Origin of the sequence: Streptomyces diastaticus subsp. diastaticus (genome assembly GCF_011170125.1) — a bacterium.
In the GTDB taxonomy this organism is placed as follows: domain Bacteria; phylum Actinomycetota; class Actinomycetes; order Streptomycetales; family Streptomycetaceae; genus Streptomyces; species Streptomyces diastaticus.
In genome coordinates, this window is sequence record NZ_BLLN01000005.1 from 1 (window position 1) to 115343 (window position 115343).

At 70.2% G+C, this 115343-nt stretch carries 85 protein-coding genes, 14 pseudogenes and 6 riboswitches (1 of these 105 running past the window's edge); of the genes and pseudogenes, 52 read left to right on the forward strand and 47 right to left on the reverse strand.

Going from position 1 to position 115343, the window contains the following annotated elements; translation table 11 throughout:
• Positions 1–727, reverse strand: a pseudogene (locus Sdia_RS17865) (ferric reductase-like transmembrane domain-containing protein); the annotation flags it as partial.
• Positions 728–964: 237 nt separating this feature from the next.
• A riboswitch (cobalamin riboswitch) is annotated at positions 965–1116 on the forward strand.
• Positions 1117–1509: 393 nt separating this feature from the next.
• On the opposite strand from Sdia_RS17865, the pseudogene Sdia_RS30245 reads away from it, so the two are divergent.
• A pseudogene (locus Sdia_RS30245) lies at positions 1510–1758 on the forward strand (GHMP family kinase ATP-binding protein); the annotation flags it as partial.
• Between the two features lie 173 nt (positions 1759–1931).
• Here the strand turns inward: Sdia_RS30245 and Sdia_RS17875 are convergent.
• Positions 1932–2687 (reverse strand): transposase family protein, encoded by a 756-nt coding sequence (locus tag Sdia_RS17875; protein WP_189500650.1) that lies wholly within the window; start codon positions 2685–2687, stop codon positions 1932–1934.
• Positions 2688–2802: 115 nt separating this feature from the next.
• Between Sdia_RS17875 and Sdia_RS17880 the strand changes: the two genes are divergently transcribed.
• The 5 genes from Sdia_RS17880 to Sdia_RS17900 are packed head-to-tail and all read left to right on the forward strand — an operon-like array spanning position 2803 to position 7386.
• Complete coding sequence (locus tag Sdia_RS17880) at positions 2803–3135, forward strand: hypothetical protein (RefSeq protein ID WP_189500639.1); 333 nt, start codon at positions 2803–2805, stop codon at positions 3133–3135.
• Positions 3132–4154, forward strand: a complete 1023-nt coding sequence (locus Sdia_RS17885; protein WP_189500640.1) for a cysteine synthase family protein — start codon at positions 3132–3134, stop codon at positions 4152–4154. Before Sdia_RS17880 ends, Sdia_RS17885 begins: the two co-directional genes overlap by 4 nt.
• Positions 4151–5410 carry an ATP-grasp domain-containing protein gene (locus tag Sdia_RS17890; RefSeq protein WP_189500641.1) on the forward strand — a complete coding sequence of 420 codons (1260 nt, stop codon included), beginning with the start codon at positions 4151–4153 and terminating at the stop codon, positions 5408–5410. Before Sdia_RS17885 ends, Sdia_RS17890 begins: the two co-directional genes overlap by 4 nt.
• Positions 5403–6668 carry an MFS transporter gene (locus Sdia_RS17895; protein WP_189500642.1) on the forward strand — a complete coding sequence of 422 codons (1266 nt, stop codon included), beginning with the start codon at positions 5403–5405 and terminating at the stop codon, positions 6666–6668. The genes Sdia_RS17890 and Sdia_RS17895 overlap by 8 nt, the downstream gene beginning before the upstream one ends.
• On the forward strand, positions 6637–7386 hold the full coding sequence (locus Sdia_RS17900) for a class I SAM-dependent methyltransferase (RefSeq protein ID WP_189500643.1): 750 nt from the start codon (positions 6637–6639) through the stop codon (positions 7384–7386). The genes Sdia_RS17895 and Sdia_RS17900 overlap by 32 nt, the downstream gene beginning before the upstream one ends.
• Positions 7387–7448: 62 nt before the next feature.
• On the opposite strand, the gene Sdia_RS17905 is transcribed toward Sdia_RS17900, so the two are convergent.
• Both Sdia_RS17905 and Sdia_RS17910 read right to left on the reverse strand, forming a co-directional pair.
• Positions 7449–8033 carry a sigma-70 family RNA polymerase sigma factor gene (locus Sdia_RS17905; protein WP_189500644.1) on the reverse strand — a complete coding sequence of 195 codons (585 nt, stop codon included), beginning with the start codon at positions 8031–8033 and terminating at the stop codon, positions 7449–7451.
• A 129-nt stretch (positions 8034–8162) separates the two neighbouring features.
• Complete coding sequence (locus Sdia_RS17910) at positions 8163–8933, reverse strand: hypothetical protein (protein WP_189500645.1); 771 nt, start codon at positions 8931–8933, stop codon at positions 8163–8165.
• Here Sdia_RS17910 and Sdia_RS30775 point away from each other — a divergent pair.
• Together Sdia_RS30775 and Sdia_RS17920 are read left to right on the forward strand one after the other, a co-directional pair.
• Entirely contained in the window at positions 8932–9531 is a 600-nt protein-coding gene (locus Sdia_RS30775) for a class I SAM-dependent methyltransferase (protein WP_189500646.1), read from the forward strand. The genes Sdia_RS17910 and Sdia_RS30775 overlap by 2 nt on opposite strands.
• A gap of 173 nt (positions 9532–9704) precedes the next feature.
• Positions 9705–10472 carry an IS5 family transposase gene (locus Sdia_RS17920; RefSeq protein ID WP_191835353.1) on the forward strand — a complete coding sequence of 256 codons (768 nt, stop codon included), beginning with the start codon at positions 9705–9707 and terminating at the stop codon, positions 10470–10472.
• Between the two features lie 168 nt (positions 10473–10640).
• On the opposite strand, the gene Sdia_RS17925 is transcribed toward Sdia_RS17920, so the two are convergent.
• Together Sdia_RS17925 and Sdia_RS17930 are read right to left on the reverse strand one after the other, a co-directional pair.
• On the reverse strand, positions 10641–11888 hold the full coding sequence (locus tag Sdia_RS17925) for an IS701 family transposase (protein ID WP_371874268.1): 1248 nt from the start codon (positions 11886–11888) through the stop codon (positions 10641–10643).
• A gap of 62 nt (positions 11889–11950) precedes the next feature.
• A protein-coding gene (locus tag Sdia_RS17930; protein WP_191835361.1) for an IS5 family transposase occupies positions 11951–12768 on the reverse strand; the annotation gives its coding sequence in 2 pieces (ribosomal slippage) (positions 11951–12426 and positions 12426–12768; 819 coding nt in all).
• Between the two features lie 383 nt (positions 12769–13151).
• On the opposite strand from Sdia_RS17930, the gene Sdia_RS17935 reads away from it, so the two are divergent.
• On the forward strand, positions 13152–14078 hold the full coding sequence (locus Sdia_RS17935; protein WP_189501242.1) for a DUF4231 domain-containing protein: 927 nt from the start codon (positions 13152–13154) through the stop codon (positions 14076–14078).
• A 182-nt stretch (positions 14079–14260) separates the two neighbouring features.
• Here the strand turns inward: Sdia_RS17935 and Sdia_RS17940 are convergent.
• The 5 genes and pseudogenes from Sdia_RS17940 to Sdia_RS17960 all read right to left on the reverse strand — a co-directional run.
• Positions 14261–14677, reverse strand: a pseudogene (locus tag Sdia_RS17940) (glycosyltransferase); the annotation flags it as partial.
• Positions 14678–15638: 961 nt separating this feature from the next.
• On the reverse strand, positions 15639–15866 hold the full coding sequence (locus Sdia_RS17945) for a hypothetical protein (RefSeq protein WP_189501244.1): 228 nt from the start codon (positions 15864–15866) through the stop codon (positions 15639–15641).
• A 422-nt stretch (positions 15867–16288) separates the two neighbouring features.
• Positions 16289–16980 (reverse strand): annotated as a pseudogene (locus tag Sdia_RS17950) (transposase).
• 333 nt (positions 16981–17313) lie between these two features.
• On the reverse strand, positions 17314–17697 hold the full coding sequence (locus Sdia_RS17955) for a hypothetical protein (RefSeq protein ID WP_189501245.1): 384 nt from the start codon (positions 17695–17697) through the stop codon (positions 17314–17316).
• 389 nt (positions 17698–18086) lie between these two features.
• Complete coding sequence (locus Sdia_RS17960) at positions 18087–20702, reverse strand: DEAD/DEAH box helicase (protein ID WP_189501247.1); 2616 nt, start codon at positions 20700–20702, stop codon at positions 18087–18089.
• Between the two features lie 254 nt (positions 20703–20956).
• Here Sdia_RS17960 and Sdia_RS17965 point away from each other — a divergent pair, with 254 nt between their 5' ends.
• Both Sdia_RS17965 and Sdia_RS17970 read left to right on the forward strand, forming a co-directional pair.
• Entirely contained in the window at positions 20957–22363 is a 1407-nt protein-coding gene (locus Sdia_RS17965; protein WP_189501249.1) for a helix-turn-helix domain-containing protein, read from the forward strand.
• The gene (locus Sdia_RS17970; protein WP_189501251.1) at positions 22363–22941 is read left to right on the forward strand and encodes a transcriptional regulator; all 579 of its coding nucleotides are present in this window, start codon (positions 22363–22365) and stop codon (positions 22939–22941) included. The genes Sdia_RS17965 and Sdia_RS17970 overlap by 1 nt, the downstream gene beginning before the upstream one ends.
• Positions 22942–22996: 55 nt before the next feature.
• Here Sdia_RS17970 and Sdia_RS17975 read toward each other — a convergent pair whose 3' ends face one another.
• The gene (locus Sdia_RS17975) at positions 22997–23764 is read right to left on the reverse strand and encodes an IS5 family transposase (RefSeq protein ID WP_191835362.1); all 768 of its coding nucleotides are present in this window, start codon (positions 23762–23764) and stop codon (positions 22997–22999) included.
• A gap of 138 nt (positions 23765–23902) precedes the next feature.
• On the opposite strand from Sdia_RS17975, the pseudogene Sdia_RS17980 reads away from it, so the two are divergent.
• The 5 genes and pseudogenes from Sdia_RS17980 to Sdia_RS18000 all read left to right on the forward strand — a co-directional run bounded on the left by Sdia_RS17980 (position 23903) and on the right by Sdia_RS18000 (position 29340).
• Positions 23903–25082 (forward strand): annotated as a pseudogene (locus Sdia_RS17980) (IS3 family transposase).
• A gap of 119 nt (positions 25083–25201) precedes the next feature.
• Positions 25202–26359: an IS701 family transposase gene (locus Sdia_RS17985; RefSeq protein ID WP_191835363.1), complete on the forward strand. Its 1158-nt coding sequence runs from the start codon at positions 25202–25204 to the stop codon at positions 26357–26359.
• 234 nt (positions 26360–26593) lie between these two features.
• Positions 26594–27411 (forward strand): IS5 family transposase gene (locus Sdia_RS17990; RefSeq protein ID WP_167848542.1). Its coding sequence is split into 2 segments (ribosomal slippage): positions 26594–26936 and positions 26936–27411, totalling 819 coding nucleotides; the frame shifts between segments, so codons are not numbered across the junction.
• Positions 27412–27490: 79 nt separating this feature from the next.
• A complete protein-coding gene (locus Sdia_RS17995; RefSeq protein WP_189501217.1) occupies positions 27491–28405 on the forward strand; it encodes a transposase family protein in 915 nt (304 codons plus the stop codon).
• A 126-nt stretch (positions 28406–28531) separates the two neighbouring features.
• Positions 28532–29340, forward strand: a protein-coding gene (locus tag Sdia_RS18000; RefSeq protein WP_189501215.1) for an IS5 family transposase whose coding sequence is annotated in 2 segments (ribosomal slippage) — positions 28532–28871 and positions 28871–29340 — 810 coding nt in all. Because the reading frame shifts where the segments join, the coding sequence is not laid out codon by codon here.
• A gap of 154 nt (positions 29341–29494) precedes the next feature.
• Here the strand turns inward: Sdia_RS18000 and Sdia_RS18005 are convergent.
• Positions 29495–30907, reverse strand: coding sequence for a short-chain fatty acyl-CoA regulator family protein (locus Sdia_RS18005; protein ID WP_189501212.1), 1413 nt, complete (start codon positions 30905–30907; stop codon positions 29495–29497).
• 385 nt (positions 30908–31292) lie between these two features.
• Here Sdia_RS18005 and aceA point away from each other — a divergent pair, with 385 nt between their 5' ends.
• The 10 genes from aceA to thiI all read left to right on the forward strand — a co-directional run bounded on the left by aceA (position 31293) and on the right by thiI (position 45392).
• The gene (aceA, locus tag Sdia_RS18010; RefSeq protein ID WP_189501210.1) at positions 31293–32582 is read left to right on the forward strand and encodes an isocitrate lyase; all 1290 of its coding nucleotides are present in this window, start codon (positions 31293–31295) and stop codon (positions 32580–32582) included.
• A 97-nt stretch (positions 32583–32679) separates the two neighbouring features.
• The gene (gene aceB, locus Sdia_RS18015; protein ID WP_189501208.1) at positions 32680–34275 is read left to right on the forward strand and encodes a malate synthase A; all 1596 of its coding nucleotides are present in this window, start codon (positions 32680–32682) and stop codon (positions 34273–34275) included.
• Entirely contained in the window at positions 34272–35141 is an 870-nt protein-coding gene (locus tag Sdia_RS18020; RefSeq protein ID WP_189501206.1) for a 3-hydroxybutyryl-CoA dehydrogenase, read from the forward strand. The genes aceB and Sdia_RS18020 overlap by 4 nt, the downstream gene beginning before the upstream one ends.
• Positions 35142–35340: 199 nt before the next feature.
• A riboswitch (cobalamin riboswitch) is annotated at positions 35341–35537 on the forward strand.
• Positions 35538–35719: 182 nt separating this feature from the next.
• A complete protein-coding gene (metE, locus tag Sdia_RS18025) occupies positions 35720–38038 on the forward strand; it encodes a 5-methyltetrahydropteroyltriglutamate--homocysteine S-methyltransferase (protein WP_189501204.1) in 2319 nt (772 codons plus the stop codon).
• 88 nt (positions 38039–38126) lie between these two features.
• Positions 38127–38453 carry a hypothetical protein gene (locus Sdia_RS18030; protein WP_189501202.1) on the forward strand — a complete coding sequence of 109 codons (327 nt, stop codon included), beginning with the start codon at positions 38127–38129 and terminating at the stop codon, positions 38451–38453.
• A 310-nt stretch (positions 38454–38763) separates the two neighbouring features.
• A complete protein-coding gene (locus Sdia_RS18035; RefSeq protein ID WP_189501333.1) occupies positions 38764–39981 on the forward strand; it encodes an IS110 family RNA-guided transposase in 1218 nt (405 codons plus the stop codon).
• Positions 39982–40059: 78 nt separating this feature from the next.
• Positions 40060–40281, forward strand: a riboswitch (cobalamin riboswitch).
• Between the two features lie 176 nt (positions 40282–40457).
• On the forward strand, positions 40458–40898 hold the full coding sequence (nrdI, locus tag Sdia_RS18040; protein ID WP_189501157.1) for a class Ib ribonucleoside-diphosphate reductase assembly flavoprotein NrdI: 441 nt from the start codon (positions 40458–40460) through the stop codon (positions 40896–40898).
• Positions 40895–43063: a class 1b ribonucleoside-diphosphate reductase subunit alpha gene (nrdE, locus tag Sdia_RS18045; protein WP_189501155.1), complete on the forward strand. Its 2169-nt coding sequence runs from the start codon at positions 40895–40897 to the stop codon at positions 43061–43063. The genes nrdI and nrdE overlap by 4 nt, the downstream gene beginning before the upstream one ends.
• A 34-nt stretch (positions 43064–43097) precedes the next feature.
• Positions 43098–44120, forward strand: coding sequence for a class 1b ribonucleoside-diphosphate reductase subunit beta (nrdF, locus tag Sdia_RS18050; protein WP_078889100.1), 1023 nt, complete (start codon positions 43098–43100; stop codon positions 44118–44120).
• 27 nt (positions 44121–44147) lie between these two features.
• The gene (gene thiI / locus Sdia_RS18055; RefSeq protein ID WP_229831689.1) at positions 44148–45392 is read left to right on the forward strand and encodes a tRNA uracil 4-sulfurtransferase ThiI; all 1245 of its coding nucleotides are present in this window, start codon (positions 44148–44150) and stop codon (positions 45390–45392) included.
• 6 nt (positions 45393–45398) lie between these two features.
• Here thiI and Sdia_RS18060 read toward each other — a convergent pair whose 3' ends face one another.
• The 3 genes from Sdia_RS18060 to Sdia_RS18070 are packed head-to-tail and all read right to left on the reverse strand — an operon-like array spanning position 45399 to position 48983.
• Positions 45399–46535, reverse strand: coding sequence for a bifunctional 2-methylcitrate synthase/citrate synthase (locus tag Sdia_RS18060; protein ID WP_125490032.1), 1137 nt, complete (start codon positions 46533–46535; stop codon positions 45399–45401).
• 31 nt (positions 46536–46566) lie between these two features.
• Entirely contained in the window at positions 46567–47472 is a 906-nt protein-coding gene (gene prpB, locus Sdia_RS18065; protein WP_189501161.1) for a methylisocitrate lyase, read from the reverse strand.
• Positions 47473–47474: 2 nt separating this feature from the next.
• Positions 47475–48983 carry an MmgE/PrpD family protein gene (locus Sdia_RS18070; RefSeq protein WP_189501153.1) on the reverse strand — a complete coding sequence of 503 codons (1509 nt, stop codon included), beginning with the start codon at positions 48981–48983 and terminating at the stop codon, positions 47475–47477.
• Between the two features lie 205 nt (positions 48984–49188).
• On the opposite strand from Sdia_RS18070, the gene Sdia_RS18075 reads away from it, so the two are divergent.
• Positions 49189–50640: a short-chain fatty acyl-CoA regulator family protein gene (locus Sdia_RS18075; RefSeq protein WP_189501151.1), complete on the forward strand. Its 1452-nt coding sequence runs from the start codon at positions 49189–49191 to the stop codon at positions 50638–50640.
• A 14-nt stretch (positions 50641–50654) separates the two neighbouring features.
• On the opposite strand, the gene Sdia_RS18080 is transcribed toward Sdia_RS18075, so the two are convergent.
• The 11 genes from Sdia_RS18080 to Sdia_RS18130 all read right to left on the reverse strand — a co-directional run bounded on the left by Sdia_RS18080 (position 50655) and on the right by Sdia_RS18130 (position 64183).
• On the reverse strand, positions 50655–50951 hold the full coding sequence (locus Sdia_RS18080) for a hypothetical protein (protein WP_189501149.1): 297 nt from the start codon (positions 50949–50951) through the stop codon (positions 50655–50657).
• Between the two features lie 86 nt (positions 50952–51037).
• Positions 51038–51817, reverse strand: a complete 780-nt coding sequence (locus tag Sdia_RS18085) for an enoyl-CoA hydratase (RefSeq protein WP_189501147.1) — start codon at positions 51815–51817, stop codon at positions 51038–51040.
• The gene (mmsB, locus tag Sdia_RS18090; protein WP_229831687.1) at positions 51814–52710 is read right to left on the reverse strand and encodes a 3-hydroxyisobutyrate dehydrogenase; all 897 of its coding nucleotides are present in this window, start codon (positions 52708–52710) and stop codon (positions 51814–51816) included. The genes Sdia_RS18085 and mmsB overlap by 4 nt, the downstream gene beginning before the upstream one ends.
• Positions 52707–53774, reverse strand: a complete 1068-nt coding sequence (locus Sdia_RS18095) for an enoyl-CoA hydratase/isomerase family protein (RefSeq protein ID WP_189501145.1) — start codon at positions 53772–53774, stop codon at positions 52707–52709. Before Sdia_RS18095 ends, mmsB begins: the two co-directional genes overlap by 4 nt.
• Positions 53771–54919 carry an acyl-CoA dehydrogenase family protein gene (locus tag Sdia_RS18100; protein WP_125490024.1) on the reverse strand — a complete coding sequence of 383 codons (1149 nt, stop codon included), beginning with the start codon at positions 54917–54919 and terminating at the stop codon, positions 53771–53773. The genes Sdia_RS18095 and Sdia_RS18100 overlap by 4 nt, the downstream gene beginning before the upstream one ends.
• Before the next feature lie 6 nt (positions 54920–54925).
• Positions 54926–56449, reverse strand: coding sequence for a CoA-acylating methylmalonate-semialdehyde dehydrogenase (locus tag Sdia_RS18105; protein ID WP_189501143.1), 1524 nt, complete (start codon positions 56447–56449; stop codon positions 54926–54928).
• Positions 56450–56630: 181 nt separating this feature from the next.
• Positions 56631–56804: riboswitch (cobalamin riboswitch) on the reverse strand.
• A 63-nt stretch (positions 56805–56867) separates the two neighbouring features.
• The gene (locus Sdia_RS18110; protein WP_189501141.1) at positions 56868–57686 is read right to left on the reverse strand and encodes an ECF transporter S component; all 819 of its coding nucleotides are present in this window, start codon (positions 57684–57686) and stop codon (positions 56868–56870) included.
• Positions 57683–59287, reverse strand: a complete 1605-nt coding sequence (locus Sdia_RS18115) for an ABC transporter ATP-binding protein (RefSeq protein ID WP_189501138.1) — start codon at positions 59285–59287, stop codon at positions 57683–57685. Before Sdia_RS18115 ends, Sdia_RS18110 begins: the two co-directional genes overlap by 4 nt.
• Positions 59284–60441: an energy-coupling factor transporter transmembrane component T gene (locus tag Sdia_RS18120; protein WP_371874270.1), complete on the reverse strand. Its 1158-nt coding sequence runs from the start codon at positions 60439–60441 to the stop codon at positions 59284–59286. Before Sdia_RS18120 ends, Sdia_RS18115 begins: the two co-directional genes overlap by 4 nt.
• Before the next feature lie 5 nt (positions 60442–60446).
• Positions 60447–61388, reverse strand: coding sequence for a hypothetical protein (locus tag Sdia_RS18125; RefSeq protein ID WP_125490019.1), 942 nt, complete (start codon positions 61386–61388; stop codon positions 60447–60449).
• Positions 61385–64183 carry a prenyltransferase/squalene oxidase repeat-containing protein gene (locus Sdia_RS18130; RefSeq protein ID WP_189501136.1) on the reverse strand — a complete coding sequence of 933 codons (2799 nt, stop codon included), beginning with the start codon at positions 64181–64183 and terminating at the stop codon, positions 61385–61387. The genes Sdia_RS18125 and Sdia_RS18130 overlap by 4 nt, the downstream gene beginning before the upstream one ends.
• Positions 64184–64295: 112 nt before the next feature.
• Positions 64296–64443, reverse strand: a riboswitch (cobalamin riboswitch).
• A gap of 294 nt (positions 64444–64737) precedes the next feature.
• On the opposite strand from Sdia_RS18130, the gene Sdia_RS18135 reads away from it, so the two are divergent.
• Positions 64738–66156 carry a prenyltransferase/squalene oxidase repeat-containing protein gene (locus Sdia_RS18135; protein ID WP_189501134.1) on the forward strand — a complete coding sequence of 473 codons (1419 nt, stop codon included), beginning with the start codon at positions 64738–64740 and terminating at the stop codon, positions 66154–66156.
• 1 nt (position 66157) lies between these two features.
• On the opposite strand, the pseudogene Sdia_RS18140 reads toward Sdia_RS18135, so the two are convergent.
• Positions 66158–66538, reverse strand: a pseudogene (locus Sdia_RS18140) (superoxide dismutase); the annotation flags it as partial.
• A gap of 107 nt (positions 66539–66645) precedes the next feature.
• A pseudogene (locus Sdia_RS18145) lies at positions 66646–67664 on the reverse strand (IS5 family transposase).
• A 69-nt stretch (positions 67665–67733) separates the two neighbouring features.
• Between Sdia_RS18145 and Sdia_RS29795 the strand changes: the two are divergent.
• Positions 67734–67874: pseudogene (locus tag Sdia_RS29795) on the forward strand (ATP-binding protein); the annotation flags it as partial.
• 249 nt (positions 67875–68123) lie between these two features.
• On the opposite strand, the gene Sdia_RS18150 reads toward Sdia_RS29795, so the two are convergent.
• Positions 68124–68702 (reverse strand): dienelactone hydrolase family protein, encoded by a 579-nt coding sequence (locus Sdia_RS18150; RefSeq protein ID WP_189501326.1) that lies wholly within the window; start codon positions 68700–68702, stop codon positions 68124–68126.
• 105 nt (positions 68703–68807) lie between these two features.
• Between Sdia_RS18150 and Sdia_RS18155 the strand changes: the two are divergent.
• Positions 68808–69074 (forward strand): annotated as a pseudogene (locus Sdia_RS18155) (IS5/IS1182 family transposase); the annotation flags it as partial.
• A gap of 216 nt (positions 69075–69290) precedes the next feature.
• Here the strand turns inward: Sdia_RS18155 and Sdia_RS18160 are convergent.
• A complete protein-coding gene (locus tag Sdia_RS18160; RefSeq protein ID WP_191835365.1) occupies positions 69291–70448 on the reverse strand; it encodes an IS701 family transposase in 1158 nt (385 codons plus the stop codon).
• 159 nt (positions 70449–70607) lie between these two features.
• Between Sdia_RS18160 and Sdia_RS18165 the strand changes: the two genes are divergently transcribed.
• The 4 genes from Sdia_RS18165 to alaS all read left to right on the forward strand — a co-directional run bounded on the left by Sdia_RS18165 (position 70608) and on the right by alaS (position 75575).
• Complete coding sequence (locus Sdia_RS18165; protein WP_229831691.1) at positions 70608–71078, forward strand: Fur family transcriptional regulator; 471 nt, start codon at positions 70608–70610, stop codon at positions 71076–71078.
• A 213-nt stretch (positions 71079–71291) separates the two neighbouring features.
• Entirely contained in the window at positions 71292–72344 is a 1053-nt protein-coding gene (gene tsaD, locus Sdia_RS18170; RefSeq protein ID WP_189501180.1) for a tRNA (adenosine(37)-N6)-threonylcarbamoyltransferase complex transferase subunit TsaD, read from the forward strand.
• On the forward strand, positions 72344–72916 hold the full coding sequence (locus Sdia_RS18175; RefSeq protein ID WP_189501183.1) for a GNAT family N-acetyltransferase: 573 nt from the start codon (positions 72344–72346) through the stop codon (positions 72914–72916). The genes tsaD and Sdia_RS18175 overlap by 1 nt, the downstream gene beginning before the upstream one ends.
• A gap of 16 nt (positions 72917–72932) precedes the next feature.
• The gene (alaS, locus tag Sdia_RS18180; protein ID WP_189501185.1) at positions 72933–75575 is read left to right on the forward strand and encodes an alanine--tRNA ligase; all 2643 of its coding nucleotides are present in this window, start codon (positions 72933–72935) and stop codon (positions 75573–75575) included.
• 63 nt (positions 75576–75638) lie between these two features.
• On the opposite strand, the pseudogene Sdia_RS18185 reads toward alaS, so the two are convergent.
• A pseudogene (locus Sdia_RS18185) lies at positions 75639–75752 on the reverse strand ((2Fe-2S)-binding protein); the annotation flags it as partial.
• Between Sdia_RS18185 and Sdia_RS30900 the strand changes: the two are divergent.
• Both Sdia_RS30900 and Sdia_RS18190 read left to right on the forward strand, forming a co-directional pair.
• Positions 75736–75895 (forward strand): annotated as a pseudogene (locus tag Sdia_RS30900) (ferric reductase-like transmembrane domain-containing protein); the annotation flags it as partial. The pseudogenes Sdia_RS18185 and Sdia_RS30900 sit on opposite strands and share 17 nt — an antisense overlap.
• A gap of 156 nt (positions 75896–76051) precedes the next feature.
• Positions 76052–76720 carry a TauD/TfdA family dioxygenase gene (locus Sdia_RS18190; RefSeq protein ID WP_229831692.1) on the forward strand — a complete coding sequence of 223 codons (669 nt, stop codon included), beginning with the start codon at positions 76052–76054 and terminating at the stop codon, positions 76718–76720.
• A gap of 83 nt (positions 76721–76803) precedes the next feature.
• Here Sdia_RS18190 and Sdia_RS29800 read toward each other — a convergent pair whose 3' ends face one another.
• The 6 genes from Sdia_RS29800 to Sdia_RS18225 form a co-directional block, all read right to left on the reverse strand.
• Entirely contained in the window at positions 76804–79314 is a 2511-nt protein-coding gene (locus Sdia_RS29800) for an ABC transporter ATP-binding protein/permease (RefSeq protein WP_223123493.1), read from the reverse strand.
• Entirely contained in the window at positions 79311–80297 is a 987-nt protein-coding gene (locus Sdia_RS18205) for an ABC transporter permease (protein WP_262417767.1), read from the reverse strand. Before Sdia_RS18205 ends, Sdia_RS29800 begins: the two co-directional genes overlap by 4 nt.
• 64 nt (positions 80298–80361) lie before the next feature.
• Positions 80362–81891 carry an ABC transporter substrate-binding protein gene (locus tag Sdia_RS18210; protein ID WP_189501190.1) on the reverse strand — a complete coding sequence of 510 codons (1530 nt, stop codon included), beginning with the start codon at positions 81889–81891 and terminating at the stop codon, positions 80362–80364.
• Positions 81892–82009: 118 nt separating this feature from the next.
• Positions 82010–82190, reverse strand: a riboswitch (cobalamin riboswitch).
• Positions 82191–83869: 1679 nt separating this feature from the next.
• Positions 83870–85087 (reverse strand): IS110 family RNA-guided transposase, encoded by a 1218-nt coding sequence (locus tag Sdia_RS18215; protein ID WP_189501333.1) that lies wholly within the window; start codon positions 85085–85087, stop codon positions 83870–83872.
• Between the two features lie 181 nt (positions 85088–85268).
• On the reverse strand, positions 85269–85532 hold the full coding sequence (locus Sdia_RS18220; RefSeq protein ID WP_191835376.1) for a hypothetical protein: 264 nt from the start codon (positions 85530–85532) through the stop codon (positions 85269–85271).
• Positions 85533–85701: 169 nt separating this feature from the next.
• Complete coding sequence (locus tag Sdia_RS18225) at positions 85702–87681, reverse strand: RICIN domain-containing protein (protein WP_189500287.1); 1980 nt, start codon at positions 87679–87681, stop codon at positions 85702–85704.
• Positions 87682–88128: 447 nt separating this feature from the next.
• On the opposite strand from Sdia_RS18225, the gene Sdia_RS18230 reads away from it, so the two are divergent.
• The 13 genes from Sdia_RS18230 to Sdia_RS18290 all read left to right on the forward strand — a co-directional run bounded on the left by Sdia_RS18230 (position 88129) and on the right by Sdia_RS18290 (position 104418).
• Entirely contained in the window at positions 88129–90042 is a 1914-nt protein-coding gene (locus Sdia_RS18230; RefSeq protein WP_164379952.1) for a glycoside hydrolase family 35 protein, read from the forward strand.
• Between the two features lie 999 nt (positions 90043–91041).
• Positions 91042–91485, forward strand: a complete 444-nt coding sequence (locus Sdia_RS30260; protein WP_229831369.1) for a beta-ketoacyl synthase N-terminal-like domain-containing protein — start codon at positions 91042–91044, stop codon at positions 91483–91485.
• Between the two features lie 533 nt (positions 91486–92018).
• A complete protein-coding gene (locus tag Sdia_RS18240) occupies positions 92019–93245 on the forward strand; it encodes an ATP-grasp domain-containing protein (RefSeq protein ID WP_164379953.1) in 1227 nt (408 codons plus the stop codon).
• Between the two features lie 59 nt (positions 93246–93304).
• A complete protein-coding gene (locus tag Sdia_RS18245) occupies positions 93305–94369 on the forward strand; it encodes an LLM class flavin-dependent oxidoreductase (RefSeq protein WP_164379954.1) in 1065 nt (354 codons plus the stop codon).
• On the forward strand, positions 94366–95589 hold the full coding sequence (locus Sdia_RS18250) for an ATP-grasp domain-containing protein (protein ID WP_189500285.1): 1224 nt from the start codon (positions 94366–94368) through the stop codon (positions 95587–95589). The genes Sdia_RS18245 and Sdia_RS18250 overlap by 4 nt, the downstream gene beginning before the upstream one ends.
• Positions 95590–95591: 2 nt before the next feature.
• Entirely contained in the window at positions 95592–96836 is a 1245-nt protein-coding gene (locus Sdia_RS18255; RefSeq protein WP_189500284.1) for an ATP-grasp domain-containing protein, read from the forward strand.
• Between the two features lie 52 nt (positions 96837–96888).
• Positions 96889–98133: an MFS transporter gene (locus Sdia_RS18260; RefSeq protein ID WP_164379957.1), complete on the forward strand. Its 1245-nt coding sequence runs from the start codon at positions 96889–96891 to the stop codon at positions 98131–98133.
• Positions 98134–98198: 65 nt separating this feature from the next.
• Positions 98199–98717 (forward strand): flavin reductase family protein, encoded by a 519-nt coding sequence (locus Sdia_RS18265; protein WP_189500283.1) that lies wholly within the window; start codon positions 98199–98201, stop codon positions 98715–98717.
• A gap of 57 nt (positions 98718–98774) precedes the next feature.
• A complete protein-coding gene (gene hppD, locus Sdia_RS18270; RefSeq protein WP_100458366.1) occupies positions 98775–99839 on the forward strand; it encodes a 4-hydroxyphenylpyruvate dioxygenase in 1065 nt (354 codons plus the stop codon).
• Positions 99840–100105: 266 nt separating this feature from the next.
• Positions 100106–101023, forward strand: coding sequence for a phytanoyl-CoA dioxygenase family protein (locus tag Sdia_RS18275; RefSeq protein ID WP_189500282.1), 918 nt, complete (start codon positions 100106–100108; stop codon positions 101021–101023).
• A complete protein-coding gene (locus tag Sdia_RS18280; RefSeq protein ID WP_100458368.1) occupies positions 101023–101937 on the forward strand; it encodes a prephenate dehydrogenase in 915 nt (304 codons plus the stop codon). The genes Sdia_RS18275 and Sdia_RS18280 overlap by 1 nt, the downstream gene beginning before the upstream one ends.
• Complete coding sequence (locus Sdia_RS18285; RefSeq protein WP_189500281.1) at positions 101938–103275, forward strand: aminotransferase-like domain-containing protein; 1338 nt, start codon at positions 101938–101940, stop codon at positions 103273–103275. It begins immediately after the preceding gene.
• A 51-nt stretch (positions 103276–103326) separates the two neighbouring features.
• Positions 103327–104418, forward strand: coding sequence for an alpha-hydroxy acid oxidase (locus Sdia_RS18290; protein WP_189500280.1), 1092 nt, complete (start codon positions 103327–103329; stop codon positions 104416–104418).
• Between the two features lie 59 nt (positions 104419–104477).
• Here Sdia_RS18290 and Sdia_RS18295 read toward each other — a convergent pair whose 3' ends face one another.
• Both Sdia_RS18295 and Sdia_RS30265 read right to left on the reverse strand, forming a co-directional pair.
• The gene (locus Sdia_RS18295; protein WP_115069430.1) at positions 104478–105530 is read right to left on the reverse strand and encodes an aldo/keto reductase; all 1053 of its coding nucleotides are present in this window, start codon (positions 105528–105530) and stop codon (positions 104478–104480) included.
• A 50-nt stretch (positions 105531–105580) separates the two neighbouring features.
• Positions 105581–105709: a hypothetical protein gene (locus Sdia_RS30265; RefSeq protein WP_258565696.1), complete on the reverse strand. Its 129-nt coding sequence runs from the start codon at positions 105707–105709 to the stop codon at positions 105581–105583.
• Between the two features lie 210 nt (positions 105710–105919).
• On the opposite strand from Sdia_RS30265, the gene Sdia_RS18300 reads away from it, so the two are divergent.
• Both Sdia_RS18300 and fxsT read left to right on the forward strand, forming a co-directional pair.
• A complete protein-coding gene (locus Sdia_RS18300) occupies positions 105920–106378 on the forward strand; it encodes a hypothetical protein (protein WP_229831366.1) in 459 nt (152 codons plus the stop codon).
• Positions 106375–109578 (forward strand): FxSxx-COOH system tetratricopeptide repeat protein, encoded by a 3204-nt coding sequence (gene fxsT / locus Sdia_RS18305; RefSeq protein WP_371874302.1) that lies wholly within the window; start codon positions 106375–106377, stop codon positions 109576–109578. Before Sdia_RS18300 ends, fxsT begins: the two co-directional genes overlap by 4 nt.
• 251 nt (positions 109579–109829) lie before the next feature.
• On the opposite strand, the pseudogene Sdia_RS30780 reads toward fxsT, so the two are convergent.
• A pseudogene (locus tag Sdia_RS30780) lies at positions 109830–110063 on the reverse strand (IS5/IS1182 family transposase); the annotation flags it as partial.
• Between the two features lie 113 nt (positions 110064–110176).
• Between Sdia_RS30780 and Sdia_RS18310 the strand changes: the two are divergent.
• Positions 110177–110593 (forward strand): DUF302 domain-containing protein, encoded by a 417-nt coding sequence (locus Sdia_RS18310; protein WP_185393667.1) that lies wholly within the window; start codon positions 110177–110179, stop codon positions 110591–110593.
• 315 nt (positions 110594–110908) lie between these two features.
• On the opposite strand, the gene Sdia_RS18315 is transcribed toward Sdia_RS18310, so the two are convergent.
• From Sdia_RS18315 to rsgA, 6 genes and pseudogenes are all read right to left on the reverse strand, one after another.
• A complete protein-coding gene (locus Sdia_RS18315) occupies positions 110909–111376 on the reverse strand; it encodes a DUF2690 domain-containing protein (RefSeq protein WP_100458374.1) in 468 nt (155 codons plus the stop codon).
• A 494-nt stretch (positions 111377–111870) separates the two neighbouring features.
• Positions 111871–112211, reverse strand: a pseudogene (locus tag Sdia_RS18320) (helix-turn-helix domain-containing protein).
• A gap of 178 nt (positions 112212–112389) precedes the next feature.
• Positions 112390–112802: pseudogene (locus Sdia_RS18330) on the reverse strand (transposase); the annotation flags it as partial.
• Positions 112803–112876: 74 nt separating this feature from the next.
• The gene (locus Sdia_RS18335) at positions 112877–113143 is read right to left on the reverse strand and encodes a hypothetical protein (RefSeq protein WP_229831357.1); all 267 of its coding nucleotides are present in this window, start codon (positions 113141–113143) and stop codon (positions 112877–112879) included.
• Between the two features lie 171 nt (positions 113144–113314).
• Positions 113315–114604 carry a bifunctional class I SAM-dependent methyltransferase/N-acetyltransferase gene (locus Sdia_RS18340; protein WP_229831355.1) on the reverse strand — a complete coding sequence of 430 codons (1290 nt, stop codon included), beginning with the start codon at positions 114602–114604 and terminating at the stop codon, positions 113315–113317.
• Positions 114601–115343, reverse strand: the 3' portion of a protein-coding gene (gene rsgA, locus Sdia_RS18345; RefSeq protein WP_229831353.1) for a ribosome small subunit-dependent GTPase A. Its footprint extends 349 nt past the window's final position; 743 of the gene's 1092 nt are visible here — the last part of the coding sequence; its start codon lies off the right edge, out of view; its stop codon occupies positions 114601–114603. The genes Sdia_RS18340 and rsgA overlap by 4 nt, the downstream gene beginning before the upstream one ends.

The following is a 115343-nucleotide window of genomic DNA, read 5'->3' on the forward strand; positions in this document are numbered from 1 at the left end:
TGCACGGTGCGTGGCCACTCGCCGTACCAGACGTTGGTGCCGTACAGCAGCGTGTGCCAGACGCTGAGCACGTAGACGACGATCACGAAGCGGTGCAAAACCCGCCAGGTCCTCGCTCCGATGCGGTGGCGCACGTAGAAGAGCAGCCCCAGCGGCACGGCCAGGTAGAGAGCGGCCTGCCCGATGGGGATGGCGATCTGGCCTGTTCCCGAGTCGTACCAGCCGGGGACGAAGGAGTCAGCGAAGGCTGCCCACAGTCGTTCGGCCCAGCCGAGCTGCGCCTCGTACCGGACCAGTTCCGCGGCGAACATGAGGGCGTGCGCCAGCATCAGCGCCATCGTGGTGAGGCTGGTCGTGCGGTGCCAGCGCTCCAGGGTCTGCGGCGAGACGCGCAGCGCTTCAGGCCTGGTACCGGAGACCAGCAGACCGATCATCACCGTCCCCACGCCCACAACAGGGCGGACCAGCCGAACGCCTGACTGAGCAGGTAGATCCAGTACGTGCGGGCGTCGTCCATGAAGGGCATGACCGCGACTGTCGCGGAGGTACCGGACTCCATCCGGACGTACAGGAAGACGAAGACGGCGGCGGTGACCCCGACCGCGGCGGCGGCGTCCGGCACGGCGAGGCGAAGATCACCGCGAAGGGTGACGCGCCCTCCCACACGGCCCCGGTTCTTACCGGAGCCTCTCTCCGTCTCGTCCTGGGAAGCCGTTTCTGGCGACAAGGCGACGCCTCCAGGGTCGGTCACCGAGCGCTCGGTGAGGTCGTGGGGCCCAGTGTGACGGGACAGGCCAGTCCGGACGCAGTCGTTTTCCGGCCACAGATCAACACTGCTGTCTCACGTGTGTACTTCCGTACCGCTCCTCCCTCCCCACCACTCACATCAGGACCACCGCTGAACCGCCCCCTGTCGCATCGGAGGCACCGCGTCTACGCTGACGCTGCAATCGCTCCGTACCAAGTGACCGCACTGGTACGGCGTAAGAGGGAACCCGGTGGAAATCCGGGGCTGTCCCGCAACGGTGTGCGAGAACCCCCGAACTCCGACGCCACGCACCTGGCCTCCAGCCAGACCGAGGCGCCGTGGCACTTCCCGCAAGCCCGGTCACCTGCCGGCCGCACCCGCCCGAAGTTGTCTGGCGGGTCCGACCACTGCGACCTCGAGGACCGGGTCGACGGTCACGGCGCCTTCGCGGCGAGCGCGCCGCGACCTGTCCTCCTCCTCGCCCGTGTCTGGTGCACGGCGTCGGAAGGAGAGCGAGCCCGTGTCCCTTTTCCGCCACTTCTCCCCGACCGAAGACCCCGCCGTGGCCCGTCGGCCAGAGGGGGGCCGACGGTGCTGAACTCCTTACCGGAGGTCCTTGAGAAACCACGCTCCGCGCTCGCCGACGGTCCTGGGGAGCGTGCCATGGGACCCTGGGCGAGCTGTACCAAGGCCCCCTGCCTTCCGGCGACGACTCCGACATCGCCCTGGTCTCTTTTCCGGTACACGGTCTGACCGCCCGAGTGGGCTTCACCCCGGGCGCCGCCCCGCAGAAGAGGGCCGGGCTCCGCCCGAAGGCGGCCGAGGCCGCTCGCCTGTTCCTGGACCACCACGGCCTGGCGCCGCCGTCGGGGACCTGGAGCCATCAGTCCGAGCTCCGTGTCGGTGTGGGGATGGCAAGTTCGACCGCTGACATCGTGGCCACGCTGCGCTGCCTCCACACCTACCTCGGCATCCCCTACGACCTGGACACGGTGCTACGCGTCCTCTCGTCGATCGAGCGTGCCGACAGCGTCTTCCTCGACGAGTTCGCCCTCCACCTGAGCAACCGGCACCGGATAGTGCGGCGCCTGGGCACCGCACTGCGTTTCCACACCGCGTACATCACTGAGCCGGGCGTGGTGGACACCGAAGCGGTCACGAGGACATTGAGGGTTTTCCCACCTCACGCTGTCGCGTGGTGCAGGACGAGAACGGCCTTCACCACGTCGGTGATCCGGTTCGTGCTGCAGCGGAGCTTCCGTAGCAGTCGCCAGCCCTTCAGGGTGGCCATGGCCTGCTCGCCGAGGCAGCGGATCTTGGCGTGCGTGCTGTTGTGCCGGCGCTGCCACCGCTTGAGGCGACGGCCACGGAAGGGCACCCGGACCGGGCAGCCGGCACCTTGGTATGCCTTGTCCGCCCAGCACTTGAGTTCGGCAGCGGCGAGAGCTTCGATGATCCCGTGAGTGCGGGCCGCAGTCAGGTCGTGGGTGGAGCCGGGCAGCGCGGGCGAAGCCCACAGCAGGCGGCCGAACGGGTCGGTGAGAACCTGGACGTTCATGCCGTGACGTTTGTGTTTGCCGGAGTAGTACCGGGTGTCGGCGGCGATTCGGTCGATCGGCAGCAGGGTGCCGTCGAGGATCACAAAGGCCAGGCGGCTCGCGGTCCGCATGACCTGGGCCAGGCTGGGAGCGAGCGTGGCCAGGACTTCTATCGCCTCGCGGACATAGCGGTAAACCGTTGCGACCCCGATGCCGAACCCGGCGGCAAGCTGGGCGTAGGTGTCACCGCAGCGCAGATGCGCCAGAACCAGAAGGGCCTGGCGGCCCGGCGTGATGCGCCGCCACCGGGTGCCGATCTCACGACGGCGCGCAGCCAGGCGTCCGGCGAGGTGGCGCAGATGGTCACTGGACAGGTCGATCGCCGATGGGTAGACAAGCACGCGAAGCTCCTGGTCGGCACGGGTGATCTTGGTCGTGAACCCGTCTACCAGGAGCTTCACCGCTTCGCATAACCCGCCAACCACCGGCCCACATCGTCAGGTTGGAAAGGGCTCATTGCAGCAGTTCTACCGCCGAAGGCCGGACGCGTACGGACAGGCTCTCACCGGTCTGCTCGACGGCTTCTCCGCTCGCGACCCCGTGGCCGTCGCCCGCGCCTCGACGCAGAGCGCGGCGCTCTCCCAAGAGGTACTGCCCAAAGAGACCTTCGAAACGGTCCTCGCTCACCAGGGACGTTTCGGAGCCGACGGCGTCTTCGTCGCCCACACCGGCTGCCTGGTCGGATACCTCTTCTGCCGCCCCTTCTCCGGCCGCACCCGCTCGGACCTGACGGCGTTCTTCGCGTCGCTGGGCCATCAGTGCTCTTTCGCCCAAGGAGGATTCAGGTGATCCACCCCCATGTCGCCGACGCCCTGAAGGCGCCGGACCTGGTGCGCCTCGACCACGGACTCGTACTGCTCCGATTCGAGTCGATGAAGATCTACTCCGCCCTGGGAGCCGTGCGTCACCTGCTGGACGAGGGTGTGGTCCGGCCCGGACAGACCCTGATGGACAGCTCCAGCGGCATCTACGCCTACGCGCTGGCCCTCGCCTGCCACCGCTACGGGATGCGGTGTCGCATCGTGGCCTCCACCACGGTCGACGCGACGACTTTGGCTCAACTGGAGGTACTCGGCGCGGAGGTGGAGCAGGTACGCCCTTCCAGCGATCTCAAGCTCGACCAGGAACTGCGCGTACGACGGGTGAAGGAGATCCTGGACCGCCACCCCGACCGCCATTGGATGCGCCAGTACCACGACGCCATCCACTACCTCGGATACCAGGAGGTCGCCGACCGCATAGCGGAAGAACTTCCGGGGCGCCCGCTCACCCTCGTCGGCGGCGTCGGCTCGGGCGCGTCGACCGGCGGGCTGGCCGAGCGGCTCCGCACCCAGGACTCGCGAGTCCGGGTGGTGGGCGTCCAACCCTTCGGCAGCGTCACCTTCGGCAGCCAGGACCACCACGACCCGGAAGCCATCATCGCGGGCATCGGCTCCGCCATCCCGTTCGACAACGTCCGGCATCACCTCTACGACACCGTGCACTGGATGAACTTCACCCACGCCATGTCCGGCGCCGTCGCCCTGCTGAAGGAGCACGCGGTCTTCGCCGGGCTGTCCACCGGGGCGAGCTACCTCGCGGCCACACACGAGAGCCGCCATCGGCCCGACCGCGTCCACGTGGTCATCGGCGCGGACACCGGCCACCGGTACGTGGAACGCGTCTACGCCCGGCACGCCGAGGCACTCGACATCGCCTCCCTCAAGCCGGCCGAGGTCGCGACGCCCGCGGCCATGACCATGCCCTGGTCGGTCATGGCCTGGAACCGTTCGCAGGCCAGTGCTGCGCACCGGACGGAGGCGGCATGAGCATCGTCTGCCTGGAACTGCTCACCTTCGGCCTCGGACGCCTGGTCAGCGCGGCCGATCTGCTGGACGAGCGTCTCGTCCTGGTGACGCGGGACCCCTCCTACTACGCCTACGAACTCGACCGACTCCCTCCGGGGGCGCTCGACGTGGTCGAGGCCGACACCTTCGACGTGGACCGGGTGGCCGAGGTCATGAGGGCCGTGCCGGATCTGAGAGGTCTGGTCAGCTCCACGGCCACCTGGATGCTGGTCGGCTCGGAACTCGCCGCACGTTTCCGCCTGCCCGGACTCGACCCCTCGGTACTTCGCCTCACCCGGGACAAGCCCTCCGTCCGCAACCGCCTCCAGAAAGCCGGGCTGTCCCGAGGCCGGGCTCTGGAGGGCTTCCTGGGAGCACCGGACGCCGCCCAGCTCGTCCTCAAGGAGGTCGGCCTGCTGGCGGTCCTCAAGGACACGGCCGGGACCGGCAGCCAGAACGTCTGGCTCGTACGGGACGAGGCCGAGTTGACGACGGCACTGCACGAGGCCACCGGGCGCAGCCTCATGGGGCAGCTCTTCGCCGAACCGTTCTTCACCGGGCCGGTCTACAGCGCCGAGACACTGACGTGGGAAGGACACACTCGGCTGCTCGGCGTCTCCAGTCGAGTCATGTCCGCGGAACCGTACTTCCGGGAGGAGATCACGTCATTCCCGGTGCGCTTCCCGTCGCGGCGCCAGGAGGAACTGGAACGGTGGATAGTGCAGGTCCTCCGGGCCGTGGGGTACACCGACCGGTTCTCGCACACCGAGTTCGCGTTGACCTCGGACGGTCCGGAGGTGATCGAGATCAACCCGAGGATCGGCGGAGCGCTCGTTGGTGAGGGCATGTGCACGGCCCTCGGAACCAACGTCTACGAAGCGGTGCTGGAGACGGCTCTGGGCCGGCGTCCCGGCCTCATCGACGCCGAACTCCCAGGCGGGCCAGCCGTGGCCTTCGTTCTCGGCTATCCGGCCGCTCCAGGAATCCTCACCGGGGTGGCGGGCCTGGACAGGCTACCGACGCTGCCCGGCCGTCCCGCCTGGTACCCGACGAAGCGGATGGGCACCCTCATCGAGCACCTGGACGACAGCAGGGGGTACGCGGGCATCGTCTACGCCGAGGGAGAGACAGCCGAACTCGCCACGCACCACGCGGTCGCGGCGGCGAACGGCGTCCGGGTCGTCACCGAGGCAGCGCCCGGCGCCGTCCGGGGCGCTCCCGAGGTGTCAGGTGCCTGACGAACAGACGCACCGGCCACCAGGCCTGCGACAGACACTCGCCACGCTGAGCGGACCACTGCGCTTCCTCCTCTTCAGCTCCTTCCTCATCCCTCTCGGAAGTTTCATGGTGCTTCCGTTCATGTCCGTCTTCCTGCACGAGCGACTGGACATGGGACTGGGGACGGTCGGGGTGATCCTCGCGGTCGCCTCCCTGGTGCAGTTCTCGGGAGGGGTGGTCGGCGGAGCGATGGCCGAACGCGTCGGGCTGCGCCGCACGATGGTCTGGGCACTGGTGATCCGCACAGCCGGCTTCATCGGTCTGCTCCTCGCCCTGCGGTGGCCGCCCCTCGCGATGGGCGCCCTCCTTCTCACCTGCTGCGGTGCGGCGCTCTACCTTCCGGCCAACAAGGCCTACCTCGTGAACGGGGTGGACGAGGAACGCCGCCCGGCTTTCCTGTCGGCGGGCAACGCCGCGCTCAACGCCGGCATGGCCGTCGGCCCGCTGATCGCCGGTCCTTTCGTCCTCTCCTCCCCCGGCTGGCTCTTCCTCTCCGTCACCGGGCTGTTCGTCATGGTCACGGTCGGCCATGCTCGTCTGCCCACCGAGGCGGCCGGGGAGACCGGCCCCACCGTCCACGGAACAGGCGGACTTCTCACGGGGATCGCAGGCCTGCCCTTCGCCGCCAACGCCCTTGCCTTCTACCTCTACTTCCACTTCCAGCACTACCTGGCCGTGTACGCGGTGGAACGCACCTCCAGCCAGTTCTACAGTCTGGTCCTGCTGCTCTGCTTCGTCCTCGTCATCGTGGTGCAGCCGCCGGCCTCCGGCCTGATCCGACGCATGCCCTACCCCCTCGCTCTGGCGGTCGGCTTCGCCGGGCTCGCCGCCGGGCTTGCGACGCTCGCCATCGGCACCACCTGGGCGCTGCTGGCAGGCGGCGCTCTCATCACGCTCGGCGACATCGTGCTGTTCCTCAAGAACGACCTGGAGGCCCTGCGCCGCAGCCCTCGCTCCGACGCCGTGGTCTTCGGCCAGCAACGACTGGCCGCCGGCCTCGGTGCGTGCGCGAGCGGTGTTCTCGGCGGACAGCTCTACGGCCTGGGGCAAGGCCTCGGTGACACCGGATGGTTCTGGCTCCTCGCCGCGGGGCAATGTCTCCTCCTTCCTCCCCTTCTCCTCCTCCGCCGTCCCCGCGTGCGGCGGCGCCCTCCGTACGACATGAGCAAAGGAGCAATGACGACCGATGACACGAACCGGCGGGTTCCAGGACGATGACTTCTGGACGGAGTTCCACGACTTCCTCTTCTCCGGGCAACGCTACGCACAGGCCGAGGAACTGCTCGACAACTCCCCGTTGCTGCGGTTCCCGGAAGGCGTGCGAGTGCTCGACATGTGCTGCGGCCCCGGCGTCTTCGCCGAACCGCTGGCCCGGCGGGGCTACGACGTGACCGGAGTCGACCTGAGCCCGGCCATGATCGACCGGGCGCGCGCACGAGCCGCGGAGACCGGCGCCGAGGTGACCTACCACCGGGAGGACGCGCGGACATACACGCCGGAGAAGGGCTTCGACGTCGCTCTCAACCTCTTCACCTCCTTCGGGTACTTCGAGGACCCGGCCGACAACGCGCAGGTACTGCGCACCCTTCGGGAGAGCCTCGTGCCCGGCGGCACGCTCGTACTGGACCTCGCCGGGAAGGAACTGCTGGCCCGGAAGGTCACGCCGCCCAAGGTCGTCCGCAGCGGCGAGGACCTCATGGTGCAGACGGACACGGTGCTGGACGACTGGGCCCGGCTGCGAAGCGACTGGGTGCTCGTCCGCGGCGACCAGGTCACGCGGGCGGCCTTGGTGTGGTTCGTCTACAGTGCCGTGGAACTCCGCGAGATGGCGGCGGAGGCGGGCTTCACCTCTATAGAGATCTTCGGCGGGTTCGACGGCCGACCCTATGACGAGAAGGCCGAGCGTCTCATTCTCCGGGCGCGTCGGACGGCCTGAGAGAATCGTGCGGGTACCCCCTCCGGGGTACCCGCACGGTCTCCCCTGGCCGATCTGTCAGCTCAGACCGCCATGGGTACCGGTGCCTCTTCTTCCAGCAGCCTCGCCAGGTTGGCGCGGGCGCGGGAGACCCGGGAGCGCACGGTGCCGACAGGGCAGTCAGCCATCTCGGCGACCTCTGCGTAGGACAGGTCGAGCACCTGCGTCATGACGAACGCCTCGCGGCGCTCCCGGGGAAGGGCTGCGACCAGCTCGCGCAGGGCGACCCCTTCGTCGAAGCCGGGCAGGTCCATCGGCTGAGCGCGTTCCGCCGCCGTTTCCCAGTTGTCGGTGTCCGCCAGCCTCGGCCGGACGGCTGTGCGGCGGAGACTGTCGATCACGGTGCGGCGTGCGATGGCAAGGACCCAGGCACGGGCCGAGCCTCGTCCCTCGAACCGGTGCAGAGCGGTGACCGCGCGGAGAAACGTCTCCTGGGTCAGATCGTCAGCGGCCTGGTAGTCGTCGGCCAGGTGAGCTACATACCGGCGTACGTCGTTCTGGAGCGCGCGGATCAATCGCTCCACGGCCTCGCCGTCGCCGCGCGCCGCGGCAAGGGCCCAGGCGGTGACAACCTCGTCAGGCGTTCTGCGAATCAGGGCAGGGGGCATCGTCGGATGTCCTTCCGGAAAACCGTGGCGAGGGGGGATCAACACACCCTCGCCTTGCGGAGGTGAACCCTGTGCGCGCACAGGGGTGTGCCGGACCGCACGGCAGCGCGATCCGGGACCGTACCGCTGTCAGAGGACAGCGACCTCCGCAGGAGGGCCCCGAGTGACCAGAACATGGACCAGCAACCTGATCCGCGGGCGAGGACAGGTGAACTGGGAAGGACTGCGTGGCGGAACCCACCAGGCGGTCGAGGGGCAAGCCAGTAGCAGAGCGAACGGAATGACCATCCGCTCCGCGGCGGCCCGCACGATACGGAAGACCGCTCGTTCCCCCTGGGCGAGCCAGAGCCCGCACAGAAGTGCCGCCACGAGGTGGGCGGAGAGCATGCCCCAGGAAGCCGTTCCCGTCATGGCGCCCATGTCGTGGGCACCCGCCGCGCCGTGGCCGGCGTGCTGCAACGCGGCGATGGCTGTCGCCCCGCCGTCGAGGCGAGGCAGCGGGGCCCCGTCGACCAGTCCGGCGTCAGCCGCGACGTCATAGACACGAGCGACGGCGTTCACGTCATGGCCGGGACCGCACACCAGGTAGTCGACCCACCGACGGGCGAGCTCGGTCTCCCCCCGTGGTCGCGGAGCGGGTCCGCTGGAGGTCTGGGACAGGGTGAAGGCCGTGTGCAGGACAGCCTGTGTGACCGTGGTGAGGACGACCACGGCCGACTGCCGCCGCTCCCGGGCCGAACACGCCCAGCCGAGCGCCATCGCACACGCGAGCGCCGAGGCCAGCACCCACAAGGGCAAGCTGTCGTCGGACATCAGCACGTGCCCGACGGCCGCGGGCACCACGCACACGACCGCGAACAACGCGGCCCTCAAGGTGCGCAGGCTCCATCCGACCGTCATGGCACCGCATCTTGACATCTATCCGAACTCTGGCGCCGGCCGGGGTAGCTTCATCCACTGCCTGGCGAAGGCTTCAGCTCTGCGAGGCGGTCGGCCTCTACTCCTGACGCCCAGCAAGGCTCTCGACGTCGGGTGCGGTGAGGGCGGGGATGTCATCTGGCTGGACGAGCAGGGGTGGAGCGTCACGGCCGTCGACTTCGCTCAGGCGGGCCTGGAGCGGGCAGCACGCAGCGCTACCGCTGCTGGTGTCAGTCAACGCATCACCTGGGTCCGCGCCGACGCACGTCAATCCCTCGGCTCATCCGACGACTTCGATCTCGTCACTACCCACTACCTGCACCCACCCGAGGGCCAGATCACCGAGGTGGTCGAGCGTCTTGCCGCGAAGGTCAGGCCCGGCGGAGTCCTCCTCGTCGTGGGCCATGCGCCTTTAGCTGAGACAGCGCATCTCAGCCGCGAGCTTCGTGCGGCCATGTGGGGGGGGCCGAGGAAGTGGCCGGCGCACTGCCACCTAACTTCGAGGTCCTTGCCGCCGAGAACCGCCGTCGAACGAGTCAACGTGAGGGCACCTCGGTACAGGTCGACGACGCCACGCTGATCGCCAAACGACACCCGTGGGGGGCTGACTCTCTGAACACCAACCCGCTCCACGCCGGCACAATGAGCCTTTTCCAACCTGCCGTGCGGATTGAGCAGTTGGCCTGACAGCGAGGCGAAGCCCCTGGTAGATGGGTTTTCGACCAAGAGAACCGTCTCCACCAGAGGCTTCACATGCTTGTCTACTCGTCCGGCATCGACGTGTCCAGTTCCACCCTGCGCTTCCTCGCACGGCAACTGCGGGCGCACCATCGTGCGATCGGCTCCCGGTGGCGGCGGCTGGGCGCGGGCCGGCAGGCCCTTCTCGCGCTCGCTCACCTGCGGGTGGGACACACCTACGCCCAGCTGGCCGCCGGCTTCGGCGTCGGGACCACGACCGCCTACCGCTACGTCACCGAGGCCGTGGACCTCCTGGCCGACCTCGCGCCCACCCTGGCCGACGCCGTCCGCACCGCTTCGACGAAGGCGTTCGTCCTGCTCGACGGCACACTTCTGCCGATCGACCGCATCGCGGCCGACCGCCCCTTCTACTCGGGCAAACACAAGAAGCACGGGATGAACGTGCAGGTCCTCGCCGATCCCTTCGGCCGACTGCTGTGGGCCTCAGCGGCCCTGCCAGGGGCCGTCCACGACATCCGCGCGGCCCGCGAACACGGCATCGTCGACGCCCTCGCCCAAGCCGACGTCACCTGCTGGGCGGACAAGGGCTACCGCGGCGCCGGCGGCACCGTCCGCACCCCGTACTGGGGGCGCTGGAACAGCCTTTCCACCGGCCAGCAGGCGGTCAACCGGTCCCACGCGAAGATCCGTGCCCTCGTCGAGCACGCCATGGCCACCCTCAAGTCCTGGCGGCTCCTGCGGAAGCTCCGATGCTCCACCACCCGGATCACCGCCCTCATCCAAGCCGTCCTGACCCTGCATCTGGCCAGCTCAGGCCGATGATGGAAAAGGCTCAATGCCTGGCGAGCGCGCGCTGAACGGGGACCTTGCTGAAGTGGCAAGATTTCTGGGCTTAGTACTCCAGTCAGATTTCGTGTCCTGAGCTGGCTCTTTTCAGGTAGTGGCATCGTTGGGCGATGGCTTGGTGGCGTCTGCGCCAGTGGGACCATCTCAGGGCATGCTGACGCGGTTCGAGTTCGATTCTGGGATGGGGTAGGAGAGCGTCCAGGAGCCGTCGGATTTCCGCCACAGTGAGGGAGACGAGGCTGGTCGGTTCGTTTCTGCGGTTTCCCGGTGGGTGGCTTGGGCGGCCAGGGCGGTAAGGAAGGCATGGGCGAGCATGGCCAGGGTGATGTGCCGGTACCAGCCCGGATAGCGACGGACCTCGTACTCGTCCAGGCCGCACTCGTTCTTTGCGGCCTGGAAGCATTCCTCGACCGCCCACCGGCTGCCGGCGATCCGGGCGAGTTCGTCGATCTCGATGCCGACGGGTGCGTGGGCGAGGTAGTAGGCGGTCTCGGTGGGATCGGACAGGCTGCGGCGGGCCAGCACCCAGCGATGATGGGTTGGCGGATCCGGGTCGAAAAAGATGTTGGCGGGCAGTTTCGCCGCAGCCCAGTCATAGACACGTGGGCCCTTCGCTCCGTCGCCGCAGGACAGCCGTTGCCAGGCATCGGCGGGGGCTTCGTCGATGAGCTGGTCGATGCGCCAGCAGCCGGCCAGGGCCTTGATCTGCTGGGACTTGGGCACCGCAACGACGTAGCCGATGTCAAGTTGCTCAAGCAGGCGCCGGAAGTTCCAGTCCTGCCCGTAAGCCTCGTCCGCGGTCACCCAGGCGGCCGGCAGGCCCGCGGCCAGGCAGCGGCGCACAATGTTCCGGGCCAGCTCCCCCTTGGTGGCAAAGCCGCGTTCATCAGGGATTTTCGCCGCCCGGCACCGCTCACGGTCGGAGGTCCAGGATTTCGGCAGGTAGAGCTCCCGGTCCACCAGGGCCCTGCCCGAGCTGGTGGCGTAGGCGGCGAACACGCCGATCTGGCAGTTGTCGATCTTCCCCGAGGTGCCGGTGTACTGCCGGCCCACCCCGGCCGAAGTGGTGCCCTTCTTGACGAACCCGGTGTCATCGATGATCAGTACCCCGCCCGGACCGAGCCGCTCAGCGGCGTAGTCCCGCACGTCGTCGCGAACGGCATCGGCATCCCAGCGGGCACCGTTCAGCAGGTGTTGCAGGCCCGCCGGAACACGGTGGCCAGCCCATTCCGCCAGCTGCCAGCCGTTCTTCCGCCCGACCGGCGCCAGCAGACCCCGCACGTAGTCACGCATCCGCCACCGCAGATCCGCCCGCCTAAACCGGCCTGCCACCCGAGCGAAAGCCGACTCCAACTCGGCCTCCCAGCACTCAACTTCAGGTATCACGTCCATACCCGGACAACGACAACCAGCAGCTCAGGACACGAAATCTGACTGGAGTATCAGACCGTGTCCTATGTGGTGAGTCGAGCGAGGCGTTTGTAGCAGCAGAGGGCGGCGGCGAGGCCGAGGAAGGCCAGGTAGTTGCGGGGATGGCGTTCGTAGCGGTGGTTCAGTCTGCGATAGCCGGTCAGCCAGGACATGGTCCGCTCGATGACCCATCTGCGGCGTCCCAAGCGTTCGCTGGACTCGACTCCCTTGCGGGCGATGCGTACGCCGATGTGCTTGCCCCATAACCATTTCCGCAGGTGGGGGACGTCGTAGGCTTTGTCCGCATGCAGGCGCTGAGGCTTGAAGTACCGGCCGCGGTGGGGGTCGTGTCTCGTTTGGTGACCCTCGACCATCGGCTTCAGCGCGAGGCTGTCGTGGGTGTTGGCCGCGGAGAGGCCGACGAGGAGGGGCAGTCCGTTCGCGTCCGACAGGACGTGCATCTTGGAGCCCGGCTTGCCCCGGTCCACGGGGCTCGGACCTGTGAGTTCGCCCCCTTTTTAGCCCTCAGGCGGGCGGAGTCGAGCACGGCCCGGGACAGGTCGAGCAGGCCGGCGTCGTTCAGCCGGTGCAGGATCTCCTCGTGCAGTCGGCCCCACACGCCGGCTCTTGACCAGATCAGGAACCTTCGGTGGGCCGTCGACTTCGATATCCCGAAGCACGGCGGCAAGGCCCGCCAGGCGCACCCGCTGACCAGGACGTAGATGATCGCGGCGAACAGAGTCTCATCGGGCGTGTCCTGAGTCCCGCCGCCCTGCGGCCGCACCTTTGACGGTGGGATCAGCGGCTCCGCGATCTCCCACAGCCCGTCCGGAACAATCCAACTCCACGTACCCCGCCCCATGACGAGTCCAACGAGCCGACCCCACATAGGACACGGTCTTAGTGAGGCTGGCGGCGTCGAAGACGGTCTCCGGCCGCATCCGTACGTCCGGCCGTTCGGGATCGAGGACGCCAGTGGCACCGGACGCGCGGGTGCCGGCGGAGGTGCCGACCGCCCATACGGCGCCCGGGTAGACCTTGTTGCGGACGCCTTCGTCCTACAGGGCTTCGATGCGGTCGATTGCGTACGTCATGGTCTCCCTGTTCGCCGTGGGCATCCCGCCGGTCAGCGTAGTGAGGCGGGCGGGCCGGGCCGTGCATGGCGCGTTGGGAGATCGTGATCACGCCATCCGATGCGACTCTGCCCGTTGCACAAGGCCGTGGCCCTATCGTGCGGGTACACGGATGAAGACGATCTGCCGCAGGCTCGCCGAGCTGAAGACAAAACCTGAGGCGAGACCGGGGCGAGCAGATGAGAAGGGGGAATGGGTGTCCGTCCCGCCGTCGCTTGGGCCCGTTACACGCCTGCGTGAACACAACGAACGGGTCTTGCATCTGCGTCAGCACATCCGGGAGGTGAACCTCCGGCAGCGACTGATGTACGGCTTCGGTGCTGGTGTCGTGCTCTGCGTACTCGGCGTCGCCGTCCCTACAGCGCTGACGTGGCGGCGCTTCGACATGGCCCCCTTCAACACGGTGCTCGTTCTTCTGGGTGTCGTATTTGTCGTTGGGTTCGTTGGGTCCTCATGGATAGAAACAGTCAGACACGAAGGCCCACGGCCTGGGACCTCTGGGGATCGGCTGACTCGTGAGGAGCTGGAGCTGGAGCTCGAAATCGCAGTCGAGAACCGGCTCATCGACGCGACCCCGCTAGACATCCCCATCCGCAACAGGCAGTTCGCTTACCGCGAGTCCATACCCGAGGAACTGGATCAACTCCGCAAGGAGAGTCACCGCTACCGTCGGCGGCACAACTTCTTCCAGCTCCTGATCATTATCGGTTCGATCGCTAACGCTGGGGCGCAGTCCTTCAGTGACACTACCCAGCCACTCAAGTCGATCATCATCGGCCTGACCGTACTGGTCGCCATCTGTGCAGGCATCACCGGGTACTACAAGTTCCGCGAACGCAGCTTCAACCTCCAGCAAACGGCAGACTCGATGGAAGAGCACGCTAATGCCTTCCACCTCGGTCTGCCGCCTTACGACAGCGCCGACCCCGCGGCCAATCTCGCTCTCCTCACTGCCAGGGTCGAAACCCTCCGGGTGGAGCAAAGACGCCGCGAACAACAACTTGATCAACCGCCGGAAGCCCGTGACCAGTCCGGCTGATCGCCAGCCTCAGCAGAGCCGTGTCGGCCGGGGCCTCGCAGTAGACCTGCTTGTCGGTGTTGCCGCTCGGAACCACTGCAGGTGAGAGCTATCTGGGCGGCAGCTGCCCAGAGCCGGCTGCGGAGGCGACCTGCCGACCGCCCATGTTTGTGCGTCTGCCGGGTTGAGGGTGAGAGGCATTCTCAGGTGAGTTGGCGGCCGAGGTCGTCGAGGGCCCTCGCGGTGGCGGAGAGGGGGTAGCGGGCGGCGTTCGTGTACCCGGACTGGCGGAGGGCGGGCAGCAGTCCGGGGGCGGTCCTCCGCCGTTCGATCTCGCGGGCGAGGGCGGCAGTGTGGGTGAAGTCGGTGGCGAGGGCGGAGGCGGCCAGGGCTTCGCTGAGTCCGGGGACGGGCTGGTAGAGGACGGGCAGTCCGCAGGCTTGGGCTTCCAGGGTGACCAGGCCCATCGCTTCCAGGGTGGTGGAGGGCATGACGAGCAGGTCGTGCTCGGTGAACGTCTTCCACAGCTGGGGGCGCCGCAGCCAGCCGAGGTATCGGGCCCTCACGCCGGATCGTTGCAGCAGCGGGGCTAGGGCATGGAACTGGGCCCAAGCGGCCGAGCCAGACCCCGCTGGTCTTCACCCGCGACGAGATCGCCGCGATGATCGCCGGGGTGAAGAAGGGCAACTTCGACCACCTGGCATAACCCGCACCCCGCGGTCCCAAAAGGCCCTAACCGATAAGAAGGCGACGGCCGGCCCCAGGCATAGTGGGATCGGCCGCCATCGCAATCTTCCCCCACCAACCCCGCCGAACCGACAGCGCCCGACCGGCGTCACGCGGAGGGCTGCGGGGCATTTACCCCCGTTCGCGGGGCTCGGTCCCGTGAGGCAGAGCTGTCTCCGTTGAGGTGAGCGCGTGCAGCATCGATGAAGGCATCGATCGCCTGGAGCAGGCGGTACTGGGCCGGAACCTCGGGCGTGCGCCCTTCCCTCAGGGCTTCGAGTACTCCTCCAGGGCCATCGGAGGTGCGTGCCTCACTCCGCACTTGATCAGCGCGATTAGCGATCATTCCCGCGAGTTCGGCGACGTGCTCGGGCCCTTCGAGAAGGACGACGGAAGCGGCAGCCCGTATAGGGTCAGTCGAGACCGCGGCACGGACGCGGGCCGACCGACGACGGACCTCCGCCTCCTGACCGTCGTCGTAGAAGGCTCCGATCCCCATCTGAGCGCGCGCTTCCCGGAGGCACGCGCCCCACTCGATCTGTGCCATGTACGTGTTCGCCGCACCCACCAACGCGGCATACGACTCTCGTTGATGCTGCCGCCGCACCGCAGCTACCGGCCCTTCGAGAGCACCCCGGCCCTGTGCCCGGCCGGCCGCGTAGGCGGCCGCAGAGGCGAGAAGGGCTACCGGGGCGGATATCAGAGCCGCTACCACCGCAGAGTCCATGCTGATGATCCTTCCGTGAAGCGAGTCCACAGGGCTATGCATCCGGACATCGACAGGCCGACCCGCGACGAAGGTGATCGCGATGAAGTTCCGGCGCATGCACCTGGCTTGACCTGCTGCGACAGTCGTCAGTTCGAGGGATACGCGGGCTCAGAGTTCTCGGCATGAGTGTCGACGCGGACCTCGCCAGCACCGCGGCTTCGTACGCTGGTGAACACCCGGATCGGCCCTCCACCGGCCTCATCGCGCGCCTGCTCGTCGGAGCGCACGTCAATCTCGAAGTCCGCCTGAACCCGGTACCCGGTAGCGAGATCGATCGGCTCGAAAGCATCGGCGACCAGAACCTCCGCCTGCACGGTCTTCCCCCAGCCCAGATGAACGGCGATCCACCCGACTCCGCTTATCCGAGCGCCAGTTCAACACGATGTGAGGCATCCGCAACGTGGAGCCGGCCCGTAGCACCTGAGGGAACTGGATGCTGCCGCCCGCATCGCGCAGCCACGCCTCACCGCTGAAGCTCACCGACGGCGGCAGCGTCACCAGCGTCCTGAGCGCCCTACGCGCATGCGTGAACCCGAACCGGGGCAGCGTCCGGATCCTCCAACTCAGTCGCTTCCACCACATTCCGTCACGGTCGAGCCAGAGGGTATAACCGACCACGATCACGTCCTGGCGACCCACGTTGGTGACGGAAGCCGAGATCACCCAACGCCCGTCCTCCTGGCGCTCGCGTATCGCAAAGACCTGCACCCTCCCGCCCGTCAGCCAGTGAGCGCTTTCAGCGTTGCATCTCCAGAGTGAGGACGGCTTTGGTGATGACGCTCATGCGGTTGGGGCTGATGCGGGTTCTGCGGAAGATCTGCCAGGACTTCAGCCGTGCCATGCCTCTTTCGACCGGTGCGCGGGCCGCGGGCAGGGCCTGGTTCTGGGTCCGCTCGGTGAGGGTGAGTTCACCGCCTGGCGGGCGGTGCTTGGCGGTGGTGACCCAGTCGCCCGCACTGATGTAGGCCATGTCGGCGAGGACGGGGAGGCCCTGGCGGGCGCTGATCCGGAGGATCTTGTGGGTGCGGGTGGCCGTCAGATCGTGGGTCCGGCCTGGCAGTGCAGGCGACAGCCACAGAACCTCGCTGGCCGGGTCCGTGACGACCTGCACGTTCACTCCGTGCCGCTTGTGTTTCGAGGGGTAGTCGGCCCTGCGGTCGCCGACGCGGTCGCATTCTGCGAGTGTGCCGTCCAGGAGGACGAAGTCCGGGTCGTGTGCGCGCAGCGTCTTCAGTAGGCCGGGCGCCTGTTCGGCGAGCAGACCGGTGACCGTGGTGACGTGGGCGTGGGCGGTGCCGACAGATATCCCGAAGGCTGCGGCGATACGGGCGAGGGTGTCGTGGTGACGCAGGTACAGGAGTGCGACCAGCGCACGGCGGTGCGGTGGGAGTTTGCACCGACGGTCACCTCACGGGTGACGATGAGTATCGTGACTCACTCGACCAGGGCGTGGGGCAGGTCGAGTGCGGCAGGATACGGAACCAACAGGGCTCCTGTGCTGCTGAGCTGAGACGTCGAACACCTCCCTCAACGGCACGGGAGCCCTGTCCGTTGCGCACCCCGACCTCCACACCGCCCCGTCACCCGATCAGTGGCCCCACTGAAAGCGCTCAGTGACTCCAGACCTGCCAGACAACTCCGAAAGCACCTGTAACCGCACCGGACACAGCAAGCGCAGACGTCCAACTCATGGTCAGCGAACGTATAGATGGGCCCGCGAACACACCAGAGGGCCTCCGGCAGCCCCTGGGTGCGTCGGGGTTACGGGCCAGGGCGTACGGCGGCGGCCGCAGTCCGCGCCTTCGGCAGCGCGATGCCCTGGGCCTGAGCCGTTACCCCAGGCCGTAGCGTCCACGGCACCGGGCTCGTCTCCATCAGCCACTCGTTCGACAGCGGCCGCCGCACGATGAAGCTCCGTACCGACCGGCAGACATCCCAACCCAACCCCGAGCACAGCTGGTTGTAGGAGGGGCCGTGGCCGTGCTCGGCCCGGAAGGCCACGGTGAACTCGGCTGCCTGCGGACCACGGTCAGGGTGTGCCTCCTTCCACTCGCCGTAGGAGTTCTTGATCCACTTGGGGACGAACTGCGGCTGGACCCGCTCCATGAATGCGGCAGCGACCTGTCCCGGTTCGAGCGCGCACACGGCGCAAAACTCGACGGCCTCGGCGTGCCGCCGCAGCGCGGGGGGCGCCGCAGCGCGGGGGGCGCCGCAGCGCGGGGGGCGCCGCAGCGCGGGGGGCGCCGCAGCGCGGGGGGCGCCGCAGCGCGGGGGGCGCCGCAGCGCGGGGGGCGCCGCAGCGCGGGGGGCGCCGCGTTCTTCCACTTGGTCCAGGCGGCAGCGTCGAACCGAACCGTCGACCTCGCGCGGCGCTCGACCTGCCCTTCGGCCTTCGCAGCCTCCGCCGTCCGCTCGCCTTCCAAGGGACGGAGCAATCCCGAATCGTGGGCCGGGTGCCGTCGGCCCGCCGCCGGACCGCCACTTCGAAGACGGTGGGCGCCGCCCACCGCACCGGCCTCCAGATCCGCCTGAGGTCATCGCGCGGCGCCTTCCTCCGCCGCCCATTCGTGTCCGAGGTCGACGAGTTCGGCGCGCTGGTGTGCAGTGAGCTTGGCGCGTCGCGCCTTGGTGTTGCTGAACCAGACGCCGACCGCGACCGTGGCCCCGTCGGGCATGGTCTCGACCTCGGCTCGCGGCGGGGTGAGGCGGCCCGTGCGGGCGATGTACTGGCGTAGTGCCGCGACGCCCCGGGGGAAACCCTTGGATGGCGTCGGGATAGTGGAGCTAGGCGGGGCCGGAGCAGGGACGGTCTCGGCGACCGGCAGTGCGGGGCTGGCGGGCGGCGTCGTTGGTGTGCGTGGGCTGAGGCCGAGCTTGGTGAGGAGCTCGATCTGTCCGGGCATCAGGGTGTTCCAGACCTCGGGGTCGGTCTGGTGGTGCAGCCATTTGCCGACGTCCATAGCGTGGACGGTGAGGCCGGGGAACACGGTGACGGGGCCGGGCTCTTCGCGGAGGAGGGTGCGGGCGGCCGTGTAGTGGCGCTGCCACTCCACAGGCCAGTCGGGGTTCCAGTAGGGGTCGATCGCGGTGAGGGCGTCGCGGCGGAGACGGGCGCGTTCGGGGTCGGTGCCCAGTCCGCCGGGCTTGCGAAGGTGCGCGAGCCACTGCCCGACCGGTACGTCGTCGATCACCGCGCTCCTGGGCGCCGCGAGGGTGGCGTACTTCGCGTAGTAGCGTCGCGCGGCCGGAAGCTTTTTCCAGAACGCGGCGTCGGCGACGGACCAGATCATTCCGTAGTCGTCGAGGAGCTTGGCGCGCCAGGCTTTGATGGTCCCTTCGACGAACGCGCGCCGCTGCTCGCTGGTCCAGGAGCCCAGGGGGTAAGTGCCGCCGCCGGGGTCGTCTACGACGGTGTCGATGGGGATGTGCGCGTGGCCGTGGTGGTCGGCCCACTCGCGGAAGCGCTCGAAGCCCTGGAGCCAGGTAGTGGAGTCGGGCTGGAGGACGCGGGTGCGCAGGAACGCGGCGAGGACATCGGGGTTGCGGGGGAGGGAGAAGTGCAGCAGTGGCATGTTCGCCGTAGCAGCGTCCCTTGGCGGCTGGGTGCCGGTGGTCTGCTTTTCGCTGGTGTCGTCGGTGGCGGGGGTGTCCTCGGCGGTCTTCGGGCTGGCGGCGGGTTCGGCCTGGGGGTCGAGGTTGAGGGTGGGGGTGCTCGCTCCGCGCTGGGTGGTGCGTTGCGGCAGCATCCGCTCCAGGATGTTTTCGTCGTACGCGCGCAGCCCCTGGAGCACGGCGACGAGGGGGCGGTAGCTCGGGGAGGAGACCATGTGGTCGGGGTCTTCGCCGGGCTCCAGGAAGACGGGGACCACGATCCGGGCGACCTTGCCCTCTTCGGGCTCCTGGCGCAGTGCGCGGCCGATGATCTGGATGATCTGCACGGTGGACTGGCGGGTGTCGGCGAAGACGACCGCGTCGACGCCGCGGCGGCCTCTGATGTCGACGCCTTCGCCGAGGACCTGGCAGCTGCTCAGGAACGAGACGTCGCTGACCCAGCCTTCGTGGTCCAGGCCGTCGGCGAACCGGTTCAAAACGGTGCGCCGGTGCTGGGCGGGGTGTTCGCCGCTGAGCCAGTCGGCGTGGACGCGTTTGGGATAGGTGGCCGGGTCGCTCTCATACAGTTCTGCGGCCGTGGCCGGCAGAGCCCGGGCAAAGGACATGGCCTCTGCGGTGAGGGTGTGGAAGGTCATCACGCTGCGGACCCCGGTGAGGTCGGTGTACTTCAGCAGGGCGGCCTGGAGAGCGGCCAGGCGTCGGCCGCGGAACTCTTCGCGGGAGGCCGTCGAGCCGGGGGGCTCGGGGTCGCGGATCTCCAGGACGTCGACCTCGAAGCGCGCAAGGATCGCCTTCTCGATTGCCTCCATCAGGCCGAGGTCGTGGAGTACGGGCCCGAAGATCGCGGGGTCGTTCATCGAGGCGATCGGACGTGCCAGGCCGCCCGTCGCCGTTGCGGAGGTGTCCCACAGGCGCGGGGTGGCGGTCATGTAGAGACGCCGGGCCGCGGGGATGCGGTCCTGATCGTGCACGGCGGTCCACGCCTTGTCGAGGTCCCCGGCGAAGTGGTGCGCCTCGTCGATCACGAGGAGGTCGAAGGGGCGCAGCCGCTGGCCGTAGGTGCCGCGCATCGCCTCCTCCAGGACGCTCAGGGCGAGTTCGGTCTCGTCCTGGTCGTCGGCGAGGCCCTGGGGGGAAAGGCTGGCGTTGGTCGCGAACATGAGCGTGGGCTGGTCCCTGGTCCACAGCGCCAGCTGGGTCGGGTTGGTCGTGCAGCGCACGTCCAGGCTCTCCAGCAACGGGGCGGTGCCGAGGTGGCACACGGCGACCCCGGGCGTGCGGTGCCCGGCCCGGCGCCAGGACTGCACGGTCTGGGTCAGCAGGTCCAGCGTGGGCACCAGCACCCCGGTCAGCCCGCGGGGGGCCAGTTTCAGAGCGGCGACAGCCGCCGAGACCGTCTTGCCGGTGCCGGGCGCCGAACAGAGCTGTCCGCGTAGGCCTCGGGCAGGCTGATCCCCGTTTCGGGCCCCATGAAGGCCGTCGATAAGTGCGGGAACTGCCTCTTTCTGGTGCCGCCGGAGCCGAAGAACCTCTCCCACTGCTGCGCCTCACTTCCCCACCAACAGGTGAATTGAGAGAAATTCTTCAGAGAGATATCCGCTCAGCCCGGAGCTCTAACCAATACATCGAGCGCAGGCCGGGCGGACACCGCGGAGCGCTCTTTCAGGCGCCTTCCCTTGCTGGCGCTTCAAGACACCACATCCGTCAACGAGTGTCCAATCAGAGCCCGATGTATCCTCAGCAGCGTCCAATGCTCGCCTAACAGCTGCCCAATCTCTGTAAACTGAGGGGCATGGATGCAGCTAACGACCCCGTAGCAGCCCTTCTCGAAGAAGCACGCCGACGCAAGACCATGCCGCCGCCCGCCGAGCGCCAACGCCTTCGAGAGGCAGCCGGGTTGACTCGCGGCCAGGTCGCCGAAGCGTGCCAGGTCGGCCGCCAGACGATCGCGAACTGGGAGGAGGGAAAGACCATCCCCCAGCCGCCCGGCGCCACGGCCTACGCACGCCTCCTCGACGGCCTCAAGGAACTCCACCCCACCCCGACGGAACCCCGCCCGGCCCCGGCCGCCGGGGACGAGACCGCCCCCCGGCCCGACGACAGGGTCTCCCCCCAGCCGGAGCCCGTGACCACACCGGCCCCTCCCCACGCGGCCGCGCTGTCACCCACCCCTGCACCGAACCGCACCCGGCCTCAGCGCAGGGCCCGTTCGTCCGCACACGCCCAAGACGCCTCCACAGGACTCATCACCGCCAGCGTCCACGAGGAGCTGGAGAAGGCCGGCGGCGACGTCGACGCCGCCCAGGCGGCCCTCATCAAGCGCGCCATCGACGACGTCATGATTCTCTGGCGCGACCTGCGCGCCACGGGCCGCTACGAGTACACCGCCTACCCGGCCCTTCCCGAGATCTTCAAGAAGCCCTCGAAGAAGGAACCGGACCAGATCTGGGAAGCCCGCCCCGGTTTCCGCCACCCCGACTACTCCCTGCGCGCCCACGGCGACACCCTCGTCACCGCCCTGGACGCCAACGCCGCCTACCTGTCCGCGATGAAGTGCTGGCTGCCGATCGGCAAGCTCGAACACAGCGCCGGCACCGACGGCGTCGACCCCAAGCGCTCCGGTGTCCACCTCATCACCCCCGCACCCTGGAACCACCGCCACCTGCCCAACCCCCTCGGTGACCGCGACACCGAGGGCGCCCTGTGGGTCACCGACGCCACCCTGCGCCTCCTGCTGCGACTGTCCGGGCCCAAGTACGGGCTGACCGAGCAGCCCACCGTCCACGAGTCCTGGACCTCCCACGCCACCGAGAATTTCCTCGACGCGCTCCGCAAGGCCCTCACCGCCGCCCGCGCGACGGCCATCGCCAACGACGACACCCTCACCACCGAGTACGTGAAGGCCATGTACTCGAAGTTCATCTCGACCATGGGGGAGTCGATCCACAACCGCGAGATCAAGCGGCCCGACTGGATGCACATCATCCACAGCCAGGCGTACGCCAACCTCTGGGGCAAGGCCTACAAGGCCCACCAGGCCGGCCTGGAGATCGTCCTCATGGCCGGCACCGACGAACTCCACGTCACCGGCGACTGGCGCCAGGTCTTCACCGAAGGCCGCGGCGTCTCGGAGATGAAGATCAAGTACGGAGACTCCAAGGCGTCCGGCGAATACGTCGTCGGCAGGGTCACCCGCTGATGGCCAGCCGCTGGATGATCCTGGGCCACTACCAAGCCCGCGGCCAAGAAGGCTGGGAAGCCCTCGCCCAGGGCATCGAGGACATGGTCACCGGCATCAGCTCCAGCGTCGAGACCGAACGAGGCCTCGCCGCCCGCCTGCGCTACCTCACCACCTCCGACGCCGGGTACGAAGCCATGGACCGCGCCGGCATCCACGTCACCCCCAAGACCCTGATGGCCTGGCTCGCCGAAGAGGTCACCCCCAACCGCGCCAACCGAGCCCGCCTCGACGCCGCCTACTGGGACCTGCGCCGTCAGAACGTCGCAGCCGACCTCAAACGCCGACTCAACAACGACGGCCGCGGAACCCGCCTCGAGGTCAACGGCGTCGACCAGTCCGCCGTCGAACGCCGCCACCAGCGCGACCTCCCGCCCCGTTCCGTCAACGTCCGAGGCATCTGGGACCGCGCTGTCGACGCCTGGCTCGCCGAGGACGAGCACGAACTCGACGCCATCTGGGACGAGATCCTTGTCAACCACTTCGGAAGCGACCGCGACAAGTACAGCAAGGTCTCCTCAATCGGCTGGTCCGCCTGAATGGGATTGATGTACGGATAGGTAACACCTGACCTGGCTCACTGAGCCTTTTCCATCATCGGCCTGAGCTGGCCAGATGCAGGGCCAGGACGGCTTGGATGAGGGCGGTGATCCGGGTGGTGGAGCATCGGAGCTTCCGCAGGAGCCGCCAGGACTTGAGGGTGGCCATGGCGTGCTCGACGAGGGCACGGATCTTCGCGTGGGACCGGTTGACCGCCTGCTGGCCGGTGGAAAGGCTGTTCCAGCGCCCCCAGTACGGGGTGCGGACGGTGCCGCCGGCGCCGCGGTAGCCCTTGTCCGCCCAGCAGGTGACGTCGGCTTGGGCGAGGGCGTCGACGATGCCGTGTTCGCGGGCCGCGCGGATGTCGTGGACGGCCCCTGGCAGGGCCGCTGAGGCCCACAGCAGTCGGCCGAAGGGATCGGCGAGGACCTGCACGTTCATCCCGTGCTTCTTGTGTTTGCCCGAGTAGAAGGGGCGGTCGGCCGCGATGCGGTCGATCGGCAGAAGTGTGCCGTCGAGCAGGACGAACGCCTTCGTCGAAGCGGTGCGGACGGCGTCGGCCAGGGTGGGCGCGAGGTCGGCCAGGAGGTCCACGGCCTCGGTGACGTAGCGGTAGGCGGTCGTGGTCCCGACGCCGAAGCCGGCGGCCAGCTGGGCGTAGGTGTGTCCCACCCGCAGGTGAGCGAGCGCGAGAAGGGCCTGCCGGCCCGCGCCCAGCCGCCGCCACCGGGAGCCGATCGCACGATGGTGCGCCCGCAGTTGCCGTGCGAGGAAGCGCAGGGTGGAACTGGACACGTCGATGCCGGACGAGTAGACAAGCATGTGAAGCCTCTGGTGGAGACGGTTCTCTTGGTCGAAAACCCATCTACCAGGGGCTTCGCCTCGCTGTCAGGCCAACTGCTCAATCCGCACGGCAGGTTGGAAAAGGCTCACTGAGAAGCGGCCTGGAAGGATGTTGCAGTGCCCAAGCCGTATCCCAAGGAGTTCCGCGAGGACGTCGTGCGGGTCGCGCGCAACCGCGAGCCCGGCGTCATGCTGGAACAGATCGCCGCCGACTTCGGCATCCACCCGATCACGCTGTCGAAGTGGCTGCGCCGTGCCGACGCCGACGAGGGCGCCAGGCCCGCAACGGCGTCGGGCGAGTCGGCCGAGCTGGCCGAGGCCCGCAAACGCATCCGGCTCCTGGAGCAGGAGAATGAGGTTCTGCGGCGGGCTGCGGCGTATCTGTCGCAAGCGAACCCGCCGACAAAATGATGTACCCGCTCGTCCGCGAGCTGGCCGCCGCCGCTGCCCCTTGCCGGGTGCCGGTGGCGGTGACGTGCCGGGTGCTCGGGCTGGCCCGCCATCCCTACTGCCGGTGGCTGTACCGGCCGGTCACCGACGCCGAGATCGCCGAGGCATACCGTGCCGATGCTCTGTTCGCCGCTCACCGTGACGATCCCGAGTTCGGTCACCGCTTCCTCCTCGACGAGGCCCATACCGCCGGTGAGCCCATGGCCGAGCGGACCGCCTGGCGGATCTGTCGTGACAACGGCTGGTGGAGTGCCTTCGGCAAACGAAGAGGCGGGCAAGAACGCCAAGGCCGGGCCGTCTGCCCACGATGACCGGGTGCGGCGGGACTTCACCGCTGCAGGGCCGAACCAGCTGTGGCTCACGGACATCACTGAGCACGCCACCGGCGAGGGCAAGCTGTATCTGTGTGCCGTCAAGGACGTGTACTCCGGCCACATCGTGGGCTACTCCCATCGACGCCCGGATGGAGTCCCGCCTCGCCGCGGCCGCGCTGGAGTCCGCCGTCGCCCGCCGCGGCCAGGTCGCCGACTGCGTGGTGCATTCGGCCCGCGGGACGCAGTTCCGCTCACGGAAGTTCGTGTCCGTTCTCGCACGTCACGACCTGGTCGGCTCCATGGGCCGGGTCGGTGCGGCCGGCGACAACGCGGCCATGGAGAGCTTCTTCGCGCTGCTCCAGAAGAACGTGCTCGACCGCCGCACCTGGGCCACCCGTCAGGAGCTGAGGATCGCGATCGTCACCTGGATCGAGCGCACCTACCACCACAGACGGCGCCAGATCCGCCCGGGCCGATGGACGCCCGCCGAGTACGAAACCATCATGGCCCCTCACACAGCACTCGCTGCGTAAACCCCCACTGTCACCCGATCACGCAGCAGTCCCGGCCGTTGAATCAGTAGTTATATAAGGAGTTAGTACTGCAACGGTGCTTACCGTGACAGTTGTCGGGTTCGCTCGTTGGGCTGTTCATGGGTGGGGATATATCCGAGATCGATGCTCGTCGCTGGTTGGACGGGCTGGCAGGGTTGCACGAGCGGTTTGCCCATCGGTTCGCGCGGAGCGAGTCGCGGGAGTCGGTGCTGGCCTACATGAAGGGTCTGCTGTCGCCGCTGGAACGCAAGAACGGCTGGACGGTGGCCGAGGAAGCCGGCCATAGCGGTCCGGACCGGATCCAGCGGCTGTTGAACCGGATCGACTGGGACGCGGACGGGGTGCTCGACGACGTGCGCGAGTACGTCGTCGAGCACCTGGCAGATCCTGGCGGCGTGCTGATCGTGGACGACACCGGGTTCTTGAAGAAGGGCTTGCGGTCGGCCGGCGTCCAGCGCCAGTACTCCGGCACCGCCGGCCGCACCGAGAACTGCCAGGTGGGAGTATTCCTCGCCTACTCGGGCGAGCGGGGCCGGACGTTGATCGACCGGTCGCTCTACCTGCCGAAGTCATGGACGGACGACCGCGTGCGTTGCCGGGATGCGGGGATCGGCGACGACGTCGAGTTCGCCACGAAGGTCCAACTCGCCCGGCAGATGGTCCGCCGTGCGATCGACGACGAGATCCCCTTCCGCTGGGTGACCGCGGACGCGGGCTACGGCTACAGCAAGGGCTGGCGCTACGAACTCGAGCAGGCCGATGTCTTCCACGTCGTGGCCACCACCAGGCACGACACCGTCGTCACTCGGCGGGCCCTGGACCATCCCCTCCACGACCTGATGGCCGATCTGCCCCGGCAGAAGTGGAAGCGCCGCTCCTGCGGCGAGGGCGCCCACGGCCCGCGGATCTATGACTGGGCGCGTGTCGAAGTCCGGCCCTGGCACCGACCCGACCGCAAGCACTGGGTCCTGGCCCGCCGCAGCATCTCCGACCCGACGAAGGTCGCCTACTACATCGCCTACGCGCCCGCCGAGGCCACGCTCAACGAGCTGATCGCCGTCGCGGGTGCCCGCTGGGCGATCGAGGAGTGTTTTCAAACCGCGAAGGGCCAGTGCGGCCTGGACGACTACCAGGTCCGCCGCCACCCGGGCTGGCACCGGCACATCACCCTCGCGATGGCCGTTCACGCCTACCTGACCGTCGTGCGGGCCCAGCAGCTTGAAAAGGGGCCGGACCTGCTCGAACGCCAGACCTGATCTCACTCACCGTCCCCGAGATCCGCCGGTTGATCACCGGCCTCACGCAGCCTGTCCACCGCAGCATCGCCCACGTCCTGCACTGGTCCCGTTGGCGGCGACGGCGCCAGCACCAGGCTCGGACCAGCCACTACAAGAGACGAGGCCACAGCCCAAGAACTGAAGCCTCGTCACGATAAGCACCGTTGCAGTATTAGACCGTGTCCTATGTGGGGTCGGCTCGTTGGACTCGTCATGGGGCGGGGTACGTGGAGTTGGATTGTTCCGGACGGGCTGTGGGAGATCGCGGAGCCGCTGATCCCACCGTCAAAGGTGCGGCCGCAGGGCGGCGGGACTCAGGACACGCCCGATGAGACTCTGTTCGCCGCGATCATCTACGTCCTGGTCAGCGGGTGCGCCTGGCGGGCCTTGCCGCCGTGCTTCGGGATATCGAAGTCGACGGCCCACCGAAGGTTCCTGATCTGGTCAAGAGCCGGCGTGTGGGGCCGACTGCACGAGGAGATCCTGCACCGGCTGAACGACGCCGGCCTGCTCGACCTGTCCCGGGCCGTGCTCGACTCCGCCCACCTGAGGGCTAAAAAGGGGGCGAACTCACAGGTCCGAGCCCCGTGGACCGGGGCAAGCCGGGCTCCAAGATGCACGTCCTGTCGGACGCGAACGGACTGCCCCTCCTCGTCGGCCTCTCCGCGGCCAACACCCACGACAGCCTCGCGCTGAAGCCGATGGTCGAGGGTCACCAAACGAGACACGACCCCCACCGCAGCCGGTACTTCAAGCCTCAGCGCCTGCATGCGGACAAAGCCTACGACGTCCCCCACCTGCGGAAATGGTTATGGGGCAAGCACATCGGCGTACGCATCGCCCGCAAGGGAGTCGAGTCCAGCGAACGCTTGGGACGCCGCAGATGGGTCATCGAGCGGACCATGTCCTGGCTGACCGGCTACCGCAGACTGAACCACCGCTACGAACGCCATCCCCGCAACTACCTGGCCTTCCTCGGCCTCGCCGCCGCCCTCTGCTGCTACAAACGCCTCGCTCGACTCACCACATAGGACACGGTCTTACGAGCTGGTGCGTGATAGCGGGTGAGGCGTCGTTGCTGGCTGATGGCATGATCCGGTTATGGCGATCATGGTCAATCGGGCGGTGCTGGCGCATCGGCTGTTCACAGGGATCTCTCGGCATCATCTCGCGCGTCTGGTCGAGGAGTTGGCGGCGTCATGGCAAGCCGGTCTTGAGGGACGCCGTCACGCTGCACGAGGTGGGGCCAGAAAGCGGGCTGCGGGCGCCGGAGCCCGTCACCAGCTGGTGTTCGTCGACCGGCTGGTGGCCACCCTGATCCATCTGCGCCATGATCTGCCGCATTCGGTGCTGGGACTGCTGTTCGGCGTCGACCGCTCCACCGTCACCCGCGCCATCGGTGAGATTCGCGCCCTGCTGGCCTCACGCGGATGCGCGGTGACCGACCGCCCCGGGCTTCGTCTGCACACGCTGGCGGACGTGTTCGCCTACGCCCAGGCCGAGGGCATCAACCTGCGCCTGGACGCCACCGAGGTTCAAGTCCGCAGGCCACCGGCCGGCCGCGGCGGCAGGCGGGCGTTCGTCTCGGGCAAGAAGAAACAGAACACGATGAAGGCCACCGTCATCGCAGACGATCAGGGCCGCACGTTATGGACCGACGCCCTCCGACCTGGGCGCATGCATGATGCGACCGCCGCCCGCAACGAAGGTATCGCCGCGTGCTTCCAGCACTTTCCCACGGTGGAAGTGCTGCTGGACGACGGCTATCTCGGCCTCAGACGTGACCACCCCGGCCAAGCCATCACACCGCCCAGAAAGCCGAACAAGATCGCCTTCCCACACGTGCACGCGGCAAGAGAACAAGCCCGTCACGAGCACTCATCGAAGCGCATCACCGTTGAGCACGCCCTCGCCGACCACAAACGCTGGAAGCAACTGACCCGCTGGATGCACCGCCGCGACCGTCTGCCCGACACATACCGCGCCATCGCCGGCCTCGTCTCCGACCGCAACATCACCTCCTGATAGCAGGCCACGGCCAGGACAGACACGCCTCACCCGCTATCACGCACCAGCTCGTTACTGATCGTTTCAGAATGAGTTTGGCTGCGGGTCTTGTGCTCGGCGATCTTGGTCGGCAGTGTGTCCGGAGTGCGTGCTGATCTTGTTCCTGACGACCTGTGGGAGCGGGTTGCTCCGCTGCTGCCACCTGCTCCTGAACGGCGCCACCGTTACCCCGGACGGTTGCGGGTTCCCGACCGGGCGGCACTCGCCGGCGTCATGTATGTGCTGCGGACCGGTGTCGCCTGGCGCGACGTTCCCGCGGAGGCCGTGGGCTGCTCGGGGGTGACGGCCTGGCGCCGGCTGCGGGACTGGACCGAGGCCGGTGTCTGGCCCCGCCTGCACGCCATCTTGCTGAGTGAGCTGCGCCGCGCCGGCCTGCTGGACCTGGACGACTGCGCCGTGGACGGGTCCCATGTCCGGGCTCTCAAAGGGGGGATCACACCGGGCCCTCGCCGGTCGACCGCGCCCGTCCCGGCTCAAAACATCATGTGATCGTCGACCGCCACGGAACTCCGCTGGCCGTCACACTCACCGGCGGCAACCGGCACGACGTCACCCAGCTTCTGCCTCTGCTGGACGCGGTCCCACCGATCCGGGGTCTACGAGGACGCCCCCGCCGAAAACCCCGGCGTCTGTATGCCGACCGGGGCTACGACTTCGACAAGTACCGCCGCCTGCTGTGGAAGCGCGGCGTTGAACCGGTGATCGCCCGACGCGGTGTCGCCCACGGCTCAGGACTGGGCAAGGTGCGCTGGGTGGTCGAGCGCACCTTCGCCTGGCTGCACCAGTTCAAACGGCTCCGCATCCGCTACGAGCGACGCGCCCATCTTCACCAGGGCCTGCTCGAACTGGCCTGCAGCCTCATATGCCTCCGCCGCCTGCGAACCTCATTCTGAAACGATCAGTTAGACCGAAACCCCTTCTGACCTGGCGAACGTGAGGCAGGAAGGGGGTCGCGGAGTATCCCTGGGACTCTTCTGGGACTTCTGGCCAGGCTCGGAGTCTTCGAGCGGCACGATCGTGCGCCTGCCGAAAGATCCGCTGCTCTCGTCAGTCGACGGCCTGGATGTCCTCGACCGGGAAGGGCACGAAGGTGCTGCTGTTCTGGTCGATGAGCAGCTGCCGGCCGAGGGGTGGTGCGGCCCGCTGGGAGCAGTCAAGGCGTTCACAGACGCGACAGCCCATGCCGATGGGGGTGGCCGCGGAGGCGCTGGTGAGGTCGAGGCCGTCGGAGTAGACGAGGCGGTGGGCGTGGCGGATCTCGCAGCCGAGACCGACGGCGTAGGTCCTGCCGGGCTCGCCCCAGCCTCCGCGGTGGCGGGTGACGGCTCGCGCGGTCCACAAGTACCGCTGCCCGTCGGGCATTTCGGCAATCTGGATGTGGATGCGTCCCGGGGCGGCGAACGCCTCGTAGACGTTCCAGAGAGGGCAGGTGCCGCCGGCTCGGGAGAAGTGGAAGCCGGTCGCCGACTGGCGTTTTGAAAGGTTGCCCGCTCGGTCGACGCGGACGAAGGAGAACGGCACCCCGCGGAGCCTGGGGCGCTGGAGGGTGCTGAGCCGATGGCAGATGGTCTCGTAGCCGAGACCGAAGTGGTCGGTGAGACGTTCGATGTCGTAGCGGGCTTCCTCGGCCGCCGTGTGAAAGGCGGCGTAGGGCAGGATGAGCGCGGCTGCGAAGTAGTTGGCGATGCCGATGCGGGCGAGCGCGTGGGTGGGCGATCCGGGCGGGAAGTCCTCGGTGGCCAGCCGGTCGAGGCCCTCGCCGTGTTCGAGCATCGCCAGTTGGGTCGCCATGCGGAAGGCCCGCTGACCGGGCCGTAGCCGCGAGGACAGGTGAAGGGTGCGGCTTGCGTCGTCGTAGCGGTGCAGCCGTGCGCCGGGCGCGGCGGCCAGGTGAACGCCGTGCTCCTTGGCGAGTCTCGTGGTGAGGGCCCCGATCACCTCCCCCGGCCTTACTCCGATCTCCGCGGCGAGGCGTTCGGCCGCCAGGTCGGTGTCGTGGAGGTAGTTCTGGCGGCGGTAGAAGAAGTCACGGACCTGCTCGTGCGGCGTGGAGGTGGTTCCCCGGTCCCGGTCCCGGCCGTCCGCCGCCCCGGCCAGGCGTTCGGACAGCTCCTGGTTGCGGCGGCCGAGGTCGAGCAGGACCTTGGCGACGCCGGGCAGCCGGGCGGCCAGGTCACCGAGATCGGCCGCGGACACCTTGGACTCGGCGATCTCGCCGGCGAGGGCTTCACGGAGGTCGGCCAGCAGGCGCGTGGTGTCCCGCTCGGAGAAGAAGCCCGGGTCCACGCCGAACGCCTCGGTCAACCGCAGCAGGACGGGCACGGTGAGGGGGCGGGAGTCGTGCTCCATCTGGTTGAGGTAGCTCGGGGAGATGGCGAGCACGCGGGCGAGGTCCGCCTGGCTCATCCGGCGCTCCTCGCGCAGTCGTCGCAGCCGCGCACCCGCGTACGTCTTGCTCACCGAACCGCTCCCTCGGCAGCTGGGCCTCCGTCGCGGTTCAGCGTAAGGGAGACATCCCCCCTCCGAGCCTTCGCAACATTGGCAAAAAGCGGCGAGAAGATTCGCAAGGATTGGCAGACGTCCCCGCTTGATGGCACTCAGTGCCAGTGCCAGAGTCGTAGTGCGGCCCGCCGGACCCGGCAGGTACAGCCCGGAACCGGGGCACGATTTCTGCCCTGACGTCGGAGATCCCGGCAGCGGCGGGTATCTGCGCCGGCAACACTGCTCAGCTCCACCTCCCAGGTGACGGCGGGCCGCATCCCCGTACGACGACACGTAGTGCCACCTCCGTTCATCCGGACGGTGGAATTGGCAGCCAGTACAGACCGAGGAGACGGAGACAGTCATGGCGGACGCGAGGACGAGCACGCAGGCGGCCGAGGAACTGGCCCGGCGCTGGGCCACCGACCCGCGCTGGCGGGGCATCGAGCGCACCTACAGCGCCGAGGACGTGGTCCGGCTGTCCGGCAGCGTCCGCGAGGAGGCCACCCTGGCCCGGCGCGGCGCCGAACGGCTGTGGCGGCAGCTGCACGAGCTCGACTACGTCCACGCGCTCGGCGCCCTGACCGGCGGCCAGGCGGTGCAGCAGGTGAAGGCCGGGCTCCAGGCGATCTACCTGTCCGGCTGGCAGGTCGCCGCCGACGCCAACCAGGCCGGCCACACCTACCCCGACCAGAGCCTCTACCCCGCCAACTCGGTGCCGCAGGTGGTGCGTCGGATCAACAACGCGCTGCTGCGCGCCGACCAGATCGCCACCGCCGAGAACGCCGGCGACACCACCGACTGGCTCGCGCCCATCGTGGCCGACGCCGAGGCCGGGTTCGGCGGCCCGCTGAACGCCTTCGAGCTGACCAAGGCGATGATCGCGGCGGGTGCGGCCGGCATCCACTACGAGGACCAGCTCGCCTCGGAGAAGAAGTGCGGGCACCTCGGTGGCAAGGTCCTCGTCCCCACCTCGCAGCACATCCGCACCCTGAACGCGGCCCGCCTGGCCGCCGACATCGCCGACGTGCCGACCGTCGTCATCGCCCGCACCGACGCCCTCGCCGCCAACCTGCTCACCAGCGACGTCGACGAGCGCGACGCCGAGTTCGTCACCGGCGAGCGCACGGCGGAGGGCTTCTACCGAGTACGGAACGGGATGGCCCCGGTCATCGCCCGCGGTCTGGCCTACGCCCCGTACGCCGACCTGATCTGGGTGGAGACCGGCACCCCGGACCTGGCGCAGGCCCGCGAGTTCGCCGAGGCGATCCACGCGCGGTACCCGGACCAGATGCTGGCCTACAACTGCTCCCCGTCCTTCAACTGGAAGGCCGCGCTGGACGACGACCAGATCGCCAAGTTCCAGCGCGAGCTGGGCGCCATGGGCTACAAGTTCCAGTTCATCACCCTGGCCGGGTTCCACTCCCTCAACCACGGCATGTTCGACCTGGCCCGTGGCTACGCCGAGCACGGCATGACCGCCTACGTGGATCTCCAGGAGAAGGAGTTCGCCGCGCAGGCGCAGGGCTTCACCGCCGTCAAGCACCAGCGCGAGGTCGGCACCGGCTACTTCGATCTCGTCTCCACGGCCGTCAACCCGGCCTCCTCCACGACCGCGCTGGCCGGGTCCACGGAGGAAGAGCAGTTCCACTAGGCCGCCGAGCCGGACGCCCCGCGTGCGGCCGGCCCCGCCGGCGGAGGGGGACGAACCGTCTCCGTCCCCCTCCGCTCCCACCTCCCAGGAGAGCCCGATGACCACCACCGCACCCACCCACCAGCAGCTCCGTGTCCTCGCCGCGCCCGGTCACCGGCACGACGAGATCCTCACCCCGGCCGCTCTCGCCTTCGTCGGCAAGCTCGTCGAGGCGTTCGCGTCGCGTCGACGGGACTTGATGAAGGAACGCCGCCGGCAGGTACTGCGACTGGCGTCCGGCTCGCCTCTCGACTTCCCCATGGTCACCGCCCGCGTCCGGGCCGACGCCGACTGGCGCGTGGCGCCGCCCGCGCCCGGTCTGACCGACCGCCGGGTGGAGATCACCGGGCCGCCGGAGCGCCGCATGGCCGTCAACGCCCTCAACAGCGGTGCCAAGGTGTGGATGGCGGACTTCGAGGACGCCACCGCCCCGCTGTGGGACAACGTCGTCGGCGGGCAGCTCACCCTCCTGGACGCCATCGAGCGCCGGATCGACTTCACCACGCCCGAGGGCAAGGAGTACCGGCTGGGGGACCGGCTCGCCACCATCATGGTCCGGCCGCGCGGCTGGCACCTCGACGAGGAGCACCTGGAGTACGACGGCCGCCCGGTGCCCGCCGCGCTCGTCGACTTCGGCCTGTACTTCTTCCACTGCGCCCAGCGGCAGATCGACGCCGGGTACGGCCCCTACTTCTACCTCCCCAAGCTGGAGAACAGGTACGAGGCCCGGCTGTGGAACGACGTCTTCCTGCTCGCCCAGGAGCTGCTGGGCATCCCGCGCGGCACGATCCGCGCCACCGTCCTCATCGAGACGATCACCGCCGCGTTCGAGATGGAGGAGATCCTCCACGAACTGCGCGAACACAGCGCGGGACTGAACGCCGGCCGATGGGACTACCTCTTCAGCATCATCAAGACCTTCGGCCACCGCACCGACTTCCTCCTCCCGGACCGGGCGAAGGTCACGATGACCGCCCCCTTCATGCGGGCGTACACCGAACTCCTCGTGCGCACCTGCCACCGGCGCGGCGCGCACGCCATCGGCGGCATGGCCGCCCAGGTGCCGGGCAAGGACCCGGCCGCGAACGAGGCCGCTTTCACCAAGGTCCGCCTCGACAAGGAGCGGGAGGCCGAAGACGGCTTCGACGGCTCCTGGGTCGCCCATCCGGCACTCGTCCGCGTCTGCCGCGACGTGTTCGACGGCGTTCTCGGTGAGCGGCCCCACCAGCTCGACCGCACCCGCGACGACGTCGAGGTCGCCCCGGCCGACCTGCTGTCCGTGCGCCGGATCAGCGGGCCGCCCACCGCTGACGGGGTGCGCACCAATATCTCCGTCACACTGCGGTACTACGCCGCCTGGTTGCGCGGCCAGGGCGCGGTCGCCCTCGACGGGCTGATGGAGGACGCGGCCACCGCCGAGATCGCCCGCGTGCAGATCTGGCAGTGGCTGCGGCATCGGGTGATCGACCGCGAGACGGTGCTCGAACTGCTCGCCGACGAGATCACGGCGCTCGGCGCCGAATACCCGTGGGCCTCGGCCGAAAACATCCGCCCCCTCTTCGAGCAGACCGCGCTGGCGGGTGAGTTGCCGCTGTTCTTCACCCCCGACGCCTACACCCGCCACCTCGTGCGCCGATCGCAGGTGCAGGTGTGAGCGCCGGCGTCACCCGCGTCGGCGTGGTCGGCGGCGGGCAGATGGGCGCGGGGATCGCCGAGGTCTGTGCGCGGGCCGGACTGGACACCGTGGTCTGCGAGGTGGACGCGGTCGCCGCACGCGCCGCGCGGGACCGGATCGCCGGCTCCCTGGACCGAGCCGTACGACGCGGCAAGCTGAGCCGCGAGGCCGCCGCCGACGCCCGTACCCGGCTCGTCTTCACCGGCAGCCTGGACGATCTCGCCGACCGGCAGCTCATCATCGAGGCCGTCATCGAGAATCCGAACGCCAAGACCGAGGTCTTCGCCGCCCTGGACAAGATCGTCGAAGACCCCGCAGCCGTCCTCGCCACCAACACCTCCTCCCTGCCCGTGATGCGGCTCGGCATGGCCACCTCCCGGGCGGACCGGGTCGTCGGCCTGCACTTCTTCAACCCCGTTCCCGTCCTGCCGCTGGTCGAGGTGGTCACCTCGCTGCACACGTCGGCCGGGACGACCGTCCTGGTGGAGGACTTCGCGTCCCGGACGCTCGGCAAGACGGTTGTCCGCTCCAAGGACCGGGCCGGCTTCGTCGTCAACGCGTTGCTCATCCCCTACCTGCTCTCGGCCGTGCGGATGGCGGAGTCCGGGTTCGCCACCGCCGCCGACATCGACGCGGGCATGGAACTGGGCTGCGCCCACCCGATGGGACCGCTGAAACTGGCCGACCTCATCGGCCTGGACACCGTGGTGTCCATCGCGGAGTCCCTCTACGACGAGTTCCGCGAGTCTCTTTACGCTCCTCCTCCGCTGCTCCAGCGGATGGTGGAGGCGGGACTGCTGGGCCGGAAGTCCGGCCGGGGGTTCCACAGCTACGCCCAGGGCTGAGGGCCTGGTACGACGCGGGCCGAGGGGCCCGCGGCGCCACAGGGGTGAGGGTCCCTGCGGCACGGCGGGAAGGGGCGGTGAGCGCGAGTGCGGCGTTCGCCGCCCCTCACCGCTGCCACCCGCCGGGACGCCCGACCCGCCTTCCGCATGATGGACGGCACTCTTCCTTTCGCGGCGCCACCCCGTAGGGTGACCGCAGCAGCTGGTTCGCCCCGTCCGCCAGTCGGGGTGTCGCAAGAGGGAACCCGGTGGGAATCCGGGACTGCCCCGCAGCGGTGAGCGGGAACGACCGCCGTCATACGCACTGGGTCCGACGTACCGGGCCTGGGAAGCGACGGCCAGTAGGTGTCCTTTACGACGAAGGACGTGCCCGCGAGTCCGAAGACCTGCCAACTGCCCGCGCGCGGACCGATCCGTGCGCGGACATCCCGGTGACCTCGAGGGCGGGTCGGCGAACACACCAGACGGAACGACCGCGCCAGTGCCGCGCGAGGTCGGGTCCGTCCGGTCCGTCACACCCTTCGCGCTCTCGTCCCGTCTCCGGGATCTCAGGGATTCATCTCGCGAAGGAGATCTCCGTGACAGCCAAGTCCGCAGCCGCGGCAGCACGGGCCACCGTGTACGGCTACCCCCGCCAGGGCCCGAACCGGGAACTGAAGAAGGCGATCGAAGGCTACTGGAAGGGCCGCGTCACCGCCGACGCCCTCCAAGCCACCGCCGCCGAACTCCGCCGGAACAACCGGCAACGGCTCGCCGACGCTGGCGTCCACGAGGTGCCCACCGGTGACTTCTCGTACTACGACCACGTCCTGGACACCACCGTCATGGTCGGCGCGATCCCCGAGCGGCACCGCTCCGCGGTCGAGGCCGACGCGACGGACGGCTACTTCGCGATGGCGCGCGGTACCCAGGATGTCGGTCCGCTGGAGATGACCAAGTGGTTCGACACCAACTACCACTACCTGGTCCCCGAGCTGGGTCCCGACACCGTCTTCACGGCCGACTCCGGCAAGCAGGTCGGCGAGCTGAAGGAAGCCCTCGCCCAGGGACTCACCGCCCGGCCCGTGCTGGTCGGCCCCGTGACGTATCTTCTGCTGGCCAAGCCCGCCCCGGGCGTACCCGCCGACTTCGAGCCGCTGACCCTCCTGGACCGGCTACTGCCCGTGTACGCGGAAGTGCTCGCCGACCTGCGCGCGGCCGGCGCAGAGTGGGTGCAGCTCGATGAACCCGGCCTCGTGCAGGACCGTACCCCGGCCGAGCTGAACGCCGCCGAGCGCGCCTACCGCAATCTCGGTGCTCTCACCGACCGGCCCAAGCTGCTCGTGGCCTCCTACTTCGACCGGCTCGGGGACGCACTGCCGATCCTGGCGCAGGCCCCGGTCGAGGGACTCGCGCTCGACTTCACCGATGCCGCGGCCGCCAACCTGGACGCCCTCGCGGCCGTCGGCGGGCTGCCCGGCAAGCGCCTGGTCGCCGGTGTCGTCAACGGCCGGAACATCTGGATCAACGACCTGCAGAAGTCGCTGTCCACCCTCGGAACCCTCCTCGGCCTCGCCGACCGCGTCGACGTCGCCGCTTCCTGCTCCCTCCTCCACGTCCCCCTGGACGCGTCCGCGGAAAAGGACGTCGATCCGCAAATCCTGCGCTGGCTGGCCTTCGCCCAGCAGAAGACCGCCGAGGTCGTCACGCTCGCCAAGGGCCTCGCCCAGGGCACCGACGCCATCACCGGGGAACTCGCCGCCAACCGCGCCGGCCTCGCCTCACGTACGAGCTCGCCGATCACCCGCGACCCCGCCGTCCGGTCCCGTGCCGAGGCCGTGATGGACGCAGACGCCCGCCGTTCCCAGCCGTACGCCGAGCGCACCGCCGCCCAGCGCGCCCACCTCAGGCTGCCCCTGCTGCCCACGACCACCATCGGCTCCTTCCCGCAGACCGGCGAACTGCGCACCGCCCGCGCCGACCTGCGTGCCGGGCGCATCGACACCGCCGGATACGAGGAGCGCATCAAGGCAGAGATCCAGGAAGTGATCTCCTTCCAGGAGAAGACCGGCCTGGACGTCCTGGTGCACGGCGAGCCCGAACGCAACGACATGGTCCAGTACTTCGCCGAACAGCTCACCGGCTACCTCGCCACCCAGCACGGCTGGGTCCAGTCCTACGGCACCCGCTACGTCCGCCCGCCGATCCTGGCCGGCGACATCTCCCGCCCCGAGCCGATGACCGTGCGCTGGACCTCGTACGTCCAGTCGCTCAGCGACCGGCCCGTCAAGGGCATGCTGACCGGACCGGTCACCATGCTGGCCTGGTCCTTCGTCCGCGACGACCAGCCCCTCGGCGACACCGCCCGCCAGGTCGCCCTCGCCCTGCGCGACGAGGTCAACGACCTGGAGGCGGCCGGCACCTCGGTCATCCAGGTGGACGAGCCCGCGCTGCGCGAGACCCTGCCGCTGCGGGCCGCCGACCGGGACGCCTACCTGGCGTGGGCCACCGAGGCGTTCCGGCTCAGCACGAGCGGGGTGCGGCCGGACACCCAGATCCACACCCACATGTGCTACGCCGAGTTCGGCGACATCGTGCAGGCCATCGACGACCTCGACGCCGACGTCATCAGCCTGGAGGCCGCCCGCTCCCACATGCAGGTCGCGCGCGAACTCGCCGCCCACGGCTACCCCCGCGAGGCCGGACCAGGTGTCTACGACATCCACTCCCCGCGCGTCCCGAGCGCCGACGAGGCCGCTGACCTGCTGCGCACCGGCCTCAAGGCGATCCCGGCCGAGCGGCTGTGGGTTAACCCCGACTGCGGCCTGAAGACCCGCGCCTGGCCCGAGACCCGCGCCTCGCTGGAAAACCTGGTCGCCGCCGCCCGCACCGTCCGGAGCGAGCTGCCCGCCTCCTGACCGAAGAAGGCAGTGGGCCGGGACGCCACAGGCGTCCCGGCCCTTCCGAGAGCACCGCCACAACCAAGGACAGGAAGGCGGACCGTCAGTGCCCGGCAAGCCGCGGCAGGTCGTCGTGGACGGCAAACCCATGATCGCCATGCCCGAAAAGCAGTTCGAAAGCCTGCTGGCCATGCGCAGACAGCTCGGCAGCCAGACCGCCAAGCTGCGCATGCTGCGCGACACCCTGACCGACCTGAGCGAGTTCCTGGACACCGTGGCCGAGGCACTCGACACCGCCGGCACGGACGGGTCACGCGAGACCTCGTCGCCCCTGACCGCGGAGATGCGCCGACGGGCCCGGCAGGCACGCGGCGTCGCCGGGTCAGGGCGGGCTTCGAAAAGGCGGCACTCGCCCGACCGTAATCGAACTTAGGTATACCTAATTTCTCATCACGACACAACATCTGGGGTGTGCACACCCCCGTTATGTTTTCTGCGGCTCCGCAACGGGGCCGCTGGCCTCTGGGCCCGGCATGACTGTGTCCCCCTGTCGAAGGAATGACCTGGGGGGTGGTGTCACCGGGCCCGGGGGTGTTCGTCGGAGACGCTGATCAGAGGTCCGGCCACCGTCCGGTCCGGTGCAATGCCGGGCGGTTCGCGGGCGGCAGGTCTGCATAACGTGGATGCGCGAGCACGACACCCGAGCCGAGGCCGGCACCGTCAACACCCCTGGGAAGGGCGCGATGTTCGAGATCGAAGGCGTGGGCGTGTTCCTCGGCCTGGACGTCGGCAAGAGCAACCATCACGGCCACGGGCTCACCCCGGCCGGGAAGAAGGTCTTCGACAAGCCGCTGCCCAACAGCGAACCGAAACTGCGGGCCGTTCTCGACAAGCTGACCGCGAAGTTCGGCACCGTGTTGGTGATCGTGGACCAGCCCGCCTCGATCGGCGCCCTCCCGCTGACCGTGGCCCGGGACGCGGGCTGCCAGGTCGCCTACCTGCCCGGACTCGCCATGCGGCGGATCGCCGACCTCTACCCGGGCGAGGCCAAGACCGACGCCAAGGACGCGGCGGTGATCGCGGACGCGGCCCGGACGATGCCGCACGCCCTGCGTTCCCTGGACCTTACCGATGAGATCACCGCCGAGCTGACCGTGCTCGTCGGCTTCGACCAGGACCTCGCGGCCGAGGCCACCCGCACCAGCAACCGGATACGCGGCCTGCTCACTCAGTTCCATCCCAGCCTGGAACGTGTTCTGGGCCCGCGCCTCGACCACCAGGCCGTCACCTGGCTCCTGGAGCGTCACGGCTCCCCGGCCGCCCTGCGCAAAGCCGGCCGCCGCAGACTCGTCGAACTGATCCGGCCCAAGGCGCCGCGCATGGCCCAGCGGCTGATCGACGACATCTTCGAGGCCCTCGACGAACAGACCGTCGTCGTCCCGGGCACCGGCACCCTCGATATCGTCGTGCCCTCCCTGGCCGCCTCGCTCGCCGCCGTCCACACCCAGCGCAGGGCGATGGAAGCCCAGATCAACACGCTGCTGGAGGCCCACCCTCTTTCCCCGGTCCTGACGTCGATGCCCGGCGTCGGCGTCAGGACCGCCGCTGTCCTGCTGGTCACCGTCGGCGACGGCACCAGCTTCCCCACCGCTGCCCACCTGGCCTCCTACGCCGGCCTCGCCCCCACCACGAAGCAGTCGGGAACCTCGATCCACGGCGAACACGCACCCCGAGGCGGCAATCGGCAACTCAAACGGGCGATGTTCCTGTCCGCCTTCGCCTGCATGAACGCCGATCCCGTCTCTCGCGCCTACTACGACCGCCAGCGAGCCCGCGGCAAGACCCACACCCAGGCCCTCCTCCGCCTCGCCCGCCAGCGCATCAGCGTCCTGTTCGCCATGCTCCGCGACGGCACCTTCTACCAATCCCGGACACCGAAGGACGTTGAACTCGCCGCATAACCCCACCATCACGAACCACCCCAAACCCGGCAGGGATGCCTTGACGAACGACATAGAGGCACCCCCCGGTTCTAGATGTAGTGTTGGCGATGCTGGTGGTTCGCCGGGCACTGCTGTGTTCGGCGTCGCAAGAGGGAACCCGGTGAAAGACCGGGACTGCCCCGCAGCGGTGAGTGGGAACGACCGCCGTCACAAGCACTAGGTCCGGAAGCCGGGCCCGGGAAGCGACGGCCAGTAGGGGTCTCGTACGCACGAGACACGCCCGCGAGTCCGAAGACCTGCCACCGGTGCGCACGCCGGACAGCGGTGTGCGCGCTCCGAGGCCCCGAGGGAGGGCCAGGTGGCAGACGCACGGCCCCGGGCGAGGCACACAGATTTTCCTCCGCCAGCCCGGTGTCCCGCCGAACGTCCCGCGCCGCTCCTCCCCTCCCGGTCCTCGGGCGAGGACGAGAACGAGCGAGAGGAGACGGCGGCCGATGAGCGGTCTCGTGTATTTCTCCAGCGTCTCGGAGAACACCAGACGCTTCGTGGAGAAGCTGGCCCTGCCGGCCACGCGCATCCCCCTGCACCCGCGTCGCGAGGGCATACCGCAGGTGACCGAGCCGTATGTGCTGATCACGCCGACCTACGGCGGCGGAGAACACGCGGGCGCGGTGCCCAAGCAGGTGATCCGCTTTCTGAACGTCGAGGCCAACCGGCTGCTGCTGCGCGGAGTCATCGCCTCCGGCAACACCAACTTCGGCGTCGACTACTGCCTGGCCGGCCGGGTGATCTCGGCGAAGTGCCGGGTCCCGGAGCTGTACCGATTCGAACTGCTGGGCACGGACCGCGACGTCCGCGCCGTGAGGGAAGGGCTGCAAAAATTTTGGACACGACACTCGTCAACCAGGCGGACGACGGAGCGACAGGCGGCATGAGCACCCTCACCACCGCGGTCACGGTCCCCGCGGCGCAGCGCGAGTCGGTCGGCACGCGCAAGGACTACCACGCGCTGAACGCCATGCTGAACATGTACGACTGCGACGGCAACATCCAGTTCGGCCAGGACCGCGAAGCCGTACGGCAGTACTTCCTCCAGCATGTGAACCCGAACACCGTGCAGTTCGGGTCGCTCAAGGAGAAGATCGACTACCTGATCGCGAACGACTACTACGAGGAAGCCCCGATCCGGCGCTACCGCTGGGAGTTCCTGGAGGACCTCTACCGGCGGGCGTACGCGCACGAGCACCGCTTCCGCACCTTCCTCGGGGCGTTCAAGTACTACACGTCGTACACGCTCAAGGCCTTCGACGGTTCCCGATACCTGGAACGCTACGAGGACCGAGTCGTCGCCACCGCCCTGTTCCTGGGCGCCGGCGACGAGACGCTGGCCTCCCGGCTGGTCGACGAGATGATGACCGGCCGTTTCCAGCCGGCCACCCCGACCTTCCTCAACGCGGGCAAGGCCCAGCGCGGCGAACTGGTCTCCTGCTTCCTGCTGCGTGTCGAGGACAACCTGGAGTCCATCGGGCGCGGCATCAACTCGGCGCTCCAGCTCTCCAAGCGCGGCGGCGGCGTGGCGCTTCTGCTGACGAACCTGCGCGAGCAGGGGGCGCCGATCAAGAAGATCGAGAACCAGTCCTCCGGTGTCGTCCCGGTGATGAAGCTCCTGGAGGACTCCTTCTCCTACGCCAACCAGCTCGGTGCGCGGCAGGGTGCGGGCGCGGTGTACCTCCACGCCCACCACCCAGACATCATGCGGTTCCTGGACACCAAGCGGGAGAACGCGGACGAGAAGATCCGTATCAAGACCCTGTCTCTAGGCGTGGTCGTCCCGGACATCACGTTCGAGCTCGCCAAGCGCAACGAGGACATGCGCCTGTTCTCGCCCTACGACGTGGAGCGCGAGTACGGCATGCCGCTGGCCGACCTGTCGGTGAGCGAGCACTACGACGAGATGGTCGCCAACCCGCGCATCCGCAAGACCACGCTCAGTGCCCGCGAGTTCTTCAAGACCGTCGCGGAGCTGCAGTTCGAGTCCGGCTACCCGTACCTGCTGTTCGAGGACACGGTGAACCGGGCCAACCCGATCCCGGGCTGGATCAACATGTCCAACCTGTGCTCGGAGATCCTCCAGGTCAACACCCCCAGCACCTACGACGCCTCGCTCGGCTACGAGACGGTCGGCCGGGACATCTCCTGCAACCTCGGCTCACTGAACATCGCCGCCGCGATGGCCTCCCCCGACCTCGGCGCGACGGTCGAGACGGCGGTGCGCGGACTCACCTCCGTCTCCGACCAGTCGAACATCGACGCGGTGCCGTCCGTGGCGCACGGCAACGACCTGTCCCACTCCATCGGCCTCGGCCAGATGAACCTGCACGGCTACCTCGCCTCGCAGCGCATCCACTACGGCAGCGAGGAGGGCGTCGACTTCACCGACATGTACTTCTACGCGGTCGCCTTCCACGCCCTGCGCGCGTCGAACCGGATCGCGATCGAGCGCGGCACCGCCTTCGACGGCTTCGAGGCCACGGCGTACGCGGACGGCTCGTACTTCGACAAGTACACCGAGCGGGTCTGGGAGCCGGCCACCGAGCGGGTACGGAAGCTGTTCGCCGACGCGGGGATCGCCCTGCCCACGCAGGCCGACTGGCGCGAGCTGAAGGAGTCCGTGCGGGAGCACGGCATCTACAACCAGTACCTTCAGGCCGTACCGCCCACCGGATCCATCAGCTACATCAACGACTCGACCGCCTCCATCCACCCGATCGCCTCCAAGGTGGAGATCCGCAAGGAGGGCAAGCTCGGCCGCGTCTACTACCCGGCGCCGCACATGGACAACGACAACCTGGAGTACTTCCAGGACGCGTACGAGATCGGCTACGAGAAGATCATCGACACCTACGCGGCGGCCACCCAGCACGTCGACCAGGGCCTGAGTTGCACCCTCTTCTTCCGGGACACCGCCACCACCCGCGACCTGAACAAGGCGCAGATCCCCGCCTGGCGCAAGGGCATCAAGACCCTCTACTACATCCGGCTGCGCCAGGAGGCCCTCGAAGGCACCGAGATCGAGAACTGCCTGTCCTGCACCCTGTGACCCCGCCCTCCCCCACCTTCTGGAAGCACGCACCATGACCACGACTCCCCCTGCACCGACCGAGCTGTCGGTCACGCCGCCCTCCTACCGTCACGACCCGGCCGCCCGGCTCCGGCCGGTCAACTGGAACCGCGTCACCGACGAGAAGGACCTGGAGGTCTGGAACCGGCTCACCGCCAACTTCTGGCTGCCCGAGAAGGTCCCGCTGTCCAACGACCTCAAGGACTGGCAGCAGAAGCTCACCGCCGAGGAGCGCACGCTCACCATGCGCGTGTTCACCGGCCTGACCATGCTCGACACCGTGCAGGCCACGGTCGGCGAAATCGTCCAGATCCAGGACGCCCGCACCGAGCACGAGGAGGCCGTCTACACCAACATCGCCTTCATGCAGGCCGTGCACGCCCGCAGCTACTCCTCGGTCTTCTCGACGCTCTCCACCACCCCGGAGATCGACGACGCCTACCGCTGGGCCGTGGACAACGACGTCCTCCAGCAGCGCTGCAAGACGGTCCTGGAGTACTACTACGGCGACGACCCGCTCAAGCGGAAGGTCGCCTCCACCCTCCTGTCCTCGCTGCTGCTGTACGCGGGCTTCTACCTCCCGCTGCACTTCTCCACCCACGCCCTGCTCACCAACACCGCCGACATGATCCGGCTGATCCTGCGCGACAAGGCCGTGCACGGCTACTACTCCGGCTACAAGTACCAGCGCGGCCTGGAGAAGCTCGACGCCGCCGGGCAGGAGGAGATGCGGACGTTCACGTACGACCTGCTGGAGAAGCTGTACCAGCTGGAGCTCCAGTACTCCGGCGAGCTGTACGAGCCGCTCGGACTCATGGACGACGTGGCGGTCTTCGTCCGGTACAACGCCAACAAGGCGCTGATGAACCTGGGTTACCCGGCCCGGTTCGACGCGGAGGAGACCGAGGTGAACCCGGAGATCCTTGCGGCGCTCTCGCCCGGCGCGGACGAGAACCACGACTTCTTCTCCGGGTCCGGCTCCTCGTACGTCATGGGCAAGGCCGAGGACACCGCCGACGACGACTGGGACTTCTGAGAGGTTGCCGTGTCCGACACACCCCGTGTGCCCGCTCCCCGTGGCGCGCCCGACCGTCACGGCTCGTGCGTGCTGCTCAAGCACGGCGAGATCTTCCTCAAGGGCCGCAACCGCCACCTCTTCACCGAGCGGCTGCACGACAACCTGCGGCTCGCACTGCGCGGAATCGGCGGTTCGACGTGGATCAAGACCGCCCAGAACGTGACCGTACTGGGCGGGCAGGTGCCTCAGGAGGCTCTGCTGGAGCGGGCGCGCAGGGTGATCGGCTTCAACTCGGTGGAGCCGGCCGTGCGGGTGCCCAGCGATCTGGACACCATCACCGCGGCGGCCGTGGACGCGCTGGCCGACACCCCGCACGGCGCCACATTCGCCGTGCGGACCAGACGGCGGGACAAGCAGTTCCCGCTGACCTCGTCCCAGGTGGACGCCCACGTCGGGGCCAGGGTCCTGGCCCGGGTTCCCGGCCTGCGCGTGAACCTGGCCCGGCCCGATGTCGTACTGACGGTGGAGATCGACCGCAAGGAGACGTACCTGTCCCGCGAACGCCTCCCGGGCCTGACCGGGCTGCCCGTCGGCTCCAGCGGCCGTGCCCTGGTCCTGCTGTCCGGCGGCTACGACTCACCGGTGGCCGCACACCGTGCCATGAGGCGCGGACTGGCCTGCGACTTCGTGCACTTCAACGGCGCCCCGTACACCAATCCGTCGTCGGTGTACAAGGCGTACGCCCTGGCCCGAGAGCTGAACCGCTACCAGCCACCCGGCCGGCTGCACGTCATCGCCCTCGGCAAGGCCCAGAAGCAGCTCGCCGTGGCCGGGGCGGGGCGGCTCCAGGTGGTGGCGCAGCGCCGGCTGATGGTGCGCACCGCGTCGGCACTGGCCGCACGTACCAGCGCCGAGGCCCTGGTGACGGGCGACAGCCTGGGCCAGGTGGCCAGTCAGACGCTGGCCAACCTGGCCGCGGTGGACGAGGCGGCGGCTCTGCCCGTGCTGCGGCCTCTGATCGGCTGGGACAAGCAGGAGATCATCGACGAGGCCGTGTCCATCGGCACCGCCGGGATCTCGGTCCTGCCCGACGAGGACTGCTGCAGCCTGCTCGCACCTCCGCGGGTCAGCACCCGCGCCGGGCTGCCGCAGCTGTACTCCGTCGAGAAGCGTCTCGACCTGGACGAGGTGGTCGAGACGCTTCTGGACGCCGCTCAGGTGCTGCGTCCGGGGACGGACGCCGAGGAGGTGCCAGCCGCCGCGGACGGCGACTGCGCGGCCTCCGTCTGACGGTGTTCACGCCGCGCCCGGCACCGCCCGCTGGCCCGGGCCGTCGTACGAGGCCAGCGGGCGGATCAGCGCGTTGTGGGCGAGCTGCTCGGTGATGTGCGCCGTCCAGCCGGTGATGCGGCTCATCACGAAGATCGGCGTGAAGACCGGGATGTCGAAGCCCATGAGGTGGTAGGCGAGGCCGGCCGGGTAGTCCAGGTTCGGGTGGATGCCCTTGCGGTCGACCATGGCGTGCCGCAGGGCGGCGTGGAGGGTGGCGAGCCGGGTCACCTCGGGGTCGGCGGCGCGGGCGACCAGCCGGTCCAGGGCGTCCTGCATGACCGGGACGCGGGAGTCGCCGTGCTTGTAGACACGGTGGCCGAACCCCATGATCTTCCGCTTGGTCGCCAGCGCCTCGTCCAGCCACGTCTCGGCCCGCTGCGGATCGCCGATCTCCAGCAGCATGTGCATCACGGCCTCGTTGGCACCGCCGTGCAGCGGTCCCTTGAGGGCGCCGATCGCGGCGGTGACCGCGCTGTAGAGATCGGAGAGGGTGGAGGTGACGACGCGGGCGGTGAACGTCGAGGCGTTGAAGCTGTGTTCGGCGTACAAGGTCAGGGAGATCTCGAAGCAGCGGACCACGTCCGGGTCGGGCACGCTGCCGAAGCACATGTGGAAGAAGTTCTCGGCGTACCCGAGGGACGGGTCGGGCGGGATCGGGGCGAAGCCCCGGCGGCGCCGCTGGTCGGCGGCCACGACCGTGGGCAGCTTCGCGAGCAGGGTGAGGGACTTGGCGCGGTTGGCGGCGAGGCTGCCGTCGTCCTCGGTGGGGTCCTCCGCGCCGAAGAAGCTGACGGCGGTGCGCAGGACGTCCATGGGATGGCACGTCTCGGGCAGCCGGGCGAGCAGTTCCAGTGTGGTGCGGTCGAGGGGACGCAGGGCGCGTTCACGGGCCTGGAAATCGCGGAGCTGCCCCTGGTCGGGGAGTTCGCCGTACCAGAGCAGGTGGGCGACTTCCTCGAAGGAGCGGCGGGCCGCGAGGTCCTGGACGGGATAGCCGCGGTAGGTGAGGGAGTTGGTGTCCTGGATGACCGTGGAGATCTCGGTGGTGTCGACGACGACACCGGCGAGACCGCGGTGGATCCCGGGCGCGGTGGTGGTCATGGGTGCCTGCCTTCGTGGGTCAGGTGCCGGGTCAGTTGCCCGGCGGGAGGGTGAAGTCGAAGACGGCCGAGTCGAAGGCCGAGTACTCCTCGTAGCCGAGGAGTTCGTACAGACGGGAGCGGGTCTGCATGCGGGGCAGCAGGGACCCCTGGGTGCCCTCCGCGGCGATGGTTCGCAGCCCGTCCTCGACCGCCCCCATCGCGAGGCGCAGGAGGGTGACGGGATACAGGGCGATGTTGTAGCCGAGGTTCTCCAGGGTGGCCGTGTCGAGGAGGGGGGTCTTGCCGAACTCGGTGAGGTTGGCGAGCAGCGGCACGTCGACGGCCTTGCGGAACGCCTCGTACTCGGAGAGGTCGGCGAGGGCTTCGGGGAAGATCGCGTCCGCGCCGGCGTCGACGTACGCCCTGGCCCGGTCGATCGCGGCGTCAAGGCCCTCGACCGCGCGGGCGTCGGTGCGGGCCATCAGCAGGAAGTCCGGGTCCCGGCGGGCGTCGACGGCGGCCCGGACGCGCCGGACCATCTCCTCCCGGGGCGTGATCGTCTTTCCGTCGAGGTGGCCGCAGCGCTTGGGGTTGACCTGGTCCTCCAGGTGGAGTCCGGCCAGCCCGGCGTCCTCCATCAGCTGGACGGTGCGGGCGGCGTTCATGGGTTCGCCGAAGCCGGTGTCGGCGTCGATGAGGACGGGCAGGTCGGTGACCCTGGTCGTCTGCTGGGCGCGGGCCGCGATCTCGGTGGAGGTGGTCAGGCCGATGTCGGGCAGGCCCAGGTCGGCGGCGAGGACCGCGCCGGACAGGTAGACGGCGTCGAAGCCGGTGTCCTGGATCAGGCGGGCGGACAACGGGTTGATGGCGCCCGGCATGCGCAGCAGCCGGCCCGAGGCCAGGTGCTCGCGGAAGGTGCGGCGGCGCTCGGCGGGTGTGGTCCGGGTGTGCAGCACCATCAGAACAGTCCCTTCGGCAGACGCGTGTCGTATGCGGCGACGGCCTCGGTGTCGACGGCGGGGAACAGGCCGTCCAGGTCGTCCGCCGACAACTGGGCGAGGCGGGCCGCGGTGTCCAGGAACGCGTCTTGCGCGGACTCGGTGACGACGCCCTCGGCGAGCGTGCGGAACTTGCCGACGTATCCGGAGCGGTCGAAGGGCCGGGCGCCGGCCGGGTGGGCGTCGGCGACGGCGAGTTCGTCCTCGATCACCGAACCGTCGTCGAGGGTGATGACCGCGCGTCCGCCGAAGGCACGGCGGTCCGGGTCGGGGTCGTGGTAGCGGCTGGTCCACTCCGGGTCCTCGACCGTCGTGATCTTCCGCCACAGCTCGACGGTCTCCGGGCGCCGCGCGCGCTCGGGGGCGTACGAGCGCTCGTGGTGCCAGATCCCGTCCTCCAGCGCGACAGCGAAGATGTACGGCACCGAGTGGTCGAGCGTCTCCCGGCTGGCCGAGGGGTCGTACTTCTGCGGATCATTCGCACCCGAGCCGATCACGTGGTGGGTGTGGTGGCTGGTGTGCAGGACGATCGAGCGCACGTTCCGCAGCGGTCCGGCCTTCTCCCGCAGCCGCCGGGCGAGGTCGATGATCGCCTGGGCCTGGTACTCGGCGGAGTGCTCCTTGGTGTAGGTGTCGAGGATGGCGCGACGCGCCTCGCCGGACTCGGGCAAGACGACGGTGTACTCCGACTCCGGGCCGTTCAGCATCCAGGCCAGAAACCCGTCCTCGCCCTCGTAGATCGGCGACGGGGACGTCTCGCCGCGCATCGCCCGGTCGACGGCCTCGATGGCGGCCTTGCCGGCGAAGGCGGGGGCGTACGCCTTCCAGCTGGAGATCTCGCCCTTGCGGGACTGCCGGGTGGCGGTGGTGGTGTGCACGGCCTGCTGGATCGCCTGGTACACGGTCTCGGTCGGCAGCCGCAGCATCGCGCCCAGGCCGCCCGAGGTGGCGGCACTGAGGTGGGCCACGTGGTCAATGCGGTGCTCGTGCAGGCAGATGCCCTTGACCAGGGCGACGTGGAGCTCGTACGCGGCGATCACTCCGCGCAGCAGGTCGGCACCACTGCGGCCGGTGTGCTGGGCCACCGCGAGCAGGGGCGGGATGTTGTCGCCGGGGTGGGAGTAGTCGGCGGCCAGGTAGGTGTCGTGGAAATCCAGCTCCCGCACCGCGGTGCCGTTCGCCCAGGCGGCCCACTCGGGGGAGACCTTGGCGCGGCTGCCGAAGACGGAGGCGCCGGGGGCGGCGGCCCGGTGAGCGGTGGCCTGGGCCCGGGCGACGGCGACCGGCCGGCGCAGCAGGGACGCGACGGCCACCGAGGCGTTGTCGATCACCCGGTTGACCGCCATGGCGGCGCTGTCGGTGTCCAGGTCCTCGGTGCCGGTGGCCACGGCGGCCAGCTTCCAGGCGAGCTGTTCCTCGCGCGGAAGCCGGTCGGCGCTGGGGTGGACACGGACGGGGTGCTCGATCACGGGACTCCTCAAGGTGTGCGGACGGTCCTGGTCGGTGCTGACGTGATCGACAGTGCACGCTCCGAGGGGGCCCGGCCACCTCTCCAAGCTGCGGAATCCCTCCATACCGGGGCTGCGAATCTGCGAATTCTGCGAAGACGGCGAATGCTATGTTCGCAAGAAGGCTCTACCACGGGACGTCCCCCCTTCCCGGCTTGCGACAAGGATGTGCGCCGTGCCTCGAGAAGCGGCCGACCGCAAGGTCTACGCCCATGCGAAACTGCGTCGGCTGCGCCGTGAGCACGGCATGAACCAGGTCGACATGGCCCGTGCCCTGTCCATCTCCACCAGCTACGCCAACCAGATCGAGCAGAGCCAGCGCCCGCTCACCGCCTCCGTCCTGCTGCGGATCGCGGAGGTCTTCGGGATCGACGCGGAGTTCTTCTCCGACGCCGACGAGGACCGGCTCGCCACCGACCTGCGGGCCGCCGTGGCCGACGAGGCGTGCGGGGTACCGCCGCTCGCGCCCGAGGAGATCGCCGAGGCCGTGCGCGACCACCCCGACGTCGCGCGGGCCCTGGTCGCCCTGCACCGCCGCTACCGCGACACGGTCGAGCAGGCCGCCGCCCTCGGCTCCCCCGGAGCCGCGGACGCGCTGCTGCCTCCCGCCGAGCCGCACGACGAGGTGCGGGACTTCTTCTACGCCCACCACAACCACTTCGAGCCCCTCGACACCGAGGCCGAGCGGACCGCCGAGAGACTCGGCCTGCGTCCGGGCAAGGCGGCCGACCCGCTGACGGCACTGCTGGCCGAGCGCCACCAGGTCCGCGTCGTCCAGGCCGCACCGGGGCGGGCCGGTGACGCGCGGCGCTTCGCCCGCGAGACCGGGCTGCTGTTCCTCTCCCCCTGGCTCAGCGACGGCCAGCGCGCCTTCCAGCTCGCCACGCAGCTCGCCCTGCTGGAGCACGGGCCACTCCTCGATCAGCTCGTCGCGGGTGCCACCGGGCTGACCTCGCCGGAGTCGGCGGCGCTGGCCCGGATCGGGCTGGCGAACTACTTCGCCGGAGCCCTGCTCATGCCGTACGGCGCCTTCCTCACGGTGGCGGAAGAGGTGCGCTACGACATCGAGCTGCTGTCCGCCCGCTTCGGCGTCGGCTTCGAGACGGTCTGCCACCGCCTGAGCACCCTCCAGCGCACGGGACGTCGCGGCGTACCCTTCTCCTTTCTACGCGTCGACCGGGCCGGCAACATCTCCAAGCGGCAGTCCGCGACCGACTTCCACTTCTCCCGGCTCGGCGGCACCTGCCCGCTGTGGACGGTGTACGGGGCGTTCTCCTCGCCCGGCAGGATCCTCACCCAGGTGGCCGAGATGCCCGACGGCAAGCGGTACTTCTGGGTCGCCCGCACCATCGTCCGAGGAGGCTTCGGCCACCACGCGCCGCGCGCCGAGTTCGCGGTCGCGCTCGGCTGCGAACTGCGCCACGCCCACCGCCTCGTCTACGCGGAAGGCGTCGCGCTCGACGACCCGCGCGCCGCCACCCCGATCGGTCTCGGCTGCCGGATCTGCGAACGCCGTGACTGCGCCCAGCGTGCACGGCCACCAGCAGGCGGGCGGCTGGCGGTCGATCCGGACCGGCGGACCTATGTGCCGTATCCGGTGGAAAGCACGGGGCCGTGAGGGTGCCGGAACCCTCAGGGCGACGTCCCGCGGTGGCGGCGCACCAGCTCGGCGACGGCTCGGCGCAGGCGGGCGCCCTCGTCCTCCGCGGCCGCCCTGCCGCGGACGGAAGGCGGGTCCGTCACCAGTTCTTCCAGTTCGTTCAACAGCTGCTCGGTCCTTCGCAGTTGCTCGCTCAGGGCCCGGATGCGGGCGCTCTGACCGCCCATCTGTCTTCGGCTGGCGAGGAGCTGCTCGTACTCCGCCACGGGAAGGGCGACCGCTTCCGCTCCTCCCAGGGTGATGCGTGACGGCTGTGGACGTCGGGGCATCACGCCCTCCGTTCCCCGTTGGTGGTCATACCGTCGAACGCGAGGGACCCCGGATCAGTTCCGGGGCCCCTCGCGTCCCGCATCGGTCAGCGGTGCCGGAAGACGGGTGAGCGTTTGTCGGCGAAGGCGGCCATGCCCTCCTTCTGGTCGGCGGTGGCGAACACCGCGTGGAAGAGGCGCCGTTCGAAGCGAACGCCCTCGGTGAGCGTGGTCTCGAAGGCGCGGCCGACGGCCTCCTTCGCCATCATCGCCACCGGCAGCGACATGGCGGCCACCGTCTCGGCGACCGCCAGCGCCTCCCCGAGCAGGTCGTCGGCCGGCACCGTGCGTGAGACTAGCCCGGCCCGCTCCGCCTCGGCGGCGTCCATGGTGCGTCCGGTCAGGCACAGTTCCATGGCCTTGGCCTTGCCCACGGCGCGGGTCAGCCGCTGGGAGCCGCCGATGCCCGGGATCACACCGAGTTTGATCTCGGGCTGGCCGAAGACGGCGGTGTCGGCGGCGAGCAGGATGTCGCACAGCATGGCCAGCTCGCAGCCGCCGCCGAGCGCGTACCCCGACACGGCCGCGACCGTCGGCGTCCGCAGCTGTCCGAGCCGGTCCCAGGCGGTGAACCAGTCGGTGAGGTACATGTCCATGTACCCCTGGGGCTGCATCTCCTTGATGTCGGCGCCGGCCGCGAACGCCTTCCCCGAGCCGGTGATGACGATGCAGCCGCAGTCCGGGTCCCGGTCGAGGGCCTCGGTGGCGGCCACGACCTCGTTCATCACCTGGAGGTTCAGGGCGTTGAGGGCCTTCGGCCGGTTGAGCGTGAGGAGGGCGGTGCGGCCCCTGCGCTCGACCAGGATGGTTTCGTGGTCGGTGGTCATGCGGTCCCCCGGCTCCCTTCCCTGATGGTGCGTACGATGCCCGAGAAGTCCTCGGAGTCGCCGACTCCTTCGGCGAAGACCGCGTACAGCTCGGCCGCGCGCAGCCCGAGTTCGGCGTGGACGCCGCCCTCGCGGACGGCGTTGGCGGCCAGGCCCAGGTCCTTGGCCATGAGGGAGGCGGCGAAGCCCGGCCGGTAGTCGCGGTTGGCGGGACTGGTCGGCACCGGTCCGGGGACGGGGCAGTTGACGCTGAGGGCCCAGCACTGCCCGGATGCCGTGGAGGCCACGTCGTAAAGTGCCTGGTGGGACAGGCCCAGGCTCTCGCCGAGGACGAACGCCTCGCTGACGGCGATCATGGACACGCCGAGGATCATGTTGTTGCAGATCTTGGCGGCCTGCCCTGCTCCCGGCCCGCCGCAGTGCACGGCCTTCTTCCCCATGGCCTCCAGCAGGGGGCGCGCCTCGGCGAACTCGTCCTCTCCCCCGCCGGCCATGAAGGCCAGGGTGGCGGCCTCGGCCCCGACCACGCCGCCGGACACGGGCGCGTCCAGGGCGCGCATGCCTGCGGCGAGGGCGCGTTCGTGAGCCGTGCGCGCGTCGGTGACGTCGATGGTGGAGCAGTCGACGAAGAGGGTGCCGGGGCGGGCGGTGTTGAGGATGTCGTCGTAGAGGCCCAGGACGTGGCGTCCGGCGGGCAGCATGCTGATGACCACGTCGGCGACGGATACGGCCTCGGTCAGGGAACCGGCGGGCTCCACACCGGCCTCGGCGGCCGTCTCGACGGCAGCGGGGACCAGGTCGTGGCCGAGCACCCGGTGACCGGCCTTCGTCAGGTTTGCGGCCATCGGTCCGCCCATGTGTCCGAGTCCGACGAACGCGACGGTCCGGTTCACCAGGCCACCTCCTCGGTGGTGTCGGATGTGGCGGCGAGGCCGAGTTCGTGCTCGCCGAGGTGCGTGAAGAAGCGCTCGACGTCCGCCTCGGTGACCTCGACGAGCGTCGCCGGCGACCAGGCGGGACGGCGGTCCTTGTCGATGACCTGGGCGCGGATGCCCTCCACCAGGTCGGGGCTGCGCAGGCAGGCGCAGGAGACGCGGTACTCCTGGTCGAGGACCCTCTCGAGCGGCCCGAGCCGACGGGCGCGGCGCAGCGCCGCCAGGGTGACCTTGAGCGCTGTCGGGGACTTGAGGAGGAGGGTCTCGGCGGTCTCCTTGGCAGCCGGGTCGCCCAGCGCGAGGAGCCGCTGGACGATCTCCTCGACAGTGTCGGCGCGGAAGCAGGCGTCGATCCAGTCCCGGCGGCCGGCGAGTTCTCCCGGCGGCGGCTCCTGGACATGACGCCCGAGGGCCTCACGTACCGGCAGTTCCGCCAGGTCGTCGACGAAGGACTGGAGCGAGGCCGAGGGCATGTACTGGTCGGCGAGCCCGCACAGCAAGGCGTCCGCGGCACCGACCGGCGCGCCCGTCAGGGCGAGGTGGGTGCCCAGCTCTCCCGGTGCCAGGGCGAGCAGATAGGTTCCGCCGACGTCGGGGACGAAGCCGATGCCGGTCTCCGGCATGGCGATCCTGGACCGCTCGGTGACGACACGGACGCTGCCGTGCGCGGAGACGCCGACCCCGCCGCCCATGACGATGCCGTCCATGACGGCGACGTACGGCTTGGGGTAGCGGGCGATGCGGGCGTTGAGGCGGTACTCGTCGCGCCAGAAGGCGGCGGAGGCCCGGCCGTCGGCGTCGCGGGCGTCGTCGTGGATGGCGCGGATGTCTCCGCCGACGCACAGGCCGCGCTCCCCCTCGCCCGTGATGACGACGATCTCGACGGCCGGATCACGCTCCCACTCGCTGAGCTTCGCGTCGATGCGGAGCACCATGTCGTGGGTGAGGGAGTTCAGAGCCCGCGGGCGGTTGAGGCTGATGCGGGCGGCGCGGCCGCTCGTGCGGAACAGGACGTCGCTCATGCGAACGCCTCCGTCAGGCCGCGTGCCACGATGACGCGCATGATCTCGTTGGTTCCTTCCAGGATCTGGTGGACGCGCAGGTCGCGGACGATCTTCTCGATGCCGTACTCGCTGAGGTAGCCGTAGCCGCCGTGGAGCTGGAGTGCGCGGTCGGCGACGGAGTAGCCGGTGTCGGTGGCGAACCGCTTCGCCATCGCGCACAGGTACGGCGCCTGCGGGTCGCCGCGGTCGAGCGCATGCGCGGCCTGCGCCACCAGGGCGCGCGCTGCGGCCAGCTCGGTCGCCATGTCGGCGAGCCGGAAGCGCAGAGCCTGGGCGTCCAGGAGCCGCTGCCCGAACGCCTCGCGGTCGGCGAGGTGGGCCAGGCTCCGGTCGAGCGCGCTGCGGGCGCCTCCCAGGGAACAGGCGGCGATGCCGAGCCGGCCGCCGTTGAGGCCGCTCATGGCGATGCGGAAGCCCTCGCCCTCGCGGCCGAGGAGCCGGTCCGCGGGCAGGCGGACGCCGTCCAGGACGACCTGGCGGGTGGGCTGGGCGTTCCAGCCCATCTTCCGCTCGTTCGGCCCGAAGCTGACACCCGCGTCATCCTTGTCGACGACGAACGCGGACACCCCGTCGGGGCCCCCGCCGCCGGTACGGGCCATGACGACGTACGACTGGGACGCGCCCGCACCGGAGATGAACTGCTTCACGCCGGTGAGCACCCAGCCGTCGCCGTCCCGGACGGCACGGGTCGTCAGGGCGGCCGCGTCCGAGCCCGCACCCGGCTCGGTCAGGCAGTAGCTGGCGAGATCCTCCATGGCGCACAGGCGCGGCAGCCACCGTTCGCGCTGGGCGTCGTCACCGTAGCGGTCGATCATCCAGGCGACCATGTTGTGGATGGAGAGGTACCCGGCGATGGCCGGGCAGCCGGAGGCGAGGGTCTCGAAGACGAGGACGCCGTCGGAGCGGGTGAGGCCGCTGCCGCCGGACTCCTCGCGGACGTAGACACCGCCGAGGCCGAGTCCGGCCGCCTTGCGCAGCACGTCGACGGGGAAGTGCTTGTCGCGGTCCCAGTCCAGGGCGTGCGGGGCGAGGTGGTCCTGGGCGAAGTCGAGCGTGGTCTCGACGAGGGCCTGCTGGTCCTCGGTGAGCGCGGTGATGGTCATAGCCGCTCAGCTCATCGTGGGGATCGTGAAGCTCGCTCCTTCTCGCAGGCCGGCGGGCCAGCGCGAGGTGACCGTCTTCGTACGGGTGTAGAAGCGGACGGCGTCCGGACCGTGTTGGTTGAGGTCGCCGAAGCCGGAGCGCTTCCAGCCGCCGAAGGTGTGGTAGGCGACCGGTACCGGGATGGGCACGTTGACGCCGACCATGCCGGTGTTGACTCGCCGGGTGAAGTCGCGGGCGGTGTCGCCGTCCCGGGTGAAGAGCGCCACGCCGTTGCCGAAGGTGTGCTCGCTGGGCAGGCGCAGCGCCTCCTCGTAGTCAGCGGCGCGCACGACGGACAGCACGGGGCCGAAGATCTCCTCCTGGTAGATGCGCATGGCGGGCGTCACCCGGTCGAAGAGGGAGGCGCCGGCGAAGAAGCCGTTCGCGTGGCCGTCGAGGGTGAATCCCCGTCCATCCACGACGAGTTCGGCTCCTTCCTTGACACCGAGGTCGACGTATGAGCGGACCCGGTCCACGGCGTCCCGGCCCACCAGGGGGCCGAAGTCGGCCTCGGGGTCGTCGCTGCGGCCGATCCGCAGCGCGGCGATGCGGTCCTTGAGTCGGGCCACGAGCGCGTCGGCGGTCTCCTCCCCCACCGGGACGGCGACCGAGATCGCCATGCACCGCTCCCCCGCCGAGCCGTACCCGGCACCGACCAGGGCGTCGACGGCCTGGTCGAGGTCGGCGTCCGGCATCACGATCATGTGGTTCTTGGCACCGCCGAAGCACTGGGCGCGCTTTCCGTGCGCGGCGGCGGTCGCGTAGACGTGCGCGGCGACCGGGGTGGAGCCGACGAAGCCGAGGGCTGCTACGCGGGGATCCTCCAGGAGGGTGTCGACGGTCTCCCGGGCGCCGTTGACGACGTTGAGGACGCCGGGCGGCAGGCCCGACTCCAGGAAGAGTTCGGCGAGCCGCAGCGGGACGGACGGGTCCCGCTCCGACGGCTTGAGGATGAAGGCGTTGCCGCAGGCCAGCGCGGGGGCGGCCTTCCACAGGGGGATCATCGCGGGGAAGTTGAAGGGGGTGATCCCGGCGACCACGCCGAGCGGGGAACGCAGGGAGTGGACGTCGATGCCGGTGCCGGCGTTGTCGGTGAACTCGCCCTTGAGCAGGTGCGGGATGCCGGCGGCGAACTCGACGACCTCCAGGCCGCGCTGGATGTCGCCGTGGGCGTCGGCGACGGTCTTGCCGTGCTCGGCGGACAGCAGCCGGGCCAGCGTGTCCTTCTCCTGCTCGACGAGCTGGAGAAAGCGCATCATGACCCGGGCCCGGCGTTGCGGGTTCCATTCGCCCCACTCGCGCTGTGCGCGGTCGGCGTCGGCGATGGCCGCCTCGGTCTCGGCGCGGTTCGCGAGGGGTACCAGGGCCTGGACGTCGCCGGTGTTGGGGTCGTACACCTCGCCGAAGGACCCCGAGGTGCCCGGGGTGTGCTTGCCGCCGACGAAGTGCGTCAACTCGCGCACGGAGGCGCGTTCGTGCTCTCGGACCATGACTGCCTGCTCTCGTCAGGAGGGATCCGGGGATGGCGCGCCGGGTCCCGCACACGTACGCGGTCGCGTACGGACGCAGGGGGCGCGGGCTCGCGTATGGCCGGAGTCCCGTCAGAGGCGGGGTTCACCAGGGTCGTGGGTACACACCGGTGCCATGCGTGTCAGCTCCATCCTCGTGGACAACACGGAACATCCCGCGGCCGGTATCCTGACTTCCGGATCAGCGCGCGCCGTCCGCCTTCCCGACATCCAACTCGTCAGTGGCGTACCGCTCGACGGCGTACTCCCCGGTCACAGTGGCGGGACCGTGCCGGAATCACACCGGCTTCCCTGCACCGCGGGCCTTGTACTCGCGACTATATAGTTGGACGTCCTAGTAAATCCAGTACCGTTCGGCGGTATCGCCGGAACCGGCCGGTCAGGTGGGTTCGGAATCGGCCGTCCGGGGTTCGGCGAAGCGCACGGGAGCGCGGAACCGGGCCTTGCGCGCGGCCCGCCGGAAGGTCGTCAGCACCGCCGGCCCCGCCAGCAGGATGCACACGAAGTTGGTGACCGCCCGGCCGGTGTCCCAGCCCAGGGACGTGGCGATGTCGAAGGCGATGTAGCGCTGCCACTGCTCGGTGAAGGGCAGTCCGGGCAGGTAGGCGATGGAGCTGTTGGGGTCCAGGGAGAACGGCCAGAAGGAAAGGTTGAGGAGGAAGCCGAAGAGATACCCGGACAGGGAACCGTAGACGGCCAGCATCAGCACCTCGCGGCGGCCCGTGGCCCGGGGGAGGAATCCGGCGAGCATCCCGACGAAGGCACAGCCGAACATCTGGTACGGCATCCAGGGCCCGACCCCGCCGGTGATGAGCGCGGAGGCGAACAGGGAGGTACAGCCGAGGGTGAAGCCGAAGCCGGGGCCGTAGACGCGGCCGGCCAGGACCAGGACGAAGAAGACGGTCTCGATGCCGGCGGTTCCGGCCCCCAGCGGTCGCAGGGCCGCGTTCACGGCGGACAGGACACCCAGCATGGCGAGGGCCTTGGAGTCGATACCGCCCTCGGCGATCTCCGAGAGGACCACACACAGGACGAGCACCAGGAGCACGCCGAAGATGAGCGGGGGCGCATAGTTCGAGCCGAACTTCCCGGGTGCCACGACGAACGGCCAGAAGAAGGCGACGATCCCGAGGAACGCCGACAGCACCATGACGACTGCGATGCGTGGGGTCAGCCGGATGGCGGCGGCCGTCGTCATGACCGGGCCGCCTTCACCTGGTCGACGGTCAGATACGGCAGCGGCGCGAGGATCTTCGCCGTCTGGGGCGCGAAGACGGGCGAGGAGACGATGACGTCGGCGGTCGGACCGTCGTCGACGACGTCGCCCTCGGCCATGACGACGACACGGTCGGCGGCGCGGGCGGCGAACTCGACGTCGTGGGTGGAGATCACGACCGCCCTGCCCTCCGCCGCGAGGGCGTTCACGACACCGATCAGTGCGGTCTTGGCCCGGTAGTCCAGGCCGCGGGTGGGCTCGTCGAGCAGGACGACCCGGGGCGCGGCGGAGAGCTGGATGGCGAGGACGAGGGCGAGCTTCTGTCCCTCGGACAGGTCGCGGGGATGGGTGGCGTCGTCGATGCCCGGAGCGAGTCGGTCCAGTACGGTGCGGGCCTCGGTGGTGCCCGACTCGGTGTCCGCCTGGTCGAGCTCCTGCCTCACGCTCTCCAGGTAGAGCAGATCGGAGGGCGTCTGCGGGACCAGTCCGACGAGTCGACGGGACCGCGCGGCGGGCACGTCGCGCGGATCGGGGCCGTCGACCGGTTTCACCGTCCCGGCTCGGCGCGGGCCCGACCCCTGCAAGGCCCACAGGAGCGAGGACTTGCCACAGCCGTTGCGTCCCATGAGGGCGGTCACCTCGCCCGCGTACAGGTCGAGGTCGACCTCTCGTACGGCGGGGACGCCCCCGTAGGCGACGGTGATGCCGCGCGCCGTCAGCAGCTTGCGCCGCTCCTGGGCCGGGGCCAGGCGGACAGGGGCCGGGGGGCGGTCGGCCAGTTCGGTGCGCAGGGGGGCGGCCTCACGGCGGGCGTCGCGGATCGACAGCGGCAGGGGTGACCAGTCGGCCGCCCGGCCCAGTTCGACGATCGGCGGGGCGATCGTCGACGTGCGCAGGATCTCGGCGGCGGGTCCGATGCGGGCACGGCCGTCACCGGGCAGGTGGAGGACCCGGTCGGCGTACTGGACGACGCGTTCGAGCCGGTGCTCGGCCATGAGGACGGTGACCCCGAGGTCGTGGACGAGGCGGGTGACCGCGGCGAGGACCTCCTCGGCGGCCGTCGGGTCCAGCGCGGAGGTCGGTTCGTCCAGGACCAGGACCCGGGGGTGGGCGGTGAGCACCGAGCCGATGGCGACACGTTGCTGCTGGCCGCCGGAGAGTTCGTACAGGGCCCGGTGGCGCAGGTCGGCGAGGCCGAGCAGGTCCAGTGTCTCCTCCACGCGTTTGCGCATGGTGCCCGAGGCTATCGCCAACTGCTCCATGGCGTAGGCGAGTTCCTCCTCGACCGTGTCGGTCACGAAGCCGTCGATGGGGTCCTGGCCGACCACGCCGACGACGTCGGCCAGCTCGCGGGGCGGGTGGTGGGCCGTGTCCCGGCCGTCGACGGTCACGCGACCGTAGAGCGTGCCACCTGTGAAGTGCGGCACGAGCCCGTTGACGGCGCCGAGGAGGGTCGACTTGCCGACGCCCGTGTGCCCGACGACGAGGCAGAGTTCGCCCTCCTCCACCGTCAGGTCGACGTCCCGGAGTGCCGGTTCGGGTGCGTCGTCGTACTGGATGGTGACCTGCTCGAAGGTGATCACGGGGCGTCGGCTCTCCGGACGGGGCTGGGCGGGGGTGCGAGGAAACCGGCCGTGCCGGCGAGCAGGATCGCGGCCGTCGGTACGAGGGGCAGGTCGGGCCAGGTGAGGGGGTAGAACGTGGGGTTGAGCTGGGCGGGGTCGTAGCCGAGGTTGGCGAAGAGCAGGACGGCCGACAGGACTCCGCTGCCGGCCACCGCCCACTCGGGCAGGCGCCAGGGGTCGGGCCGGTAGGTGGTGCGGGTGACCCGCCGGCCTCCCAGGCGCAGGCCGGCCACGCACAGCAGCGCGCCGAGCCCCATGGCGGGCAGGCCCAGGAAGGAGGGCGCGGTGGCGTCCAGCAGCCCGTAGGCGCCTGCGCACAGGCCGCACATGCCGAGCAGTATCAGAGCGCCGGTGATCCGGCGGGAGCGGCGGGTGGCCCGGCCCGCACGGCCGTAACCTCGGGAGTCCATCGCGGCGGCGAGGCGCAGGGAGCGTTCCAGGGCGTCCTCCAGCACCGGGATGACGACGCCGCGCAGGGCCCGCATGCCCTTGGTGTCGCCGGCGCGCAGCTTCCGGGCCCGTACGACGCGCTGCACGCTCTGTACCAGCTGCGGGGCCACGCTGATGGCGACGGTGACGGCGACGCCCAGTTCGTACAGCGCGCCCGGCAGGACGCGCAGGGCCCGTTTGGGGTTGGCGAGGGTGTTGGCGGCGCCGATGCAGCACAGCATGCACGCCAGGCGCAGCCCGTCGGTCGCCGCCGACAGCAGCGCCTCCAGCGATACCGGCCCACCGATTTGGATGCCCGCGTACCAGTCGGGGGTGGGGAGGTGCGGGAGAGAGAACAGGAAGTGGTCGCGGGGTGTGATGCCGGTGGCGAAGACGGCGCGGAAGACGACCCGGATGGCCACGACGGTCAGGGCCAGGTACAGGTAGTACTTGAAGCCGCGGGCCCACGGTGCCTCGGTGCGCCGGGCGGTGACGACGTAGCCGAGGACGGCGAGGACGAGGAACAGCAGCAGTGGGTTGTTGGTGCGGCTGACGGCGGTGGCGAGCGCCAGTGCCCACACCCACCAGGCCATCGGGTGCAGGATGCGCGGCAGGCGTCGGCCGCCCCGGTCCGGCGGCGGGCCGGACGGGGCGGCGAGGGCCTGCACGGCCGTACGGGACACGCCGCTCACTCGGTACGACGGCGCCGGCGGGCCGCGTAGGCCGCGGCGCCTCCGATCAGGACGACGAGCGAGACACCGGTGACCACCGGCACGAGGGAACCGGTGTCGTGGGGGGCGTCGGCGGCAGGGGCCGCGTCGACCACTCGGGTGCTCGGGCGCGGTGCCGCGACGGCCGAGGAACTGGGCGTGGCGGACGGTGAAGGGGAGGGTGTGGCGCTTGCGCTCGGCTCGGGCTTCTTCGACTCGGACTTCCTGGGTGCCGGCTTCTTGGACGCGGTGGGCGCGGGTGCGGGACGTTCGGGGCTCCGCCGTTCCGGTGCCGGGCCGGTGTCGACGTCCGGGGGCAGCTCGGGAGCCTTCTCGTTGGAGGCCGGCTTGCCCGCGTCGCCGCTCGGCTTCGTGTTGTGGGCGCGCAGTTGGTCCGGGGTGACGGTGGGCCGGCCTTTGGTGCCCCCGATGTCGGTGCCGCCGAAGACCCACAGGTCGACGCTGCCGGGCTTGGGCTTGTAGAGCATGGCGCCGAGCTGGCTGTACTCCCAGGTGTTCTCGCCCCGGTCCGCGTGCCAGTACGACCAGTACGCGGACGCGGGAGGAGTCAGCACGCAGTCGTCCTGGGAGGGCGGCGGGAACTGCTTGCCGTTCTGATACCCGCTGTAGCCGATGCGGCAGATGAACGCCGGACCGTCGTGTCCGGTGCCCGTGGTGCGCCAGCCGCCCTGGTTGAGCAGTTCGTAGCCGGTGGTGGGCGTCGTGCCGCAGGACCGGAACAGCGGGCCGCCCCAGTCGCTGAAGTCGACCGCGAGGACGACGCCGGACGTGGTCGTGCACCGGCCCATGGGCTGGGGGTCGGCGGCGGCCGGGGGTGCGGTGACGGCGAGTGCGGCGGCGGTCACGCCCAGGGCCACCGTCGCCCGGGCCGTCGCCCCGGCGAGGCGCGGGCGGCTCATCGTCCGCCCTCCGCCGTGGCCCTGCGCCGTGCCATGACCGCGACGCGCCACCCGGCCAGCACCATGAGCGCGGCGATCGCGGCCAGGAGGCCGACCTGGACGCCGGTGGAGGCGAGCGCGCCACCGCCGCCGGACGCCCCCTGCCCGCCGGAGGCGCCGTATCCGCCGGAGGCGCCGTATCCGCCCGAGGTGTCGCCCGGCGTGACGATGTCCGGGACGCCGTCGCTCGGGTCCGGGGTGGGCTGCGGTGAGGTACCGGCCAGACTGCGTTCCAGCTCACCGAAGGAGATGCCGGTGGCACCGCTCACCGCCTGGGCGGACGCGCGCAGGTCGGAGCCGCGCTGCCCGTCCGCCGAGGTGTTGAAGCCGCCGTCGGCATTCTGCTGGCCGGCCAGGAACTTCCGCCCCCCGGCGATCTCGTCGGCGTACCGGGAGGCGTCGAGGGACAGCCCCTGCACCGCGAGGCCGGTGGAGTTGACCGAGATACCCACCGTGCCCGGGAAGCCACCGCCGGGAAGCTGCCGCGAGGCCAGCCAGGCGAGCGCCCGGTCGACGGCCTGCTCGGCCTCCGCGCCGCCCGCCATGTCCAGGGCCATGGCGGCGATGGCGGTGGAGTCGACGTCGGAATCACCGCTGGACGGGATCAGGCTGGGCCAGGCCCCGTTGTCCTGCTGGAGGCTCACCAGGTAGGCGAGCGGTTCCTGGGCCGCCTCCTTCTCACCCGCGCGCAGCTGCGCCATGACGCCCAGCGACTGCTTGAAGACGGACTCGGCGTAGGTGTAGTTGCCCTTGGCCGCACACCCTCTCTTCGGAAGGGTGCTCTTGGCGCAGGTGCCCTTTTCGAGAGCGGCGATGAGGTCCAGGCCGGCGAAGTCGCGGGCGTCGCGTCCGACCGCCTGGGCGAGCAGCGCCGTCTTGCCGATGGCGCCGCCCTGCGCGTAGGCGGTGCCGACACCGGTGTAGTCGCGGATGCTCTTGCCCGCCCCGTCCTTGCCGCCGTCGTCGATGAAGTCGACGATGCCGCGCAGCGTGTTGTTGTCCAGGCCGGTGGCGGCGAGCGCGTAGGCGGTGTCGATGGTCAGGCCGAAGTCCGCTTCGGGGGACTTGGGGTCGAAGAGGTGGTAGTGGCCCTGCTTCAGCTGGGCGGTGTCGGTGAGATAGGCGACGCCCTTCTTCAGGTCGGGGCCCACTCCTGGAGGCGGGGTGCCGGGCTCCGTGGTCGGAGGCTGGGACGTGGGAGGCTGCGAGGTCGGCGGGCCGGTCGGCTCGGCCTTCTTGGTGGTCAGGGTGGCCAGGCTGGTGTGCGTGCCCGCGAGGACGGCGACCGCGGTCGGGTAGGGGGCGGGGTCGGTGGCGCCCTCCTCGAAGCCGAAGCCTCCTCCGCCGAGCTGCTGACGGGACAGCCAGCCGACGGCAGCTTCGGCGCGTTCGGTGTCGCCCAGTCCGTGCAGGGCCTGCGCGGCGTAGGCCGTGGCATAGACGCTGCCGGAGGTGGCGCCGGTGTAGCCGGGGAAGGCTCCGTCCTCGCGCTGGGTCTTGGCCAGGTAGCCGCGGGCCTTGGTGACGGCTTCGTCATGGCCGCCGGCCTGGTCGAGGACCAGGGCCACCAGGCCGGTGGTGGCCGGGTCGCCGTCGCAGTTCTCTCCGGGGCGGATGAGGACGCTGGTGACTCCGCCGTCACGGCACTGCATCTGGGTCAGCCGGTCCACCGTCTCGGCCGCCGGTGCCGTACCGGCGCGCAGGAGCGCGAGGACGGACAGGGCCTGCCCCTCGGTGTAACCGGCGTTGCGGAAGTCGCCCTTGGCGGTGCAGCCGGGAGTGGGCTCGCCGGATTCGGGGCCGGCCGCGCACACGTGGGCCGCCAGGTCGCCGAGAAGGTCGTGTCCGCCGACGGCCCGCGGATCCGCCTCGGTGCTCTCGGCCAGCAGGGCCAGGCGGGCGGCGGCGGCGGCGTCGGGGGCCTCGCCGGTGCCGTTCGGGTAGGCGTAGTCGTCGGCGTGGGCGGCAAGGAAGGCGGTGACCTTGTCGAGAGCGGCGCTCTTGCCTTCGGTGGCGGCGAGGGCGTAGGCCGTCTCCGTGGTCAGGAGGTAGTTGGGTACGTCGCTGCCGTCGTCGACGACGCGTTCACCGTCGGTGAGACGGTCCTTCAGCCAGGTCGCCGCGCCGGTCGCGTCGACCTCCCCCGGCGCTCCCGTCGGTGTTCCCGGAGCCGGGGTGCCACCCGTCTCGCCCGCGCGGACGTCGTCGGGGCTGAAGTCGGGCCCGCCCGTGCCGCCGCCGATGTCCGTGCCGCCGTACACCCAGGCGTCGACATCGCCGTCCTTGAGATTTCGGCTCATGGCGCCGTACTGGCTGTAGGACCACTCGTCCTCGCCAGGCGAGGCGACCCAGTAGGACCAGTACGCGGTCGCCGGCGGGGTGAGGACGCAGTCGTCCCGGTCCGGGGTCGGGTACTGGGTGCCGCCGTCGAAGGAGCCGTGGCCGATGCGGCAGATGAAGCCCGGACCGTCGTGGCCGGTGCCCGTGGTGCCGAAGCCGCCGTCGTGCAGCAGCTCGTAACCGGTGGTCGGCGTCGGGTCGCAGCCGCGCACCAGGTCACCGCCGAACGGTCCGAAGTCGACCGCGACGACGGCGCCCTTCGTGGCGGTGCACTCCCCGATCGGGTCCGCGGCGGCGGACGCCGTGGTGACGAAGCTCACGCAAGCGGCCGCCAGCACCAGGAAGGCGGTCACCAGTGCCGTCAACGGACCGGGTCTCGCTCCCACCCGTCCGTCTCTTCGCTGCACGCTCCCCACCGCGGCCCCCTCGTTGCCTGCCCGGCACGAACGGTGACGTGGGTGAGGGCCTCCGGCGGGGACGGAGCCCACGTACGGAAGCCGGTCGCACCACGCCGTAGTCCGCGACGGCGTCTGTTGCTGATGAACGCTCCAGGCATTCCGGCTCGCCCGGCAGCTGCCGGGCCCACGGTTGCGGGTCAGCGCCGGACTTCGACCGGCTTCCCCTGGAACTCAAGGCGTATCAGGCGGATTTGAGCACGGTTCACCGAAAGCGTCAAGACGGGGCACTAAACCGCCACTTGGGATGCCGAGGGCCCCTCTGGCGGCCGGTAGGCACGTCGGGTACCGTCCCGGACTGCCGAGTGGGGGAACCCGGTGGGAGTCCGGGGCTGACGCGCAGCGGTGTGGGACGGCAGGGGGCCGCCCCGAGCCCGAATGCCCAGGCGGCACAGCACCTCGGAAGCCGGTCCACGCGTCCCGGACGGCGGCCGCACCCGCTGCTCCGGCCCGCGCATCACGAGGCCCGGCGACGGCACGGGACCGGTCGGCGTCCCCCAGCCCAGGAGCAGCCCATGCCCCGTACCGTGTCCCCGTCCCTGCGCCGCTCCGCACTGACCGCGGTGGCCGCGGCCGGCGCCTTCGCCCTGACGGCCGTGCCGGCCTCGGCGACCGCGACACCCACCCAGATCGCCACCTCGAAGACCAACGGCGTCGCCTACCTCAAGACGCTCCAGGCCGCCGACGGCTCATACGCCGGGCCGGGGCTGTCCAACGAATGGGCGTTCAGCGCCTTCGCCGCCGCCGGCACCGCCGCCGTGGACGTCACACCCGGCGGCGACGCGAGCAAGAACGCGAGAACGGTCTACCGCGACCTGCTGGCCACCAGCGGCTGGCCCTCCGCCTCCCCCGTCGTCACCGACTACGAGCGCGCCACCCTCAACGCGTACGCCGCCGGCATCGACCCGGCTCGCGTCTCCGCCTCCCGCAACCTGATCGCCGACGTCTACCGCTACTGGCAGACCGCCGAGCCCGGCTACTTCGGCCCGTCCGCCAACTTCAACGGCACCGTCTTCGCCGCCCTCGCCCTGAACGGCGCCAAGACCCAGTCGGGCCAGGTGCGTGTCCCGCAGAAGTTGCGCGAGTCGATGGTCACCCGGATACGGGCCAACCAGCACAACGACGGGGGTTGGAACTTCAGCAAGGCCGAGGGCAGCGCGACCGAACTGGCGAAGACCTCCGACATCGACATGACCGGCGCCGCGATGGCCGCCCTGTGCGTGTCCGGCGTGCCGAACACCGACACGGACATCGTCCAGGCGAAGGCATTCCTCAAGAGCAAGCTGGTGACGAACAGCGGCGCCTTCAACGCCATGTTCGGCGTCAACACCAACTCCAACGGCTGGGCGGTCTCCGGCTTGAACGCCTGCGGCATCAACCCCCAGACCGGCGACTTCCTCACCTCCATGGGCAAGACCCCGCTGGACTTCCTGATCGCGCAGCAGTTCAACCCGGGCGGCGGATTCAAGTACCTGAGCAGTGACACCAGCCCGTCCTCGTACGCCTCCATCGACGCTCTGCGTGCGGTGGCCGGCGCCGGATTCACCGCCGCCCCGCCCGTGCCGACCACCGCCGGCGCCCCGCAGTGGGTGAGCCAGGGGACCTTCACCTCCGGTACGGCGGCGAAACTCGCGCTGACCGTGGACGACGGGGCGGGGAGCCTCAAGGTGTGCTCCGTCTCCCTCACCCCGACCGCCTCGACGACGACCCTCGGCGCCGCCCTCGACGCCGCCGTCGCCTCGGCCACACCGTCCGGCTGCGTGACCTCGGTGACCCCGTCCTCCGGTACGGGCACCGTCACCGCCCTCAACGGCAAGGCCAACAGCGGCTCGAACACCTGGAAGGTGAGCCTCGACGGCTCGTCCTTCACGACAGCGACCCGCGGCACGACCGTGGGCGTGGGCGACACGATCGCCGTGCGCTGGGGCGTCTGACGCCGCTGTAGGTCGCGGCGGCCTTGGTGAGCTGCGCCTTGAAACCGGCGAAGGAGCCGAAGGACTCGGCGATCGCGCCGGCCAGCTCGCCCACGCCGTCCTGGTCCAGGGGCTCGCCGCCGCCGTCACCGGTCATGTTGTGCCAGTAGATCGAGTGCAGGATGTGGCCGGAGAGGTGGAAGGCCAGGTTCTTCTCCAGGCCATTGATCGAGCCCCACGTCTCCTTGTCCCGCGCCTCGGCGAGCTGCTCCAGCGTGTCGTTGGCGCCCTTGACGTACGCCGCGTGGTGCTTGTCGTGGTGCAGCTCGATGATCTCGGGACTGATCGCGGGAGCCAGCGCCGAGCAGTCGTACGGAAGCTCCGGGAGCGTGTACACCGCCATGTCCAACACCCTCCGACGTTATTGCCACTGATGTGCAACTGCACACTAACGGCAGCAGTGGTGATCGATGATCAAGCATTGGCCCTAGGGACTGTTTGAAGTTCGGATCATGTGGTTGTGGTGAGGAGCTTCAGCCACATGACCGATCCGCGGAGGTGGAGGCCGGCTTCGTAGCTGACGGGTGCCTTGTCGTAGCGGGTGGCCAGGCCGCGCCAGGTCTTGATCTTCTGGAAGCAGCGTTCGACGGTGTTGCGCTGTTTGTAGCGTTCGGCGTCGTAGGTGACCGGCCGTCCGCCGGCCGAGCCCTTCTTCCTGCGGTTGGCCTGTTGGTCGATCTTCTCGGGGATCACCGCGGTGATGTGGCGCCGGCGTAAGTAGGCCCGGTTGGCCCTGGAGGAGTAGGCCCGGTCCGCGGCCACAGCCTGCGGCCGGGTGCGGGGGCGGCCGACGGGCCCGGGAACGCGGACCTTGTCCAGCACGGTCTGGAATTGAGGGCTGTCGCCGGCTTGTCCGGGGGTAAGCACGAACGACAGGGGCAGTCCTGCGGCGTCGACCGCCGCGTGGATCTTGCTGCTCAGTCCGCCTCGGGACCGGCCGAGCCCTGCGGCATCCGCCCTGGCCCTGCGACGCCGTCGTGCCGCCGCCCGGTCCGGATCCGGCGGGTGCGTGCCACCGGTGTCCGCACGGGCCGCTGCTGGATCACCCGTAGCACGGGGGGCTGCTTGGTGAGCGGAGCCCCCTTTTCCTCGGTCAGGGCCTGTTCCAGGGCGTCGAGGGTCTCCCCGTCCACGGCCAGACCTGCCGATTCGTGATGGGCCCGCACGATCGTGGAGTCCACGCTGACCAGTTCCAGGCCGACCTTCCCCCGCGCGGCCGCCTCGGCGATCAACGCGTCCATCAGGTTCTGGAACACCCCGGCCCTGGCCCAGGTGCTGAACCGGGAGTAGACCGTGGACCACGGCCCATACCGCTCCGGGACGTCACGTCGGCCACTGCCGGTGCGAAACCGCCACAACACCCCGTTGAACTGGTCCCGCACCCGCCGCGGCAACGGCCCGGTAGCCGCCACCGGCAACTGCGGCTCGATCAAGGCCCGCTCGGCATCCGTCACGTCAAAACGCGCCACACCCGAGTTCTACCAGCCACCGTCAGCAGACCACCGGACCCACAAAGATCCGAACCTCGAACAGCTCCTAAGACCTTCACCGACCCCCGGCTCTGCGCGGCGATCGTCGACCGCCTCACCTTCAACGGCACCATCATCGAAACCGGCACCGACTCCTACCGCCTCGCCTCCACTCGAGCCCGAGCCGAGGAGTCGGCCAAGGCCAGCTGATTACTCCAGGTTCCCGATGGACGGCCCGCCGCCCACCGGGCGTCGGGCCGCCACCATGCACTGCTGACGGTCATCCGCCCCGGGCGGCTGCCGCAGCCACGAGCTAAGAACTCCATAGTCGCCATCTATCAGACCAAACCCGGCCTATGCGGGCGGCGTCGCGACCCAGGCACGATCCGTGTTCGTGACTTCGTCATCGACCCATGCGAACGGCCGCCCTGCCGCCGACAGGATCAGGTCGTTGATGCCCTACTTAATGCGGTCGAGGAAGCCGAGCACCCGATGGTTGACCTGCATCGCGGCCTGTTCGTCGTAAGAAGGCAGGCTGCTGTCGGTGAACAGGTGTCTGTCGCCGGGGTAGAGGAACAGCTCGGCATCCGTCACCGTCTCGACGACCGCGCGGGCGGCGTCCGCATCACCCTCCCCGGCGAAGAACGGATCTGCGTCCATGCCGTGAATCTGAACAGGGACGTCTTGAGGCCAGGTGGCGCCGAACTCCGAGACTGGGACGCACGCCTCAAGCAACGAGGCCCCCTTCGCTCCGGGGCGAGTCTGGGCCAGCTTCTGCGCCGGCAGGACACCGAGCGAGAAGCCAACATAGATGAGCTCCGCAGGCAGCCCCTCTGCGGCGGCTGCTCCGCGCGCGATGATCGTGTCGAACCCGACGCTCTCGGCATAAGCGGCACCCTCCTCGAGGCTGTCGAAGATCTGCCCTTCGTACAGATCTGGAGCGTGGACGGTGTGTCCGGCCCGTCGCAATTGCTCGGCGAACCTGCGAATGCCGGCGGTCAGCCCGTGCCCATGGTGGAAGACCAGCACCTCAGTCATGTTGCTCCCCTCGTACTGCGGTGCCCGGGTGGCGCCGCGGCACGAGTATGGACCGCAGCACTGACATCCACGGGCCTTGGCCGGACAGGACCAGCCTGGTGGTCCTTACGCCGGCGCCACATCACCGCGGTGATCCCCGAGAAGATCGACCAACAGGCCAACCGCAGGAAGAAGGGCTCGGCCGGCGGACGGCCGGTCACCTACGACGCCGAACGCTACAAACAGCGCAACACCGTCGAACGCTGCTTCCAGAAGATCAAGACCTGGCGCGGCCTGGCCACCCGCTACGACAAGGCACCCGTCAGCTACGAAGCCGGCCTCCACCTCCGCGGATCGGTCATGTGGCTGAAGCTCCTCACCACAACCACATGATCCGAACTTCAAACAGCCCCTAGTACTGCAACGGTGCTTACCGTGACGAGGCTTCAGTTCTTGGGCTGTGGCCTCGTCTCTTGTAGTGGCTGGTCCGAGCCTGGTGCTGGCGCCGTCGCCGCCAACGGGACCAGTGCAGGACGTGGGCGATGCTGCGGTGGACAGGCTGCGTGAGGCCGGTGATCAACCGGCGGATCTCGGGGACGGTGAGTGAGATCAGGTCTGGCGTTCGAGCAGGTCCGGCCCCTTTTCAAGCTGCTGGGCCCGCACGACGGTCAGGTAGGCGTGAACGGCCATCGCGAGGGTGATGTGCCGGTGCCAGCCCGGGTGGCGGCGGACCTGGTAGTCGTCCAGGCCGCACTGGCCCTTCGCGGTTTGAAAACACTCCTCGATCGCCCAGCGGGCACCCGCGACGGCGATCAGCTCGTTGAGCGTGGCCTCGGCGGGCGCGTAGGCGATGTAGTAGGCGACCTTCGTCGGGTCGGAGATGCTGCGGCGGGCCAGGACCCAGTGCTTGCGGTCGGGTCGGTGCCAGGGCCGGACTTCGACACGCGCCCAGTCATAGATCCGCGGGCCGTGGGCGCCCTCGCCGCAGGAGCGGCGCTTCCACTTCTGCCGGGGCAGATCGGCCATCAGGTCGTGGAGGGGATGGTCCAGGGCCCGCCGAGTGACGACGGTGTCGTGCCTGGTGGTGGCCACGACGTGGAAGACATCGGCCTGCTCGAGTTCGTAGCGCCAGCCCTTGCTGTAGCCGTAGCCCGCGTCCGCGGTCACCCAGCGGAAGGGGATCTCGTCGTCGATCGCACGGCGGACCATCTGCCGGGCGAGTTGGACCTTCGTGGCGAACTCGACGTCGTCGCCGATCCCCGCATCCCGGCAACGCACGCGGTCGTCCGTCCATGACTTCGGCAGGTAGAGCGACCGGTCGATCAACGTCCGGCCCCGCTCGCCCGAGTAGGCGAGGAATACTCCCACCTGGCAGTTCTCGGTGCGGCCGGCGGTGCCGGAGTACTGGCGCTGGACGCCGGCCGACCGCAAGCCCTTCTTCAAGAACCCGGTGTCGTCCACGATCAGCACGCCGCCAGGATCTGCCAGGTGCTCGACGACGTACTCGCGCACGTCGTCGAGCACCCCGTCCGCGTCCCAGTCGATCCGGTTCAACAGCCGCTGGATCCGGTCCGGACCGCTATGGCCGGCTTCCTCGGCCACCGTCCAGCCGTTCTTGCGTTCCAGCGGCGACAGCAGACCCCTCATGTAGGCCAGCACCGACTCCCGCGACTCGCTCCGCGCGAACCGATGGGCAAACCGCTCGTGCAACCCTGCCAGCCCGTCCGACCAGCGACGAGCATCGATCTCGGATATATCCCCACCCATGAACAGCCCAACGAGCGAACCCGACAACTGTCACGGTAAGCACCGTTGCAGTACTAGGCCCTGTGCCACTCGAACCACCTCTCTGTCGCACGCCTTTTGCTGTTGCGGACTGATGGCAATAACCTTTCGAGGAGTCTGGGGCGGCGAGAGGGCTGCGAGGTGGACGGAGACAGCCGAACAGCGCTCAACGAGGCGGCTCCACCAAGGGATCCACACACACTGCTTCGGCGCCACGGCCTGCGGTGCACGTCCGCACGCCTGCGCATCCTCTCCCTGCTGCACTCCTCGGGGCAGCACCTCGCCGCGACGGAGGTCTGCGACCGGCTCGCACGGAGCGGCTCGGATCGTCACCACACGACGGCGTACCGCTCGCTCGAGGCTCTCACGACTGTGGGCGCACTCCACGCGGTGCCGGGCCGGGGCCCGACGCGGTACGGCATGTCGGACGAGCCGCACCACCATGTCGCGTGTCAGCGGTGCGGCCACATCGCGGATCTGCCCAGCACCCCCATGGCGGACGCGGTCGCCACGGTCGAGGAGCTGACCGGGCTGCGACCCGGGGCGTCGGGGTCGCTGCTTCTCTACGGCCTGTGCGCATCCTGCTCGACAGACACCGCCCTCTGCTCCTGAGCAGCACCCGTGGGGCGGCCCTCCGACGGCCCGCCCCAGGCGATCGGCGCGGATCCGTCGGCAGTCACGGGCTCGGTACCCAAGGGGCAGGGAGGACGCCCATCGGGTGCTCCATGCGACGGCCACCTGCGCGGGACCGTTCGGGTGCACATCGGCAGCGAACTTATTGCACACTGTTCGCAACAACTTATTCAGTGCAGGAGAGGTCGGTCGATGGGATCTGCGGTGGTGCTGGGCATCGAGTCGTCCTGCGACGAGACGGGCGCGGGCCTGGTCCGGGACGGGCGGCTGCTGGGGCACGCGGTGGCGTCGAGCATGGACGAGCACGCCCGCTTCGGCGGCGTGGTGCCCGAGATCGCCTCCCGCGCCCACCTGCACGCGCTGCGCCCGGTCGTCCGGCAGGCACTGGACGAGGCGGGGCTGCGGCTGTCGGACGTCGGCGCCGTCGCCGTGACCACGGGTCCCGGGCTGTCGGGCGCCCTGCAGGTGGGGCTGGCCGGTGCGAAGGGCATCGCCTACTCCCTCGGCGTCCCGTTGTACGGGGTGCACCACCTGGCCGGGCACGTAGCCGCCGACACGCTGGAGCACGGCCCGCTGCCCGACCCGTGCATGGTGCTCATCGTCTCTGGCGGTCACACGTCACTCCTCCTCGTCCGCGACCTCGCCCGGGACCGGATCACGCACCTCGGGGACACGCTGGACGATGCCGCCGGGGAGTGTTTCGACAAGGTGGCGCGGGTCTTCGGACTGCCGTATCCCGGCGGTCCGGCCATCGACCGGACAGCGCGAGCGGGGGATCCTCGCGCTGTCCCCTTCCCGCGCCCGTTGCCCGGCTCGTACGACTTCTCCTTCTCCGGGCTGAAGACCGCCGCGGCCCGCTGGGCCGAGGGTCACGCGGGCCGGGAGCTGCCGGTGGCCGACGGCGCGGCCTCACTCCAGGAGGCCGTCGCGGACGTACTGACCCGCAAGGCGGTGGCCGCGTGCACGGAGCACGGCGTGGGCACCCTGGTCGTGGTCGGCGGGGTCGCCGCGAACTCGCGGGTGCGCTCGCTGGCCGAGGAGCGTTGCCGGGCGGCCGGTGTCGAGCTGCGGGTGCCACCGCTGCGGCTGTGCACCGACAACGGCGCGATGATCGCGGCCGTCGGCGACCTCCTCGTGCGCGCCCGAGCCGAGCCGGCCCCGTTGGACGTGTCGATCGCTCCGTCGGCGCCGCTGGAGTACGCCGCCCTGCACCCCGTCGCCGTCGGGCAGGCGGTGGCCGCCTGATGAGCACCGACATCCGCGTCCGCACGGACGCCGAACTCCTCGCGCACACCGACGCGCTGCGCTCGGTGTACGTCGACGCCTTCTGCGCCCCGCCGTGGAACGAGGACGAGGAGCGGGCGACGGAGTTCGTGGACCGGCTGCCGGCGAACACGGGCCGCCCGGGCTTCACGGCCGCGACCGCCGTGCGCGACGGGGACGTGATCGGCTTCGCCACGGCCTGGATCACCCCCGCGCACTTCCCCACCGACCGCTGCCACCCGCAGGCCGCCGCCGGGCTCGGTGCCGCGTACACCGCGGACTGGCTGTGCGGGGCCCTGGAGATCGACGAACTCGCCGTCCGCAGTGCCGCCCGCGGCACCGGCCTCGCCGGTGACCTCCTCGACGCGGTGACCGCGCACGCGCCCGACGGGCGGGCGTGGCTGCTGACGTCCGTCCAGAACGCGCGGGCCATGGCCTTCTACCGCCGCCGGGGCTGGACACAGGTCACGCACCCGTCCCCCGACGGCAAGGGCATCGTCGTCTTCCTCGGCCCGCGCCACCCGGCCCGGTCCCTCGCCCCTCTCCCCCTGTAAGCCCCGGAGCCCCGTCTTGCGTACCGCCGAGATCCGCCGCCGCTTCCTCGACTTCTTCGCCGAGCGCGGCCACACCGTCGTCCCCAGCGCCCCGCTGCCGACGCCCGATCCGACCCTGCTGTTCGTCAACGCAGGCATGGTCCCCTTCAAGCCGTACCTGACCGGCGAGGTGCCGGCGCCCTGGCCGCGGGCGACCAGCGTGCAGAAGTGCGTGCGCACCCTCGACATCGAGGAGGTGGGCCGCACCACCCGGCACGGCTCCTTCTTCCAGATGAACGGCAACTTCTCCCTGGGCGACTACTTCAAGGAGGAGGCCATCGCCTTCGCCTGGGAGCTGTCGACCGCGTCGGTGGAGGGCGGCGGCTACGGCCTGGACCCGGACCGCATCTGGGTCACCGTCCACCACAGCGACGACGAGTCCCGCGGGCTGTGGCGGCGCATCGCCGGCCTGCCCGACGAGCGGATCGTGGCGCGCGGCGACGAGGACAACTTCTGGTCCATGGGCGTACCCGGCCCCTGCGGGCCGTGTTCCGAGCTGTACTACGACCGCGGCCCGGCGCTGGGCCGGGCGGGCGGCCCGGCGGTCGACGAGGACCGCTACATGGAGTTCTGGAACCTGGTCTTCATGCAGTACGAGCGCGGCAAGGGCCCCGGCAAGTCCGGCTACCCGATCCTCGGCGAACTCCCCCGCCGCAACATCGACACGGGCATGGGCCTGGAACGCATGGCCACGCTCCTCCAGGGCGTCGACAACCTCTACGAGATCGACGAGACCCGCCCGGTCCTGGACCGGGCCGCCGCCCTGGCCGAGGTGCGCTACGGCGCGGACGCGGAGGCCGACGTACGGCTGCGCGTGGTCGCCGACCACGTCCGCACCGCCCTGATGCTGCTCGCCGACGGCACCAGCCCGGGCAACGAGGGCCGCGGCTACGTCCTGCGCCGCATCCTGCGCCGCGCGGTCCGCTCCATGCGCCAACTGGGCCACACCGAGCCGGTCCTCGGGGACCTGCTGGCGGTCGCGCGGGACTGCATGGCGCCCAGTTACCCCGAGGTGGCCGAGGCGTACGACCGGATCGCCGACCGGGCCGCGAGCGAGGAGGAAGCCTTCCGCTCCACCCTGCGGCAGGGCACGACCGTACTGGACACGGCGGTGGCGAAGGTGAAGGAGGAAGGCAGCCGTGCGCTGCCGGGTGCCCAGGCGTTCCTCCTGCACGACACCTACGGCTTCCCCATCGACCTCACCCTGGAGATGGCCGCCGAGCAGGGCGTCGAGGTCGACCGCGAGGGCTTCACCACGCTCATGCGCGAGCAGCGGGAACGGGCCAGGGCAGACGCCCGCGCCCGCAAGGCCGGCGGCACCGACCTCGGCGTCCTGCGTCCCGTACTGGACGAGCACGGCCCGACCGACTGGCGTGCCTTGGACACCCTGACGACCGACGCGCGGGTCCTGGCCGTCCTGGGCGTCACGGGCCCGGCGCCGGTTGTCCGTGAGGGCGAGATCGCCACCGTCGTCCTCGACCGCACCCCGTTCTACGCCGAGTCCGGCGGCCAGGACAGCGACGCCGGCCGCCTCTCGGGTGCGTCGGTGGAGGCGGAGGTACTGGACGTACAGCGCCCGCTGCCCGGACTCGTCGTGCACCAGGTGCGGGTCCTGTCCGGCGAACTGGCCACCGGGGACCGGGTGCACGCCGCCGTCGACCCGGAGTGGCGGCTCGGCGCCCGCCAGGCCCACTCCGGCACCCACGTCCTGCACGCCGCCCTGCGCCAGGTCCTCGGCCCGAACGCCCTGCAGTCCGGCTCCTACAACCGCCCCGGATACCTCCGCCTGGACTTCCCCTGGCGCGGCGCCCTCTCCGCCGCGGCTCGGAGCGAGATCGAGGCGGCGGCCAACCAGGCGCTGCGCCGCGACCTGCCGGTCGGCGTGCGCTGGATGACGCTGCCGGAGGCCAAGGAGCTGGGCGCACAGGCCCTGTTCGACGAGACCTACGGCGAGAAGGTCCGCGTCGTGGAGATCGGCGGCGCCTGGTCGCGGGAGCTGTGCGGCGGCACCCACGTCGAACACGCCTCGCAGATCGGCACCGTCGCCCTCACCTCCGAGTCATCGGTGGGGGCGGGCATGCGCCGGCTGGAGGCCGCGGTCGGCGCCGAGGGTTTCGGCTACCTGGCCCGCGAACGCGACCTGGTGAGCCGTGTCGCCGAGCAGCTCCAGGCGCCGCGCGCCGAACTTCCGGACCGCATCGCCGGGTTGCTCGACCGGCTCAAGTCCGCCGACCGGGAGAACCAACGCCTCCGCGAGCAGGCCGACCGGGCCCGTGCGGGCGATCTCGCCGCCGACGCCACCGATGTCGACGGCACCCTGGTGGTCACCGCCACCACGGACGGCGACGCCCGGGCCCTCGCCATCGCGGTACGGGAGCGCCTGCCCGCCACCCGACCGGGTGTGGTGGTCGTCGGCTCACCGGCCGGCGATCGGGCGACACTGGTGGCCGCGGTGAACGGCGCGGCCCGGAGTACTGGGCAGGACGCCTCGGCCCTGGTGAAGCGCCTGCTCGACGGCAGAGGCGGCGGCTCTCCCGAGCTGGCCCAGGGCGGCGGGATCCCGAGCGAACGGCTCCCGGGCACTCTCGATTCCGTCCCAGCTCTGCTCTTCCGGGCCTGACCTCGGGGCACCCGGGCGGGGTCGTTCCGGGCACTTGACGCGACTCGTCGGGGGCCTCGCGGGGGGCACACCTGAGGCCAGACCGCCGTCTCCGCACTTCGAGCCGTTCGGCGCACGGTGGTAGAGGCAGCAACTCCGGCGCCGGAACGCGAGGTCGGGGCGGTTCGTGATCGTCGTGTACGTGCTGAGCGTGTGGCACACCCTGCTGCAGGGGACCAACGTCTGGTACGGGGGTGGCCGCGCACCGTGCTGTGGCTGCTGCACTTCCGGTGGCAGTCCTGTTGTTGCTGTCTGTTGCACGCGCGACGACACCTTCTGACGCCCACAACGGACCGCCCCGTCGGGGCAACCTGGAGCCATGCACACACCTGCACAGACCCACCGCCCGCCCTCCTCCGGTCCGGGCATCGCCCCCGGCCGCGTCGCGCAGGGGAACCCCGGCACGGCACGGGAAACTGCTCGCCCGCGACGGGGCCGTGATCCTCACCGGCTACGAGAACACGTCCGACGCCCTGGTGGTCGCCGCGGCCCAGGTCGTCGGCGACCGACTCCGCGAGCTGTACCCGCAACGGGTCCGCACCTCGCACCCGGGCCACCCCGTCCACCTGCACGCCGACAGCTTCGACGTCATCGTCGACATCGGCGGAGTCCCCCACCGCAGGCGCCACCCCGACGAGGACCACGTCCTCGTCCAGTGCGCTCGGCCGACACCCGAGGGAGGCGACTCCTTCGCACTGGACGCGTACGCCTTCGTCGACGAACTCTCCACCAGCGACCCCGTGCTGCACACCTTCCTCACCAGCACCGACGTCGACCTGTACGGCGCCTGGGCGGACCTGCGCGGGCTGCCGGCCACCCCCAGGATCGGACGACACGTCGAGTACACCCGCACCGGACGCCGGATCGTTCGCCGCACCGACGGAGCCGTGCCCATCCACCGCGACCCCGACAGTGACCACATCCGCACGCAGCTCGCCCGCCTGACCGAAACGGTGCACGAAGTCGAACCATCCCTCCCCCGCTTCCGACTCGACGCCGGCGACATCCTGGTCCTCGACAACTTCCGCTGCTGGCACGGCCGCGACCGACACACCGGCGAGCGCACCGTCCGCATCCTCACCGCGCGCAGCTCCGACGCCGCATGAGAGGCCGGAACGAAGACGACGGCGAGCCTGATGAGGAGTGGGCCGGAGTCACGGCGCGAACCGGACATCCCGTCACCGGTGGCTCAGCGGCGCGCGGCGCGGACCTCGACCCGTCCGTCGGTCACCTGCAACCACGTATGGGCGCCGGAGTCGAAGAGCGGACGATCATGGGTGACGAAGAGGACGGCGACACCGGTCCGTCCGCTCTCCACGGCCAGGAGGTCGACCGTCGCCCGGGCGACGGGCGGATCGAGGGCGGAGGTCACCTCGTCACAGATCAGCAGTGCGGGGTGGGCCGTCAGCGCGCGGAGCAGGGCGGCGCGCTGGAGCTGACCGCCGGACAGAGCCGCCGGGCGGCGGCCCAGGCTGTCCGGGGCCAGGCCCAGCCGTCGGGCGAGTGATTCCGCCTCCTGGCGCGCCTCGGCGGAGGTGAGGCCGCGCAGCAGGCGTGCGGTCCAGGTGAGCTGGTCGATGACCGAGCGGTACTCGTCGAAGGAGGCCCGCGTGTCCTGGTGCACGTACTGGACCGCACGCAGCGCCGCGCGGTCCCGGCGCTCCGCGACAGCGGCAAGCACCGTCCCCCGGTGCTCGACTCGGCCCGCGGTGGCCGGGGTCAGTCCTGCGAGGGCGCGGGCCAGGGTGGTCTTGCCCGCACCGGAGAGTCCGGTGACCACGGTGCGACTGCCGGGCGGAAAGACCAGATCGACCGGGGAGAGTCGGGGGCGGGACGGGTCGTCCCCGATGACGGTGAGCCGGTGCGCGCGTACCCCGTCCGAAGCCCCTTCGGGTGCTGGCGGCGGAACGCAGGGGCCGGAGTGTTCCCGCGCCCCCTCGGCCGGCACCGGGGGCCGTCCGGCCGTCTCGCGGCGGAAGACTCGACCGTCTTGCAGCACCACCGTCTCGTCGGCCAGTTCGCCGGCCAGGCGCGCGTCGTGGGTGATGAGCAGCAGCGCCGTGCCGTCGCTCATGAGGTCCCGCAGGCTACGGGTGAGGAGCGCGGTCGTGTGCTCGTCGAGGCCGCTGGTGGGTTCGTCGAGGACGAGCAGCCGGGGGCGCGTGACCAGGGCGGTGGCCAGGGCCATGCGCTGCTGCTGTCCACCGGAGAGGCGGTGCGGGTGCCGTCGGGTGAGCGGTCCGTCCTCGGGGAGCCCAGCGGAGCGCAGGGCCCGCCGAACGTCTTCGGCGGCAGCAACTCGGCGGCGGCGCCGCACCGAACCGGCGGGTGACGCATCCCGGCTGTGGTGGAGCGCGGCGAGCTCCCGCAGGACCGCTCCGACGCGTCGGGCCGGATCCAGGACGGAGGCGGGGTCCTGGGGCAGGTGGGCGACGGTTCCGGCGCGGGCGGCTCGCAGCTCGCGCGGTGACAGGGCCAGGAGGTCGGTGCCGTTCAGGCGGACGCTGCCGGTGAGGCTGAGGCCGGGGTGGGTGAGGGCGAGGACAGCCAGGCCGAGGGTGGTCTTGCCGCTGCCCGAGGGGCCGACGAGGGCGAGGCAGCGGCCTTGGCCCAGTTCCAGAGAAACGTCATGGAGAAGCGTGGCGCCGGCGGATGTGCGGGCCGTGAGTCCGCGGCAGACCAACAGGGGCTCCGCTGCGGGCCCCGGCGCGAGCTCGTGGTCAGGACGGACGGCGCCGGGGGCGAACCCGCTACCGAGGGCGGCCCCGGGGTGGAGCGCACGGGCCGTCTGTGAACGGGTGGTCGCCGAGGCGCGATCCGTGGCGGCCGGGTCGGCACCGCCGGCCTTCGGAACTGTGCCGGTGAAGATCTGGGCGCGTCGGGTCCGGCCCAGGAGACGGTCCGCGGTGAGGTTGCCGCCGACGGCGAGGGAGGTGAGCAGCACGGCCGGGACGAGGACGGCGTACGGCTGGAGGAACAGGGCCTCGGCGTTGCGCTCGACCAGGACGGCCCAGTCGGGTGCGTCGGTGGGCAGGCCGAGGCCGAGGAAGTTGGCGGAGGCCAGCAGCGCGAGGATCATCGTGCCGCGGTTGCCCGCGTCCGTGATCAGCGGTGCGCCCACCCTCCGCAGGACGTAGCGTCCCTGGATGTGGTGCCATGGCGCGCCCTGCATCCGCATAGCCTCCACCGCCGTACGGCACCCGGGGGCGAGGGCCGTGGCGCGCACCAGGCGGGTGACGGCCGGTACCTGTACCACCGCGGCGATGACGACCAGCGTCGTGGCGTCCTGGTGTCCCGAGGCCGCCAGCGTCATCACGAGCAGGAGGGCGGGGAAGGCCAGCAGCACGTCCAGGCCCCGCATGACCGTCTCGTCGGCCCAGCGGCGGCGGGTCCCGGCCGCGAAGAGACCGAGCGGCAGGCCCACCGCGCCGGCGGTCAGGAGCGCGGCCAGCGTCATGGCCAGCACGGAGCGTCCGCCGCTGAGGACGAGCGCGAGAACGTCCCGGCCGAGGACGTCCGTGCCCAGGACATGGCCCGCGCCGGGCGGCAGGAGCGGTGCGGCGTCGGGTGCGGTGGAACCGGCGAGGCCGGGTCCCAGGATGGCGAGCAGCACCGGTACGCCCAGCAGTACGAGGGCGAGTCCGTCCAGGCACGCGGCGCCGAGGCGGCGCGGACGGGGGCCGGGCGGGGAGACGGTCACGCGCGTTCCTCCCGTTGGGGGGTCAGGCGGGCCGCGGTCAGGTCGGCGAGGAGGTTGACGGTCAGCGCGGTCGCCGCGAACAGCAGGGCGTAGCCCTGGACGGCCGGGATGTCGCGGTCCTGCACGGACTCGACGAACCCGGTACCGAGGCCACCCACGGCGAACAGCGACTCGATGACGACGGTGCCGCCGAGCAGTCCGTCGACGCAGCGTGCCAGTTGCTGCACGGAAGGGGCGAGGCAGCCGGGCAGGACGTGCCGGAGCACGATCGTGCGCTCGGGCAGGCCGAGCAGGCGCAGGTGGCGGACGACGGGACCGCCCGTCTGCGCCGCCACGCCGATGCGGATCTGCCGGGCGAGGTCGCACAGCTGCCGGGCGACCAGGACGCCGACCGGCAGGATCAGGACGGCCGGTTCGGTGAGGATCTCGGAGCCGCGCAGTCCGGCGGCAGTGGCGGGCAGCAGCCCGAGGCCGACGCTGAGCCAGGCGGTCAGCAGCAGACCGAGGACGAACTCCGGTACGGCGTGCAGGGCGAGTGTCGAGGCGTTGAGTACCCGGTCCGCCAGGGAGCCCTCGCGCAGTCCGGTCAGCAGGCCCAGCGCGAGGGCGAGCGGGACGAGGACCGCCAGCGCCGCGCCGGCGAGGACCGCCGTCGCCGCGAACCTGCTGCCGATCTCGTCCGTGACGGGCAGGCCGGTGACCAGGGAGTGACCCAGGTCGGCGTGACCCAGGTCGGACACCCAGTGGACGAACCTGGTCCAGGCGGGCTCGTCCAGCCCGAGTTCGGCGCGGGCCAGGCGCTGCTGTTCGGAGGTGCCCTGTTCGCCCAGGACGGCATCCACGCTGTCACCCGGCAGCAGCGAGGTGAGGACGAACACGGCGACCAGCACGAAGGCTGCCTGGAGCATTGCCGTCGCCGTCCGGATCAGCGTGTAGCGGGCGGTGCCCGAGAGCCGGCGGCGGTGTCCGCGTGGGGACCGCAGGCCGGCGTCGGGTGGAGTTCCGGGCGACTTCTGCGGCGGGTACCGCGTCACGTACGACGCGCCCTCAGCCGAGCTTCACGCGGTCGAACCGGGCCCAGTCGCAGGAGTTGGGCGGCGCGGCCCGCAGTCCGGTGACGGCGTCGCTGTGGCCGATGTTCCAGTCGCTGAAGGCCCACACCAGTTGGCCGTCGCGGTCCCGGGCACGGCGCTGGGCGCGGTCGAGGAGTTCCAGGCGGGTCTTCTCGTCGCGGGTGGCGGTGGCCTGGGCGAGCAGACGGTCGAAGGTGGCGTCCTCATAGCCCATGAGGTTGTTCGCGGCGTCGCTGCGCAGCCGGGACCGCAGGTGAGTGACAACGGGGAGGGTGGCCGTGCGGCTGTGGAAGGCGACGCCCTTGTCCTTGACCTCGCCGAAGTAGGTGGCGGCGGAACGGACGTGCGGGGTGACCTTCAGGCCGATGTCCTTGAGCTGGTCGGCGATGAGGGCGGAGGCGTTGCGCCAGGTGGGGTCGGCGTCGCTCGTCTCCAGCGCGACCGTCAGTCCCTCGGCGCCGGCCGCCTTGACGAGGGCACGGGCGCGGTCGACGTCGCGTTCGCGCGGGGGCGGGTCGTCGGGGTAGGCGCGCAGCCCCATACCGAAGAGGTCGTTGCCCACGGTGCCGTGGCCGGACAGGGCGACCTCGACCAGCCGGTCCCGGTCGAGTCCGAGGGTGAACGCCTGGACGAGACGGGCGTCGTCGAAGGGGGCGCGGGACAGGCGCAGCAGGACGGCCTGCATGGTGCTGAGCCTGCTGCGCAGGACCGCGAGCCCGTCGCGGTCGCCGACGCGGCTCGCGGAGGCCGCCGTCAGGTCGTGGGCGTAGTCGACCTGGCCGGACAGCAGGGCGTTTAGGCGGGCCCGCTCGTCGTTGACGGGCACGAACTCCAGTTCCTCGATGCTCGGTCCGCCGTCCCAGTGGTCGGCCCAGGCGGTGAACAGGGCCTTGCCGCCGGGTGTGAAGGAGCCGTACCGGAAGGGACCGGAGCCGACGGGCTTCGCAAAGTCCTTGGTGTCCTTCGGGACGATCTCGGTGCCGGGGGCGCCGAGGGCCGCCGGGAACTCGAAGTCCGGCCCCTGCAGAACGAGAGTGAGATCCCTGCCCTTGGCGGTGCTCGCCTCGAAGTCGACGCCGGAGAAGAGCTGCTGGGCGGCGGCTCCGGTGGCCGGGTCGGCTATGCGCCGGTAGTTCCACAGGACGTCGGCGGCGGTGACGGGGCTGCCGTCGTGGAAGCGGGCGTCGGAGCGCAGCCGTATCGTCCAGCGGCTGCCGGACCGGTCGCTCTCCCAGCGTTCGGCGAGCCGGGCCTGCACGGACATGTCGTCCTTGTACGTCAGCACGCTGTCGTACAGCGCCTTGGAACGGGCCTGGTCGACGAAGAGCGGCGCGATGTGCGGGTCGAGGGTCTCCTGCGAGCCGCCCGCGCTGAAGGCGGCGCGCAGCCGGCGGCTGCCCGACGAGCCGCCGTCACCACCGGAGGAACACCCCGCCAGGAGGGTTCCGGCGGCGAGGGCTCCCGCCCCGGTGAGCAGGCGACGGCGCGCGAAGGAGGGTGTCATGGTGTGCGGGGCCTTCCCCTGGTCGCCGGACGGGTCCCGGAGGGAGGCACTGCGCAGGCCGCGCGGCGGGCCCTGACACGCATCGTGAACCTCTTCCTGAGGAGTCCACGCCCCCGGACGGTCGGTGAAGCGACGGGCCAGTCTCCTGGCTGCCGGATCACCGCTCTCCCCGCCTTCCGGCCATACGGCCGTGGGGCATGGGGTTCGCTCCCCGGTCACAGTGGCGGGACCGCGCCGGATTCGCACCGGCTTCCTGGTTCCCGTCGCTCATGTGTACGGCCCGCATTATGCCGGACGCTTCTGCCGACTCGGACGGAGCCCTGGTCGGCTCGGACGTCGCGGAATCGTGGACGTTCCGGTCCCGCTCGGTACCGGCCGAGCGCCGACCGTTCACCATCCAGGTGTCGGCCTCCTCATCGATGACCGGCGCTTCGAAGACTCGATGCCGCCGTACAGAGCCGAAAGATCGTCCACGAGCGGTGGGAGCCCTCTGGGACTTCTCTGGGACTTCCGCTCCATCAACCGGCACGAGCGTGCAACAGTCGAAAGGTCATTCGCGCAGGTCAGCGGGGCGCAGCCCCCTAACGCAGCAGGTCACAGGGTTGCCTGGTCTCTTCCGGGATCTGACGAGCAGGAAGCAGCAGCTCCGCCCTGAGCGTCGCCCGCCCTCGACGCCGCATCGACACTCGCCATCCGGACGGGGTCTGACCTGTCCAGCAGGCCTCCTGACGCCTCATCAGATCGAGCGCCATTCCGGCGTCAAGATATCGCCCGTAATGCCCACACCGCACATAATACGCACGCGCAAAACCGCAGGTCGGGAGCCCATCGCGGCCGGTTCAAGGATTGCGACACACTCCACGTGGCGGGGTCGGCGAGAACAGGTCGGCCCCGCGCCCGCGGGGATGCTCCGTGCCAGAGGTGTGACCTGCGGCGGGGCTTGCCGGCCACAACGTGTCCTCTCCGCTCGAGCGGAGGTACCCCGTTGATGCCGTGCCCCGAGGATGACGATGCCCTCTCCAGCGTGAGCGGAGGAAGTCCGCATCAGGACCTCGGCTAACGAGCTCGTGCACGGTAAGCGGTGAGACGTCGGACACCTGATCGTCGATCATGGTCATGTGGTGGGAAACGCGTCTCGTGCAGCAATCATCAGCGACCGGAGGGTCGCGGGCCTGTCGGCTGACGTGGTTGCTGAACTCGTATCTCGGTCGCTGCTCAGCCGGCGATTCGGCGCGTCCGGTCGGTGTCGGCGGTGCTCCCGGAGTCGGCGGCGCGGGCGGCGCGGTCCTTGCGTGCCTTGAGGATCGCTCCGGCGCGGATAGTGTCGGGGTGCTTGGTGCGGGCGGCCTGCTGGCGCGCGGCTGCGGCGGCTTCCTGGGCGGGGCGGAAGTGGTGCTGGGGTTCGCGGCCGGCTTCGCGGAGTTGGCGCTCGGCGGCGGCGTGGATGGCGGGGTCGGTGAGCTGGGGGTGGTGGTAGGCCTGGTGGGCGGCGAGGGTCTCGCGGTAGCCGGCGGAGGCGTTCTCTCGGGTGCGGGTCGGTCCGCGCGATGTCGGAGTGGGGCGGGCCTCGACCTGGGCGGGGTCGATGGCGCGGGCGTTGGGGTTGAGGACGCGGATGGGTTCTCATCAGGGTGCCGGCAGCGTGGTTGTTGGCAGCGTTGGTGAGGGAGACCGGCCATGAGGCGGGCTTGGGTGGCGTGGGAGGGGCTGGTCGCGGTGATGTCGAGGCGGCCGGCGTCGGCGTCGAAGGAGGTGGCGGTGGTGTGGCGGGCAAGAGCGGGGGCGACGGCGGCGGCAATGTCCGGCCCCTGGTCGCAGATGGTGCCGCCGGAGGCGGGGGCGGTGTAGCCGCGTTCGGCGAGCGTGCGCTCGATGGCGGTGCCGGGGCCGAGGGGCTCGCGGCCGGTGCGGGGGGGGTGCCTCTATGTCGTTCGTCAAGGCATCCCTGCCGGATTTGGGGTGGTTCGTGATGGTGGGGTTATGCGGCGAGTTCAACGTCCTTCGGTGTCCGGGATTGGTAGAAGGTGCCGTCGCGGAGCATGGCGAACAGGACGCTGATGCGCTGGCGGGCGAGGCGGAGGAGGGCCTGGGTGTGGGTCTTGCCGCGGGCTCGCTGGCGGTCGTAGTAGGCGCGAGAGACGGGATCGGCGTTCATGCAGGCGAAGGCGGACAGGAACATCGCCCGTTTGAGTTGCCGATTGCCGCCTCGGGGTGCGTGTTCGCCGTGGATCGAGGTTCCCGACTGCTTCGTGGTGGGGGCGAGGCCGGCGTAGGAGGCCAGGTGGGCAGCGGTGGGGAAGCTGGTGCCGTCGCCGACGGTGACCAGCAGGACAGCGGCGGTCCTGACGCCGACGCCGGGCATCGACGTCAGGACCGGGGAAAGAGGGTGGGCCTCCAGCAGCGTGTTGATCTGGGCTTCCATCGCCCTGCGCTGGGTGTGGACGGCGGCGAGCGAGGCGGCCAGGGAGGGCACGACGATATCGAGGGTGCCGGTGCCCGGGACGACGACGGTCTGTTCGTCGAGGGCCTCGAAGATGTCGTCGATCAGCCGCTGGGCCATGCGCGGCGCCTTGGGCCGGATCAGTTCGACGAGTCTGCGGCGGCCGGCTTTGCGCAGGGCGGCCGGGGAGCCGTGACGCTCCAGGAGCCAGGTGACGGCCTGGTGGTCGAGGCGCGGGCCCAGAACACGTTCCAGGCTGGGATGGAACTGAGTGAGCAGGCCGCGTATCCGGTTGCTGGTGCGGGTGGCCTCGGCCGCGAGGTCCTGGTCGAAGCCGACGAGCACGGTCAGCTCGGCGGTGATCTCATCGGTAAGGTCCAGGGAACGCAGGGCGTGCGGCATCGTCCGGGCCGCGTCCGCGATCACCGCCGCGTCCTTGGCGTCGGTCTTGGCCTCGCCCGGGTAGAGGTCGGCGATCCGCCGCATGGCGAGTCCGGGCAGGTAGGCGACCTGGCAGCCCGCGTCCCGGGCCACGGTCAGCGGGAGGGCGCCGATCGAGGCGGGCTGGTCCACGATCACCAACACGGTGCCGAACTTCGCGGTCAGCTTGTCGAGAACGGCCCGCAGTTTCGGTTCGCTGTTGGGCAGCGGCTTGTCGAAGACCTTCTTCCCGGCCGGGGTGAGCCCGTGGCCGTGATGGTTGCTCTTGCCGACGTCCAGGCCGAGGAACACGCCCACGCCTTCGATCTCGAACATCGCGCCCTTCCCAGGGGTGTTGACGGTGCCGGCCTCGGCTCGGGTGTCGTGCTCGCGCATCCACGTTATGCAGACCTGCCGCCCGCGAACCGCCCGGCATTGCACCGGACCGGACGGTGGCCGGACCTCTGATCAGCGTCTCCGACGAACACCCCCGGGCCCGGTGACACCACCCCCCAGGTCATTCCTTCGACAGGGGGACACAGTCATGCCGGGCCCAGAGGCCAGCGGCCCCGTTGCGGAGCCGCAGAAAACATAACGGGGGATGCTCGTGAAGCGGCGGGGGGCGGCGCTGGACGGCAGCTTCGGCGCCTTGGCGCTTGGCGGCGGCGCGGGCGGCGTTGAGGGCGACGCGGGCGAGGTCGACGCCGGTGGGCTCCGAGAGGTCGGTGTACGACGTGCCGTCGTAGGTGTTCTCGATCCGGTGATCCAGTACCGGTCCCACAGTCTGTGCGGCGAACGCACGGCCCGCCGGGACGGTGATCGCGGCGGCCAGGGAGCCGGTCGACGGCCAGTGCGGCTCGTCTTCGTATTGTGTCTGTCCCTCTCCATAGTGGCGCGGGCCGCTTCGACGTGCGCCGGGGCCCGGCCGGCGGTGGCCGGGCCCCGGTGGTTCAGGGTTGTGGAACGAGGTTCCACGTCTGGATCGCGGTGGAACCGGCCGGCTGCTGGGAGATCAGCCCTCCGTCGGATCGGGACGCCAAGGTCAGCAGAAGTCCGCTGGACCTGGCGGTCAGGGTGTAGCCGCCGTCCTTCCACCTGGCGGCCCAGCGCTGGTTCGCCGCCCCGCTGCACGGCCACTGGGTGACGGCAGCCCCCGCCTGCGTGGAGTTGTCGCGGACGTCCGCGCACAGACCCGAGTGCACGTTCCGCAGCGTGTGGGTGCCGTCCGCGTTGCGGGTGACCGTCCACTTCTGGTTGTCGCCGCCATGCCACTTCCAGCCGTTCAGCTGGGTGCCCCGCACGGTGGAGTTGGCGGGCACGTCGACGGCCTGGCCGCTCGCGGAGATCTGATACACCCCGTTCGCCGGCCCCTCAGGAGCGGTGCAGGCCGTCGTCGCCTGGTGGGCGCCGCGGTCGGGAACGCAACCGGCCGTGACCGGGTTGCCGAAGTAGTCGCGGCCGCCGGGCGATGCCACGGCCCGGCCGTTGGCGAGCGCGGACGAGCCGGCCTGGAGCCGGTAACCGTCCGCGTCGGCGCGCGAGGTCGCGGTGCCCGGTGCGGCGAGCTTCGGATCGCCGGTCACCTTGTTCGGGTCGGCCGGCTCACCGGCCGGGTGGCTGCCGTGGAAGACGTTCGAGTCGAAGCCCAGGCTGCCCGCATCGACGTAGGAGGCCTCGGACGTGGCCACGTGGAAGATGTTGTTGCTGAAGACCGCGCTCGCGGCACCCGAGCCGTTGGCGTTGTTGATGATGTCCACCGGACGGGAGAGGTAGAAGGTGTTGTTGTAGATCTGCGTGTTGCTGGTCTTCGCGCAGACGATGTCGAAGAGTTGTCCGCCGTCGTTCTGGCTGATGTTGTAGCGCACGATGTTGTCGGCGGTGGTCGAGCCGGAGCCGTTGCACAGGAGGATGAAGCCGCCCTCGTTGTCGTGGCTGTAGTTGTACTGGTAGACGGTGCCGATGTTGGCCTCGTCGATGTCCAGGCCCTGGCCGTCGCACTCGCTCCTGCCGCCGCTGACCTCGTTGTACTGGTACAGGGCGCGGTCGGTGTTCCAGCCCCAGATGCCGGCCGCGCAGTGGGCCGGCTCCCGCTCGCGGAAGCCGTCGACCCTGTTGTGCTCGACGAGCGCGCCCTCGGTGTGGTGCGGAACGATCGCGTCGCCGCCGATGTCGGTCACGGTGTTGCCGCGGACGACGACCCGGGTCTGCGGTGTCCAGGGCCCGCAGGCCGTACCGCAGTTGGGGTTGTTGAGTTCCGGCCGCAGCATCCAGCGTGTCCAGAAGTGGATGCCGTAGCGGTCGACGGTCCGCACCGTGTTGTTCTCGACCACCACGTCGTCGAACCGGGTCGGTGTCGTCTGGCCGAGGACCTCGAAGAAGATGCCCGCGCTGGCGTCGTCGTCCTTCTTGGTCTGGTTGCCGTTCACGTCGTGCACGTCCAGCCCGCGGAGCCGGTAGTACGTTCCGGTTCCCGAGTCGGTGCGGGTGATGTGGACGCCGCGCCTGGTCGCCGCGGTGTCCCCCTTGTTGGAGATGTCGAGGTCGGCGATCTCCCAGTGCTCCTGGTCCGCGAGCCGGACCACGTCCGTCACCTGGCCGGCACCCGCCAGCTTCGGCTTGGCGCCGCTGCCGTAGGCGCCGATCCGGATCGGGCTCCCGGGAGACCCCGAGCCCTTGGGGAAGAGCTGCTGTCCGGTGCAGGTGGAACCGCGTTTGAGGAGGATCGCGTCACCGGGCTGGAAGGTCCGGGCGTTGACCGTCGCCAGAGTGTTCCAGGGTTTGGCCTGGCTGCCGTCGCCGCCGGCGGCGGCACCGCAGTCCACGTGGAAGGACTGGGCCCGCGCCGACGCGTGGCCGGCGGGCGCGAACCCCACCGAGGTGAGGGGGAGGGACAGGACGGACAGGAGCAGAGTCAGTCTCCGTAGACGCACGGTTTCTCCCTGCGAGGTCGTCGGACGGAACCGGGAGGTGCGATGTGCTCGTTCAAGCTGGTAGAACTCGTCAGAAGACGTCTGATGTCTTGACCACCAGGACGGTAGGAGAGGTGTGAGAGCACCGTCAAGAGTGCGCGCACCGCACCACGGGTCCTGGCCGTCCTCCCCGGAGGGCGGGACCGCCGGCTGGCCGGCCCCGCCCGCCGCCGCGCGAACGGGCCTCCGCGGCACGGGCCCGCGCACCGCCAGGGCTCGACGGGCACGGGGCGTACCGCAGCCCACCCGCACCGCCCCTGTTGGCATCGACGGTGCCGTCTGCCATAGTTCCGGGTCGTGCTTCACGGGAGGGTCCGGCCTTGCCCCGACGTGGCGTGTCCGGTCCCTCCCCGCTCGCGGCACGCGCGGCCGCGGAGCGGAAACCGCAGGTCGAGCGATGGGGCAAACATGACAGCGACGGCATCCGGGACGCCTCACAGCGCGGAGGGCCGGGGCGAGACCCCGGGGGAAGGGGCCGCCGACGGCCGGACGGCCGAGGGGCCTCTGCCGGCCGTCGGACCGATCCTGGTGGAGGGGGCCGCGCCGGGTCCGCTCCTGGCCCACCCGCACGGGCGGCTGCTGCGGGCCGGGCGCCCGCACCGGATCCTGTCGGGGTCCTTGCACTACTTCCGCGTCCACCCGGACCAGTGGGCCGACCGCTTGGAGCGGGTCGCGGCCATGGGCCTGAACACGGTGGACACGTACGTCCCGTGGAACTTCCACGAACCGCGCCCGGGCCGCCGCCGGTTCACCGGGGGGCACGACGTCGAACGCTTCCTGCTCACGGCCCAGGAAACCGGTCTGGACGTCGTCGTGCGGCCCGGTCCCTACATCTGCGCCGAGTGGGACAACGGAGGGCTGCCCGTCTGGCTGACCGGCCGTCCGGGCATGCGTCTCCGTTCCTCCCACCCGCCGTACCTGGCGGAGGTCGAGCGCTGGTTCGACGAGCTGATCCCGCGGATCGCGGGCCTCCAGGCGGGCCGGGGCGGTCCGGTGGTCGCCGTGCAGATCGAGAACGAGTACGGCAGTTACGGTGACGACCACGCCTACGTCCGGTGGGTGCGGGACGCCCTTGTCGCACGAGGCATCACCGAACTGCTCTACACGGCCGACGGCCCCACCGAACTGATGCAGGACGGCGGGAGCCTGCCCGGCCACCTGGCAGCCGCCACGTTCGGCTCCCACGCGGGGGAGGCGGCCGCACTGCTGCGGTCGCGCCGCCGCGACGAGCCCTTCCTGTGCGCCGAGTTCTGGAACGGCTGGTTCGACCACTGGGGCGAGAAACACCACGTCCGGTCGGCCGGGAGCGCCGTCGCCACCCTCTCCGACATCCTCGGCGCCGACGGCTCGGTCAGCCTCTACATGGCACACGGCGGCACGAACTTCGGGCTGTGGTCCGGCGCCAACCACGACGGCACGACCTTCCAGCCGACCGTGACCAGCTACGACTCCGACGCTCCGATCACCGAGCACGGGGCGCTCACCGAGAAGTTCCACGCCTTCCGGGACCTGCTGCACACGGCCGCCGGAGTTCCGCGACGCCCGCTGCCGGCCGATCCGCCGCTGCTGTCCCCCCGCACCCTCCCCGTCACCCGCGAGGCCGGCCTGCTCGCGGCGCTCCGCGCGGTCTCCGCGCCGGTCGCCTCCCCCCACCCGCTGAGCTTCGAGGAACTGGGCCAGGCCTCGGGGCTGCTCCTCCACCGCGCCACGCCGTACCTGCCGGCGGGCAGCCACCGGCTCACCGTCCACCAACTGCGCGACCGTGCCCAGGTTCTCCTCGACGGCGTCCCCCTCGGCGTCCTGGACCGGGAGAACGCCTCCCTCGACCTGCCGGGCCGCGGCGAACGGGCCGTCCTGGAACTGCTGGTGGAGAATCTGGGGCGGGTGAACTACGGACCCCGGCTCGGGGAGCACAAGGGCATCCTCGGCGGAGTCACGGTCGGCCCACGGCTGGTGCACGGCTGGACGATGCGTCCGCTGCCGCTCGACACCTGGACCGAGGAGGACCTGGCACGGGCGGCGTCGGCCGCGCTGCCGGAGGGGACCGCCGGGTTCGCGACGGCACGGTTCACGGTCACCGAGCCGGCCGACGCGTTCCTCGCCTTCCCCGGCTTCGCCAAGACCTTCGTGTGGCTCAACGGCACCCTTCTCGGCCGCCACTGGGAGGTCGGACCCCAGCGCACGCTCTACCTGCCCGCCCCTCTGCTGGTACCGGGCGAGAACACCCTCACCCTGCTGGAACTCGAACGACTGGGTGACCGGGTGGATGTCCTCGACCGGCCCGACCTCGGCCCGACCGAGGAGTACGTCGAGACTTTCTGAGCGCGGGAGACGGTAGGACGGCAGCACACCCCACGCCCGCCGCCTGTGCCCGGGCCGCGGGCCGGAGCCGGAAGGGGCGTCGGCCTCGCCCCGGGCCGGGCGGCCCGTACCGCTTCTGAACCGTTCGCGCGAGGTGGCCTCCCCCGCCGATGCCACCGGGATGTCGCCGAGCACGCTGTCCCGACGGGAACGAGGCCCAGGGGCAGGCGCCCTCCGGGAGGGCCGCGCAGGTCACGGCCCCGCCTCGCCGCGGCCACCGCGTTCCCGGCCGGGACCCGTGGCCGTCAGGAGGACGGACAGACCGCGGCCGGTCTCGACGGTGGCCGTACGGGTCAAGGGGACGCGACCGCGCACTGATGGCCTGGAAAGGCCGTGGCTTACGTGGCGGCCCGGCCGGGATGCGGCGAGGCCAAGGTGCGGCGCGCGGTGAACTACGCGATCCGTGGCGGTCTCGCCGCCTACAAGCGGCCCGCCCGTCTGGAGTCCCGCGACGAGCTCCCGACCACGTCGACCGGCAAACTGGCCGCCTGCGAGCTGCGGAAGGCATCGGCGCAGCAGCGACCTGGAACATCACGGGCACCGCCGCCGTCGCCAACCTCTGTGCCGGCCCCGAGGAGGTATTCGCCGCGTTGTGCGCGGGCCAGGAGAGCCGCGGGCCTGCGAGCGTTCGACCCCGACCGGTACAGGGCCGGCCTGGCCTACGAGATGGACGACCGGCCCGAGGGCGGTGGTGATATCCCGCGGCGCCCACCGGCCGGCTTTCCACCGTGGTCCGTCAGGCAGTCGCCGACGCGGGCCTGGGTGAGGACCTGTCCAAGGTACCGGTGCTGCTGGGGACCACCATGCGCGAGCAGCGCGGCATCGAACTGCGGTGGCGTGACGATGCGGACGCCGCCCTCGAGCACCTGCACTTCGGCACCGCCCTGAACGCGGCCTTCGGGGCGTCCACCACGTACACCTTCGCCAACGCCTCCCTCCGCCACGTTGTACGCGCTCGGCATGGCCACCGGCATGACCGGACTCGGCCTGGCCGACACAGTCGTCGTCGCCGGCACCGACGCCGCAACCGAGAGCGGCTTCGGCACGCCCGACCGGGTGCAGAACGACATCCCCGAGGCGCTGCGCCCCTTCGACGCCACGCACAAGGGGATGCTGATGGGTGAGGGCACGGCGGCCGTCGTCGTCCAGCGCGCCGGCACCGGGAACGGCCCCGTGCGCGCCCGGGTGCGCGGTGTGGGCACGAACTGCGACGCCCGCCACGCCACCGCGCCCGGCCTCGACGGCATCACCCGGGTGGTCCAGGACGCCTACCGCAGAGCAGGGGCACGGGCGCAGGACATCGACCCGGTGATACTGCACGGCAGCGGCACCCCCTCAACGACGCGACGGAGGCGAGCGTCCCGCGCCGCGTCTTCGACGGCGCCGGGCCCGGTCCGCGGATGACCGCCGTCGAGGCGGTGACCGGCCACACCCTGGGCGGCTCGGGAGTGTTCAGCCTCCTTATGGCGGTGCTCACCGGAGCCCGGAACCGAGCTGGTCGGCAAATGCCGATCGCGACGCGAGAAACCGGGCATAACACCATGTTCTGCGCGGAGGGATTGATTCCACGGAATCCGGTTGACCCTGAACCGTGCGACCTATTAGTCTCTCGGCCATTGCACGGGAAGTTGTCGGTACGAAAAGGCGACACGGGGGGCCCGGTTTGTTGACTTACTTTTTCGCCTGGGAATAGTTGCGCGTAGACCTGACTTGAGGTACGCGCCCTCAGGCCGACCGTCCCGCGGAATCCCGGGCGGACTTCACTGATCACCGATCTTCCATCCACATCGCGACGTCTCGCACTGTCATGCCATCACTCATGCCGTGAATGATGGCGTGTTTCGCCGTGCCGAGGTCTCGTCGCGATTGCTTTCATGCACACAATCACCGAGCTCAGAGCGAGATTTCGAGGGTCATCTGTGTCTAAACGCGTCCTGGTGGTACAACCGGCGTTCTCCGCGAACGCCTACGTCGCCCATGCCCATTCTCTCGGCTGGGAGATCTTAGTCGCCTCCCACGAAAGCGACGGCCGCGTAGTCGCCGACGCCGTGCGTTCTCTGGCCACAGAGATCCTCACCGTGGACACCAACGACAACGCCGCCCTCGAGGCCGCGGTCGAAGCATCTCACCAGCAGGACCCCATCCACGCCGTGGTCGCCGGCGGCGAGTACTACGTCCCGGCCGCCGCGCTGCTGTCCGCCCGGCTCGGCCTGTCCGGCCTGGCCCCCGCCGCCGTCGACCTGGTCCGGCACAAGGCGAGAATGCGTGAGGCGGTCGCCGCCTCCGGCTTGGAGCAGCCGAAGTTCACCGTCGTCCGCGACGCCGCGGAGATCGACGCCGCCTGTGCGCACGTGGGCCTGCCCGCCGTCGTCAAGCCGGTCGACTCCGGCGGCAGCGTGCACGTCTCCCGCGTCGACACCCCGGACGAGGCCCGCGCCGCACTCGCGGCGATCCACGCCGAGGAGGGCTTCGAGTTCGACCGGGCGCTGACCACCGACGCCATCGTCGAACAGTACGTACCCGGCACGGAGTACAGCGCCGACGGCTACGTGCACGACGGCGAAGTGGTTGTCGTCGCCGTGACGCGCAAGCTCCTCGGGCCCGAGCCCCGCTTCCTGGAGCTCGGCCACCTCACCCCGGCCCCGCTCGACGAGCCCACCCGCTCCGCGCTGGCCGCTTACGCCACCGATGTCGTCAAGGCGGTGCGCATCACGACCGGCCCGTTCCACTGCGAGCTGCGGCTCAGCGACGGCCGCCCGGTGCTCATGGAGGTGGCGGCGCGCCTGCCCGGCGACAAGATCACCGAGCTCATGGAGATGGCCACCGGCCTGGTGCTGCCCGGGCGGGTCCTCGCGGATCTCACCGGCTCCGACCCCGTGCGTGCGAAAGCCCACAAGGAGACGTTCGCCAAGGCCGCCGGAATCCGCTTCCTGACGGCCGGCGGAACGGGTTCGTACGCGCGACTCGAAGGCTGGGAAGAACTCTCGGCGGAACCATGGGTGGTGGCGAACCCGGTCCTTATCGCGCCGGGTGCGCCCATCAAGACCACCGAAGCGGATTACAGCTGCCGCATTGCCGCTGTCGTTTTCACGGCGGATTCCCCCGAAGAGGCCCACGAACGGTGGACCGAAATCGGTGAGCGCGTACGCGTGATCGGCGCCTGACGCACACCCTCCGCTCGAAATCCGCGATCGGCGCTGAATAACGAAAGGGAGATCCCCTCATGGACGCTCTGCGCTTTCACTGGTGCTCGCCGCCCGACACGGGCCAGGCCACGCCCACGGACACCTACAAGATCGGCGCGCTCGACATGGGCGAAGTCACCGACTTCGTCCAGGAAGCCGAAGAACTCGGTGTCGACAGCCTGCTGTTCGGAATTTCCAACTACCTGCCCGACCCGCTCCCGGTGCTCGGTGCGCTCTCGCAGGTGACGGACCGCGTGAAATTCATGCTCGCGTACCGTCCCGGCCTCATGTCACCGACCCTCTTCGCCCAGGTCGTCAACACCCTGGCGTGGATGTCGGACCGACGCATCTCCCTCAACATCGTCTCCGGCATCTCCCCCGCGGAGCAGGCCGGGTACGGCGACTTCCTCAGCCACGACGAGCGGTACGCCCGCTGCGGCGAATTCCTGGAGATCATCCGCGGTCTCTGGGAGGACAAGCAGCCCATGAGCTACGACGGCAAGCACTACACCCTCGAGGACGCGTCGCTGGGTCTCGGTCACAAGGGCGGCGGCCGCCCGGAGATCTACATCAGCGGCGCCTCCGCCGTGGCGCAGCAGACCGCGCTCGCCTCGGGCGACTGCTGGCTGCGGTACGGGGACACCCCCGAGGGGATCGCGAAGGCGAGCAAGCCCGTCCTCGACGGCGGCACCCGGGTCGGCACCCGTATGCACGTCCTGGCCCGCCCCACCCGCGAGGAGGCGGTGGCGGAGCTGGCGCGCCTCATGCGCAACCCGGACGAGGACCACGAGGCGTGGATCCGCAAGTGGGTCGACACGACCGACTCGGAGGCCGTGAAGTCCTCGTACCGTCTCGCCGACGGCGCGAAGGACGAGTGGCTCTCCCCCTTCATCTGGACCGGCGCTGTCGCCTACCGCGGCGGTCCGGCGCTCTGCATCGTCGGCAGCTATGAGGAAGTGGCCACCTACGTCCACAGCTACAAGGCCGCGGGCGTCAGTGAGTTCATCTTCTCCGGCTGGCCGACGCGGGACGAGATGCGGAACTTCTTCACCCATGTGGTCCCGCTGATCCGCCGCCTCGAAGAGCAGGAGCCGACCGCGTGAGCGCGCCCGAGGAACGCGAGCTGCTACTCGTCGGCGTCGGCTTCATGGGACGTCCGTACGCGGCGGCCGCCAAGCGGCTGGGCCTGCGGGTCCGCGCCATCGAGGCGCACGACTGGGCCGGGGCCATCGAGCACCTGGTCGACGCCGTCGAGCCGAGCCAGGGCCGGTACGGCGCGCTGGACGAGCTGTGGGCGGAGACCGTGCACGCGGCCGTGGAGAAGAGCCTACCGACCGGCATCTTCGGGTTCACCGAGTCGCACGTCCTGGGCGCGGCCATGGCCCAGGACCGCTTCGGACTGCCCGGCCCCTCCCTCCAGGCGGCCGTGATTTCGCGGAACAAGGCGCTCCAGCGCGGGCGGTTCCGCGTCCAGGGGATCGGCCAGCCCGAGTACCGCCTCACCGACGACCTGGCGGCCGCGGCCGAGTGGGCCGCCGCCCGCCTGCCGGTGATCGTGAAGCCCCTCTCGTCGGCCGGCAGCGACGGCGTCGAGCTGGTGGCCGACACCGAGTCGTTCGAGCGGGCCGCGGTGCGGCGCGCCGCCGAGCGGCCGCTGCTGGTGGAGAAGGCGCTCGACGGACCGGAGTACAGCTGGGAGGCCCTGGTCCGGGACGGCGAGGTCTGGTTCTCCAACCTGACCGCCAAGGAGACGACGGGCCCGCCCCACTTCGTCGAGGTCACACACCGTACGGTGCCGCCCCTGTCGGAGCCGGACGCCCAGCGGGTCGCCGCACTGGGCCGGGAGGTCCTCGCGGCCATCGGTATGCGCACCGGGATCGTCCACCTGGAGTTCCGGCTGACGCGGTCGGGGCCGGCGGTGATGGAGGTGGCGGTCCGCACGCCCGGCGACTACCTCATGGAGCTGTGCTCCCTGACGTACGGGATCGACTGGTTCGAGATGGTGGTGCGGCTCACCACCGGGATGGAGCTGCCCCCGGCGCCCCAGAGCCCGGTGCGGTATGCGGCCAGCCATTTCGTGATCTCCGATCCGGGCCAGGTCGTCGCCGTCGACGGGCTGGAGGAGGTCCTCGGCCATCCCGCGGTCGAGGACGCCGCGTTCAAGGTGGCGGTGGGCGACATCGTCCCGAGGACGTCCTCCTCCTTGCAGCGGACCGGGTACGCGGTGCTCGCCGCGGACTCGCCCGAGGAGCGGGAGGAAGCCATCGCGTTCGTCCGCCGGACGCTGTCGGTCAAGACGGTTCCCGTGGCGTCGGAGGAGTGAGCATGCACATCGTTGTCGTCAACCGCTGGCCCAGGTTCCATGACGGCCGCCGCTGGGACTTCTCCCTCGGCCGTTTCGAGGAACTCATCGACCACGACCGGCACCGCGTCAGCTACGTGGTCGATCCGGTCGGCGCCACCGGCGTCCTCGCGGACCCCGCCAAGATCGCGAGCCTCGTCCAGATCGGCGATGTCAACGACTTCGCGGCGCTCCGCGACGCCGTCCGGCAGGTCGCGGAGGAGGTCGGCCCCGTCGACCGGCTCGTGGCCGTCTCGGAGTTCACGCTCGGCATCGCGGCGGAGGTCCGCGAGGCCCTGGACATCCCCGGGCCGCGCCCCGCCGACGTGGCGGTCTACCGCGACAAGCTGCGGATGAAGGAAATGGTCGCCGAGGCCGGCGTCCGCGTACCGCGCTTCGCCTCGTGCGCGGACCGCGGCGCCGCGGTGGAGTTCGCCCGGTCGACCGGGTTCCCCCTGATCCTCAAGCCGGTGGGCGGCGCGGCGAGCATCGGTATCCACCGGGTCGAGGACGAGGCCGCGCTCACCGTCCTGCTGGATCAGGTCGACACCGCCGACCACGAACTCGAGGAGTTCATCGACGGGGCCATCTACCACGTGGACGGATTCGCGGACCAGGACGCCCGGATCCCCTTCATGGCGGTCTCCCGCTACATCAACGACTGCCTGTCCTTCGAGGCCGCCGGGGAACCGCTCGGTTCGGTCGTCGTGCAGGCGTCCCCGCTGCGGGAGCGGGTGGAGGAGTTCGCGCGGCGGTGCGTGTCGGCGCTCGGCATGACCTCCATGCCCTTCCATCTGGAACTCTTCCTCACCCCCGGCGGAGAGCTGGTCTTCCTGGAGGTCGCCGGTCGTATCGGCGGCGCCGAGGTGCCGTACCTCACGGAGAAGCTCTTCGGGATCAACCTCTTCCGTGCCTGGCTGGACGCCGTCTGCGAGGGCGGGGCCACGCTCCCGCCTCAGGTGGGCGACCCGTCGGGCGGCTGGCTCATCATCCCGAAGCCGGGCGGGCTGCCGGCCCGAGTGAGGAGTGTGACCTCGCTGCGCGAGGAGTTCGGCACGATCTGGCGCGAGCTGGTTCCGGCCGTCGGCGACGTCATGGAGCCCGGCGGCAGCTACGACGCCGTGCACAGCGGTCGGTTCATCCTCGTCGGCGACGAGGAGACCGTGGAGGAGGACATCCGGAAGATCATCGCCGGATTCCACCTCGAGACCGCCCCGGTGCGGCAGTGACACGGCTCGCGCCGGGCCGCGGCCGGGCGAGCGAAAGGGAGCGACCAAGCTGATGTCCACCCGACCACGGCTGCACCGAAGACTCTTCGGCTGCGGTGTCCTTTTAGGGATCGTCGCCGAGCAGATGATGCTCTTCGCGGTGCCGCTGCTCATCTTCCAGGACACCGAAGAAGTCTCGGCCCTCGGATTCGCCTACGCGATCGAGTGGCTGCCGGCGCTGCTGGCGTACCCGTTCGCCGGCCTCCTCGCCGACCGGGACGGCGGTGCGCGGCTCTTCCGCTTCGTCACCGCCGGCCGGGGCGTCGTCCTCATCGGCGCGCTGATCGGCTGCCTGGCGGCGCCCTCCCTGCTGACGCCGATCCTGATGACCTCGGGCGCGCTGCTCTCCCTGTTGATGGCGCCGGTGCGGATGTCCGTCGAGAAGGTGGTGCCGCAGCTGGCCAAGGACACGGAGCTGGCGAAGATCCAGGGCCTGGTACAGAGCATGGAGGTCTCGGCGATGGCCGTGGGCCCCGCTCTGGCCATGCTGGGCGTTGCCTTCCTCGACAAGATCTGGCTCCTGGGCGGTGCCGCTCTCGTCTTCCTCGCCGCCGCCGCCTGCTGGCTGCCGCTGCCGCGCGGGCTGCGCACCCCCAGCACCGGCAAGGCGCGCGAGACCTTCGCCGAGCTGCGGCTGGGCTGGTCGATCCTCAGACACACGAAGCCGCTGGTCCTGTTGGCCTCGCTCAACTTCTCGATCAACCTGGTCTTCTCGACGGTGCTCAGCGCCAACGCCGCACTGGTCACCGGGGTGTTCAAGGCCCCCGAGTCGACGTTCGCCCTGCTCAACATCTGTGTCGGGGTCCTGGGGATCGTCAATCTCCTGTTGATTCCCTTCACTCTCAAATTCGTGGGTGTCCGCACCCTCGGAATATTCGGCCTCTCCCTGCTCTGCGTCTGCCTGATATCCATCGGCTGGGCCACGTCCATGCTGCTCTACGGCGCGGCATTCGTCGCGGCCATGCTCGGCGTGACCTACTTCAATGTTTTCAACCGGACTCAGCGAATCAGGGTCCTGCCGCAGGAGCATCTGGGTAAGGTGATGGGACCGTTCTATCTGCTCAATATGCTGGCCCTGCCCCTGGCCGGCCTTCTCGTCGCCGGCTTCGGCTCCAGTCTCGGCCCGCAGCGACTCGTCGCCATTCTGGCGATATCGCTCACCGTATTCGGCGCGATCATGCTGCCCCTGACGATTCGCGCCTTCAGTCGTGCGTTCGCCGCGCAGGAGAAGACTCTCGTGGGCGCGAACGCGGAATAGTGACGGCATTTCATGAAAACGGTCCATCCAGCATCGATTCAGCAGCTGCTCCGAGGAGGAACGTGATGGGTACGGGCTCTGCGCGGTTCAGCGAATTCTTCGGCTCGTTCCCCACGCCGATCTCGATCGTGACGGCACGGGACCGCGAGGGCCGGCTGTTCGGCTTCACCAGCAACGCCGTGTGTTCCGTCTCGGCGGCCTCGCGGACGCTGCTCGTCTCGGTGGGCAAGGGGTCACGCACCCTGCCGGCCATCCAGGAGTCGCAGGCCTTCGCGGTGAATTTCCTCTCCGCTGCCGGGCGGGCCGCCTCACAGGTATTCGCGAGTAAAGCCGCGGACAAATTCGCCAATGTGGAATGGGAGCCTTCACCTGTAGCGGAAGGCGCTCCCCTACTTGTCGACATCGCCTTGAGTTTTGCCGAATGCAGGGTTGAGAATGCTATCGAAGTCAGCGACCATTGGCTCTTCATAGCCCGAGTGGAAGAAAGTACCGTCTTCCCTCGCGAGCCCTTGCTCTACCGCAGAGGCGACTACGGCATCTGGTCGCCGAACAACGCCGGCGTAGAAGAACTCTCGGCTTTATGAAAGCCCTGCGCCCGCCCTCGCCTCTCACTCACTCCCAGAGAAAAGAAAGGCATTTGCATGGACATCGGAGCCGTAGACCACGTCGAGTTCTACGTCGGAGACGCACAGCAGTCGGCGTTCTACCTCTGCACCGGGTTCGGCTTCCGGGTGTGCGGACAGGCCGGCCCCGAGAACGGGCAGGCCGACCACCGCTCGCTGCTGCTGCGGCAGGGCGGTACCGAGATCGTCCTCACCTCCGCGCTGACTCCTGACCACCCGGCCGCGGCCTACGTGGCTCAGCACGGCGACGGTGTCGCCAACATCGCGTTCGAGGTCAGCGACGCGGCCAAGGCGTTCGCGCTCGCGGTGGAACGGGGGGCCACCGCAGTCGAGGAGCCGGTCGTGCACAGCCAGGACGGCACCGAAGTGGTCACCGCCTCGGTCCTGGGCTTCGGGGACGTGGCGCACCGCTTCGTCCAGCGGTCCGGGGACCGGGACCAGTTCCTGCCCGGGGTGATGGACATCTTCGCCGCCGACCCCGACGAGGGCGAGCAGCTCCTGAGCATCGTCGACCACGCGGCGATCTGCCTGCCGGCCGGGCAGCTCCGCTCCACCGTCGCCTTCTACGAGAAGGTCTTCGGCTTCTCCCAGATCTTCGAGGAGTTCATCGAGGTCGGCAGCCAGGCCATGGACTCCAAGGTGGTGCAGAGCCCGTCCGGCAAGGTGACCTTCACCCTGATCGAGCCGGTCACCGACCGCGAACCCGGCCAGATCGACACCTTCCTGGCCCGCCACGGCGGCGCGGGCGTCCAGCACCTGGCCCTGCTCTGCGACGACATCGTCTCGACCGTGGAGACCCTGGGCAACCGCGGCGTCGCGTTCCTCCAGACCCCGGGCTCCTACTACGACCAGCTCCAGGAGCGCTTCGTCCGCTCGAACCTCCTGGTCGAGGACCTGCGCCGGACCAATGTGCTGATCGACGAGGACCACTGGGGCCAGGTGTTCCAGATCTTCACCCAGTCCCAGCACGTCCGGAAGACCTTCTTCTGGGAGGTCATCGACCGGCACGGCGCCCGCACCTTCGGCAGCGGCAACATCAAGGCGCTCTACGAAGCGGTCGCCCGCGAGAAGATCACCTCCTGACCCTGACGCCCGCGCCGGACCCGGCCCCCTCGCCCGGCGATCAGCCCGGCTCGGCCCGCGCCACCCACCCGCTCGACAGGCGGCACCGGCAGGAGTGACGTACCCGGGCAACGTGCCCTCGGCCACTCCGCCGCTTCTCCTCCCTTCCTCCCGGCCACTCGGCCGCTCCGGCCCGGTCCCCGACCGGGCCCGCCGAGCCGTGCGCCCGGCCTCCTCCCCTCGCGCAACACGTTCGTCCATCGACCCACGCACGCGTAAGGAAGACCATGACCGTCGAAGACTCCACGACCTTCACCCTGACCGCGGAGGAGCTCAGTCTCCTGCCCTCCGACGAGGACGTCGCGTTCTACGCCGAGCACGGCTGGTACCTGTCGAAGAAGCTCTTCACCGACGAGGAGGTCGAGCAGCTGGAGGCCGCCAGCGAGCGCTTCTACGCAGGCCACCGCGACCGCAAGCTGCCGGCCCGCCCGCCCAAGCTGGCGTACTGGGAGCCGGAGAAGGGCGACGTCCAGCGGCACAACGACTACATCCACTACGAGGACGACACCATCGGCCGCATCCTGCGCAAGCCGCTGCTGGGTGCCGTGGCGGCGCGGCTGGCCCGCGCCGAGCAGATACGGGTGTTCCAGTCGACCCTCATCTACAAGCCGCCGGTGGCCGAGGAGCAGTCGAACATCGTGCCCTGGCACTTCGACCGGCACTACTGGTCGACCTCCACCTCCGAGGAGATGCTGACCGCGTTCATCCCCTTCCACGACTGCGGCGAGGAGATGGGCACGATCACGATGGTCGACGGCAGCCACCTGTGGAAGGAGATGGCGGAGGCCGACAGCACCTCCCTGCACTTCGCCGAGCGCGACCGCTCCGAGCTGGACCAGATGCTCGACGACAACGCCGCGTACAACGGGGCGGAGGTCCGCAAGATCCCGGTCCACATCCCCAAGGGCCACGTCAACTTCCACCACTGCCGCACGTACCACGGCAGCGGTGCCAACGTGAGCGACCGCCCGCGCCGTGCCATCTCGTTCCACCTCCAGGACGGCGCGAACCGCTACCGCGACTTCTTCCGCTCGGACGGCACCCAGGTCGCCTACAACCATGACCTGCTGGTCCGTCGCACCCCCGAGGGCACCCCGGACTACTCCGACCCCGAGTTCCTCCCCCTGCTGTGGAGCGAACACTGATGGACAGTGCCGCCGTGGTCGGAACCGGCCTGATCGGTACATCGATCGCCCTGGCCCTTCGGGGCCGGGGCGTGGCCACCTACCTGATCGACACGGACCAGGAGGCGGCCCGCGTCGCCGCCGGCCTCGGGGCCGGCATCGCGGGCCCCCCGCGCGGACCGGTCGACCTGGCCGTCCTCGCGGTGCCCCCGCAGCAGGTCGCAGCGGCCCTCAAGGAACACCAACTGGGCGACCTGGCTGACGACTTCACGGACGCGGCCAGCGTCAAGGAACCACCCCAGCGGGAGGCGGCTCGGCTCGGCTGCGACCTGACCCGTTTCGTCGGCGGGCATCCGATGGGCGGCCGGGAGCAGTCCGGGCCGCTGGCCGCGCGGGACGACCTGTTCCACGGGCGGCCGTGGGTCCTCACACCGTCCGCGCGGACCCGGCCGCAGACCCATGAACGCGCCAGGCGACTGGCCGAGTTGTGCGGCGCACGGCCTGTCGTGATGACCCACGCGGAGCACGACCGGGCGGTCGCCCTCATCTCGCACGCCCCACACCTGGTCTCGACGCTGCTGGCAGCGCGGCTGCTGCACGGCGCACGGTCCCAGTTGGGGCTCGCCGGGCAGGGACTCCAGGACGTGACGCGGCTGGCCGGCGGCAGCGCCGAGCTGTGGACCGACATCCTCGGTTCGAACGCCGTGGCCGTCGCCGACGTCCTCGCCGACTTCGCCCACGAAGTCGACGACGTGGTCGAGGTCCTGCGGGAGCTGGGCACCGCCCGCGAGCCGGAACAGCGACGTACGCACCTGGAAGCGCTGTCGACGGTCCTGGTCCGCGGCGTCCAGGGCCGGGCCCGGATCCCCGCCTGCGGGGGCACGGGCGCACCGAGTACGAGTACGGCCTACGCGGCCGCGCCGGGAGGAGCCTGAATGGTGACGCCGACCGCTCCCCCGACACCGGCCCCCCTCTCCCTCGCCGAGCTGCACACCTCGCTCAGCGACCCGGTCCTGGACGCGATGAACTTCCTCAACGAGGTCGTCGCGCGCTTCCCGGACGCCATCTCCTTCGCGCCCGGCCGTCCCACCGAGGGCACCTTCGAGCCGGAGGACCTCGCCCGCCATCTCCAGTCGTACACCACCTACTTGGAGCAGGAGCTGGGCTGGTCGCGCGACCAGACCCGGACCCTGCTGTTCCAGTACGGCCGTACCAACGGCATCATCCACGAGCTGATCGCAAGGACCGTCGCCAACGACGAGGGGATCGAGGTCCCGCCCGAAGCGGTGGTGGTGACGACCGGCTGCCAGGAGGCGATGCTCCTCACTCTGCGGGCGCTCTTCGCCCGTCCCGAGGACACCCTGCTGGTCAGCTCGCCGTGTTACGTGGGCATCACCGGCGTGGCCCGGCTCCTGGGCATCCAGGTCCGCCCCGTGCCCGAGGGCCCCGACGGGCCCGACCCGCTGGCCGTCCAGGCGGCCGCCCGCGCCGCGAAGCAGGCCGGGCAGCGCCCCCGGGCCTTCTACGTGGTCCCGGACTTCGCCAACCCCTCCGGCGCGAGCATGAGCCGGGCGGCGCGGGAGCTTCTGCTGGCAGTGGCCGAGGAGGAGGAGCTGCTCGTCCTGGAGGACGACCCGTACGGCTTCTTCGTCCGGACCGGCGAGGCCCGGCCCACGCTCAAGGCGCTCGACCGCGGCCGGCGCGTCGTGCACCTGGGCTCCTTCGCCAAGACGGCGCTGCCCGGGGCCCGGGTCGGCTACGTCCTCGCCGACCAGGAGGTGGTCGGGCCCGAGGGCGGGCGGACGCTTCTCGCGGACGAGTTGTCGAAGATCAAGAGCATGACCACCGTCAACACCTCGGCCGTCAGCCAGGCCGTCATCGGCGGCCTGCTGGTCGAGAGCGGCTGCCGGCTCCGCGAGGCCAACTCGGCCGCCGTCGCGCACTACCGCACCACCATGGACACCCTGCTCGACGCGTTGGAGCGGCACTTCCCCGCGGAGCGCCAAGCCGAGCTGGGCGTCTCCTGGAACCGTCCGGACGGCGGCTTCTTCCTCGTCGTCGACGTCCCCTTCGCCGCCGACCACAAGGCCCTGGAGCTCTCCGCACGCGCCTTCGGCGTGCTGTGGACGCCGATGCGCGACTTCCACCTCGACGGCGGCGGCACCCGTCAGTTGCGGCTCTCGTGCAGCTCCCAGAGCCCGGAGGCGATCACCGAGGGCATCGCCCGGCTGGCCGCCTTCATCACCGCGCAGATCACCGGCACGGCCGCCTGACACCGACGGCCCGCCACCCCCTGACGTACGGAGAACGGAGACGATGTGGTGATGGCGCTGCACACGTACGAGGCAGCGGCCGAGGAGCGCTTGCCTGGCCCGGTGTGGGACTTCTTCGCCGGCGGCAGCGGCACCGAGTCGATGCTGACGGCCGGACGGGAGGCACTGGACCGCGTCCAGCTGCGGCCGCGCTGCATGGTCGACGTCTCCCGCTGCGACCCGGGCACCGACCTGCTGGGCGCGCGGCTGGCGGCGCCGTTGGCCGTCGCCCCCATGGCCTACCACCAACTGGCGCACCCGGAGGGCGAAGTGGCCTCGGCGCGCGGCGCGGGCGAGGCGGGCGCACTGCTCACCGTGAGCATGTTCGCGAGCCGGGCCCTGGAGGACATCGCGGCCGCGGCGAGCGGGCCACTCTGGCTCCAGCTGTACTGGCTCAGGCGCCGCGAGGTGATGCGCGACCTGATCCGGCGGGCCGAGGCCGCCGGTTTCCGGGCGCTGGTCCTGACGGTCGACGCCCCCCGGGTGGCGTACCGGCCCCGGGACGCGGCCAACGGGTTCGCCGTCCCGCCCGGCGTCCGCGCGGTCAACCTCTCCACGGAGGTCATGGCCGCCTCGCACGGCAGCAGATCGGGGGAGTCAGCCCTGGCCCGGCACTCGCGGGAGCAGTTCGACGCCTCCATCACCTGGGAGGACCTGGCCTGGCTGCGGGAGGTGACCTCGCTGCCGGTGGTACTGAAGGGCGTCCTCACCGGCGAGGACGCGGAGTTGGCGGTCAAGCACGGAGTCTCGGGACTGATCGTCTCCAACCACGGCGGCCGCCAGCTCGACTTCGCCCGCAGCGCCCCGGAGTGCCTCACCGAGGTGGTGGACGCCGTCGGCGGGAGCTGCCCGGTCATCCTCGACGGAGCGATCCGGCACGGCGCCGACCTGGCCAAGGCGCTCTGCATGGGGGCGGACGCGGTCATGCTGGGACGCCCGGCCCTGTGGGGCCTCGCGCACTCCGGCGACGCAGGGGTCGCCGGAGTGCTGCGGCTGCTCATCGACCAGTTCGAGGAGGTGATGGCCTTGATGGGAGCACCGACCGTCGCCGACTTCGGGCGGTCCGGCATCGCGTATCCCGTCTGCGGCCGTCTCCCGTCCTGAACACCGCGGGTCCGGCCGGCCCCAGCGCCGGCCGGACCGCGTCCGTCTCCCGTACGCGGCTACTCCGCGGCGGCCCGCTCCCCGACCGGGCGCCTGCGCCGGTCGAGGTGGGTGAGCGACGGCGGCTGCCACACGCCGTCGGGCTGGTAGAGATCGGTGCCGGGGGCCACGATCGCGTCGATCCGGTCGAGCACCTCGTCCTCCAGCACCAGGTCGGCGCCGTCGAGCAGCGAGGTGAGCTGGTCCATGGTGCGCGGGCCGATGATCACCGAGGTGACGGCCGGGTGCACCAGTGGAAACGCGACGGCCAGCTCCGGCAGACCACACCCCATTTCCTCGGCGAGGGCGATGAGCTGCTCGGCGACCGCGAGCTTGGCGGCGTTTCCCGGCACGGCCGGGTCGAACCGCTTCGGCGTGCGCTTGGCCCGCCCGGTGGTGAGGTCGACCGGCCGGCCCTCACGGTACTTGCCGGAGAGGAAGCCCGAGGCCAGCGGCGACCAGGTCAGCACGCCCATCCCCAGCCGCCGAGCGGTCGGCAGCACCGACCGCTCGATGCCGCGCGCCAGGATCGAGTACGGCGGCTGCTCCGTCCGCATCCGCATCAGCCCGCGCCGCTCCGCCACATGATGCGCCTCGACGAGGTCCTCGGCGGGGAAGGTGGACGAGCCGAATGCCCGGATCTTCCCCTCCCGCACGAGGTCGCTCAGGACGGACAGCGTCTCCTCGACATCCGTCGTGTGGTCGGGCCGGTGCACCTGGTAGAGGTCGATCCACTCCGTGTCCAGCCGCCGCAGACTGTCCTCGACGGCCCGCACGATCCACCGGCGCGAGTTCCCGCTCCGGTTGCGCCCCTCCCCCATCGGGAAGTGCACCTTCGTCGCGAGCACGACATCGTCCCGCCGCCCCTTGAGCGCCTTCCCGACGATCTCCTCGCACTCCCCGGTCGCGTACATGTCGGCGGTGTCCATGAAGTTGATCCCCGCGTCCAACGCCGCGTTGACCACCCGCGAGCAGTCCTCGTGATCAGGATTCCCGGCCCCCCCGAACATCATCGTGCCGAGACAGTGCGTACTGACCTCAATGCCGGTCTTACCGAGAACGCGATAACGCATACGGGCACTCCGTCGCAGAGGATGGGGGGGCGTGGATCGACCCGGTCAGTCTAGGACTTGGAGCGGGTGGGGGTGGGGATCTTCGCGGCGTCCAGCGCCTGACGCACGGTGGCGCCCCAGCCGCGGTCATCGCCCACCCGGTCCGCCAGCGGGGCGAGCCCCCGGTCGAAGGAGGCCACGGCGTCAGGCCGCGGCAGCGCCCCCATGGCGAACCGGCACTGGTCCCGCCGAAACGGTGCCCGGCCCTCGCGCCACGGCCGCTCTCTCGACGGAACCGGGGACAACCCGGGCGCGTGTCTGATGGAGTGACGTGTTGAAGGCACCGTGTGTGCGTGCCCCAGTTCCGGACTGATCTCTCAGGGGGAAGAGCGAGGATGCTGTCAGAGGCGATGACCGCGCTGGCTACGGCTGGAGGCACTGCGGTGGTGCAGGCCGCGGGCACAGACGCATGGACAGGGGTACGCCAGCAGGTGGCCCGCTGGTTCGGCCGGGGGAATCCGCAGCGCGAGCACGCCGAGCTGGAGCGCCTCGAACAGACCGCGGGCGAGCTGGAGGCGGCTCGGCCGACCGAGGTGGAACGGGTCCGGATCCGCCAGGAGTCGGCGTGGCAGGGCCGGATCGAGGCCCTGCTGGAAAGTCTGGAGGACGGCGAACGGGCCCGGATCGCGGATGAGCTGCGCACCCTGCTGGTCCAGCAAACCTCCCACAGCAGTGTGTCGGCCGGCCAGAGTGGGCTGGCCGTCGGCGGACCCGTGGACGTCCGGGCCGACCACGGGTCCGCCGCCGCTGTGACCATGGGGAATGTGACACTGGGAAACCCTTCCCAGCCGGGTCCGCACCAGGACTGAGCGCACCCGGTTCCGCCTCGGCCGCGCCGACTCACCACATCGGTGGCATCTTCGCCGACCACGGCAGCATCGCCGTCGGCTACGCCGAGCAAGTCCACCACCACGCTGCGCCCCGCGCCCCGGCCTCCTGGCCGCACCAGGTCGGCGTGCTCCCGCCCCGCGCTCTGTCATTCCAGCACCGGGCCGAGGTCGATCAGTTGCGGACAGCGGTCGACGGCGGGGGTACCGCGGTGCTCAGCCAGGTACTCACCGGCACCGGCGGGGTGGGCAAGACGCAGCTGGCCGCCGACTACGCCCGCACCGCATGGGACAGCGGCAGTGTGGATGTGCTGGTGTGGATCAGCGCCAGTAGTCGGTCGGCGATCACAAACGGGTACGCGCAGGCCGGTGTCGAGGTGCTGGGAGCTGACCCCACGGACACCGAGAAGGCTACGCGGGAGTTCCTGGCCTGGCTGGAACCCAAGACCGGAACGAAACCATGCCGGTGGTTGGTGGTGCTTGACGACCTTGCCGACCCCGCCGACCTGCGCGGCTTGTGGCCGCCGGCCAGTCCGCGCGGCCGCACTCTCGTCACCACCCGCCGCCGCGACGCCGCACTGACCGGAGCGGGCCGACGCCTGGTGCACGTGGGCCTGTTCATGCCCTGGGAAGCCGCCGCCTACCTCACCGAGGTGCTCGCCGCCCACGACCACACCGAACCCGCCGAGCAGATCAACGCTCTCGCCGCCGACCTGGGACACCTGCCCCTGGCCCTCGCCCAGGCTGCCGCCTACCTCGTTGACGCCGAGCTGGCCTGCGCCGACTACCGCGAGCTGTTCGCCGATCGGATGAGGAAGCTGGCCGACTTGCTGCCCGAGTCCAGCTCGCTGCCCGACGACCAGGCCGTCACCGTGGCCGCCACCTGGTCACTGTCCATCGAACGCGCCGACCAACTCCGCCCCGCGGGCCTGGCCCGCCCCATGATCCAGTTGGCCGCCATGCTCGACCCCAACGGCATCCCCGCTACGGTCCTCACCAGTCAGCCCGCCCTTGCACACGTCACCGAGCGTCGCACCTCCAACGGTACGGACAGCACCCATCAGGCAGCGCCGGTCTCGGCCGAGGACGCTGTACGCGCGTTACGGGCCCTGCATCGACTCAGCCTCATCGACCACAGTCCACCAACACCGCACCAAGCCGTCCGCGTCCACCAGCTCATCCAGCGCGCCACCCGCGACGCCCTCACACCCGACCAGCACGACCGGGTCGCCCTTACCGCCGCCGACGCCCTGAGCGCCGCCTGGCCCGACGTCGAACGAGACACCGGCCTCGCCCGCACCCTGCGCGCCAACGTCACCGCCCTCACCCACACCGCCGAGGACGCCCTGTACCTGCGGTCCGCCCCCCACAGAGTGCTCTTCCGCGCCGGCCGGAGCCTCGGCCAAGCCGGCCAGGTCACTGACGCCATCGCCCACTTCGATCGCCTGACCGAAGCCACCCGCCACCGCCTCGGCCCTGACCACACCCACGCCTTGGGGGCCCGCAACATGCTCGCACGGTGGCGGGGTGAGGCGGGGGACGCGGCAGGTGCCGTGGCCGCGTTCGAAGAGCTGCTGGCCGACCAGGAACGGTCACTGGGCCCCGACCACATAGACACCCTGATGACCCGCCGCGCGCTCGCCGGGTGGCGGGGTGAGGCGGGGGACGCGGCAGGTGCCGCGGCCGCGTTCGAAGAGCTGCTGGCCGACCCGGCGTGGCTGCTGGGCCCCGACTCCCCGGACACCTTGGCCGTCCGTGACGAGCTCGCCCGGTGGCGGGGTGAGGCGGGGGACGCGGCGGGTGCCGCGGCCGCGCGGAAGAACCTGCTGGCTGACCGGGTACGGGTGCTGGGCCCCGACCACCCGGACACACTGAGCACCCGCCACGAACTCGCCCGGTGGCGAGGTATGGCGGGGGACGCGGCGGGTGCCGCGGCCGCGTTCGAAGAGCTGCTGCCCGACCAGGAACGGGTAATGGGCCCCGACCACCCGGACACACTGACCGCCCGCCACGAACTCGCCCGGTGGCAAGGTATGGCGGGAGAAGCGGCGGGTGCCGCGGCCGCGCTCGAAGAGCTGCTGCCCGACCAGGAACGAGTGCTGGACCCTGACCACTTCCACACCCTGGTCACCCGCTACAACCTCGCCAACATGCGAGGTGTGGCGGGGGACGTAGCGGGTGCCGCGGCCGCGTTCGAAGAGCTGCTGCCCGACCAGGAACGGGTAATGGGCCCGGACCACCCGAACACGCTGAACGCCCGTGGATGCCTCGCCAACAGTCGGGGTATGGCGGGGGACGCGGCGGGTGCCGCGGCCGCGCTCGAAGAGCTGCTGCCCGACCAGGAACGGGTAATGGGCGCCGACCACCCGGACACACTGAACACCGAGTTCAACCTTGCCTGGTGGCGGGGGGCGGCGGGGGACACGGCGGCGCTCGAAGAGCTGCTGGCCGACCGGGCGCGGGCGCTGGGACCCGACCACCTCCACACTCTGATCGCCCACGTTGGCCTCGCCCACTGGCGGGGTGACGCGCAGGACGTGACAGGTCCCGCGGCCGCGTTGAAGGAGCTGCTTGCACCCGACCCGGCGCGGCTGTCGGGCCCCGATCTCCCGGACAACCTGAACGCCCGCAACAAGCTCGCCCGATTGCGGAGTGACGCAGCCGCGTGGAAGAAACAGCTGGTCGACCAGGTGCGGGTACTGGGCCCCGGCCATCCCCGTGCCTTGGTCGCCCGTCACGAGCTCGCCGAGTTGAGGGGGAAGGCGGGGGACGCGGCGGGTGCCGTGGCCGCGTTCCAGGAACTGCTGGCCGACCGGACGCGGGTACTGGGCCCCGACCACCCGGACACCCTGTTGACCCGCTACGAGATCGCCGGCTGGCGGGCCACGGCGGGGGACGCGGCGGGTGCTGTGGCAGCGTTCCAGGAACTGCTGGCCGCCGAGGTGCGAGTTCTGGGCCCCGACCACCCGGACACCCTGATGACCCGCTACGAGATCGCCGGCTGGCGGGGTGAAGCGGGGGACGGGGCGGGTGCCCTGGCCGCGTTCAGGGAGCTGCTGATCGACCAGATGCGGGTACTGGGTCCCGACCACCCGAAGACCCTGAGCACCCGCCGCGCGCTCACCGAGTGGCAGATGCAGCAATCGTTGATGGATCAACCGATTGATGAGCAAGATCGATAAGCGACGTCGCGCTGTTGCCGTCCTCCAGCAGCACGACCGCAGGAACAGCCATGACCTCGCCGGTCACCTCCTCGGCCGCGTCGAGGAGGCCCGGGCCATCCTGTTGCCCAGACGCCCCCGCTTGGTGGTGAACCCGCGCCGCGAGCGGTCCAGGCCCTCACCTCCCGCACCACCTCCGCCATGCGGGCGAGGAGGCTCTGCCACGCCGTCTCGTCCTGGTGTTCTACCTCTGTGCCCCTCTTTGAGGCGGGCGGCGGTTCGTTGCGGGCGCCGGCGGCGTGCTGATGGGCCCGCACGACGGTGGAGTCGACCGAGACGTCCCAATCGATCTCCCCGGCCACCTCGGCCTCGGCCTCAACCTGCTGGAGCAGGCGTTCCCGGGTTCCGCCGGCCGACCACAGGCGGTGACGTTCGCAGACCGTCTTCCACAGGCCGAGCCGTTCGGGCAGGCCACGCCACTGATCGCCGGTCCTCCGCCAACACCCGGAACCAAGCCCCTGCCAGCGATCAGAGAACAGGCTCTGGATCGGAGCCGAGAAGAGCTGACGGCTACGTGTTCTTTCGCGGTGACAGAGTGTGCCCGGGCTAGTGTGCGTACGTGAACAAGACAATCTCCGACGACTCCGGCCTGGTGTCCCTGCCCAGCGCGTGGCCATTCCCTCCCACGGTCGAACGACTGTGCGAGGCGATCACGGCTGCCGGCTACCACGTCTTCTCACGGGTCGACCACGCGGCCAACGCAGCTCACGCCGGCATCACACTGCGCCCCACCGAGCTGGTCCTGCTCGGCAGTCCCCGGGTGGGTACAGAGCTGATGCTCGATCAGCAACGTGTAGGGCTCGATCTTCCCTCCAAGGTCCTTGTCTGGCAGGACGGCCAGGACAAGGTCTGGCTGACCTATAACACCGCAGCCTGGCTAGTCCAGCGCCACGGCCTGGGCGAGGGCGGTAGTGCAGCCGCCACAGCCCTGGAAGGCACGCTGGCGCAGGTCTGCGGCCAGGCTGCATCTGAGTGACGTTCTCCCGACACGGGGAACGGGTTCCCGGAAGGTACGGGTTCTCATGTACGAAGGCCAGACGGTGCGTGCGCCGAGGATGTACCCGGTGGAGTCGCGCGAGTGTGCGGTACGGATGTACCGGGGCTCTGTGGTCACGCGGGGAGCGTGAGTGCAGCGGTGTGGTGTCGGCGTTCGTTTCGTCCGGACCGAGGTGGCCATTCGCGGAGTTCCGACGGCTGGTGGTAGATCAGCCAGACATCTCCGGTACTCAGCGGCAGGCGCCGATGCCGCCGTAGCCGCCCTCTGTCCCGGGACGCAGAACGCTCCAGCGGATCAGTAGTTCCCTGTCCGGCCGGTGTAGACGAGGACGCTGGCGTCGTACCAGCCGTACGCGTAGCTGGTCACCCCGCTGTCTCCGACCATCTTCGTGTGGCAGGTCCCCCCGTTGGTCGGAACGGTGCACTTGTAGGAGCGGCCGTCGCTGTTCCGAATGATCTTCGTGTGCGGGGCGGTGGCGTTGTTGACGTCGTAGTTGCCTTTCGACATCCGCGACCAGATCGCCTCGCACGACGGCGAGTACCGGAGCTCCACTACTCGGTACTTGCTGCCGGACGGAAGCGAGAAGCTGTCGACCGTCCGGGCATCCCCCTGGCAGTAGGCGGCGGGGTCCTTGCCGTCACAACCGGTGTGCCAGCAGCCGCCCATCGGGCCGGCGGGCACCGCCTGCGCGGTCGGTGCGAGCACCACCGTGCCCGCCGCCATGGCCAGTGCCCCCGCTGCGGCGGCGAATCTCCGTCTCATGTGTCCCCCCGTGTGAATCTCGCGGCCTGATCGCCCCGGGACGTTCCTGCTTCGGTTCCCTTGACTCCCCCGCTGTAGACCTCGGTTGCAGGCATTGGGCCGGTTCAGGGCCCATGGGTGACCGCATTTCTCCCTTGGGCCGGACCTACCCTCCGGCCTTGCCTCCTGGAGCTCGCGCACCGGTGGCGGGGGGAACCTCAGCGCAGGAGGGCGAGCGGGGCAGCCCGGACGCGCAGGTCGCCGACGGCGGCACGAGCCGGTGGCGACGGCCAGGACAGGGAACCCGGCCAAGCGGATACCGCCCGCCGGTGCACGAAGCACGAGGGTTCCGAGATTCCTGAACGCTGGCAGGCCGGACCCTGCGCGTCAGTTGACAGCCGCGGCGGTCCCGCACGCGGGTTCCGGCGAAGCTGCCGGAACCCGCTTTTCCGAGCGTTCGCGGTGCTGCCGACCCAACTGGCTAACCGGCAGGCCAATGCGGGTTCGGCGTGCCGTCATCGCTCATGTGCGCCCGTCGCCAGACAGCGAGGCCCGCTGCCGCGCCGAGTACGCGGCACCGGCCGCAGCGCGCCGTCTGGCCGCTGTGACCCAGCGCCCACCGGCCTGTTGGCCAGACTCCGGCGCCGCCTGTGTGTCTGCGAGCGGCTCCGCCTGAGGCAGATCAGCAACCGTGCAGTTCAGCGCCGTGCAGATCTTGTCGAGGTCGTCGAGGCGGACTGTGATCGGGGCACCACCCCACAACGCGGCGACCTTGCTGAGCGAGGGGTTGAACCCCACTTGTCGGAAGGCCGCCAGCGTCGGTAGGCCGCCACAGGTCACGCTGGGCCGCCACCATCCGCAGATTCCACTTCGCCGCGGGTTCTCCCAGTCCATCACCGCTCCTTGCGCAGCCTGCGCGCTCACAGCCAAGTTCGCCACCTCCGGATCGGCGTGCGCGGTCGGCATGTGCCGAAGTGTCGTAGTGGCCCAGTCGTGCCCGAGGACCTTCTGCACCTCCCACCACGTCATCCCGCGCTCGGGACGTGCAACTTGGAACCCGTCTTGCCGCGGTCCACGAGGCTCGGACCGGCGACTTCGCTCCCTTCTAGGCCCTGCCGTGGGCGGAGTCGAGGGCCGCCGGGACAGGTCGAGCAGGCCGGCGTCGTCGAGACGGTGCAGGATCTCCTCGTGGAGTCGGGACCAGACGCCGGCTTCGGACCAGATCAGGAACCTGCGGTGGGCTGTCGACTTCGATATCCCGAAGCAAGGCGGCAGTGCCGCAAGGCGCGTCCGTTGACCAGGACGTAGATGATCGCGGCGAACCGCGTCTCATCGGGCGTGTCCCGCGTCCCGCCACCCTGCGGCCGCACCTTCGGCGGCGGGATCAGCGGCTCCGCGATCTCCACAGTCCGTCCGGAACAATGGAACTCCACGTGCCCCGCCCCATGACCGACTCACCACAGAGGACACGACTTACGCGGACCCTGCCGTGGCTGGTCGGTCAGTGGGGCACGGGGTCGGCTACACCTCGTTGAAGCCACGCGAGGCGTCGTAGATGTCGGCCTTGATGACGACCACGAAGAAGCGCGTCACGACGTAGTGGATCATCAAGCGGTCTTCCCAGATTTCGCGGGTCGCGGTGTCGTTCATGTAGGCGAGGAAACTGCCGGCGCCTTCAGGATCGGCTGCGACCCTGCCGACGAGACGCTGGAACTTCTCCCGGTCTGCAGGCGGTATGTAGTCCCGGAAACGCACCACCTGCTCGGTGAACTGCACGCGCTTCTTCATCGCGGCAGATCCTATGGGCGCGGCAGAGGCCCCTTGCCCCCGGAGGCCCGGCGTCGTTCCGTGCCGGGCATGGGGCGTCCGGCTCTCGGTTCCGCAGAAGACCGGCGGCCTGGCCGCCCGGGAAAGCCGTGGTGCCCCGGGGGAACGAGCCTCGGGGCACCACGGGAACGGTCAGACGCCGAACGGGGCCGGGTACTGGATGGTGCCCGCCGGGACAGGGCGAGTGTCATCCAGAGCCATCGCCATCATGGCTTCGTCAGGTACGTCGAACGGGGCTCGGATGCCGAAGCGGGAGGCCGGTGTGAAGCCGAACCGAGGGTAGTACTCGGGGTGGCCCAGGACGACGACGAGGTTCTCTCCCATGGCCTGGGCGGCGGACAAGGCGGTGCGGATGGCCGCGGAGCCGGCTCCGGCGCGCTGGGCCGAGGGCAGTACCGCGCACGGTGCCAGGGCGAGGGCAGGTTGACCGCCGACGTGGCAGCGTGTGAGCAGCGCGTACCCGACCGGGGTGCTGTCAGGGGCGGTGGTGACCATCGACAGGCCGTCGATCCACGCCTGGGGGTCGGCGCGCAGGGCGTCCACGATGTCGGTCTCGGCGGCGGTGGGAAAGGCCGCGAGGAGGATGGCACGGACAGCGGGGATGTCGTCAGCGGTTTCGGGACGGGCGGTCCAGGAGGTCATGGTTCCGTTCTCAGCGGTGGGGTGAGGGTGGGGGCGGAGGATGTAGGCGGCATAGCGGTAGTCACTGCCGTGTTCCCGTCGCGTGTCGATCTCCGCGCGGTGCGCGGCCAGGGCCTCCGGCATGCCGGGCCGCCGTGGGTCCACTCGTGCCAGGCGCTGGGTGAGCGGCGTGTAGTACTCGTCCCACCAGTCGTTTTCCGGCAGCGGCCAGTGCGCGTGGACGCCGTAGCCGGCGGCTCGCGCGGCGTCGGTGTTCGCGGCACGGGTGCGCAGTGGGTAGACAGAGTCCCAGTAGGCACTCACCGCGGCGGCGGGGTCGGGCGCGGTCCACTCGATCTCGGTGACGACGAGGACGCCGCCCGGGGCGAGCAGGCGACGCCAGGCCCTGAGGGCGTTGTCAAAACCGATGGAGTACACGGAGCCCTCGGCCCAGATCAGGTCGAAGCTGTGATCGGGGACGGCCAGCCGGTCCATCGAGCAGTTGACGACCGCGACCTGGTCTCCCAGGCCCCGGCGGGCCGCCTCGGCGGCGAGGCCGTCCAGGAAGGGCTGGTGCAAGTCGACGGCGGTCACGTGCGCACCGGCCTCTTCCGCCAGGAGCAGGGCTGAGCGACCGGGACCGCAGCCCGCGTCCAGCACGCGCGGATGCTCCGGCAGTGGCCCGGCCATTTCGAGCAGGCGCCGTGTGGTGGCATCCGAGCCGGGGCCCTGCCGGGGCAGATCCTGGTGCAGGGCGAAGAACGCCTCCGTCACGGCGTCGGTCGTGCCGGTGTCGTTCACAGCTGGCGCTCCCGGAACTGGTAGGTGGCACGCAGGTGCCGCGTGATGTCCTTCCTGGCGGCCTCGCGGTCGCTGCGCAACCGGGCGTCGGTACGGGAGGCCGCGTAGGCGTTCTCCCTCAGCAGTTGGCGGTAGCTGTCCAGGCGGCGCTGGGTGATCTCGCCTGCCTCGACGGCAGCCAGTACCGCGCAGCCGGGTTCCTCCGCGTGCGCGCAGTCCGTGAACCGGCAGTCCCGTGCGAGGTGTTCGATCTCGGCGAAGGTCTGCTCCAGCCCGTCCTGGGCGTCGTGCAGGCCGATCGCCCGCAGACCGGGGGTGTCCAGCAGGACCCCGCCACCGGGCAGAGGAATCAGCTCCCGCCACGCAGTGGTGTGCCGCCCCTTGTGATCCACGTCGCGCACAGCCGTGGTCGCCAACCGGTCCTCGCCCAACAACTGGTTGCCCAGCGTGGACTTACCGGCGCCCGAAGGTCCCAGCAGCACGACGGTGCCGTTCAGGACGGCCGTCAGGGTGTCGAGGCCCAGCCCGCTCACGGCGCTGGTGACCAGGACATCGACGCCTCGTGCCACCTCGGACACTTCGGTTGCGGCGCGTTGGGTGTCGGCACACCGGTCGGCCTTGGTGAGCACCACGACCGGCTGGGCACCGCTCTCCCAGGCCAGGGCCAGCATACGTTCGGTCCTGCCGTGCTTCAGCGGCGTGTCCAGCGAGACCGTCACCGCGACCGTGTCGATGTTGG

What these genes read in the sequence shown, in the direction of transcription:
- Sdia_RS17890 (WP_189500641.1), top strand. Translation starts at nt 4,151, where the DNA reads ATGAGCATCGTCTGCCTGGAACTGCTCACCTTCGGCCTCGGACGCCTG.
- Sdia_RS17900 (WP_189500643.1), top strand. Translation starts at nt 6,637, where the DNA reads ATGACACGAACCGGCGGGTTCCAGGACGATGACTTCTGGACGGAGTTC.
- Sdia_RS17905 (WP_189500644.1), bottom strand. Translation starts at nt 8,033, where the DNA reads ATGCCCCCTGCCCTGATTCGCAGAACGCCTGACGAGGTTGTCACCGCC.
- Sdia_RS30775 (WP_189500646.1), top strand. Translation starts at nt 8,932, where the DNA reads ATGGCACCGCATCTTGACATCTATCCGAACTCTGGCGCCGGCCGGGGT.
- Sdia_RS17910 (WP_189500645.1), bottom strand. Translation starts at nt 8,933, where the DNA reads ATGACGGTCGGATGGAGCCTGCGCACCTTGAGGGCCGCGTTGTTCGCG.
- Sdia_RS17920 (WP_191835353.1), top strand. Translation starts at nt 9,705, where the DNA reads ATGCTTGTCTACTCGTCCGGCATCGACGTGTCCAGTTCCACCCTGCGC.
- Sdia_RS17925 (WP_371874268.1), bottom strand. Translation starts at nt 11,888, where the DNA reads ATGGACGTGATACCTGAAGTTGAGTGCTGGGAGGCCGAGTTGGAGTCG.
- Sdia_RS17935 (WP_189501242.1), top strand. Translation starts at nt 13,152, where the DNA reads ATGAAGACGATCTGCCGCAGGCTCGCCGAGCTGAAGACAAAACCTGAG.
- Sdia_RS17965 (WP_189501249.1), top strand. Translation starts at nt 20,957, where the DNA reads ATGGATGCAGCTAACGACCCCGTAGCAGCCCTTCTCGAAGAAGCACGC.
- Sdia_RS17970 (WP_189501251.1), top strand. Translation starts at nt 22,363, where the DNA reads ATGGCCAGCCGCTGGATGATCCTGGGCCACTACCAAGCCCGCGGCCAA.
- Sdia_RS17975 (WP_191835362.1), bottom strand. Translation starts at nt 23,764, where the DNA reads ATGCTTGTCTACTCGTCCGGCATCGACGTGTCCAGTTCCACCCTGCGC.
- Sdia_RS17985 (WP_191835363.1), top strand. Translation starts at nt 25,202, where the DNA reads ATGGGTGGGGATATATCCGAGATCGATGCTCGTCGCTGGTTGGACGGG.
- Sdia_RS17995 (WP_189501217.1), top strand. Translation starts at nt 27,491, where the DNA reads ATGGTCAATCGGGCGGTGCTGGCGCATCGGCTGTTCACAGGGATCTCT.
- aceA (WP_189501210.1), top strand. Translation starts at nt 31,293, where the DNA reads ATGGCGGACGCGAGGACGAGCACGCAGGCGGCCGAGGAACTGGCCCGG.
- aceB (WP_189501208.1), top strand. Translation starts at nt 32,680, where the DNA reads ATGACCACCACCGCACCCACCCACCAGCAGCTCCGTGTCCTCGCCGCG.
- Sdia_RS18035 (WP_189501333.1), top strand. Translation starts at nt 38,764, where the DNA reads ATGTTCGAGATCGAAGGCGTGGGCGTGTTCCTCGGCCTGGACGTCGGC.
- nrdI (WP_189501157.1), top strand. Translation starts at nt 40,458, where the DNA reads ATGAGCGGTCTCGTGTATTTCTCCAGCGTCTCGGAGAACACCAGACGC.
- nrdE (WP_189501155.1), top strand. Translation starts at nt 40,895, where the DNA reads ATGAGCACCCTCACCACCGCGGTCACGGTCCCCGCGGCGCAGCGCGAG.
- nrdF (WP_078889100.1), top strand. Translation starts at nt 43,098, where the DNA reads ATGACCACGACTCCCCCTGCACCGACCGAGCTGTCGGTCACGCCGCCC.
- Sdia_RS18060 (WP_125490032.1), bottom strand. Translation starts at nt 46,535, where the DNA reads ATGACCACCACCGCGCCCGGGATCCACCGCGGTCTCGCCGGTGTCGTC.
- Sdia_RS18075 (WP_189501151.1), top strand. Translation starts at nt 49,189, where the DNA reads ATGTGCGCCGTGCCTCGAGAAGCGGCCGACCGCAAGGTCTACGCCCAT.
- Sdia_RS18080 (WP_189501149.1), bottom strand. Translation starts at nt 50,951, where the DNA reads ATGCCCCGACGTCCACAGCCGTCACGCATCACCCTGGGAGGAGCGGAA.
- Sdia_RS18085 (WP_189501147.1), bottom strand. Translation starts at nt 51,817, where the DNA reads ATGACCACCGACCACGAAACCATCCTGGTCGAGCGCAGGGGCCGCACC.
- Sdia_RS18095 (WP_189501145.1), bottom strand. Translation starts at nt 53,774, where the DNA reads ATGAGCGACGTCCTGTTCCGCACGAGCGGCCGCGCCGCCCGCATCAGC.
- Sdia_RS18100 (WP_125490024.1), bottom strand. Translation starts at nt 54,919, where the DNA reads ATGACCATCACCGCGCTCACCGAGGACCAGCAGGCCCTCGTCGAGACC.
- Sdia_RS18105 (WP_189501143.1), bottom strand. Translation starts at nt 56,449, where the DNA reads ATGGTCCGAGAGCACGAACGCGCCTCCGTGCGCGAGTTGACGCACTTC.
- Sdia_RS18110 (WP_189501141.1), bottom strand. Translation starts at nt 57,686, where the DNA reads ATGACGACGGCCGCCGCCATCCGGCTGACCCCACGCATCGCAGTCGTC.
- Sdia_RS18125 (WP_125490019.1), bottom strand. Translation starts at nt 61,388, where the DNA reads ATGAGCCGCCCGCGCCTCGCCGGGGCGACGGCCCGGGCGACGGTGGCC.
- Sdia_RS18135 (WP_189501134.1), top strand. Translation starts at nt 64,738, where the DNA reads ATGCCCCGTACCGTGTCCCCGTCCCTGCGCCGCTCCGCACTGACCGCG.
- Sdia_RS18150 (WP_189501326.1), bottom strand. Translation starts at nt 68,702, where the DNA reads ATGACTGAGGTGCTGGTCTTCCACCATGGGCACGGGCTGACCGCCGGC.
- Sdia_RS18160 (WP_191835365.1), bottom strand. Translation starts at nt 70,448, where the DNA reads ATGGGTGGGGATATATCCGAGATCGATGCTCGTCGCTGGTCGGACGGG.
- tsaD (WP_189501180.1), top strand. Translation starts at nt 71,292, where the DNA reads ATGGGATCTGCGGTGGTGCTGGGCATCGAGTCGTCCTGCGACGAGACG.
- Sdia_RS18175 (WP_189501183.1), top strand. Translation starts at nt 72,344, where the DNA reads ATGAGCACCGACATCCGCGTCCGCACGGACGCCGAACTCCTCGCGCAC.
- Sdia_RS18210 (WP_189501190.1), bottom strand. Translation starts at nt 81,891, where the DNA reads ATGACACCCTCCTTCGCGCGCCGTCGCCTGCTCACCGGGGCGGGAGCC.
- Sdia_RS18215 (WP_189501333.1), bottom strand. Translation starts at nt 85,087, where the DNA reads ATGTTCGAGATCGAAGGCGTGGGCGTGTTCCTCGGCCTGGACGTCGGC.
- Sdia_RS18230 (WP_164379952.1), top strand. Translation starts at nt 88,129, where the DNA reads ATGACAGCGACGGCATCCGGGACGCCTCACAGCGCGGAGGGCCGGGGC.
- Sdia_RS30260 (WP_229831369.1), top strand. Translation starts at nt 91,042, where the DNA reads ATGGCCACCGGCATGACCGGACTCGGCCTGGCCGACACAGTCGTCGTC.
- Sdia_RS18245 (WP_164379954.1), top strand. Translation starts at nt 93,305, where the DNA reads ATGGACGCTCTGCGCTTTCACTGGTGCTCGCCGCCCGACACGGGCCAG.
- Sdia_RS18255 (WP_189500284.1), top strand. Translation starts at nt 95,592, where the DNA reads ATGCACATCGTTGTCGTCAACCGCTGGCCCAGGTTCCATGACGGCCGC.
- Sdia_RS18260 (WP_164379957.1), top strand. Translation starts at nt 96,889, where the DNA reads ATGTCCACCCGACCACGGCTGCACCGAAGACTCTTCGGCTGCGGTGTC.
- Sdia_RS18265 (WP_189500283.1), top strand. Translation starts at nt 98,199, where the DNA reads ATGGGTACGGGCTCTGCGCGGTTCAGCGAATTCTTCGGCTCGTTCCCC.
- hppD (WP_100458366.1), top strand. Translation starts at nt 98,775, where the DNA reads ATGGACATCGGAGCCGTAGACCACGTCGAGTTCTACGTCGGAGACGCA.
- Sdia_RS18275 (WP_189500282.1), top strand. Translation starts at nt 100,106, where the DNA reads ATGACCGTCGAAGACTCCACGACCTTCACCCTGACCGCGGAGGAGCTC.
- Sdia_RS18280 (WP_100458368.1), top strand. Translation starts at nt 101,023, where the DNA reads ATGGACAGTGCCGCCGTGGTCGGAACCGGCCTGATCGGTACATCGATC.
- Sdia_RS18285 (WP_189500281.1), top strand. Translation starts at nt 101,938, where the DNA reads ATGGTGACGCCGACCGCTCCCCCGACACCGGCCCCCCTCTCCCTCGCC.
- Sdia_RS18290 (WP_189500280.1), top strand. Translation starts at nt 103,327, where the DNA reads ATGGCGCTGCACACGTACGAGGCAGCGGCCGAGGAGCGCTTGCCTGGC.
- Sdia_RS18295 (WP_115069430.1), bottom strand. Translation starts at nt 105,530, where the DNA reads ATGCGTTATCGCGTTCTCGGTAAGACCGGCATTGAGGTCAGTACGCAC.
- Sdia_RS18300 (WP_229831366.1), top strand. Translation starts at nt 105,920, where the DNA reads ATGACCGCGCTGGCTACGGCTGGAGGCACTGCGGTGGTGCAGGCCGCG.
- Sdia_RS18315 (WP_100458374.1), bottom strand. Translation starts at nt 111,376, where the DNA reads ATGAGACGGAGATTCGCCGCCGCAGCGGGGGCACTGGCCATGGCGGCG.
- Sdia_RS18335 (WP_229831357.1), bottom strand. Translation starts at nt 113,143, where the DNA reads ATGAAGAAGCGCGTGCAGTTCACCGAGCAGGTGGTGCGTTTCCGGGAC.